General features: G+C 36.4%; 110 protein-coding genes, 2 tRNA genes and 2 pseudogenes (2 of these 114 cut by a window edge). 72 read left to right on the plus strand and 42 right to left on the minus strand.

The window, feature by feature from the left end:
• The 16 genes from CDOM16189_RS04635 to CDOM16189_RS04710 form a co-directional block, all read left to right on the plus strand.
• Window positions 1-1005: the 3' portion of a hydrogenase small subunit gene (locus tag CDOM16189_RS04635; protein WP_169974727.1), read on the plus strand. Its footprint begins 153 nt before the window's first position; 1005 of the gene's 1158 nt are visible here — the last part of the coding sequence; its start codon lies off the left edge, out of view; its stop codon occupies window positions 1003-1005.
• A 2-nt stretch (window positions 1006-1007) separates the two neighbouring features.
• Window positions 1008-2726, plus strand: a complete 1719-nt coding sequence (locus CDOM16189_RS04640) for a nickel-dependent hydrogenase large subunit (RefSeq protein WP_169974725.1) — start codon at window positions 1008-1010, stop codon at window positions 2724-2726.
• Window positions 2727-2735: 9 nt separating this feature from the next.
• Window positions 2736-3419: a Ni/Fe-hydrogenase, b-type cytochrome subunit gene (cybH, locus tag CDOM16189_RS04645; protein ID WP_169974723.1), complete on the plus strand. Its 684-nt coding sequence runs from the start codon at window positions 2736-2738 to the stop codon at window positions 3417-3419.
• Window positions 3420-3422: 3 nt separating this feature from the next.
• Entirely contained in the window at window positions 3423-3962 is a 540-nt protein-coding gene (locus CDOM16189_RS04650; protein ID WP_169974721.1) for a HyaD/HybD family hydrogenase maturation endopeptidase, read from the plus strand.
• On the plus strand, window positions 3962-5515 hold the full coding sequence (locus CDOM16189_RS04655) for a hypothetical protein (RefSeq protein WP_169974719.1): 1554 nt from the start codon (window positions 3962-3964) through the stop codon (window positions 5513-5515). Before CDOM16189_RS04650 ends, CDOM16189_RS04655 begins: the two co-directional genes overlap by 1 nt.
• Window positions 5493-7727 (plus strand): carbamoyltransferase HypF, encoded by a 2235-nt coding sequence (hypF, locus tag CDOM16189_RS04660; protein ID WP_169974717.1) that lies wholly within the window; start codon window positions 5493-5495, stop codon window positions 7725-7727. Before CDOM16189_RS04655 ends, hypF begins: the two co-directional genes overlap by 23 nt.
• A 46-nt stretch (window positions 7728-7773) precedes the next feature.
• Window positions 7774-8187, plus strand: a complete 414-nt coding sequence (gene nikR, locus CDOM16189_RS04665) for a nickel-responsive transcriptional regulator NikR (protein ID WP_169974715.1) — start codon at window positions 7774-7776, stop codon at window positions 8185-8187.
• A 140-nt stretch (window positions 8188-8327) separates the two neighbouring features.
• A complete protein-coding gene (gene nhaA, locus CDOM16189_RS04670) occupies window positions 8328-9512 on the plus strand; it encodes a Na+/H+ antiporter NhaA (RefSeq protein WP_169974713.1) in 1185 nt (394 codons plus the stop codon).
• 3 nt (window positions 9513-9515) lie between these two features.
• Complete coding sequence (locus CDOM16189_RS04675; protein WP_169974712.1) at window positions 9516-10775, plus strand: DUF2157 domain-containing protein; 1260 nt, start codon at window positions 9516-9518, stop codon at window positions 10773-10775.
• On the plus strand, window positions 10765-11241 hold the full coding sequence (locus CDOM16189_RS04680) for a GDYXXLXY domain-containing protein (RefSeq protein WP_169974710.1): 477 nt from the start codon (window positions 10765-10767) through the stop codon (window positions 11239-11241). Before CDOM16189_RS04675 ends, CDOM16189_RS04680 begins: the two co-directional genes overlap by 11 nt.
• A 73-nt stretch (window positions 11242-11314) precedes the next feature.
• Window positions 11315-12124 (plus strand): hydrogenase nickel incorporation protein HypB, encoded by an 810-nt coding sequence (gene hypB, locus CDOM16189_RS04685; protein WP_169974708.1) that lies wholly within the window; start codon window positions 11315-11317, stop codon window positions 12122-12124.
• Window positions 12124-12411 (plus strand): HypC/HybG/HupF family hydrogenase formation chaperone, encoded by a 288-nt coding sequence (locus CDOM16189_RS04690; protein ID WP_169974706.1) that lies wholly within the window; start codon window positions 12124-12126, stop codon window positions 12409-12411. The genes hypB and CDOM16189_RS04690 overlap by 1 nt, the downstream gene beginning before the upstream one ends.
• The gene (hypD, locus tag CDOM16189_RS04695; RefSeq protein ID WP_169974705.1) at window positions 12408-13499 is read left to right on the plus strand and encodes a hydrogenase formation protein HypD; all 1092 of its coding nucleotides are present in this window, start codon (window positions 12408-12410) and stop codon (window positions 13497-13499) included. Before CDOM16189_RS04690 ends, hypD begins: the two co-directional genes overlap by 4 nt.
• Window positions 13500-13516: 17 nt before the next feature.
• Window positions 13517-14497: a hydrogenase expression/formation protein HypE gene (gene hypE / locus CDOM16189_RS04700; RefSeq protein WP_169974829.1), complete on the plus strand. Its 981-nt coding sequence runs from the start codon at window positions 13517-13519 to the stop codon at window positions 14495-14497.
• 8 nt (window positions 14498-14505) lie between these two features.
• Window positions 14506-14847, plus strand: a complete 342-nt coding sequence (gene hypA / locus CDOM16189_RS04705; protein WP_170000783.1) for a hydrogenase maturation nickel metallochaperone HypA — start codon at window positions 14506-14508, stop codon at window positions 14845-14847.
• 10 nt (window positions 14848-14857) lie between these two features.
• Window positions 14858-16855, plus strand: coding sequence for a transporter-like protein (locus tag CDOM16189_RS04710; protein WP_169974701.1), 1998 nt, complete (start codon window positions 14858-14860; stop codon window positions 16853-16855).
• A gap of 1 nt (window position 16856) precedes the next feature.
• Here CDOM16189_RS04710 and CDOM16189_RS04715 read toward each other — a convergent pair whose 3' ends face one another.
• A complete protein-coding gene (locus tag CDOM16189_RS04715) occupies window positions 16857-17624 on the minus strand; it encodes a TSUP family transporter (RefSeq protein WP_169974699.1) in 768 nt (255 codons plus the stop codon).
• A 35-nt stretch (window positions 17625-17659) separates the two neighbouring features.
• Window positions 17660-20176 carry a YhdP family protein gene (locus tag CDOM16189_RS04720; RefSeq protein ID WP_169974697.1) on the minus strand — a complete coding sequence of 839 codons (2517 nt, stop codon included), beginning with the start codon at window positions 20174-20176 and terminating at the stop codon, window positions 17660-17662.
• Between CDOM16189_RS04720 and mltG the strand changes: the two genes are divergently transcribed.
• From mltG to CDOM16189_RS04795, 15 genes are all read left to right on the plus strand, one after another.
• Complete coding sequence (gene mltG / locus CDOM16189_RS04725; RefSeq protein ID WP_169974695.1) at window positions 20160-21110, plus strand: endolytic transglycosylase MltG; 951 nt, start codon at window positions 20160-20162, stop codon at window positions 21108-21110. The two genes, CDOM16189_RS04720 and mltG, sit on opposite strands and share 17 nt — an antisense overlap.
• Before the next feature lie 61 nt (window positions 21111-21171).
• Window positions 21172-23373 carry an NADP-dependent isocitrate dehydrogenase gene (locus CDOM16189_RS04730; RefSeq protein WP_169974693.1) on the plus strand — a complete coding sequence of 734 codons (2202 nt, stop codon included), beginning with the start codon at window positions 21172-21174 and terminating at the stop codon, window positions 23371-23373.
• A gap of 9 nt (window positions 23374-23382) precedes the next feature.
• On the plus strand, window positions 23383-24276 hold the full coding sequence (locus CDOM16189_RS04735; protein WP_169974691.1) for a lactate/malate family dehydrogenase: 894 nt from the start codon (window positions 23383-23385) through the stop codon (window positions 24274-24276).
• A gap of 4 nt (window positions 24277-24280) precedes the next feature.
• Entirely contained in the window at window positions 24281-25447 is a 1167-nt protein-coding gene (gene sucC / locus CDOM16189_RS04740; RefSeq protein WP_169974689.1) for an ADP-forming succinate--CoA ligase subunit beta, read from the plus strand.
• Window positions 25448-26338, plus strand: coding sequence for a succinate--CoA ligase subunit alpha (gene sucD, locus CDOM16189_RS04745; protein WP_169974688.1), 891 nt, complete (start codon window positions 25448-25450; stop codon window positions 26336-26338).
• A 113-nt stretch (window positions 26339-26451) separates the two neighbouring features.
• The gene (locus CDOM16189_RS04750) at window positions 26452-26757 is read left to right on the plus strand and encodes a 4Fe-4S binding protein (protein WP_169974686.1); all 306 of its coding nucleotides are present in this window, start codon (window positions 26452-26454) and stop codon (window positions 26755-26757) included.
• 1 nt (window position 26758) lies between these two features.
• Window positions 26759-27880, plus strand: coding sequence for a 2-oxoglutarate synthase subunit alpha (locus tag CDOM16189_RS04755; RefSeq protein ID WP_169974683.1), 1122 nt, complete (start codon window positions 26759-26761; stop codon window positions 27878-27880).
• Between the two features lies 1 nt (window position 27881).
• Complete coding sequence (locus CDOM16189_RS04760) at window positions 27882-28727, plus strand: 2-oxoglutarate ferredoxin oxidoreductase subunit beta (RefSeq protein ID WP_169974681.1); 846 nt, start codon at window positions 27882-27884, stop codon at window positions 28725-28727.
• On the plus strand, window positions 28724-29278 hold the full coding sequence (locus CDOM16189_RS04765) for a 2-oxoglutarate:acceptor oxidoreductase subunit OorC (RefSeq protein ID WP_169974679.1): 555 nt from the start codon (window positions 28724-28726) through the stop codon (window positions 29276-29278). Before CDOM16189_RS04760 ends, CDOM16189_RS04765 begins: the two co-directional genes overlap by 4 nt.
• A 27-nt stretch (window positions 29279-29305) precedes the next feature.
• On the plus strand, window positions 29306-29791 hold the full coding sequence (locus CDOM16189_RS04770) for a flavodoxin domain-containing protein (RefSeq protein ID WP_169974677.1): 486 nt from the start codon (window positions 29306-29308) through the stop codon (window positions 29789-29791).
• Window positions 29792-30139: 348 nt separating this feature from the next.
• On the plus strand, window positions 30140-30520 hold the full coding sequence (locus tag CDOM16189_RS04775; RefSeq protein WP_170000784.1) for a hypothetical protein: 381 nt from the start codon (window positions 30140-30142) through the stop codon (window positions 30518-30520).
• A complete protein-coding gene (locus CDOM16189_RS04780; protein WP_169974673.1) occupies window positions 30513-30854 on the plus strand; it encodes a hypothetical protein in 342 nt (113 codons plus the stop codon). Before CDOM16189_RS04775 ends, CDOM16189_RS04780 begins: the two co-directional genes overlap by 8 nt.
• A gap of 9 nt (window positions 30855-30863) precedes the next feature.
• Window positions 30864-31322, plus strand: coding sequence for a GNAT family N-acetyltransferase (locus CDOM16189_RS04785; RefSeq protein ID WP_169974671.1), 459 nt, complete (start codon window positions 30864-30866; stop codon window positions 31320-31322).
• A complete protein-coding gene (locus CDOM16189_RS04790) occupies window positions 31315-32385 on the plus strand; it encodes a DUF4135 domain-containing protein (protein WP_169974670.1) in 1071 nt (356 codons plus the stop codon). The genes CDOM16189_RS04785 and CDOM16189_RS04790 overlap by 8 nt, the downstream gene beginning before the upstream one ends.
• Before the next feature lie 40 nt (window positions 32386-32425).
• A complete protein-coding gene (locus CDOM16189_RS04795; RefSeq protein WP_169974668.1) occupies window positions 32426-32623 on the plus strand; it encodes a hypothetical protein in 198 nt (65 codons plus the stop codon).
• A 252-nt stretch (window positions 32624-32875) separates the two neighbouring features.
• Here the strand turns inward: CDOM16189_RS04795 and CDOM16189_RS04800 are convergent, their stop codons facing one another.
• The 11 genes from CDOM16189_RS04800 to murJ all read right to left on the minus strand — a co-directional run bounded on the left by CDOM16189_RS04800 (window position 32876) and on the right by murJ (window position 44838).
• A complete protein-coding gene (locus CDOM16189_RS04800; protein WP_169974666.1) occupies window positions 32876-33526 on the minus strand; it encodes a YggS family pyridoxal phosphate-dependent enzyme in 651 nt (216 codons plus the stop codon).
• Complete coding sequence (gene rseP / locus CDOM16189_RS04805) at window positions 33523-34635, minus strand: RIP metalloprotease RseP (protein ID WP_170000785.1); 1113 nt, start codon at window positions 34633-34635, stop codon at window positions 33523-33525. Before rseP ends, CDOM16189_RS04800 begins: the two co-directional genes overlap by 4 nt.
• A 63-nt stretch (window positions 34636-34698) precedes the next feature.
• Complete coding sequence (locus tag CDOM16189_RS04810) at window positions 34699-35712, minus strand: AI-2E family transporter (RefSeq protein ID WP_169974662.1); 1014 nt, start codon at window positions 35710-35712, stop codon at window positions 34699-34701.
• A 12-nt stretch (window positions 35713-35724) separates the two neighbouring features.
• A complete protein-coding gene (gene pgsA, locus CDOM16189_RS04815) occupies window positions 35725-36264 on the minus strand; it encodes a CDP-diacylglycerol--glycerol-3-phosphate 3-phosphatidyltransferase (RefSeq protein ID WP_169974661.1) in 540 nt (179 codons plus the stop codon).
• Window positions 36261-37046 (minus strand): enoyl-ACP reductase, encoded by a 786-nt coding sequence (locus CDOM16189_RS04820; RefSeq protein ID WP_169974659.1) that lies wholly within the window; start codon window positions 37044-37046, stop codon window positions 36261-36263. The genes pgsA and CDOM16189_RS04820 overlap by 4 nt, the downstream gene beginning before the upstream one ends.
• Window positions 37046-37942, minus strand: a complete 897-nt coding sequence (gene dapA, locus CDOM16189_RS04825) for a 4-hydroxy-tetrahydrodipicolinate synthase (protein ID WP_169974658.1) — start codon at window positions 37940-37942, stop codon at window positions 37046-37048. The genes CDOM16189_RS04820 and dapA overlap by 1 nt, the downstream gene beginning before the upstream one ends.
• Window positions 37939-39189, minus strand: coding sequence for a M16 family metallopeptidase (locus CDOM16189_RS04830; protein WP_169974656.1), 1251 nt, complete (start codon window positions 39187-39189; stop codon window positions 37939-37941). Before CDOM16189_RS04830 ends, dapA begins: the two co-directional genes overlap by 4 nt.
• Before the next feature lie 9 nt (window positions 39190-39198).
• Window positions 39199-40266: a quinone-dependent dihydroorotate dehydrogenase gene (locus tag CDOM16189_RS04835; RefSeq protein WP_169974654.1), complete on the minus strand. Its 1068-nt coding sequence runs from the start codon at window positions 40264-40266 to the stop codon at window positions 39199-39201.
• 72 nt (window positions 40267-40338) lie between these two features.
• Window positions 40339-42069, minus strand: a complete 1731-nt coding sequence (locus tag CDOM16189_RS04840; RefSeq protein WP_170000786.1) for an ABC transporter ATP-binding protein — start codon at window positions 42067-42069, stop codon at window positions 40339-40341.
• Window positions 42066-43451: a cysteine--tRNA ligase gene (cysS, locus tag CDOM16189_RS04845; protein ID WP_170000787.1), complete on the minus strand. Its 1386-nt coding sequence runs from the start codon at window positions 43449-43451 to the stop codon at window positions 42066-42068. The genes CDOM16189_RS04840 and cysS overlap by 4 nt, the downstream gene beginning before the upstream one ends.
• Window positions 43438-44838 carry a murein biosynthesis integral membrane protein MurJ gene (gene murJ / locus CDOM16189_RS04850; protein WP_169974649.1) on the minus strand — a complete coding sequence of 467 codons (1401 nt, stop codon included), beginning with the start codon at window positions 44836-44838 and terminating at the stop codon, window positions 43438-43440. The genes cysS and murJ overlap by 14 nt, the downstream gene beginning before the upstream one ends.
• 142 nt (window positions 44839-44980) lie before the next feature.
• On the opposite strand from murJ, the gene CDOM16189_RS04855 reads away from it, so the two are divergent.
• Genes CDOM16189_RS04855 through CDOM16189_RS04885 form a run of 7 tightly spaced genes read left to right on the plus strand, consistent with a single transcriptional unit; the run spans window position 44981 to window position 51848 of the window.
• Window positions 44981-46879 carry a flagellar assembly protein A gene (locus CDOM16189_RS04855; protein WP_349304330.1) on the plus strand — a complete coding sequence of 633 codons (1899 nt, stop codon included), beginning with the start codon at window positions 44981-44983 and terminating at the stop codon, window positions 46877-46879.
• A gap of 2 nt (window positions 46880-46881) precedes the next feature.
• The gene (locus CDOM16189_RS04860; RefSeq protein WP_170000788.1) at window positions 46882-48048 is read left to right on the plus strand and encodes an MlaE family ABC transporter permease; all 1167 of its coding nucleotides are present in this window, start codon (window positions 46882-46884) and stop codon (window positions 48046-48048) included.
• A 1-nt stretch (window position 48049) separates the two neighbouring features.
• Entirely contained in the window at window positions 48050-48784 is a 735-nt protein-coding gene (locus tag CDOM16189_RS04865) for an ABC transporter ATP-binding protein (RefSeq protein ID WP_169974645.1), read from the plus strand.
• On the plus strand, window positions 48785-49702 hold the full coding sequence (locus tag CDOM16189_RS04870) for an MlaD family protein (protein WP_169974644.1): 918 nt from the start codon (window positions 48785-48787) through the stop codon (window positions 49700-49702).
• Window positions 49699-50253: a hypothetical protein gene (locus tag CDOM16189_RS04875; RefSeq protein WP_169974642.1), complete on the plus strand. Its 555-nt coding sequence runs from the start codon at window positions 49699-49701 to the stop codon at window positions 50251-50253. Before CDOM16189_RS04870 ends, CDOM16189_RS04875 begins: the two co-directional genes overlap by 4 nt.
• Complete coding sequence (gene ruvA / locus CDOM16189_RS04880) at window positions 50250-50804, plus strand: Holliday junction branch migration protein RuvA (RefSeq protein WP_169974641.1); 555 nt, start codon at window positions 50250-50252, stop codon at window positions 50802-50804. Before CDOM16189_RS04875 ends, ruvA begins: the two co-directional genes overlap by 4 nt.
• Window positions 50805-50813: 9 nt before the next feature.
• On the plus strand, window positions 50814-51848 hold the full coding sequence (locus CDOM16189_RS04885; RefSeq protein WP_169974639.1) for a D-alanine--D-alanine ligase: 1035 nt from the start codon (window positions 50814-50816) through the stop codon (window positions 51846-51848).
• 52 nt (window positions 51849-51900) lie between these two features.
• Here CDOM16189_RS04885 and CDOM16189_RS04890 read toward each other — a convergent pair.
• Window positions 51901-52617, minus strand: a pseudogene (locus CDOM16189_RS04890) (TonB-dependent receptor domain-containing protein); the annotation flags it as partial.
• Window positions 52618-52654: 37 nt separating this feature from the next.
• Window positions 52655-53521: a TonB-dependent receptor plug domain-containing protein gene (locus tag CDOM16189_RS04895; protein WP_169974637.1), complete on the minus strand. Its 867-nt coding sequence runs from the start codon at window positions 53519-53521 to the stop codon at window positions 52655-52657.
• 206 nt (window positions 53522-53727) lie between these two features.
• On the opposite strand from CDOM16189_RS04895, the gene CDOM16189_RS04900 reads away from it, so the two are divergent.
• The 4 genes from CDOM16189_RS04900 to CDOM16189_RS04915 all read left to right on the plus strand — a co-directional run bounded on the left by CDOM16189_RS04900 (window position 53728) and on the right by CDOM16189_RS04915 (window position 58469).
• On the plus strand, window positions 53728-53958 hold the full coding sequence (locus CDOM16189_RS04900) for a type II toxin-antitoxin system Phd/YefM family antitoxin (RefSeq protein WP_169974635.1): 231 nt from the start codon (window positions 53728-53730) through the stop codon (window positions 53956-53958).
• Window positions 53948-54691 carry an EstV family lipase gene (gene estV / locus CDOM16189_RS04905; RefSeq protein ID WP_170000789.1) on the plus strand — a complete coding sequence of 248 codons (744 nt, stop codon included), beginning with the start codon at window positions 53948-53950 and terminating at the stop codon, window positions 54689-54691. The genes CDOM16189_RS04900 and estV overlap by 11 nt, the downstream gene beginning before the upstream one ends.
• A complete protein-coding gene (locus tag CDOM16189_RS04910) occupies window positions 54688-56136 on the plus strand; it encodes a Mur ligase family protein (RefSeq protein ID WP_169974631.1) in 1449 nt (482 codons plus the stop codon). The genes estV and CDOM16189_RS04910 overlap by 4 nt, the downstream gene beginning before the upstream one ends.
• Before the next feature lie 788 nt (window positions 56137-56924).
• Window positions 56925-58469: a methyltransferase regulatory domain-containing protein gene (locus CDOM16189_RS04915; RefSeq protein WP_169974628.1), complete on the plus strand. Its 1545-nt coding sequence runs from the start codon at window positions 56925-56927 to the stop codon at window positions 58467-58469.
• Here the strand turns inward: CDOM16189_RS04915 and CDOM16189_RS04920 are convergent.
• From CDOM16189_RS04920 to CDOM16189_RS04935, 4 genes are read right to left on the minus strand one after another with little or no spacing between them, the layout of a single operon-like run.
• Window positions 58466-58954 (minus strand): SixA phosphatase family protein, encoded by a 489-nt coding sequence (locus CDOM16189_RS04920; protein WP_169974626.1) that lies wholly within the window; start codon window positions 58952-58954, stop codon window positions 58466-58468. The two genes, CDOM16189_RS04915 and CDOM16189_RS04920, sit on opposite strands and share 4 nt — an antisense overlap.
• A gap of 8 nt (window positions 58955-58962) precedes the next feature.
• Window positions 58963-59778 (minus strand): ferritin-like domain-containing protein, encoded by an 816-nt coding sequence (locus CDOM16189_RS04925; protein WP_169974624.1) that lies wholly within the window; start codon window positions 59776-59778, stop codon window positions 58963-58965.
• Window positions 59775-60311 (minus strand): rhomboid family intramembrane serine protease, encoded by a 537-nt coding sequence (locus CDOM16189_RS04930; protein ID WP_169974622.1) that lies wholly within the window; start codon window positions 60309-60311, stop codon window positions 59775-59777. The genes CDOM16189_RS04925 and CDOM16189_RS04930 overlap by 4 nt, the downstream gene beginning before the upstream one ends.
• Before the next feature lie 21 nt (window positions 60312-60332).
• Window positions 60333-61019: an NlpC/P60 family protein gene (locus CDOM16189_RS04935; protein WP_169974620.1), complete on the minus strand. Its 687-nt coding sequence runs from the start codon at window positions 61017-61019 to the stop codon at window positions 60333-60335.
• 130 nt (window positions 61020-61149) lie between these two features.
• Between CDOM16189_RS04935 and murA the strand changes: the two genes are divergently transcribed.
• The 11 genes from murA to thiF all read left to right on the plus strand — a co-directional run bounded on the left by murA (window position 61150) and on the right by thiF (window position 71276).
• Window positions 61150-62415 carry a UDP-N-acetylglucosamine 1-carboxyvinyltransferase gene (gene murA / locus CDOM16189_RS04940; protein WP_169974618.1) on the plus strand — a complete coding sequence of 422 codons (1266 nt, stop codon included), beginning with the start codon at window positions 61150-61152 and terminating at the stop codon, window positions 62413-62415.
• A 2-nt stretch (window positions 62416-62417) separates the two neighbouring features.
• Complete coding sequence (locus tag CDOM16189_RS04945; protein ID WP_169974616.1) at window positions 62418-63575, plus strand: molybdopterin molybdotransferase MoeA; 1158 nt, start codon at window positions 62418-62420, stop codon at window positions 63573-63575.
• A 40-nt stretch (window positions 63576-63615) separates the two neighbouring features.
• Window positions 63616-63690 (plus strand) — tRNA-Gly (locus tag CDOM16189_RS04950).
• 59 nt (window positions 63691-63749) lie between these two features.
• Complete coding sequence (gene flgA, locus CDOM16189_RS04955; RefSeq protein ID WP_169974615.1) at window positions 63750-64556, plus strand: flagellar basal body P-ring formation chaperone FlgA; 807 nt, start codon at window positions 63750-63752, stop codon at window positions 64554-64556.
• Window positions 64553-65101, plus strand: coding sequence for a UbiX family flavin prenyltransferase (locus CDOM16189_RS04960; protein ID WP_169974613.1), 549 nt, complete (start codon window positions 64553-64555; stop codon window positions 65099-65101). The genes flgA and CDOM16189_RS04960 overlap by 4 nt, the downstream gene beginning before the upstream one ends.
• Complete coding sequence (coaD, locus tag CDOM16189_RS04965) at window positions 65098-65574, plus strand: pantetheine-phosphate adenylyltransferase (RefSeq protein ID WP_169974611.1); 477 nt, start codon at window positions 65098-65100, stop codon at window positions 65572-65574. Before CDOM16189_RS04960 ends, coaD begins: the two co-directional genes overlap by 4 nt.
• Window positions 65575-66174 (plus strand): dTMP kinase, encoded by a 600-nt coding sequence (tmk, locus tag CDOM16189_RS04970; protein ID WP_169974609.1) that lies wholly within the window; start codon window positions 65575-65577, stop codon window positions 66172-66174. It abuts the gene before it with no gap.
• Complete coding sequence (gene hisS / locus CDOM16189_RS04975) at window positions 66167-67402, plus strand: histidine--tRNA ligase (protein ID WP_169974607.1); 1236 nt, start codon at window positions 66167-66169, stop codon at window positions 67400-67402. Before tmk ends, hisS begins: the two co-directional genes overlap by 8 nt.
• The gene (speA, locus tag CDOM16189_RS04980) at window positions 67395-69230 is read left to right on the plus strand and encodes a biosynthetic arginine decarboxylase (protein WP_169974605.1); all 1836 of its coding nucleotides are present in this window, start codon (window positions 67395-67397) and stop codon (window positions 69228-69230) included. The genes hisS and speA overlap by 8 nt, the downstream gene beginning before the upstream one ends.
• A 20-nt stretch (window positions 69231-69250) precedes the next feature.
• Window positions 69251-70414, plus strand: a complete 1164-nt coding sequence (locus CDOM16189_RS04985) for a pyridoxal phosphate-dependent aminotransferase (RefSeq protein ID WP_169974603.1) — start codon at window positions 69251-69253, stop codon at window positions 70412-70414.
• 67 nt (window positions 70415-70481) lie between these two features.
• Window positions 70482-71276 (plus strand): sulfur carrier protein ThiS adenylyltransferase ThiF, encoded by a 795-nt coding sequence (gene thiF, locus CDOM16189_RS04990; protein ID WP_502707252.1) that lies wholly within the window; start codon window positions 70482-70484, stop codon window positions 71274-71276.
• A gap of 39 nt (window positions 71277-71315) precedes the next feature.
• Here the strand turns inward: thiF and lpxD are convergent, their stop codons facing one another.
• From lpxD to flgH, 4 genes are all read right to left on the minus strand, one after another.
• Entirely contained in the window at window positions 71316-72269 is a 954-nt protein-coding gene (gene lpxD, locus CDOM16189_RS04995; RefSeq protein ID WP_169974598.1) for a UDP-3-O-(3-hydroxymyristoyl)glucosamine N-acyltransferase, read from the minus strand.
• Entirely contained in the window at window positions 72269-72730 is a 462-nt protein-coding gene (gene ilvN / locus CDOM16189_RS05000; RefSeq protein WP_169974823.1) for an acetolactate synthase small subunit, read from the minus strand. The genes lpxD and ilvN overlap by 1 nt, the downstream gene beginning before the upstream one ends.
• Before the next feature lie 8 nt (window positions 72731-72738).
• Window positions 72739-74427, minus strand: a complete 1689-nt coding sequence (locus tag CDOM16189_RS05005; protein ID WP_169974821.1) for an acetolactate synthase large subunit — start codon at window positions 74425-74427, stop codon at window positions 72739-72741.
• Between the two features lie 307 nt (window positions 74428-74734).
• On the minus strand, window positions 74735-75439 hold the full coding sequence (flgH, locus tag CDOM16189_RS05010; RefSeq protein ID WP_169974596.1) for a flagellar basal body L-ring protein FlgH: 705 nt from the start codon (window positions 75437-75439) through the stop codon (window positions 74735-74737).
• A 73-nt stretch (window positions 75440-75512) separates the two neighbouring features.
• Between flgH and pta the strand changes: the two genes are divergently transcribed.
• From pta to CDOM16189_RS05025, 3 genes are read left to right on the plus strand one after another with little or no spacing between them, the layout of a single operon-like run.
• The gene (gene pta / locus CDOM16189_RS05015) at window positions 75513-76895 is read left to right on the plus strand and encodes a phosphate acetyltransferase (protein WP_169974594.1); all 1383 of its coding nucleotides are present in this window, start codon (window positions 75513-75515) and stop codon (window positions 76893-76895) included.
• Window positions 76892-78088, plus strand: a complete 1197-nt coding sequence (locus CDOM16189_RS05020) for an acetate/propionate family kinase (protein ID WP_169974592.1) — start codon at window positions 76892-76894, stop codon at window positions 78086-78088. Before pta ends, CDOM16189_RS05020 begins: the two co-directional genes overlap by 4 nt.
• 44 nt (window positions 78089-78132) lie before the next feature.
• On the plus strand, window positions 78133-78561 hold the full coding sequence (locus CDOM16189_RS05025; RefSeq protein ID WP_169974591.1) for a VOC family protein: 429 nt from the start codon (window positions 78133-78135) through the stop codon (window positions 78559-78561).
• 153 nt (window positions 78562-78714) lie between these two features.
• On the opposite strand, the gene CDOM16189_RS05030 is transcribed toward CDOM16189_RS05025, so the two are convergent.
• Window positions 78715-81705 carry a molybdopterin-dependent oxidoreductase gene (locus CDOM16189_RS05030; protein WP_169974590.1) on the minus strand — a complete coding sequence of 997 codons (2991 nt, stop codon included), beginning with the start codon at window positions 81703-81705 and terminating at the stop codon, window positions 78715-78717.
• A gap of 12 nt (window positions 81706-81717) precedes the next feature.
• Window positions 81718-82458, minus strand: a complete 741-nt coding sequence (locus tag CDOM16189_RS05035; protein ID WP_169940815.1) for a 4Fe-4S dicluster domain-containing protein — start codon at window positions 82456-82458, stop codon at window positions 81718-81720.
• A gap of 153 nt (window positions 82459-82611) precedes the next feature.
• Between CDOM16189_RS05035 and CDOM16189_RS05040 the strand changes: the two genes are divergently transcribed.
• Window positions 82612-83679 carry a tyrosine-type recombinase/integrase gene (locus CDOM16189_RS05040; protein ID WP_170000790.1) on the plus strand — a complete coding sequence of 356 codons (1068 nt, stop codon included), beginning with the start codon at window positions 82612-82614 and terminating at the stop codon, window positions 83677-83679.
• A gap of 154 nt (window positions 83680-83833) precedes the next feature.
• Here the strand turns inward: CDOM16189_RS05040 and CDOM16189_RS05045 are convergent, their stop codons facing one another.
• A complete protein-coding gene (locus CDOM16189_RS05045) occupies window positions 83834-86410 on the minus strand; it encodes an ATP-dependent Clp protease ATP-binding subunit (RefSeq protein ID WP_169974588.1) in 2577 nt (858 codons plus the stop codon).
• 262 nt (window positions 86411-86672) lie between these two features.
• Between CDOM16189_RS05045 and CDOM16189_RS05050 the strand changes: the two genes are divergently transcribed.
• The 9 genes and pseudogenes from CDOM16189_RS05050 to CDOM16189_RS10060 all read left to right on the plus strand — a co-directional run.
• Window positions 86673-87977, plus strand: coding sequence for a S41 family peptidase (locus tag CDOM16189_RS05050; protein ID WP_502707253.1), 1305 nt, complete (start codon window positions 86673-86675; stop codon window positions 87975-87977).
• A 15-nt stretch (window positions 87978-87992) separates the two neighbouring features.
• On the plus strand, window positions 87993-88703 hold the full coding sequence (purC, locus tag CDOM16189_RS05055) for a phosphoribosylaminoimidazolesuccinocarboxamide synthase (protein WP_169974584.1): 711 nt from the start codon (window positions 87993-87995) through the stop codon (window positions 88701-88703).
• A 9-nt stretch (window positions 88704-88712) separates the two neighbouring features.
• A complete protein-coding gene (purS, locus tag CDOM16189_RS05060; protein ID WP_169974582.1) occupies window positions 88713-88949 on the plus strand; it encodes a phosphoribosylformylglycinamidine synthase subunit PurS in 237 nt (78 codons plus the stop codon).
• Window positions 88946-89611 carry a phosphoribosylformylglycinamidine synthase I gene (gene purQ, locus CDOM16189_RS05065; protein ID WP_169974580.1) on the plus strand — a complete coding sequence of 222 codons (666 nt, stop codon included), beginning with the start codon at window positions 88946-88948 and terminating at the stop codon, window positions 89609-89611. The genes purS and purQ overlap by 4 nt, the downstream gene beginning before the upstream one ends.
• Complete coding sequence (locus CDOM16189_RS05070; protein ID WP_169974578.1) at window positions 89605-90798, plus strand: SH3 domain-containing protein; 1194 nt, start codon at window positions 89605-89607, stop codon at window positions 90796-90798. Before purQ ends, CDOM16189_RS05070 begins: the two co-directional genes overlap by 7 nt.
• Entirely contained in the window at window positions 90779-91465 is a 687-nt protein-coding gene (locus CDOM16189_RS05075) for a lysophospholipid acyltransferase family protein (RefSeq protein WP_169974576.1), read from the plus strand. Before CDOM16189_RS05070 ends, CDOM16189_RS05075 begins: the two co-directional genes overlap by 20 nt.
• A 33-nt stretch (window positions 91466-91498) precedes the next feature.
• A complete protein-coding gene (locus CDOM16189_RS09770) occupies window positions 91499-92374 on the plus strand; it encodes a hypothetical protein (RefSeq protein WP_211436586.1) in 876 nt (291 codons plus the stop codon).
• Between the two features lie 124 nt (window positions 92375-92498).
• Entirely contained in the window at window positions 92499-94364 is a 1866-nt protein-coding gene (htpG, locus tag CDOM16189_RS05085) for a molecular chaperone HtpG (RefSeq protein ID WP_169974574.1), read from the plus strand.
• 1326 nt (window positions 94365-95690) lie between these two features.
• A pseudogene (locus CDOM16189_RS10060) lies at window positions 95691-96188 on the plus strand (methyl-accepting chemotaxis protein); the annotation flags it as partial.
• A gap of 33 nt (window positions 96189-96221) precedes the next feature.
• Here CDOM16189_RS10060 and CDOM16189_RS05095 read toward each other — a convergent pair.
• Window positions 96222-98255 (minus strand): ATP-dependent helicase, encoded by a 2034-nt coding sequence (locus tag CDOM16189_RS05095; protein WP_169974572.1) that lies wholly within the window; start codon window positions 98253-98255, stop codon window positions 96222-96224.
• Window positions 98256-98398: 143 nt separating this feature from the next.
• Between CDOM16189_RS05095 and CDOM16189_RS05100 the strand changes: the two genes are divergently transcribed.
• The gene (locus CDOM16189_RS05100) at window positions 98399-99559 is read left to right on the plus strand and encodes a peptidoglycan glycosyltransferase FtsW (protein WP_170000791.1); all 1161 of its coding nucleotides are present in this window, start codon (window positions 98399-98401) and stop codon (window positions 99557-99559) included.
• Complete coding sequence (gene murG, locus CDOM16189_RS05105; RefSeq protein ID WP_169974570.1) at window positions 99560-100597, plus strand: undecaprenyldiphospho-muramoylpentapeptide beta-N-acetylglucosaminyltransferase; 1038 nt, start codon at window positions 99560-99562, stop codon at window positions 100595-100597.
• On the opposite strand, the gene CDOM16189_RS05110 is transcribed toward murG, so the two are convergent.
• From CDOM16189_RS05110 to CDOM16189_RS05155, 9 genes are all read right to left on the minus strand, one after another.
• Window positions 100575-101321 carry an imidazole glycerol phosphate synthase gene (locus CDOM16189_RS05110; RefSeq protein ID WP_169974569.1) on the minus strand — a complete coding sequence of 249 codons (747 nt, stop codon included), beginning with the start codon at window positions 101319-101321 and terminating at the stop codon, window positions 100575-100577. The genes murG and CDOM16189_RS05110 overlap by 23 nt on opposite strands.
• The gene (locus tag CDOM16189_RS05115) at window positions 101322-101822 is read right to left on the minus strand and encodes a PAS domain-containing protein (RefSeq protein WP_169974568.1); all 501 of its coding nucleotides are present in this window, start codon (window positions 101820-101822) and stop codon (window positions 101322-101324) included. It lies immediately after the preceding gene.
• 114 nt (window positions 101823-101936) lie between these two features.
• Window positions 101937-102827, minus strand: a complete 891-nt coding sequence (locus CDOM16189_RS05120) for a TPM domain-containing protein (RefSeq protein ID WP_170000792.1) — start codon at window positions 102825-102827, stop codon at window positions 101937-101939.
• Between the two features lie 10 nt (window positions 102828-102837).
• A complete protein-coding gene (locus CDOM16189_RS05125) occupies window positions 102838-103731 on the minus strand; it encodes a TPM domain-containing protein (protein ID WP_169974567.1) in 894 nt (297 codons plus the stop codon).
• On the minus strand, window positions 103649-104539 hold the full coding sequence (locus CDOM16189_RS05130) for a TPM domain-containing protein (protein ID WP_169974566.1): 891 nt from the start codon (window positions 104537-104539) through the stop codon (window positions 103649-103651). The genes CDOM16189_RS05125 and CDOM16189_RS05130 overlap by 83 nt, the downstream gene beginning before the upstream one ends.
• A gap of 73 nt (window positions 104540-104612) precedes the next feature.
• Complete coding sequence (locus CDOM16189_RS09780; RefSeq protein ID WP_211436587.1) at window positions 104613-105494, minus strand: TPM domain-containing protein; 882 nt, start codon at window positions 105492-105494, stop codon at window positions 104613-104615.
• Window positions 105495-105512: 18 nt separating this feature from the next.
• Complete coding sequence (locus CDOM16189_RS05145) at window positions 105513-106103, minus strand: LemA family protein (protein WP_169974565.1); 591 nt, start codon at window positions 106101-106103, stop codon at window positions 105513-105515.
• Between the two features lie 80 nt (window positions 106104-106183).
• The gene (locus tag CDOM16189_RS05150; RefSeq protein WP_169974563.1) at window positions 106184-107242 is read right to left on the minus strand and encodes a tetratricopeptide repeat protein; all 1059 of its coding nucleotides are present in this window, start codon (window positions 107240-107242) and stop codon (window positions 106184-106186) included.
• Between the two features lie 102 nt (window positions 107243-107344).
• A tRNA-Arg gene (locus tag CDOM16189_RS05155) sits at window positions 107345-107421 on the minus strand.
• A gap of 242 nt (window positions 107422-107663) precedes the next feature.
• Between CDOM16189_RS05155 and CDOM16189_RS05160 the strand changes: the two genes are divergently transcribed.
• From CDOM16189_RS05160 to CDOM16189_RS05175, 4 genes are read left to right on the plus strand one after another with little or no spacing between them, the layout of a single operon-like run.
• Window positions 107664-109133: an acetyl-CoA carboxylase subunit A gene (locus CDOM16189_RS05160; protein ID WP_169974561.1), complete on the plus strand. Its 1470-nt coding sequence runs from the start codon at window positions 107664-107666 to the stop codon at window positions 109131-109133.
• The gene (locus CDOM16189_RS05165; RefSeq protein ID WP_169974559.1) at window positions 109126-109311 is read left to right on the plus strand and encodes a hypothetical protein; all 186 of its coding nucleotides are present in this window, start codon (window positions 109126-109128) and stop codon (window positions 109309-109311) included. Before CDOM16189_RS05160 ends, CDOM16189_RS05165 begins: the two co-directional genes overlap by 8 nt.
• Entirely contained in the window at window positions 109308-110030 is a 723-nt protein-coding gene (locus CDOM16189_RS05170) for an arginyltransferase (protein ID WP_169974557.1), read from the plus strand. Before CDOM16189_RS05165 ends, CDOM16189_RS05170 begins: the two co-directional genes overlap by 4 nt.
• A gap of 37 nt (window positions 110031-110067) precedes the next feature.
• Window positions 110068-110895, plus strand: coding sequence for an adenylosuccinate lyase (locus tag CDOM16189_RS05175; RefSeq protein WP_169974554.1), 828 nt, complete (start codon window positions 110068-110070; stop codon window positions 110893-110895).
• Between the two features lie 16 nt (window positions 110896-110911).
• Here CDOM16189_RS05175 and CDOM16189_RS05180 read toward each other — a convergent pair whose 3' ends face one another.
• The 6 genes in view from CDOM16189_RS05180 to CDOM16189_RS05205 are tightly spaced (at most 47 nt apart) and all read right to left on the minus strand, a layout consistent with a single transcriptional unit that may run on beyond the window.
• Entirely contained in the window at window positions 110912-112168 is a 1257-nt protein-coding gene (locus CDOM16189_RS05180) for an RNA polymerase factor sigma-54 (RefSeq protein ID WP_169974552.1), read from the minus strand.
• A 9-nt stretch (window positions 112169-112177) separates the two neighbouring features.
• Window positions 112178-112906, minus strand: a complete 729-nt coding sequence (lptB, locus tag CDOM16189_RS05185; protein ID WP_169974550.1) for an LPS export ABC transporter ATP-binding protein — start codon at window positions 112904-112906, stop codon at window positions 112178-112180.
• A complete protein-coding gene (gene tsaE / locus CDOM16189_RS05190; RefSeq protein ID WP_169974548.1) occupies window positions 112899-113303 on the minus strand; it encodes a tRNA (adenosine(37)-N6)-threonylcarbamoyltransferase complex ATPase subunit type 1 TsaE in 405 nt (134 codons plus the stop codon). The genes lptB and tsaE overlap by 8 nt, the downstream gene beginning before the upstream one ends.
• The gene (locus tag CDOM16189_RS05195) at window positions 113300-113545 is read right to left on the minus strand and encodes an RNA-binding S4 domain-containing protein (protein WP_169974819.1); all 246 of its coding nucleotides are present in this window, start codon (window positions 113543-113545) and stop codon (window positions 113300-113302) included. Before CDOM16189_RS05195 ends, tsaE begins: the two co-directional genes overlap by 4 nt.
• Before the next feature lie 47 nt (window positions 113546-113592).
• Window positions 113593-114393, minus strand: coding sequence for an alpha/beta hydrolase (locus CDOM16189_RS05200; protein ID WP_169974546.1), 801 nt, complete (start codon window positions 114391-114393; stop codon window positions 113593-113595).
• A 20-nt stretch (window positions 114394-114413) separates the two neighbouring features.
• A protein-coding gene (locus CDOM16189_RS05205; RefSeq protein WP_169974544.1) for a TonB-dependent receptor domain-containing protein crosses the window boundary here: on the minus strand, window positions 114414-115343 show its 3' portion. Its footprint extends 1158 nt past the window's final position; only the last 930 of its 2088 coding nucleotides appear in the window; the start codon falls outside the window, past its right edge; the stop codon is at window positions 114414-114416.

Here is a 115343-nt window from a genome sequence, read left to right on the forward strand (position 1 = left end):
TTTATGGCGCTTCCTGCATCTATGACGCCTATCGTTGCAAAGGCTGCAGAGCTAAGCGATCGCTTGCCTGTGATATGGCTTCATATGGCAGAGTGTACAGGCTGTAGCGAAAGTCTACTTAGAACGGATACTCCTACGGTAGATAGTCTTATATTTGATTATATATCGCTTGAATATCACGAAACTATTATGGCGGCTTCCGGTTGGCAAGCTGAGGAGAATTTAGAAAGTGCTATAGAAAAATATAAAGGCAGGTATATACTTTTAGTTGAAGGTGGTATACCTATGGGTGCTACAGAAAACTATCTAACTATCGGGGCTTTAGGACACACCGGATATCACAATGCAAAACACGCTAGTGAAAACGCTGCAGCAATCTTTGCCATAGGTACCTGTTCCAGTTTTGGAGGTGTTCAGGCGGCTCGTCCAAACCCTTCAAATTCACAAGCTATGAGCAAGGTTACAAGCAAGCCTGTTATTAATGTTCCTGGCTGTCCTCCAAGCGAAAAAAATATCGTAGGAAACGTACTTCACTATATTTTATTTGGGACACTTCCGGCTCTTGATGTATTTAATCGTCCAAAATGGGCTTACGGTCTTAGGATTCACGATCTTTGCGAAAGACGCGGACGCTTTGACGCGGGCGAATTTGTTCAAAGATTTGGTGATGAGGGCGCAAAAGACGGATACTGCTTATATAAAGTCGGCTGCAAGGGTCCATACACATTCAATAATTGCTCACGCGAGAGATTTAATCAGCATACAAGCTGGCCTGTTCAAGCAGGTCACGGCTGCATAGGTTGTAGTGAGCCTGATTTCTGGGATACCATGGGACCATTTGAAGAGCCTATGGGGGATAGACTGTTTGACACCGTTTTGGGTCTTGGTGCCGATAATGTAAGCGACAAGATAGGCATAGGTGTGCTTGCGCTTGCTGGTATAGGTATGGCTGCACACGCTGCACTTGCTGTTTTTGCAAAAGATAAAGAAGAGAAAGAGGCATAATTATGAGCGAACAAAGAATAGTAGTAGATCCTGTAACGAGGATTGAAGGGCACTTGCGCGTAGAGGTAGTGGTAGATGAAAATAATGTAGTTAAAGAGGCCTATTCAGGCTCAACTCTTTGGCGCGGAATAGAACAAATCGTAAAAGGACGCGACCCTAGAGATGTTGGATTCTTCACTCAAAGAATTTGCGGAGTATGCACCTATTCTCACTACAAGGCAGGTATTATTGCTGTAGAGGATGCATTGGGTATTACGCCTCCTTTAAATGCCGTATTAACAAGAACTCTTATGAGTGCGGCGCTTTTTATGCATGATCATCCTGTGCATTTTTATCAACTTCACGGACTTGATTTTGTTGATGTTGTATCGGCTCTTAGTGCCGATGTTAGAAAGGCTAGTGAAGAGGCTTTTAAATACTGTGATACACCTCTTGCGACAGGAGCTGATCACCTAAAAGCTGTACAAGATAAGGTAAAAGCCTTTGTTCAAAAGGGAAATTTGGGGCCATTTGCTAATGCTTATTGGGGACATAAAACTTATCATTTTACTCCTGAGCAAAATTTAATAGCTCTCTCTCACTATCTTGAGTGTTTGAGAATTCAAAGGACTGCGGCTCAAATGATGGCCATATTTGGTTCTAAGCAACCCCATCCGCAAAGTTTAACAGTAGGTGGAGTAACCTGTGTGATGGATATTCTTAGTCCTTCAAGACTTGGCGAGTATATGGTTAAATTTCAGGAAGTTAAAGAATTTATAGATAGAGCTTACTATCCTGATTTGGTAATGGCAGGCAAGGCTTATGCCAATGAGCCTAGCGTACTAAATGATGTTGGAACACCTAATTTATATACATATAAAGAGTTGCCTTTAGGTTCGAATGAATGGCTATTTGAGAGTGGTATTATTTTAAACGGCGATATAAGCAAGGTTCATGAGGTTGACGATAATAAGATTACCGAAGAGGCTACACACGCTTGGTATAAAAATCCTGCACCTCTTCACCCTTATGAAGGACAAACCGATCCTAATTATACGGGCTTTAAAAAAGGCAAAACCCTAGATCAAAATGGTAAAGAAGTTGAAGCTCAACTGTTTGATATTAAGGGTAAATACTCTTGGATTAAGGCTCCTAGATATGACGGAATTCCTATGCAGGTAGGACCTTTGGCTAATATTGTTATTAACTATGCAAAAGGCAACAAATATGTAGTTCCTGTTGTAGATAAATTCTTAAAAGATACTGGACTACCGATAACAGCAGTGCTGTCTACGCTAGGAAGAACAGCTACTCGTATGATTGAGGCAAAGGTTATTGCAGATAATGCCTTGAAGGCATTCGGTAATCTTGTGGAGAATTTAAAAGTTGACCAAGAGACTTGCGCTAAATATGTCATAGATCCTAAGAAAGAGTATAGGGGCAGATATATGGGGCATGTTCCAAGAGGTGCTTTATCTCACTGGTGCAGAATCAAAGACGGCGTTATAACAAACTGGCAAGCGGTAGTTCCATCAACATGGAATGCATCTCCAAAGGATGCAAATGGTGTTCGCGGTTCATACGAAGAGTGTCTAATAGGGCTTAAGATAGCCGATTTAACTCAGCCGCTTGAAATTATTCGTAAAATTCACTCTTACGATCCATGTATCGCTTGTGCGGTTCACGTTATGGATACTAAGGGAAATAAGATTAGCGAATACAAAATAAATCCAAATTTGTAAGGAGGATTTATGTCACATCATAAACCCGATCGCATCAGCGAATACGAATTTTCGATAGGTCTTAGGCTTACGCACTGGATTAGATTTGTAGCGATTGCATTTCTAGTCGTAAGCGGGTTTTATATATCTTATGTGTTTATAGCTCCTGAGGTTACTAACGAGCCTACGATATTTTTAAATGCAAAATGGCGCGCGGCTCACCAAGTGGCGGGATTTATACTCATCGCGGTTACGATATTTAAGCTTTATCTTTTCTTTTTTGATAAGCTTAGCAGAAAAGAGCTTGCAAGTATTTATGATTTCTTTAGTCCAAAAGTTTGGATAGCGCAGATCAAATATTATATATTTTTAGGACCGCATCCGCATCTAAGAGGCGTTTATAACCCGCTTCAGTTTGCGTCATATCTGTTCTTTTATCTTGTGCTGTTTGTGATCTGCCTAACAGGCATGGTGCTATATGTGCATGTTTATCACGAAGGGATTGGCGGGCTATTTTATGAGCCGATGAGATATTTTGAAGAGCTTATGGGCGGACTAGCAAACGTTAGAACGATTCACCGCGTAGCGATGTGGATCATAATGATATTTGTTCCGGTTCATATCTATATGGCCGTATTTAACGCGGTTAAAGGTAAAAACGGTGCTATGGATGCCGTTGTAAGCGGATATAAATTTGTCAAAGAAGAGCACTGATATATGAAGGTGCTCGTCCTTGGCATCGGTAATGTAATGTTCTCCGACGAAGGCGTCGGAGTTCATTTTACCGAAATGATAAAAAGAAACTACAAATTTACTCACGAATCCAACTCTTTAGAATTTGTTGACGGCGGCACCTTGGCGATAGCTTTAACTCCGATTATAGCGGAATTTGACTATCTTATAGTGGTTGATTGTATAAGCGCTGATGAATCAAGCATAGGCGATGTATATTTCTTTGACTACGAAGCGATGCCGAATAAAATTTCTTGGGACGGCTCGGCACACGAAGTTGAGATGCTTCAAACCCTTCAGCTTATGGAGCTTGCAGGAGACATGCCAAAGACTAAAATTTTAGGCGTAGTTCCAAAACGCATAGAGCCTATGAGTTTTGAGCTCTCAGATGAAATTCAAGCTAGCGCCAAAGTCATGGAAAAAACACTGCTAAAACACCTTGAAGAACTTGGATTTAGCTATGAAAAAATCGCAAATTTAAATATAATAGACCTCGCAAACGAATACAAAAACAAAGGCATCTGATGATACTTACCTATGAATTTGAGTATGCAAACTCAAATGAAAATTTGGCATTTTTTTTGAATTTTTATGCTAAAAAAAGCAAGCTTTCTTATGGTATAGAGCGCGAAGGCTCGTTTATAAGGCTTCATCTGGAAGGTGAGCAAGAGGAGCTTTTAAAATTTTCCGATGAAATTTCAGCTCTTATACCACACTTTATATTTTTATCAAATTCAAAAGTTTTTGTAAGCGAAGAGCTAAAAGGCGAGCAAAAAGAGTTTAAAAATACTCTTTCAAACATCACTCCAAGCATAATACAAGACTTTCACGAGGGCAAAATTTCAGCTTGTGAAAATGGAGTTTTTAGTGATGTTAAACTCTTTAAAGATGATAAATTTGAAGCTGTTATAAAAGAAAATTTTACAGAGTTTTTAGAATTTGCGCTTTTAAGCTTTAAAAATGGAGAAAATTTTAAATTTAAAGATTTAGAAGGAAGTTTTGAAATTTTAAATTTTGATGAGCTAAATAGCGATTTTGATCTTGTGATGCCTACAAAGCTTAAAAATTTGCCAAAAATTTTCATTTGCGATCAAAACTCGCAAATCGCTCTTGCAAGCTACGAAAAGCCTATGATAGAGCTTAAAACAAACGCCCTTTATAGACAAAATCACCCAAGCGCACCGCATTTTTTTAACGTAAAAGCGCCTCGTGATATATTTATCTACGCATTTTGTGAAAAGCTTTTTGAAGCGGGCGTAAATTTCATAGCGCTTAAATCAGGCAAAGAGCTTTTTAAAGCTACCGTTTTAGAAAACGAATATATCTTTTCAAATGCTCAAATTTATTATAAAGATGGCTTTAGCGACTTCATAGAGGTTTCAAAAGATAAAAATTTGGCTAATTTCTACTTAAGCGCCGATGAGCTAGGCATCAAGGACGAAAATAAACTCAGAGTGTTTTTAAGCAAATTTGATGAAGATGAGTTTAAAATTTATCTTAAAAATAGCGATTTTGAAGTGCTAAATTTACAAATTCCAAGTAGCTTTGAAGAGATTTTTGAGATGATATCAAAAGAAGAGGGCGGAGATAGGCTTGTAGCAAATTTTAGCGCAAATTTTTCGCTCGCAAGTGGAAGCATAAACACGCCAAACAGCTTTTTCTCGCTCTTTTGCATAGTCGGCAAGATATTTGGATTTGATGATGATTTAAAAAGAGCCGGCACTAAACTGCTTGAAAATGCGATGGATTTTAACGGTCCAAAAGGTCCGAGACTTGATTTTAAAATGGCTTCAAAAACTGGTTTTGATATCGTAAAATTCATAAGAAGCGGTATGAGCTTTCGCTTAGCTGGCGTTGATGATAAGATTTTAAGCTTTGGCTATCTTGAGTCATTTACGCATTTTATATCTGATTTTTGCGATGTTTTAAGAGAGGATTTTGAGTTTAAACACATCGTTTTGCAAGGCTCTTTGTTTGAGTGTAAGGCTCTTTCAAATCTGATCGCTAAACACGTAAGAGTCGGCACAAGCGCAAAATTTAGCAAAGGACTTTCGCTTGAAGAGATGCGTGAGATATGAAATTTCAGGTCTTGTTCAGGGAGTAGGATTTCGTCCTTTTATCTATAATTTAGCTCTTAAATTCAATCTTTTTGGCGAAGTTTATAACGATGATGAGGGTGTTAAACTAACGCTATATGGCAAAGATGAGGCATTAAACAAATTTGATAAAGCTTTGATAGATGAGCTTCCCCAGCTAGCTAGGATCGATCAAATTTTAAAATTTGAGCTTGATGATGTTAAATTTAGTGACTTTAAGATAATTGCTTCAAAGTCCGCCAAAAAGCACGCTCCGATTTTGCCGGACTTTGCACTTTGTGTTGATTGCGAGCGAGAATTTTATGATGTCATGAATCCTCGCTATCACTATCCTTTTATAAACTGCACTAACTGCGGACCTAGATTTTCCATCATCAAATCGCTTCCATACGACCGCATAAATACGACTATGAACGAGTTTAAGATGTGCGAATTTTGCGCGAGAGAATACAAAGACCCCACCAATAGAAGATATCACGCTCAGCCGATATCTTGTCCAAACTGCGGCCCAAGTTTAAGCTTAAAAGACAAATTTGGAAAAATAGTAACAGCAGGAAACGAAAGTGTAAAAATAGCTGCAAAGCTTATAAACGAAGGTAAAATTTTAGCCGTTAAAGGGCTTGGTGGCTTTCATTTGGTGTGTGACGCTACAAACGAAGAAGTGGTAAATGAGCTAAGAGCTAGAAAACACCGCCCTAAAAAGCCTTTTGCTATCATGTGTAAAAATTTGCAAAATGCTAAAAAACACGCTTATATCTGCCCTGCCGAGGAGCAAATTTTAACCTCAAATTTAAAGCCGATAGTAGTACTTCAAAGCAGGACTGAATCAAATTTATCAAAGCAAATCGCACCAAATCTTAATAAAATAGGCATATTTTTGCCGTATACCGGCGTGCATCTTTTGCTGTTTGAATACCTAAAAAACGATATAGTGGCAACCTCTGCTAATATCTCAGGCGAGCCTATCATCTATAATGAGACTAGCTTACTTGAAAAGATGGGCGATGTGATTGATTATTATCTTGATAACAACCGAGAGATAGAGTCGCCAAGTGATGATAGCATCGTATTTGTCGTTGATGATGAGCCTGTTTTTTTGCGAACGAGTAGAGGGGTAAATCCTAAATTTTTGCATACAAATTTTAAAGATAAACGCACGATTTTAGCTGTCGGAGCGGAGCTAAAAAATCAATTTGCCATATACAAAGATGGTGAAGTGATGATAAGCCCTTATATAGGCGATCTTAAAAATGTAGCGACTTATGAGAGGTTTTGCTCTTTAATAGAGCTTTTTGAGCAGGTTTACGAGCTTAAATTTGACGAGATAGTAGCTGATTTACATCCGCATTTTTTAAATTTAAAATGGGCGAAAGAGTATGTCGCTAAAAATGGGGCTAAAATCACTCAAATTCAGCACCACTATGCTCATCTACTCTCGGTAATGTTTGAAAATAGTTTAGATCCCAATAAGGAGTATTTGGGCTTTTGTTTTGATGGTACCGGATATGGCGAAAAAGGCGATATCTGGGGCGGAGAAGTTATGAGATTAAGCGCTAGAGAGTATGAGAGAGTTTATAATTTTGATGAATTTTATCTAATAGGCGCAGAGAGCAGTATAAAAAATATATGGCAGATTTCATACTCAATTATATTAAAATATGATTTAGAAGAATTTGCTGAAGTTTTTTTGAGTCATTTTGATACAACAAAACTACAAAATCTAAAAAAGTTACATGAACGAAACTTAGGTGTTTTCACAACAAGTTCTCTTGGTCGTATTTTTGATGCTTTTGGAAGCATTATTTTGGGGCTTAAAACTGTTAGTTACGAAGGTGAAATCGGAATGGAACTTGAGGCTTTATATGACGAAAGTATACAAAAAAGCTATAAATTTGAACTGGATAATCAAAAAATAGTCTTTAAAGAGGCTTTCAAGTCGGCTCTAAAGGATGATAAAAAAACAGCGGCAACAGCTTTTATAAACGGACTTTGTGATATTGTAACCCAAATTGCTAAAATTGATAGTAGGGATGTTTTGCTTTCGGGTGGAGTGTTTCAAAATAGAGTTTTCTTAAGAAAAATAATTAATAGTTTTAAAAATAATAGTATAAAATATTATTTTAACAAAACTCATCCAATAAATGATTCTTCGATAGCTACGGGGCAATTATACTATTTATTAAACAACTTATAAGATTTAAGGTTCTATAATAGTATAGGATTCACTTAAGGAGGGCGATATGGACGAGATAATCAGATTTAGTGTTTCCTTGCCGAAGCAGTTGTTAGATGAACTTGACAAGAAGGTAAGCTCACAAGGCTATGCATCAAGGAGCGAATTCACGCGTGACTTGATTCGAGAAAAGATTATCAGCGATAGTTGGAAAAATGCTGATGAGGATTTGATAGGAGTTTTGACGCTGATTTATACTCATCATCAAAACGATTTAGTAGTTAAAATGATGAATATAGAGCATGATGCCTGTGTGGAGATAACATGCACAACTCATATACATATAGATCATTATAATTGTCTGGAGACTCTTATTTTGCGCGGGAAAGCGGCGCAGATAGAGGAATTTTCAGCTAAAATAGCAGGGCTTAAAGGAGTGAAATTTGCAAAACTCACTAAAGCGGCTGTTCCAAGCTCGTAGATTTTAGATTGGTTGGCGGGCAAATTTAAGATTGCCCGCCTAAAAAAGTTATTATTTTTTATTCAGTATTTATCAACTTCTTGCTAAAATCGTTCATATCCTACTAAATTTTTATTCCATTTAAAAGGTTCTTATAATTTATGAAGCACTTCTCTTTTAAAAAATTTGTCGAACATGAGGCTAGCTCTGGAATCTTACTGATTTTTGCCGCTATTATCGCAATGATATTTCAAAATGGTGTTTTAAGTGAGTTTTATAACTCATTTTTACGTATAAATGCAGGTTTTATTTTTGATGAGCTTGATATCCAAAAGCCCCTTATTTTATGGGTAAATGACGGTCTTATGTCGATATTTTTCTTTCTTTTGGGGCTTGAGTTAAAGCGTGAACTTATAGAGGGAGAGCTTAGAAATTTCTCTCAAGTAATTTTGCCAGTAATCGGAGCTATAGGTGGCATTGTGATCCCTGCTCTTATATTTTATCTTTTTAATCATTCGGATTCTTTTGCCATAAAGGGCTGGGCGATACCGACTGCCACTGATACGGCTTTTGCACTTGGTATTATTATGATACTTGGCAGGAGAGTTCCGGCAAGCCTTAAAATTTTCTTGGTTACTATGGCGATTGTCGATGATGTTTGCGCAATTTTAATCATGGCAATTTTTTATAGTGGCAATTTATCTATGGTATCTATCGGTATTGCAGGTGTTGTATTATTAGGACTTCTTGCCTTAAATTTACTCAATATAAATAAAAAAGCACTATATCTGATTTTGGGCATTATTCTTTGGATAAGTGTTTTAAAATCCGGAGTGCATGCGACTTTAGCAGGTGTTGTTTCAGCATTTTTTATACCGCTTAAATTTAAAAATAGCGATAGATCGATGCTTAAAGAGATTGAGCATGATCTGCATGGATATATAGCATTTTTTGTCTTGCCTGTGTTTGCCTTTGTAAATGCAGGAATTTCATTAAATGGAATTGGTGTAGAGCAGATATTTCATCCTGTATCGGTAGGTGTAATTGCAGGTCTTTTTATAGGCAAACAGCTTGGGGTTTTTGGATTTTGCTTTATCGCCATAAAACTTGGCATAGCAAAACTTCCGAAATATTCTAATACGCTTCAATTTTACGGACTTTGTATATTAACAGGTATCGGATTTACTATGAGTTTATTTATCAACTCTCTTTCTTATCACGACACTCAGCAGTTTGCATATGCCGATAAACTTGCGATATTAATAGCATCTTTGATATCAGGAATCGTGGGATATGCGGTTTTATATTTTGCTGGTCGCCATAGAATAATAAGATGTGTAGAGTAATTAATGATTTTATTAAATAAGAATTTTTTAGCAAATGAGCTTGCAAAGTGGCGTAATGAAGGGCTGATAGATAGAGTAACTTCAGAAAAAATAGCAGCTAGATATGATATAGATTTGCAAAATATTGGCGATAAAAAAAACTTTATTTTAAAGCTTGTGGCGTATTTATTTTTGGCTCTTTCGTTGATTACTCTTGTGGGAGCCAATTGGGAAGAGATGCCGAGATATGTAAGACTTTTAATCATTATAAGCATTTTGGCTTTTGTAAATTTAAGTGCGCTTTTTATGCTAAAAAAGGGTAGAGAATCTACGGCTATCAGCTTATTTTTCTTAGGAAATTTTTGCTACGGAATAGCTATAGCATTGATAGCTCAAATTTATCATTTAGGTGAACATATGCCAAATGGAGTATTATTGTGGGCTGTTGGCGCATTTGTACTCTCAATATCTACTAAAAAATCCATTTTAATTACTCAGAGTTTAGCAATAGCCCTTCTTTGGTTCATTATGGATATCGAACTTAGAGTCTCGCATGAGTTTTTGATCTTTATAGCAATATCTTTTTATATGCTTTTAAAAGATGAGTCAAAGGCGCTTACTGTGATGCTTTTTATATCTATTTTTGTCTATATTATTTGTAATATGGCAAATTTAAGCTCTTTTGAATTTTCTCAATTTATGTGGTATATAACTATAAATCAAATCGTCTTAATAGGACTTTCATACTCGCTTTTTGGTATCTCTTTATCGCTTGTGGCTCAAAAATTTAATAAGATTAAGATAGCTGTTGCATTAAGATGGATATCTTTGATTACTGGCATAGCCATACTTCTTTTTGCTATGTCTTTTATTAGCCATAGAAATTATGACTATATAGATCTAAATAACTCACTTGCTTTTTATGGCAGGATTTATGGTGTTTTACATATCGTTTTTGCCACATTTTCCTTAATTATTTTAGCCCAATTTAAAAGGTATTACGTAGCTATTCTTGCTCTGTTTTTATTGATTCTGCCTTTTGGTGTCGGATATTTTTTTGAGTATTCAAACGCTATCTATTCCATACTAAGTGTTATAACCGGAGCCGTGCTAATAAAGCAAGATTATCTAAAGTTAGGATTATCAACTATATTTATAGTTGCCAATGTGAGGTATTTTGATCTAATAGGCGATTATATAGGAACAAGTTTACTGTTTTTGCTATTTGCAGTAATAGTACTTGTGGTCTCCAGAAATAAAAAGGCTATAAAAAATGAGAGTTAAAATTTTAATATCTGCCATTATTTTTCAAATTTTAAGCCTAATTGCAATGCTTGCTTACGCCTATGTTCCTATTTATTTTGGCAAAGAAATTAAAGTTGATGTAACTCTTTATGATCCAAGGGATTTACTAAGAGGAAATTATGTGAGTCTGAACTATGATTTTTCGGCTTTGCCGATTAAATATAGAGACCTTCAAAAGCCAGGAACTAAAATTTATCTAGCACTAAAAGATATAAATGGTACATATGTAAAAGATGAATACAGCTTTGTAAAGCCTAAAAATCAAATATTTTTAACCGGAAGAATTTACGGAAATAGGGCAAAATTTGGAATAGAGGCATTTTTTATGCCTATTGATAAAGCCTTACAAATAGAGAGGGATATCCGCCAAAAAGGCGCTTGGGCAATCTTATCGGTAATGGATAATGGTAGCGCAAGGATAAAAGAGATAGTTTTAAAAGAGTAAAAGATAAAAATAAGCCAAATTTTAATTTAAATCAGTAGTATTGTTATTTTGAAAACACAAAAAAGGATATAACATGTGCAAAGATTGTGGATGTTCACTAGGAGGACATAATCATACTCATACCCATGCTGACGGAACGACTCACTCTCATACGCATGATCATGGTGGCGATCATGGACATAATGCCTATCATGAGCATACTCACGAAGCTCATGCTCACCCTGTGCTTGGTGAGACAAAGACCATTGAAGTAATTACTAAAATTTTATCTGAAAACGACAAAGAGGCGCAGCACAATAGAGATCATTTGGATGAGCATGGAATTTTATGTATAAATTTAATGAGTAGTCCAGGTGCTGGCAAAACCACTCTTCTTGAAGCCACTATAAAGAGTGATAAATTTAAGATCGGTGTTGTTGAGGGTGACTTAGAGACAAACCAAGATGCCGATAGGATATTAAAAGCTGGAGCCAAAGCTCATCAGATCACAACCGGGCAAACCTGTCATTTGGATGCTTTTATGGTTCATGAGGGGCTTCATCATCTGCCTTTAAACGATCTTGATCTAGTTTTTATAGAAAATGTTGGAAATTTAGTCTGTCCTGCAAGCTATGATGTAGGCTCTCACCTAAATGTTGTGCTTATCTCAGTTCCTGAAGGAAGCGATAAAGTAAGCAAATATCCAGTTATGTTTCGCTCTGCAGATCTTGTAATAATTACTAAAATTTCACTTCTTCCTCATTTTGATTTTGATGTAAAAAAAGTTATTAGTGATGCTAGAAAACTCAATCCAAAAGTAGATATTATCGAGCTTGATAGCAAAACAGGTCAAGGCGTTGATAAATGGATAAACTATTTGCAGTTTAAAAAGGAGTTTAGATAATGTGCCTTTCTATTCCATCAAAGGTCCTTGAGATAGATGAGAATAACGTCGCATTAGTTGAGACTTTGGGCGTAACTAGACGCGTGAGCTTAGATCTAATATCCGATACTGTTAAAGTGGGCGAATATGTGCTAATTCATGTTGGATATGCAATGGAAAAAATTGATACTAAGTTCGCACTTGAAAGCCTGGAGATATATAAAAAAATCGCCGAGGATATGGCAAGTGGCGAGATAGATGAGGACGAAGGCGACATGGGGCTTAATGCTATGAGCGAGAGAAGATGACTCTAATAAACGAATTTAGAGATAAGGATCTTATTTTAGCTCTTAGTGAACTTATTAAAAGAGAGAGCGTAAAACATCTAAATATAATGGAAATTTGCGGAGGTCATACTCATAGCATTATGAAATTTGGCCTTTCAGGGCTTGTCGGAGATAAGATAAACTTCATCCATGGACCAGGCTGTCCTGTATGTATAATGCCTAAAAGCCGCATAGATGAGGCTATAAAGCTTGCTTCCAGAGATGACGTGATACTATGCACTCTTGCTGATATGCTTAGAGTTCCTGGCTCAAACACAAGCTTGCAAAAACTTAGAGGAGAGGGTGCTGACATCAGGGCGCTTTATAGTCCGCTTGATTGCATAAAGATAGCTTTAGAAAATTTGAATAAAAATATTATATTTTTTGCAATCGGTTTTGAGACCACCACCCCAATGACGGCTAGTCTAATGCAAAAAACAGTAGAGCTAGATATCAAAAATTTATTTTTCCATATAAATCACGTGACGGTTCCAGCTCCTGTAAGAGCGATAATGGACGATGAGAGCGTGAAGATAGATGCCTTTTTGGGTCCAAGCCACGTAAGCGTGATAACCGGATATGAAATTTATGAGGATATCGCAAAAGATTATAAAAGACCGATAGCTGTTAGCGGATTTGAACCGCTTGACATTATGGATTCAGTTTTAAATTTAGTTCGTCAGCAAAATGCCGGTACACACGAGGTATATAACGAATATGCAAGAGTTGTAAGCAGAAGCGGAAATTTAAAGGCGAAAGAGCTGATAAGTAGATATTTTGAACCCTGTGATTTTAACTGGCGCGGACTTGGAGTGATAAAAGATAGCGGAATGAAGATACGCCAAGAATTTAGCTATCTTGACGCTAGAATCAAATTTGACTGTGAGGTTAATAGCAAAGCCGAGAGCAAGGCCTGTATATGTGGAGAAATTTTACGCGGGCGAGCAAAGCCATATGATTGTAAAATTTTTGGCAAGGCTTGTACGCCAAAAAATCCTATCGGTTCATGTATGGTCTCAAGCGAAGGAGCTTGTGCAGCATATTTTAAATACGCGAAGGAAGCAATTTGAGTAAAGATAGTAAGATAATGCTAAGTCACGGTGGTGGCGGAGAAGAGATGAATTCTCTAATAAATGATCTGATCTTTAAAATTTTTGATAACGAAATTTTAAGCCAATCAAATGACTCGGCACTATTAAATTTAAGCGGAAAATTAGCATTTAGCACTGATAGTTTTGTAGTAACACCTATATTTTTTAACGGTGGAGATATGGGTAAGATCGCCGCTTGCGGTACTATAAACGACCTTGCGATGGTGGGAGCTAAGGCTAAATATTTAAGCTGCGCGCTCATTATTGAAGAGGGGTTTGAGATAGATAAGCTTGAACGAGTTTTAACCTCTCTTGCTGGTATATGTAAAAGTTGTGGTGTCAAAGTAGTTTGCGGAGATACCAAGGTGGTTCCAAAAGGAAAGTGCGATAAAATTTTTATAAATACCTCAGGCATTGGTGAGATTATAGATGAGCCTGTGAGCCTAGATGGTCTAAGGCCTGGAGCTAAAATACTTCTTTCAGGAGATATTGGAAGGCATGGGGCGGTTGTCCTTGCCAATAGGGAGGAGTTAAGTCTAGGCGGATATCTTAAAAGCGATTGCAAGAGTTTAAAAGAGGTAGTTGAAGAGCTTTTTAAGGCAGGAGTAAAACCTCTATGCATGCGCGATGCCACTAGGGGCGGACTAAGTGCAGTTTTAAACGAATGGGCGAAATTTTCTAAATTTGACATATTGATAAAAGATGAATTTATAAAAGTTAGCGATGAGGTAGCCGGGGTTTGCGAACTATTTGGATTTGAGCCTTATGAGCTTGCCAATGAGGGCACCTTTGTGCTAGCCGTAGATGCCAAAGATGAAGAGAAAGCGCTAGAAGTTTTAAGAAAATTTGATACAAACGCGAGCTTAATAGGTGAAATTTTAAAAGATCAAAACTCAAGGGTAATACTTCAAAATATATACGGCTCAAAAATACTGCTAGAGGCTCCAAAAGGCGAGCTTTTACCTAGAATTTGCTAGGAAATACAATGCACGAATTAAGTATCGTTCAAGATTTAGTAAGGCTCTGCGAACAAAATGCGGCTAAACAAAATGCAAAAGAGATTGTGAAGATAGAGATAAAGGTAGGTCGTCTAAGCGGAGTTGAGCCTCACTACTTAGAAAGCGCCTTCGATGTATATAAAAATGAGACTATCTGCTCAAATGCCCAACTTATAATAAATTTGCAAAATATAGTCATAGAGTGCAATCAGTGCGGACTAAATACACAATTGGGAGAAAATGACTTCATCTGCCCAAAATGCGGTAGTCAGGATTTAAGAGTAATAGACGGAGAGGATATGTATCTGATGCGTCTTGAGATGAGATAAGGTGAAATTATTGAAAAACGGCAAAGATATAAATGTAGAATTTGAAAAATTATTAAAAAATATAGAGATTGAAGAGGCTGATGTAGTAGCTAAACTAAAAAAATTAGTAGATTTTATTAGGCCTGAAAATTTAGAAAATATTGATTTAACAGAATCAAAAATCAATATGCTTATAGAGTTTTTTAACCGAAAAAGCCAAAGCTCAAACAAAATTTCCGATGAGATAAATCTATTTTTTATAAAATTAAAGCTATCGAACAATATCAGTAAATTTGGCATCCTGTCAAAAAACGGCTTTGGATATGAGATAAAAGAGAGGTTTTATAATAAATTTCTTCCAAATCCTCCAAATAAAGGCGAATTAAGATATCTTTTTGCTACTCTTTTTAAAAATAGTGATGATCACAAATGGATTTGCAATATAGATGATGAAAAATGGATAGAGCTATTTTCGTCTATTTTTTCAAATTCGACTCATATACACTCCACCAAGAAACATCTTTTTCATGAGCTATTATACGCTATGGAGATACTATCCATAAGGATAGCTTCAGAGGAGTTTGATCATAACTTCATCAGGCTTGATAATACAATATTAAACAGAGACTCCGCATTTATAGCGCTTCAAAGGGATGTGGCAAAATTTGTTAGCAAGATGCAAGATTATCATATAGAGATAAGCTCTACAAAGCTTGATTTAAAGCATTTGGAAGTTCTTATAGAGCAGTGTAAAAATCAGATTGATAAATTTAAGAAAAAATCTGTAAATTTAGGAATTTCTATCGCAGTTACATATGAGCTTGAGCGTCTAATTCAGATTATAAAAAGAGTAGAAGATATTTTAGAGCTTATTAAAAAATTTGATACAAAAGAGTCTAGTATAGCCTTTATTAAGTTTTTTAAAGAGTCTGTAAAAAGAAACTCCACTAGAAATTCTCTAAGCGAGGTATATAGGCAAAGCAGTCGCATAGTAGCCAAAAGTATTACAAACAATATTAGCGAGCATGGCGAGCACTATACGGTTGATAATAAAAAAGAGTATTTTAAAATGTTTTTAAAATCAGCCGGAGCTGGAGTAATAATAGCATTTATGGCTCTACTAAAAATCAATATAGTTCAGTCTGACTTTTCGTTTGTAACGCAAACTATCCTAATAGGATTAAATTATGGCCTTGGCTTTGTGATAATTAGCCTGATAGGCTTTACTGTAGCTACCAAGCAGCCTGCGATGACGGCTTCTACCTTTGCCAAAGAAGTTGAAAAAGAAGAAGATAATATGGCAAATCAAGATAAGCTTATAGGGCTTATATTTAAGGTTAGCAGATCTCAATTCGCCTCTGTTGTAGGCAATGTAAGCTTAGCACTGCTGACATCGTTTTTGGTTGCATATTTTGTCATAAAGGGTAGTGGGGCTATTTTAAATCCTAGTGAGGCTTCTTATTATCTAAAAAATTTAGAGCCTTTTGCCCCTCTTTTCTTTGCAGCGATAGCCGGAGTTTGGCTATTTTGTTCAGGGCTAATATCTGGATATTTTGATAATAGAGCGGATTGCCTGGAGCTTAAAGAGAGACTTTATCACCATCCTTGGCTAAAAAAGGCGCTTAGCGATGATAAAAGGCTTAAGCTGGCAGAGTATATCCATGATCATCACGGAACAGTGGCTGGAAATTTTTTCTTTGGTATTCTTTTGGGTATTACGCCTCTTATAGGTAATATCTTAAATTTGCCTCTAGATATTGCTCACGTGGCTTTTTCTAGTGCAAATTTAGGCTACGCATCTACTCATTTGCAAATATCTTATTATGATTTTTTGTATTACTTAGCTTGCGTATTTTTAATAGGTTCAATTAATCTTTTAGTAAGCTTCGCTCTGGCTCTCAAGGTCTCTTTAATCTCAAGAGATACAAACATAGGAAATCTCTTTTCTTTCTTAAAAAAGCTTTTAAAACAGATGTTAAAGCGTCCTCATGAGTTGATTTTTCCTTTTAAAAATAGATTGGATGAGTAGCTTATAAAACCCCAGCCATCATAGATAGTGCTATAAAAACCAAAAGCATAGATATTATTATCTTGATAAAACCTATAGTGACCTTTTTAATAAGTTTTGCACCAAAAAATGAACCTATAAATGCAAAAACCGTTGCCATAAGAGCCAAATATAAATTTTCATCTATACTGGAAAAATTTGTGCCATATACCATAAGCCTTGAGATATCAACCATAATGGCAATAAATATGCCTGTGGCTACAAACTGCTCCTTTGGCATTTTACATTTTACTAAAAACATACTTCTAAAAGCGCCTTGATGCCCAGATAGTCCTCCAAAAAATCCGCTTATAATTCCTCCCAATGGCAGAAATTTAGGCTCAAATTTGATATTTTTAAACTGAGGCATAATATCTATAAATACAAATATCAATATCAAAAATCCTATTATGAATTTTATAGTATTAACTTGAAAATTCATATCAAAAATTTGGTAATTAAAAAGAATTTTTGCGCTACCTAAGGCTTTTAGCGTTAAAGCTCCGATAAACGAAAATATCATGGCTAAAATTCCAAATCTTAGCAATATATCTTTGTTTATAGAGCGAGCAAACAAAGCTCCTTTGAATATATTATTGCTAAAATGCACTATAGCCGTTATCGTTACCGCTACATCCACCGGAAAGAATATCGCCATAACCGGCATTAGCAGTGTGCCAAGTCCGAAACCTGAAAATAGAGTAAGCAAAGATGCTGTAAAGGCAGCTAGACTAATTATTATAATTTCCACCAAAAACTCCTATACGTAAAATTATATGTAAAATTTTACTCAAATATCAAAAATGGTGCTTCTAATACATTTCTTATTATCTTAAGCGGCGACATTAGGGTATCTGCCAAAACCTGAGTAGAGTATTTAGGTTTATCAAGTGTTCCGCGCACTTTAATTACGGTTGAAAGCCTGCGATCTTTGCCTAGAATTATCTGATTTACTATCGGGATTGAGCCGATTATCGAGCTTGCGTCCTTTAAAAGCCTTAGCTCCAAATCCACATCTATCTCTTTGGTCGCTAAATTTATAGTCCCACGACCTCCTATATCTGCGCTTGAGCCATCCAGCTCTATAGCTATAATATTTAGCAAGTCTCCTTTTTTTTCAAATAAAATTTTACCAAATTTTACAGGAAAGCCTTTTTCGGTAAAGTCCGGAGTCTTAAAGATGATTAAAGACGGAACAGAGTTTAGAAATGTCAGTAATTGATTGTAGAATGTATAGCTCTTTAAATTTGCGCCATGTAGCCTTATTTCACCCTTTAAATCATCAGTACTATTTCCGACTATCCTTAGCTTAAAAAATCCACCTTCAAAGCTATCCATGCCAAAAAGGTTGTTTACAAAATCTCCCGTGATATCGTTTGCAAACATATTAAATTTTTTATCACTTTGTATTATGCTGACGTTTCCGCTTTGAGGTCTTGCATTAAATTGAATTTTGTCTTTGACAATACTTCCGTTATAGCTCAAAAACTTCAAAGTGCGGTTTAAATCTGCAAGAAATAGGTTTGAATTTAGCCCGTCAAACTCTAAGTTTTTGTTTTTACTGCTGTTGGTATCGTCTAAAAACATCTCCTTATCTACTATTAAATCCATATTTTTTATATTGACTTGAGTTTTTTTATCTCTTATATCAAGGCTTAGATTACCACTAAGGCTCTTTGCTGTTATTAAATTCTTGTCGATTTTGATATCAAAGCTATCATTTTCATATTTTGAGCCATCTTTATTTAAAAACGGCATATTAAATTTTGTATCTTTTAGGTTAATCTCAAAATCATCGAAATTTTTTGTTTTTAGTGTGAAGTTTCCACTATTTAATCCAATCTGCTTAATTAAAGGCGAATAATCATAAATTTTTGAAATATCATCTATTCTTATTGTGCTTTCATCTCCGAAACTTAACTGTATTCTTGGATCAAGGATATCAAAAAGCACATCTTTCTTTCTAAAGTCAAGAGAGGCGTTTAGTGGCAAGTTTTTTAATTTTACTATCTCCTCGCCATCAAAACTTAAATCAAATTTATTGATAGTGCCGTTAACATCGCCTTTTTCTTTGGTTGCATCTATGGCTACTTTAATATCCCCCTTAAAAAAATCCATTCCGCTATCTTTGGCATCTACGATTATTTTATCATCTCTTATCTCTACTATCGCCTCTTTTACATTAAACATCGCGCCAGCTATATCAATCTTGCTATCTTTTGCTTTAAATTTGCCATTTGGCGTTACTTTAAGCGGATCAAATTTAATATCAATGCTTATTTTTCCTACATTTCTACCGCTTTTTTGTTCTATCGGCACATTTATATCATAAGCTTTTAGTATAGAATTAACCGCTTTATCGTAGATTGAGTTTGTTTGTAAATTTAAAATTAGTCCGGCATTTTTCTCATCAAAAATTTTATAAATTTCTAAATTTGATCCGTTTAGATTCTTTCCATTCCATCTTGGTTTTTTAAGCTTAAAATAAAGCGTCTCGTTTTTTAGCTCTATATCGGCTTCTTCAACAATTGCGGCAGGCAAGCTATCTTCGAATTTGACCTTTAGATTTTTAGAAACTCCTTTGGCACTAAGTTCATTTAAGAAGAAATTTTGAGTTTTTAGATCAACTTTTCCGCTTAGATTATGCACAAAATAGTTATCAGCTACAATGTAGCCGTATATCCAATTTTTAACATCTTCGTTTAGATTTAGCTTGACATCAAGCTCATGCATAAAGCTTTTTAGACTGCTTGCGTTTATGTCGCTTACATCGTAGTTTATAATCTCATTTTCAAGATGAAATTTCATCTTTCCGTCAAGTTCGTGGCTCACGAAAGTGCCGTTAAAATCATATATATTATGTCTTATGTCGGCATTTGATGTTCCGCTTAGATTAATGTCAAAATCCTTAAAGGCAAGATTGTAAACATCTATAAACAGACCGTTTTCTTGGCTTGTAAATGTGGTATCCAAAGTAAGATAAGCGGTGTCGACATGAAAGGCGTTCTCGTAAAAAAGCACAGTTAGCTCATTGTCTTCAAACTCGATCTTTTCTAAAATAATCTCCTTAAATAGTCTATCAATCCATATTATATTGTTCGTAAGACTTAAAAAGTCTTCGTTTGAGCTGTCTTTGTGGCTTGTTTTTGGAATTTTTAATTTTTGAGCTCTTAAAATGAGTTTTTTATCAAGTTTTATATATAATTTCTCTATTTCAAAATCGTTAAAATCTATATTTTCGATACTGATACCATGTTTTAACGTAGCTATAAGGATTGTAAAAAATATGATAAAAAAGAGCAATATGTGCCAAATTTTTTTAATTGCCTGCGAGATAATAATCATTTTTTTCCTAAGCTCTATGGTCTATCTTAGTAGGCCTATAGCTACTGATAGCGTAATTTACTTGCCAAAAGGGACAGTCGGAGAAATTATAACATATCTAAAACAAAGAAATTCTAACATAATCAACATAGATAAATACATTTTGGCCACACTTGGGCATCCGCAATCTGGCTGGGTGGATATCAAAAAACAGAGCTTAAGCAAATTTGATTTTTTATACGCTCTTACTACAGCCAAGGCTGCAATGAGTGAGATAACCTTAATACCTGGAGAAACCACGGCTATATTTTTACAAGATATGGCTAAAAGCTTAAATTTAAATGAGCAAATTTTAAATGAAATTTATGATAAAGTCGCACCTTTTGGTGATGGATTTTTTATTCCGGAAACTTACAAGATACCGATTGGAATAAGAGAGAAGCAGCTTATATATCATTTAGCAAATTTATCAAAAAAACGTCATCAAGAGCTTTCTATTAAGCTACTTGGAAAATTTGATCAAAAAGAGTGGCAAAAATATCTAATAATAGCATCCATCATACAAAAAGAGGCTGCAGATGAGAGTGAGATGCCAATAGTAAGCTCTGTAATATACAACCGCCTTAAAAAAGGAATAAAGCTACAGATGGATGGAACTTTAAACTACGGACTTTACTCTCACGATACAATTACAGCCAAAAGAATAAGAGAAGACATGAGTAAATTTAATACATATTTACATGACGGACTACCGCCAAGCCCGATATGCAGTGTATCTTTGGCTGCTATAAAGGCTGCTGTAAATCCACAAGAAAGCGAGTTTTTATACTTTGTCAGAGATAAAAAAACAATGAAGCATAAATTTAGCAAAACATACCAAGAACACAGCAGAATAATCGATATGCAAAGATAAAAAATCAAAAGAATTTAACCTAAATTTTGATAACATAACACATTTTAATAAAGGGTCTATTATGAGTGATATTATCTGGACAAAAACCGATGAGGCTCCACTTCTTGCAAGCTACTCGCTTTTTCCTATTCTAAAAAGCTTTTTAAACAGAGCAGATATCAGTATAGATGTAGCCGATATCTCGCTTGCAGGTCGTATGATCGCCACTTTTAGTGATGTTTTGAAAGATGATCAAAAAGAAAAAGATTGGCTAGAAATTTTAGGAAATATGACAGAAGATAAATTTGCCAATATTGTAAAACTACCAAATATTTCAGCTTCTATCCCTCAGCTAAACGATGCTATAAACGAACTAAGAGCCAAGGGATATGATCTGCCTTTGTATCCAAATGAGCCAAAAAATGATAACGAGAGAGAAATTTACAAAAGATATCAAAAAGTGCTTGGAAGTGCCGTAAATCCTGTACTTCGTCAAGGAAATTCGGATCGCAGATGCGTAAGTGCAGTAAAAGAGTATGCAAGAAATAATCCTCATAAGATGGGAGAATTCAAATCAGATAGCAAGTCGGAAGTAGCCTATATGAAGAGCGGAGACTTTTATTTTAATGAAAGATCTATGACTACAAAGAGTGATGATACTTTAAGAGTTGAATTTACTCAAAAAAATGGTGAAAAAACTATATTAAAAGAGATAAAAGTTTTAAAAGGCGAGGTAATAGACGCCACATTTATGAGCGCAAAGGCTTTAAAGCAGTTTATAAGAGATCAGATAAAGGATGCTAAAGCCAAAGATCTGCTATTTTCCGTTCACCTTAAGGCTACTATGATGAAGGTTAGTGATCCTGTGATATTTGGACATTTTGTTAAAGAGTATTTTATAGAGGTATTTGATGAATTTAAAGATGAGTTTAAAAGCGTGGGAGTCAATGAAAATAACGGCTTAAAAGATCTTTTTGAGAGAATTTTAAAACTAGATAAAAACACACAAGATAAAATTAGAGCCAAATTTGATGAAATTTATACCATGCGTCCAGACTTAGCTATGGTAAATTCTGATGCAGGAATTACAAATTTGCATGTCCCAAGTGATGTCATCATAGACGCTTCAATGCCTGTGATGATAAGAAATTCCGGCAAAATGTGGGATAAAAACGGAGCTCTTAAAGAGGCTAAGGCCGTAATCCCCGATAGCACATACGCTAAAATTTATGAGGCCGTGATTGAAGATTTTAAACAAAAAGGCACACTTAACCCAAGCAAAATAGGAAGTGTATCAAATGTAGGTCTTATGGCTAAAAAGGCAGAAGAATACGGAAGTCACGACAAGACTTTTATAATGCCTAATGACGGGATTTTAAGAGTAATTAATTTAAATGATGAGGAAATTTTTAAATTTGAGATTTGTAAAGACGACATTTTTAGAATGACTCAGGCAAAAGATGATGCGATAACCGACTGGGTAAATTTGGGGATAAAACGTGCAAAACTTACTAACACTAAAGCGATATTTTGGCTGGATGAAAATAGGGCGCACGATAAAGAGATTATTAAAAAGGTTAAAGAGATGCTCTCAAAAAGCGATTTAAGCGGAGTGGATATAGAAATTTTAAGACCTGAACTAGCTTGCAAAAAATCTCTTGAGATTATAAGAGAGGGCAAGGATTGCATAAGCGTTACAGGCAATGTGCTTAGAGATTATCTAACTGATCTATTTCCTATACTTGAACTTGGCACAAGTGCCAAGATGCTCTCGGTTGTGCCTCTTTTAAATGGTGGAGGCGTGTTTGAGACAGGAGCCGGCGGGTCCGCTCCGAAGATAGCCGAGCAGTTTTTTAATGAAAATCATCTTAGGTGGGATAGTTTAGGAGAATTTTTAGCTTTAATTGCGTCTTTAGAGCATTTGGCCAATTTAAAATCAAATCAAAAGGCTAAAATTTTATCATCTACTCTAAATTCCGCGGTTTCAAGATGGCTTAAAGAAAACAGATCTCCACAAAAAGAGGTAAAAACTCCGGATAATCGCAGTAGCCATTTTTATCTGGCGCTTTACTGGGCTGAAGAGTTGGTTAAAAATGGCGAAATTTTGGCTGATAAATTTAAGGATATCGCCAAAGAGTTAAAAGATAATGAGAAAAAGATATCCCAGGAGCTTTTAGAGGTTCAAGGTCAAAAGATGGATATAAAAGGGTATTATAAATTTGATGAAAATTTGGCCTCTAAGGCGATGAGACCGAGTGAGACTTTTAATAAAATCATAAATTAAGGAAGAGAAATGAAGATTTCAGTAATTGGAGCGGGTAACGTAGGTGCTAGCGCCGCAAGCGCGATAATGCTAAGAAAGATAGCTGATGAGATAGCTTTGGTCGATATATTTGGTAATGTTGCGCTTGCAAAAGCTATGGATTTGGCTCAAAGCGCTGCTGTTTTTGACATTGATGTTAAAATTTCTGGCGGAGATGATTTTTCACTTATAAAAGATAGCGATATAGTCGTAGTAACGGCAGGAAGCCCTAGAAAAGAGGGTCAAAGTAGAGAGGATCTGCTTCTTAAAAATGCTCAGATAGTAAAGAGTACCGTAGAAAAGATCGCCAAATTCGCACCAAATTGCATAATTATAAACGTAACAAATCCTCTTGATATACTAACATTTGTAACATATAAGGTTAGTGGGTTTGATAAAAGTAGAATTTTAGGTATGGCTGGAGAGCTTGATTCAGCAAGGCTAAAATTTGAAATTTCAAAAAGGCTAAATTTACAAAATTCTCAGATAAAAGCTCATGTAATGGGTGCTCATAATGACGATATGCTTGTGCTAAAAGATAATATAAACGTAACTTTAAGCGATGATGAATTTGAAGAGATATCAAATGACACAAAAACCGGTGGAGCTAAATTTGTAAAGCTTCTAGGAACTTCAGCCTATTATGCACCAGGAGCCGCTGCGGCTAAGATGTGTGAAGCCATAAAAGATGAGAGCGATGAGTGGCTAAGCTGCTGTGTAGTAGTGGATGATGGTCTAACTTGCGGTCGCAGAGTCAAGCTTAATAAAAATGGAATTGCAAAGATAAAAGATCCAAGCCAAGAGGAAAAAGAGGTGCTTGTAAAGAGCGAAAACGATATAAGAAAAAATATAAATTTCTTGATAGAAAGTAGTGTATTGAGCTAATTTAATGGATATTCACGAGTGTCAAGCAAAAGAGATCTTAAAAGAATTCGGTATCAAAATCTCAAACGGCAAACTTGCATATACGAGTCAAGAAGCTTTGGATGCGGCTAAAAATTTAGGCGGAAATATCTTTGCGATTAAAGCTCAAGTTCATGCCGGAGGAAGAGGTCTTGGAGGAGGCGTAAAGATAGCTAAAAGTCTAAGTGAAGTAGAAAATATCGCAAAGAACATGCTTGGTATGTATCTAATTACACCTCAAACCACAAAAAACGGAAAGCTTGTTCGTAAAATTTATATTGAGCAAGGGCTTAATATAAAAAGGGAATTTTATCTAAGTTTAGCCTTTGATAGAAAGCAAGAAAATATTGCGATTATCGCCTCAAAAGATGGAGGGGTTAGCATAGAGGAGGTTGCTCATAGATCTCCTGAGCTAATAAAAAAGATAAATATAGATCCTCAGATCGGACTTTGCAATTTTCACATCTTAAATTTGATCGGATTTTTTAATTTTGACAAAGATTTAAGTAGGAAATTCATTGAAATTTTAAAGAAACTTTATCAAATTTATATACAAAAAGACGCTACCTTAATCGAGATAAATCCTCTTATCTTAAATGATAATGATGAATTTTACGCACTTGATGCAAAGATGAGTTTTGATGATAACGCTTTATTTCGTCATCCTGAAATTTTAGCCCTTAAAGATGAAGGCGAAGAGGAGCCAAGCGAAATCGAAGCCAAAAAAAATCGCTTAAACTATATAAAGCTCAATGGCGATATAGGCTGCATAGTAAATGGTGCAGGGCTTGCTATGGCTACAATGGATGTGATAGAAAACGTTGGCGGAAAGAGTGCAAATTTTTTAGACGTAGGCGGTTCTGCGAGTCCTGAAAGTGTGGCTAAGGCCTTTGAGCTTATACTAAAAGATCCAAACGTCAAAGTGGTTTTTGTAAATATCTTTGGTGGAATCGTTAGATGCGATAGAATTGCAAGCGGAATTTTAGAAGCCGCAAAAAGTATAAATTTAAATACTTCTATAGTTATAAGGCTTGATGGGACTAATGCAAAAGAAGCCATGAGTATGCTAAAAGATGCGAATCTTAAAAATTTGCATGTAGCTTTTAATCTGTTTGATGGCGCTAAATTGGCTGTAAGCTTAGCGAGAAGTTAGATGAGTATTTTAATAGATAAACAAACAAGAGCCATAGTGCAAGGTTTTACCGGTAAAGAGGGAAGCTTCCATGCTCAAAGCTGCTTAGAGTATGGCACTCAAATAGTTGGCGGAGTTACACCGTTTAAGGGCGGAAGCACACATCTTGGACTACCTGTTTTTGATACTGTAGCAGAGGCTGTCGAAAAAACTGGCGCTAATACATCTTTAATATTTGTTCCGAGCGCATTTGCCAAAGACGCTATTATAGAGGCTGCGGACAGCGGAATAAAGCTTGCTGTTGTAATTACCGAGCATATAGCCGTGCTTGATATTCTTGCTGCGAAGGCCTATGCTATCAAAAAAGGAATGAAGATTATCGGTCCAAACTGTCCTGGCATCATAAGTTCTGATCTTTGCAAGCTCGGCATTATGCCAAGTTCTGTTTTTAAAAGATCAGATATTAATATTGGTATAATCTCAAAGTCAGGCACCCTTACATATGAAGGCGCAAACGAGATTATAAGAGCGGGATACGGAATATCTACGGCCATAGGAATAGGCGGAGATGCCGTTATAGGAATGGATTATGAGGAGCTTTTGCCTCTTTTTGAAAAAGACGATGATACTAAGGCGATACTTTTGATAGGAGAGATAGGCGGGGATTTAGAGATAAGAGCCTGTAAGATGATAGAGGAGAAAATTTCAAAGCCTATAGTAGCCTTTATCGCTGGAAATTCAGCCCCAAAAGGGCGCAAGATGGGTCATGCCGGAGCCATTATAAACGGCATAGAAGGAAGTGCTGAATATAAGATGAAAGCGCTTAGTAGAGCCGGGGTTCATGTAGTAGATTCCCCAAGCAAGATAGGTGAAAAATTTAAAGAGGTAATGAAATTTAGTAGCAATGATTGATAGGAGCTCTCTTAAATAAAACTAAAATAATTTTTATCTATTTTTTACAATCTTAAATTTAAGCAAGATTATATAAAAATGCTGGATTTGGAAATTTGAGTCAAGGAAAATATATGCTGATAAGAGATGATGCCCCAGTATGGGTAGACACTACCCGCTGTAAGGCGTGTGATATATGTGTGAGTTACTGCCCAGCAGGAGTTTTGGGTATGCGTATAGAGCTTGGTGCAGTACTTGGAAAAATGATAGAGGTGGTTCATCCTGAGGCCTGTATAGGTTGCAGGGATTGTGAGCTTCACTGTCCTGATTTTGCCATTTATGTAGCAGACAAGGGCTTTAAATTTGCCAAACTTACTGCAGAGAGTAAAGAAAGAGCCGCGGCAGTCAAAGCAAATCATTATGAAAAGCTAGGGGCCTAAAATGAGAGAGGTAATAGCTAGCGGTAATGAGCTTGTTGCGATGGCGGCCGTGGATTGCGGTTGTAATTTTTTTGGCGGATATCCTATAACGCCTTCAAGCGAGATAGCTCATGAGTTAAGCGTTCTTTTGCCAAAAAAAGGCGGTAAATTTATACAGATGGAAGATGAGATAGCAGGAATCTCAGTTGCACTTGGAGCTGCTATGAGTGGAGCTAAGGCGATGACCGCAAGCTCTGGACCTGGAATTTCACTAAAAAGCGAGCAGATAGGACTTGGCTTTATTGCTGAAATCCCAATCGTAATAGTAAACGTAATGCGTGGAGGCCCAAGCACCGGACTTCCTACAAGGGTAGCGCAAGGAGATTTGCTTCAGGCTAAAAACCCAAGCCATGGGGATATAAATAGTATCGTTTTAGCTCCTGCTAGCTTAGAAGAGTGTTACACAGAGACGATTAGGGCCTTTAATCTGGCTCAGCGATTTATGACCCCTGTGTTTTTGCTACTTGATGAGACTATAGGACATATGCACGCTAAGGCCATTTTGCCTGAACTTAGCGATATAAAAATAGTAAATAGAGAGCAATTTACAGGCGATCCAAAGGATTATAAACCTTATGAAGCTAAAGCCGATAGACCTGCTGTTCTTAATAAATTTTTTCAAGGCTACAAATATCATATTACCGGACTTCATCATGGAGTTACCGGCTTTCCGACAGAGGACGGAGAGATAGTTTCATATAACATAAATAGGCTTTTTAATAAGATTAACCTACATCTTGACGAGGTAGAAAATAGCGAGGAATTTGAGCTTGAAGATGCAGAAATTTGTATCATAGCATTTGGAAGTGTTGCTAGGGCGGCAAAAGAGGCGATTTTAAATTTAAGAAAAAATGGAGTCAAAGTAGGAATGTTTAAGCCTATAACTTTATTTCCAACTCCTGAAGCGAAGTTAAAAGAGATAGGTAAGAGATTTAAAAAAATACTAATCTGTGAGCTAAATTTAGGGCAATATACGGGAGAGATTAAAAAAGCAATGCTAAGAGATGACTTTAAGACTCTGCTTAAGGCAAATGGACGCCCGATAAGCCCTCAAGAGATAGTTCAGAAAATAGAGGAGTTTTAAAATGGCATTTAATTACGACAAATATTTAAGAATAGATAAGATGCCGACTCTTTGGTGCTGGGGATGCGGGGATGGAGTGATACTTAAAGCTGTTATTAGAGCGATAGATAGCTTAGGCTGGGATATGAACGATGTATGTGTAGTGTCTGGTATAGGTTGCTCCGGACGATTTAGCTCTTATGTAAATTGCAATACAGTTCATACTACTCATGGACGCGCTATAGCCTACGCAACAGGTATAAAGCTTGCAAATCCGGATAAAAAAGTTATCGTGATAACAGGCGACGGAGATGGGCTTGCGATAGGCGGAAATCACACTATACATGGATGCAGAAGAAATATCGATATAAATCATATTTTGATAAATAACTTTATTTACGGACTTACAAATTCTCAAACCAGCCCTACGACTCCTCGCGGTATGTGGACCGTAACGGCTCAATACGGAAATATAGATCCAACTTTTGACGCATGCAAGCTAGCTACGGCTGCGGGGGCAACTTTTGTAGCCAGAGGAAGCGTGATAGAACCTGTCAAGATGGAAAAGATGCTAGTAGAAGGATTTAGTCATGATGGCTACTCTTTCTTTGATATTTTTTCAAATTGCCATATAAATTTAGGTAGAAAAAACAAGATGGCAGAGGCAACTAAGACACTTGAATGGATAGACGGTATAACTTTAAGCAAGACAAAATTTGATCTGATGAGTGAAGATGAGAGGATGGGTAAATTTCCTCTCGGAGTTTTGCATAAAGATAGCAGTAAAACAGAATACACAAAGGCTTACGATCAAATCATAAAAGCCGCCCAAAGTGGCGAGAAAATCGACTTTAAGGATATAAATTGAAAAGAGAGCTTAGATTTGTCGGGGTTGGCGGACAAGGTGTAATTTTAGCCGGAGAAATTTTAGCCGCCGCCAAGATAGAAGATGGAGGATATGGGGTCAAAGCATCTACTTATACTTCACAGGTTAGAGGCGGTCCTACTAAAGTTGATATAGTATTAGACGAAAGCGAAATTTTATACCCATATGCAAATGAGGGTGAGATAGAATTTATGCTTGCAACGGCACAAGTAAGCTACAATCTTTTTAAAAGCGGAGTCAAAGAGGGTGGTATAATAGTCATAGAGCCAAATTTGGTCAAAGCTAGCGATAAGGATAGAAAAAAGTGGAAAATTTATGAAATTCCTATTATCTCGATAGCTAAGGACGAAGTCGGAAATGTCATCACGCAAAGCGTTGTAGCCTTGGGAGTAGCTGTAGAGATGAGTGGTTGCTTGGATGCCAATTTAGTAAGAGAAGTTATGCTATCAAAGGTACCAAAGAAAGTCTATGAGGCCAATGCTATGGCTTACGAGCTAGGATTAAAATACGCTAAAGAGGCAAAAGAGAGTTAATTAATACAAAATTTATAAAGGAAAAATATGAAAATAGGAATTTTTTACGCTACGGGAAAGGGCGATACCGCAAAGGCTTGCGAGTATCTGGCTTCAAAATTGGGTGCTAAAGTAAAGGCTGTTAAGGAAGTAGAGCAATCAAGCGAGTTTGAAGACTTTGATCTTTTGATTTTAGCAAGCTCAAGTTATGGATTTGGTGAACTTCATGATGATTGGAAAGCAAAATTATGCCTGTTAAAAGAGGCTAAGTTAAAAGGCAAAAAAGTAGCTATTGTAGGAGTTGGCAACCAAGAGCGCCACGGTGATAACTTCTGCGGCGGTGTAGTTGAGTTTTTGCCTTGCATAAAAGGAGCCTTATTGCTTGGTACCAGTGAAAAAGACGGTTATAAATTTGACTACTCTTCATCGTTTATAAATGATAAATTTATAGGTCTTGCGCTCGATACAAAAGGCGATAAGGAGTATGAAAAGCGCATTGATAAGTGGGTAAGCAAGATAAAAAATCAAATTTAGATTTTTATACCGCCAATAGTTAATTGCAATTAGTAAGATATTTCTTGTTAAATAAGTGTATTTTAGCAAGTCTGAACGCTATCTTGCACTTGTTTAGCAATGGATAAAATTATTTATTGCATTTCATTTAGATAAAACAGCTTTAATACTATAAGCATTCACACAAAATTATAAATAATACTTTATATCATGGATAATAAATTTAATTTTATTTATATTGATATTGACTTTTATTTTATATCTTATTATAATTTCAAGAGCATATTTTATTTTCTTATTATAGGAGTAAATCATGAAAAACTTTCAAGAAGCACGAAACAGGCTACAGTTGTTTTGCTAGCGATAGCTATGTCGGGATTTGCTCAAGAGGCGGATAAAGTCGTATCCGATAATTCGCTTTTAAAAAAAGATACGAAAACAAGCGAATATTCGGATATAAAACTAAATATTTTAAAATATGCTTATATCCCCACGGATAAGCTCTTAATGCTTTGGAGCGACAACTCTTATGCTGATAAAGCCATATCAAACCCTGCGATATTGTTTAACGACAAAAGCGATGACGTAGAGATAAAGGCTTATTATCAAGTTTCAAACGGAATTAAAAATTTTTCCATACCCTACCTTGAAAATATAGAAGAGTTATCAAGCGGTCGGATTAAAGAGATTTTACAAAAACGAGATTCGTCTTGTGATTTCAGAGCAACTTCCTGCGGAGATTATGCTTAAGGTTTTAACGGATATAGAGTTTAAGAGAGATTTTATAAGTGATCCAACTAAAACTTTATCCGATTTTGGCTATGATCTAAAGGGCGATTATAAAATAAATATATATGAAGATACCGCCACTACAAAACATCTAATCATGCCTAATTCTCCTATCAATTTAGCTCAAAAAAGCAAAATTGATAGCGAGATAGAGTATTTTTTAAAAGATAAAAGTAGCTTATTATCAGAAAATCAGAATAAGAAAGTTATTTATAGCTTTATATGTAATAATTGTCATGAACCATTCGATACTAAAATTCGTATCGAATGCACATCTTTACCCACTTGTCAATAAGGAGAAAAAATGGAAAATTTAGTAATTATAGAAAATTCGGCGAATTTTGATCCGAAAGATATCGATGAAATTCAGTTATCTATAGGTTTGACGGAGCAAAAGTATATAGACGCGGCTCCTTTGTATTCACACTATGATATGTTTAGAAGCTATGATTATGTAGCTATCGCTAAGATAGGAAAAAAGACTATCGGAGTTTTGCATGCTTTTTCGGATAGAGATAACTTTGCCACATCTTATCTTTACGGTATTATGGTTCATAAGGATTATCAACGTAAAGGAGTAGGACGAGCTTTGATGAACGCTTTTAATAAAAGATTTGCTCATACTACGACTTGGGTCGTAACGCCGATTAGCAAAAATAGGGATGCGGTAGCGTTTTTAGAAAAATTCGGTTTTATAGAAAATTCTAAAAATTTCACGATTTGCTCTAGAAAAAGAGTGCCTAGAATAAATATAAATGAGTGATTTTGCTAAGGCTATCTGCGATCAATTTCCAAATTGCATATTTAGCGAAAAGTTCGTTTTAAAAATAGAAGAGTTTTTAAAACAGACTAAATTTATAAGTAGCGCTCAGTGTATGGCATTTGATAAGAGATTAAACGGAAAGATAAATTTAGAAAATTTTAAAGCCGATATATCTAGTATTAATCTATACGCTGAGTATATGCTGCAAAAATATATTTGCAAGGCTATTTTAGATATCAAAAAATATTTAAAGTCGGATGCCGTTAAATTTAACGATATTGAATTTGCTAGCAAAGAGACGCACAATGAAAAGCGAAGCATACTTATATTTAGCGCAAACGACAAAAAGCTTGTGTATAAGCCCTATAACGTAAAACACTTAAAAGTTTTACTAGATATCTTTAATCATATTAAGCAAAATTTAAAATACGATATATCTATGTTTCCTGAAATTTTACACTATGAAAAAGATTATTGCATTATAGAATTTTTAGATAGCGATCAAAATTTAGATGAGACTAGATTATGCTACTGTATAGGGGCGGCTTTAGCTTTTAGTTATTGCTTTAGAATTACCGATCTACATAGCAAAAATATCTTATATGCAAATAACTCTTTTTATATCTTAGATACCGAAACTTGCTTTTATAGAGATGTTTATGCGGATCATTTTGCACTAAGCTATACGGGGCTTTTAACGACTAAGAATAGTTGTGGACTTTTTGATAGGACTACAAAAGATATGATCGTGCAAATAAATAAAGATTTTGAAGTCTCATTTTTAAGCGATAGAAGAAATAGTCCGAAAATTCTTAATATAAAAGATAACGCACGTATCGTTTATAGGGGCTTTAAGGATTGTTATAGGGCGATTATGAAGCATAAAGATAAGATTTTAGAGATTATAAATTCAAACGATTTGATATTAAGATTTGTATTTAGACCGACTAGCGTTTATATAAAATGGATGATTTTACTATTTACGCCGTCTTTAAATTTTAAAGATAATATAATCAAACTTCGTAATGAGATGACAAAATATAAAAAAAGGAAATATATCTGAAGAAAATTATCAAGATATAATAAAAAACGAGCTAGCCGATATGATACTAACCGATGTGCCGTATTTTTATTATGATACTATAAAAAACTGCATATATCATAAAGATAGATTAGTTGTGGATAATTTTTATAAGGAAAATTTTAGCTTTTTTGTAAAAAGATGGCTTGATAGTATAAATAATAAAAATTTTATAAGTTTGCAAAAAGAACTAAACTACTTAATGGCTTTAAAAAGATAAATATCTCATATATAAATTTGATTTTGATAGAAAATTAAAGGCTTTATATACTTAAACAATATAAATTAGATAATGCTATATGATACGAATCTGTAGCTATATCCATACCTTTAGCAAAGCAAAATATACATTGTCCGTATTTCAAAAAACATATAAGGCATATAGCTGCATTACAAATAATATCTTTAAACTTAAGACTTGGTATCAAATACCAATTTTATTTATTTTATAATTAAAAATTACGATTGAGCCTTATTTATACAAAACAGACCCCAGTCTTACCATATTTGAGCCGCATTTTATGGCCAGCTCAAAGTCGCCACTCATCCCCATAGAGCAAATTTTAGCTCCGTGCGGTTCAAGCTCTTCATAAATTTTACGCGTGATTTCAAAGCTTTTTTGGATACTCTTTATATCATCCACGTGCGCGCCGATACTCATCACTCCAGCAGGACGTAAGAATTTGCAGCTCTCTTTGATAGACAAAAATGTCTCCACCGCCATTTTGGCTTCCACTCCTTGCTTGCTCTCTTCTTCGGCGGAGTTTATCTGAAGCAAGCATTCAAGCTCATAATCAAGCCTTTTATCCACTTCAAGCGCAGCCTTAAGACTCTCACAACTTTGCCAAAGAGTGGGGCGAAGAGATATGAGTTGGTTTATCTTGTTACTTTGAAGACGACCGATAAAGTGCCATTTTATAAGATTCTCAGGCAAAATTTCAGCTAAAATTTGCTGCTTGTTTTTAAGCTCTTGAACTCTATTTTCGCCAAAGTCGATCTGCCCCTCATTAAAAAGCTCTAAAACCTCTTTTGTGGTTACGTTTTTACTAACGGCTATGAGTTTAACCTCTACACCGATGTGCACCTTTTTGATACGCTCTAAAATTTCATCTAAATTTTTCAATTACCGACTCCGCCAAGCCTTAATATATCGTTGAATGTAGCAACTAGCATAAGTGTAATCAATAAAGCCCATCCGCAATATGTTAGGCCGATATAGACTTTTTCATTCATTTCTCGTCTAAAAATCAGCTCATATATATTAAATAGAATATGTCCTCCGTCAAGTGCTGGGATGGGAAGTAAATTTAATACGCCTAAATTTACAGAGATTAAAGCAGTGATTACAAGAAGGGTTGATATACTTATCTGTGCGGCTTTAGAAGTAATATCTGCTATCTGAATTATACCTCCCATATCTTTTATAGGCACCACGCCCTCTATTAGCTTGCCAATGCCTGTAAATATGAGTTTTGAGGCGTTTATCGTCTCATTAAATGCAAATTTTAAAGAGTCAAAACCTCTGCTTTTTAGATTTATAACCTCGCCTGAAGGAGAAATTCCTATAAGTGGTTTTTCTATTTTTTCTCTGAAAAGATTAACGCTTTCGCCTATTTTTGGCGTTAATTTTACAGTTTGTATCTTTTTGTTTCTCTCTATTTCAATTAGGGTTTGAGTTAGCTTTACATTTTTGCTTATATCGTCCCATTCACGAATTTCTACTCCGTTTATGCTTAAAATTTTGTCGTTTTTTAGCAGTCCAGCTTTTTGTGCGGCTGAATTTGGCATTACGTTTCCAACTGTAGGAGCCAGCCTATCCACACCAATATATCCAAGCGCAATAAATATTAAAAACGCTAAAGCGAAGTTAAAAAATGGTCCAGCAAAAAGTATAAAAATACGTCCAAGAGGGCTAAGTTTGGTGTAGCTATCATCATCCATATTTTTTAGATTTGGCTTTGTATCCTCTTGTCCTTTTAGGCTCACATACCCACCAAGAGGAATAGCTGAAATCGCATATTCGGTTTGTCCTATGCGTTTTGAGTATAGACTATCTCCAAAGCCTACGCTAAATTTTAAAACTCCTACATTTAAAATTCTAGCTGCCATAAAGTGACCAAGCTCGTGAAAAAAAACCAAAAAAGATATAGCAAAAACAGTTATAAAAAAATACCATGAATAAGCGTAAACACCTAAAATAAGCAACAAAACTACAAAAATTATACTTTTCAATATTTACCTTTTTTATAAAAACTGGCTAAATTTAGCATTTTATTTTAAATTTTACGCTTAATATTAATCTATCTTATCACTAAGCAAAACGGCTATAAATTTAGTGTTTGGATTGGCGTCAAGTGCTATTTTAAGGCTCATTGTAAGAGGAACAGCTAAAAACATTCCGCCGATTCCAAATAAAAATCCCCAAAAAAGTAGACTCATTAATACAACTAGCGTGCTTATACCAAGCTCTTTACCTAAAAATTTAGGCTCTATAAAATTTCCTATTGCAACATTTATTACAAGATATAAGGCTATCGTCCAAACGGTCGAGCTTACATCGCTCATCAAGAGTGCAACTAAAATAGCAGGTATTGCAGCTATGACCGAGCCTATAGTTGGTATGAAATTTAAGACAAAGGCTACTATTCCCCAAAGCGGTGCGTAAGGCACACCGATGATATGAAGTCCGATAAAGATCAAAATTCCGGTAGCCAAAGAGGTTAATGACTTAATCTCCAAATATCTTTTCAAATTTGATATGAAGGTATCTGCTATCTGGTTTGCTTGAGGATTTTTGCTAGCGAAATACTCGATTTTTTGATGAAATACATTGGTTTCAAACAACATAAAGGTAACTAATAAAAATATAAAAAAGCTCTTTGATACAAGTTCTGTACTCCCTTTTAATAGAGTGCCAAAGGCGGCAAAAATTTTATTAGGGTCAAATTCGCTTGGTACTACTATATCTTGTGTATTGATAATATCATATCTCTCAATGATCTGAATAGTCTGATCGCTAAAAGTTTTAAACTTTTCCTGAAGCTCCGGAAGATAGCCAAGAAGTCCATTTATAGTAGTTATAACAGTATTCGCAATAAAGCCAAGCGTTACAAATACAACTCCAACAACAACCATAAAAGCTAATATTCTAGGAAATTTAAGCCTTTGGAGATAATTTATCGCAGGAGACATTACTATGGCTATAAAAACTGCTATAAGGAAGGGAAATACAACCATACTTGCAGCCTTTAAACCTGCGGCTACAACAACAAAGCTTGCCAGATAGACTATTACTAGATTACTTCTCAAGCAAATATTCCTTTATCTCGCAGATCTTATATATGCAAATATATACTCAAATCCAGAATATAGTGTTAATGCTACGGCAAACCATAAAAGTGCATTGGCAAAAGGCCACTGCATGATCAAAAATCCAATGGCTATCATCTGAAATACCGTTTTTACCTTGCCTGCCATTGAGGCGGCGAAATTTAGCCCCTCTGCAGCTATCACTACTCTAAAACCTGTTATAAAAAATTCTCTTATAAGTATCAGATATATAGCCCAAGGATTGGCTCTATCCATCATCATAAGCCCTAAAAATGCGGCTAAGGTTAGCATCTTATCGGCCAAAGGATCTATTATGGCACCAAGCTTTGTTTTTTGATTCCAAGCTCTTGCGATATATCCGTCAAAAAAATCTGTCACGCTGGCTATTGCAAAAATTAGTCCCGCAAAATAGTTTATCCAGCTAATATGGATATTTTCAAAATGAGTATTTGCATTTACAAGAATATAAAACATAGCAGGCGCCAGTAAAATGCGTAAAAACGCAAGGATATTCGGTAAATTTAAACTCATTTAAATGTTGTTCCGCCATCTATTATAAATGTATGACCGGTTATCCAGCTAGCCTTGCTTGAGCATAAAAACAGGCAAGCTCCGGCTAGATCCGTAGGCTGACCTATACGATTTAACGGGCTTAGCTTAGCTGTCATATCTCTTACTTCTTCATAGTTTGTAAAGGCTCTTAAAGCATCCGTTTCGATAGGACCTCCGCTTACTATGTTTACTCTAATGTTTTTTTCTCCAAGCTCTGTTGCGGCGTATCTTGCCATAGCTTCAACAGCAGCCTTTGAGGCTCCGTGACCTGCGTAGTTTTCTATATATACTAAATTTCCGGTTGAACTAAGAGAGATAATACTACCACCGCCGATTTTTTCCATTCTCTTGGCGGCCTCTTGAGCTCCTACCACAAAGGCATTTACAGTAGCGGTAAAGATATTATTTATACCTCTTGGTCGAAGTTTCATAAATTTAGTATATCCACCAACTACGGCACGCCCTGAAATAATCGCATTTGATATAAAAAAGTCCACTCTATCAAAATCGGCATCTATAAGCTCGAAAAGATCCTTATATGTTTCTGGTTCAAGTATATTTAAAGAGTAGGCGCGCGCCTTTATTTTGAACTTATCCTCAAACCCTTTGGCTTGCGTTTTGGCTAGTTCCTCATTTGAGTTATAGGTAAAAGCAATATTTGCTCCAACCTCTGCAAACTGCTCTACTATCGCCCTTCCTATACCCCTTGTCCCACCACTTATTACTAAGGTTTTACCTTTAAATTCGTTTTTAAAATCCATTAAAATCCTTTTATCTCATACTGCTTCATAGTCTCTTCTATCTTTTTGAAATTCTCTTTACTAGGTTCGCAAAGCGGCAGCCTATACTCAAGACTTGGAAGTAGTCCCGCTATATACATAGCCGCCTTTATAGGTATAGGATTGCTCTCGCAAAACAACATCTTATTGATATTATAAAGCTTATCATTGATAGCCTTTGCCTTGATATACTCTTCATCAAGAGCCAGATGCGTAAGCTCTGAAATTTTATCAGGAAGCAGGTTTGAGGTTACTGATATGACACCCTTCCCACCATTTGAAAGGATAGGGTAGTTTATAGCATCCTCTCCGCTTATAACGACCAAATTTGGCTCATGAGCAAGCAAATCTACGCATCTATCGATACTTCCGCTCGCCTCTTTTACGCCAAATATATTTTCACAGTCATTAAAAAGTCTAAAAATCGTGAAAGGTAGTATATCCACACCTACACGACCCGGGACGTTATATAAAAGAACCGGAATTTCAACACTTGAGGCTATTGTTTTATAGTGTTGATATAGTCCTTCTTGGGTAGGTTTATTGTAATACGGCGCAACCGAAAGGATGCCGTCAGCTCCATGAGCTTGGGCAAATTGAGCAAGTCCAACCGCCTCATGAGTAGCGTTACTGCCGGCGCCGGCAAGCACTTTTACATTTGTATTTTTGCATGTTTTTACGGCTATTTCTATACAAATTCTATGTTCATCATGGGTTAGAGTGGCACTCTCTCCGGTAGTTCCCACAGGCACTACTGCGTCTATTCCGTTTTGAATTTGCCTTATAATAAGTTTTTCATAACTTTCTTCATCTAATTTACCGTTTTTAAAAGGTGTTATAAGAGCGGTCATTGCGCCCTTTAGAATCTTTTTCATCATTTTTGATCCTTTCTTAAAATAACTGTAGTAGAAGCCCTATCGGTAAAGTATTTTTTAGAAATTTCATTAATATCCTTACCCTTTAGATTTTCTATCTTCTCTTGAAGCTCAAAAAGAGGTTTTATGTCGCCTTTGATAAGAAAATCCCCGTATAAATTCGCAACTCTTGAAGCGCTACCAAAAGAGTGTATGAAGTCCGATTTTATGCTATTTTTTATCTTTGTTAGCTCATCTTGATCTATATTTTCTTTTTTAATACTTTCTAAAATCTGATGTATCTCTTTTTCCACCAATTCGGCTTTTACTCCGGGATTGCAAACCGCTATTATTATAAAAAGACCTTCGTCGATATTGTCCATATTGTAAGCATAAATTTGATTTACTAAACATTTTTCATCAACTAAAATCCTATGCATTACTGAGCTTTTACCACTACTTAAATACTCGCTTATAGCGCCTAACGCCACCTGATCTTGATGGTTAAACGGCGGAGCTTTAAAGGCAATCGCGATCATCTCCACTTCGCTCTCTTTATAAATTTCAACCCTCTTTGCTCCATTTTGAACAGGTTCTACGCAGTGAATATTTGGAATATCCTTTGAGTTTTTAATCTCTTCAAAATGCTTTTTACCAAGCTCGAATGCCGTTTTTTTATCTATATCTCCGCTGATTAATAGTATCGCATTTTTAGGCTGATAAAAGATAGAATGAAATTCTTTTATATCTTCAATTGTCCAGTTTTTAATATCCTCTATAAAACCTATCGGCGTCCAATGGTATGGATGATAGGTAAAGGCTGTATTAAAGAGAGTGAAGTACAAAAAACCTATAGGGTTATTATCTGTACGCCAAAGCCTCTCTTCTAAAACAACATTTCGCTCAGGCTGAAATTCCTTGTCTTTAAGGCTTAAATTCGCCATTATATCAGCGTATAATCCTAGCGATTTGTCTAAATTTTGCTTTGAGCACTTAACAAAATAGTGAGTATAATCAAAGCCTGTGCTTGCGTTATTTATACCGCCAAAACCCTTGACTATCTTGTCGAACTCTCCCGCTTTTAGATTTTTGGTAGATTTGAAATTTAGGTGCTCTAGCATATGAGCTATTCCACTTTTTCCCATTACTTCGTTTCTTGATCCTACCTTGTAAAAAAGATCGATACTGATTACATTTGAGCCTTTATTTACCGGAATGTGATAAATTTTAAACCCGTTTTTAAGTTTAATTTTTGAATATTTTAAAAGCATATTTTTTCCTTATTTTCCTATATCTATTCCCACGGCTTCGCTAATATTTGCGAATCCGTCTCTTTCAAGCAGCTCTAAGAGCTCTAAATTAATATACCTACAAACAGCAGGACCTCTAAATATAAAAGCGGTGTAAATTTGAACCAAATTTGCGCCCATTCTAATACGCCTATAAGCCTCTTCGCCGCTATCTATACCGCCACTTGCGATTAATACGGTTTTACCAAACAATTCATCAGCTACGATCTTAAAGAGGCGTCGAGATTTTTCAGTAATCACTTTACCGCTTAGTCCGCCAAAATTTTGTAAATTTTGTGATTTACTAAGGCTATAATCAACGCTTGTATTGTTTATGATAACCCCGCTTGCACCACCTTCGACTGCTGTTTTACAAATTTCAACTGCTTTTTCATCGTCCATATCTGGTGCAATCTTAAAAATAATAGGTTTTGTAGTTATAGAAGTTAGCCTGTTAAAAAGCTCCTTCACGAACTCTACATTTTGCAGATCACGCAGGTTTAGCGTATTTGGAGAAGAGATGTTTATAACAAAAGCATCACAAATATCGCTAAATTCTTTAGTTAAATTTTCATAATCTTCAAGTGCGTTTTCATTTGGAGTTACTTTATTTTTGCCTATATTTGCAAAAAGAGGTATGACAAAAGGGTATAGTTTTTGAACTCTTTTTGCTATTTTTTTTGCCCCCTCATTGTTAAAACCCATTGCATTTTGGATACTCTCTTCTTCTACAAGCCTAAAAAGACGGGGTTTTTTATTTCCGCTTTGGGGCTTGGGAGTCAAGGTCCCAAACTCTATATGACCAAATCCAAGTGCCGTTAGCGGTTTTAGCATAGTAGCGTTTTTATCAAATCCTCCGGCGATTCCTATAGGATTATTAAAAACCAAATTAAATAAATTTTGCTGAAGTCTAGCATCATTTACGACACATTTATTGGCAACAAAACTCATTGAACCCGGAAATATCTTATCTGCATAGACCATCGCACACTCCGCTATCGCGTGTGCAGTTTCTGGTTGAAATTTAAAAAAAATAGTTTTTAAATTATTATAATTCAAGATCTTTCCTTTAAATTTTCGCTGATTTTATCAAAACAGAGCTTAAATTAGCGATTTTTATTACCTTTACAACTATCCTATCTTAGGCAAAGAGCCTTTTAGCTTTTGATAAATTTCACAGCCTTGACTAAGCTCTTCATCACTACCAAATCCTACTACTTTACCACCGTTTATAACGGCTATTTTATCGGCATTTTGAACCGTACTTAGACGGTGGGCTATGACGATAATTATCTTCTCGTGTTGTAAATTTGATATCGCCTTTGTGATCTCTTTTTCACTCTCGTTATCAAGAGCCGATGTAGCCTCGTCAAATATCAAAATTTGCGGATCTTTATATAAAGCCCTTGCGATAGCTATCCTTTGGCGCTGACCTCCGGAAAGATTGGTGCCAAACTCATTTAAAATCGTATTAATCCCATCTTCAAGCGCACAAACAAATTCATAAGCATTAGCCATCCTTAAGGCTTTTATCACAGCTTCCTCATCAAATTCTCTTCCGTAAGCTACGTTATTTGCAATCGTATCGTTAAATATATATACGCGCTGAGTAACAAGGCCGATATTATCCCTCAAAGATCTTATATCAAATTCTCTTATATTTGTTTCGTTTATTAAAATTTCTCCGCTATTTGCATCATAAAACCTCATCAGTAGATTTACGATTGAACTTTTGCCTCCTCCGCTTGAGCCTACAAGTGCTATCATTTGAGATTTTAAAGCGGTCAAATTTATACCTTTTAATATCTCTTTATCTGCATAATTTAGTCTCACATCTTTAAATTTAACCGACTCTATAACCAAAGGAATCTCTTTATCTCCACTTTTTATAGATGGGGTTTTGTCAAGTAACTCAAATGTCCTCTCTGCGGCAGCTACGGCATCTTGAACCTTGTTATAAAGCTTTGAGATTCTTTTAACCGGAGTATATAGCATAAAAAGTGCGGTCAAAAACGAAAAGAAGCTTCCCATGGTGATTTGTCCGTCAATGACCTCTTTGCCACCTATTATTACAACCGCGGCAACACCTATGCTGCCGATAACCTCCATTATCGGACTTACGGATTCATCTATTTTGACGCTTTTTAAATTTAGCTTAAAAAATTTATTGTTTTCGTCTATAAACCTGCCATGTTCGTATTTTTGAGCATTATTTGCCTTAATTATCTCAATATTTGTAAAAATTTCACTAAGCCTAGAGCTAATATCAGAAGTCTTCTCTTGCGCCGCTTTTGATAGTTTTTTCATCTTTTTTGCAAGTAAAGAGAGCGGATATATCGCTACAGGAAGCACTATAAGAGCAAAAAAAGCAAGCTGAGCGCTTTGATATATGACAACGCATAACAGCCCCACTATAGTAATACTCTCTCTTATCATCTCAGGAATCATTGAGGAAACTATGCTTCTTATGCGCTCTATGTCATTGATATTTCGGCTTATAAGCTCTCCTGTACGAAATTCGTTAAAAAATTTCATATCTAAATTTAACAAATTTCCAAGTAGCTTCTCTCTAAATCTACGCACTACGTCTTGTCCTATAAAAGCCGTAAAATAAGCTTGCAGAAAAGTTCCAAGACCCTTTAAAAAGTATATCGCGACTATGGCGTATGGCAATAGATATAATAACTCTTTATTTTTATCTATAAAAATTTTATTCAATACTGGCTCTATAACCCAGGCTGATGCCGCAGTGCCACCGCTAGCTAAAAGCATGCCGGTTATAGCTAAGGCAAATTGCGGGATATAGTCCTTAAAGTATGGTGCAAATCGCTTAAATACGTCCTTTAAACCCATAGATTTCATATTTTTTCCCACATAGTGCCACTTGGAGTATCCATAATAGCTATTTGCATCGAAGCAAGTTTCTCTCTAATCTCATCGGCTTTAGCGTAATTTTTTAGCTTTTTGGCTTCATTTCGCTCTTCTATTAAGCTTTTTATTTTTGTTTTTTCCTCATCGCTTACGCCAAACTGAAAATACTCATATACATCGATTTGTAAAATTCCAAGCACTCTGGCTATTAGCTCTAAATTAGCTAAAATTTCACCTTTTTGAGATTTATCCTTTGGATTTTGATCTAAATTTTCGTTTGCTGTTTTTACAAATTCATCTATTGTGGCAAGTGCTTTGGAGGTATTTAAATCATCTCTCATGGCATTTAGAAACTCTTCTTTAAACTCTTTGTTTTCTTTTCCTAAATTTGAGTCTATAACTCGCTTTTTAAGCCTATAAATCTTATCAAGCCTCTTTTTGCTAGCCGATAAATCCTCGTCAGAATAGTTAAAATGAGCCCTATAATGAGAGCTAAGTAGATAAAATCTCAAAACCTCGCCAAGATTTTGCTTTAAAGCATCTTTAACAAAGAAGCTATTTCCAAGACTTTTACTCATCTTTTCATCGTTTACTTTAATAAATCCGTTGTGCATCCAGTATTTTGCTAGGGTTTTTCGCTCACCGCATCTACATTGGGCAGCCTCGTTTTCATGATGTGGGAAGAGCAGATCTATACCTCCTGCGTGTATATCTATCTCATAATCTTGTCCGCTTGAGAGGTATTTTTTTATCATCGCCACACACTCGGTATGCCAGCCCGGACGGCCTCTACCAAATGGACTTTCGTACCATTTTTTATCAAATTTCCATAGTACAAAATCCTCTTCATTTCTCTTATCTATATTTGACTCAACTCTGGCGATATTTTGATCGCTTTTAGCTTTTCCACTTAGGCTTAGATACTCGTTATCTTGCGCAGTGTCAAAGTAAATCCCGTCTCCTTCTATCTCGTAGGCTATATTTTTATTTTTTAGATTTAAAATATACTCTATTATCGCGTCAAGGCACTCGGTAGCCTTTGGCTCTATATCGGCCTCAAGTACGTTTAAAGCTTGCATATCATCTTTATAGCTTTTAATATATCTATTCGTGATAGACTCTAAACTCTCACCGGTTTCATCCATCTTTTTTAAAATTTTGTCATCAATGTCGGTAAAGTTTTTTACAAATTTAACATCAAATTTAAGCTCTATTAGTATTCTTCTAAGCAGATCAAAGCTAATAGCGCTTTTAGCGTGCCCAAGATGCGAATCATCATATACTGTTGGTCCGCATACGTAAATTCTAACCTTTCTGGCTTCAATAGGCTCAAAATTTAACTTTTGTTTTTTTACACTATCAAAAATTTGCATCTATAAATTTCCTTAAAAATATTAAAATAATCACTTCTACGAACAAAATAATAGCCATAATTCCTAATCTTTTAAAGTTGATTATAGCCAAAAATCTTTTAGTCCCAAAGGCTCGTATGGTTAGTATAAGTAGCGCAAAACCTCCAATTGAGCTAGCCAATGCTAATCCGAAAGCTCCATAATATTTCATTAAAATAACTGCCAATATTAAGTTTATTATCAAGGTTATTACCGCGATTTTAGAAGTAGTTTTTTGCTGCATTTTTGCATGAAGCCATTTTGAAAAAATTTTAGCCAAGCCAAACGGCACAAGTCCTATCATATAAGCCTTTAGCACAAGAGCTGTATTGGTCGTATCTTGCGCATTGAACTGACCTCTTTCAAAGAGTAGTTTTATGATAGGATCTGCTAATACAAAGCCTCCTATTGCCGCACCAAAAAGCAGGAAAAATAAAGTCTCAAACCCTTTATTCATAAATTTTAGAGCCTCTTTTTCGTTACCGGCTTTTAAATTTCTTGCTATTTTCGGGAAAAGCGCGGTAGAAAGAGCTATGGCAAAGACTGCAAGTGGAAGCTGAAAGATGCGATTAGCGTAAAATAAGTAGCTAATGCTTCCGGATACTAAAAAGCTAGCAAGCCAAGTATCCATAAAAGAGCTTATTTGCATTGCGGATGAACCAAATAAACCATGATAAAAATTAGCAAAAAAGCCCTTTGTATCAGCTCTTTTTCCTTTGATAAATTTAATTATTCCTCCAAAGAATATCTTTGACATAGAAGTAAGATAAAGCGCTATTAAATGAGATATTACTTGTAAAATTCCTCCCGCAGCCACTCCAAAGCTTAGATAATAAGCGACAACTTTAGGCTCTTTACCTTGAGCTAAAACAAGCGCAAATATCATAGCTATATTTAAAAGTGCGGTTGAAAATGCAGTTGTGATAAAGTGTTGTCTATACTGAAGCAAGGTGGCAATAAACGTGACTACGTAAATTAGTCCAAGATAGTAAAAATTTATCTTAACTAAAGGAATAGCTTGAGAGATTTGGCTCTCGTTTAAGCCCGTTGCGATAATTTTTGTAAATTGAGGAGCAAATAGATTAACTAATAATGTCAAAATCATTACAAAAAATAAAAATTTTAAAAAAATTTCAGCAGAAAATACGCTTTTATTTTTAGAGTGAGTGAAATTTGGTAATAATGCATCTCCAAATGCTCCTTCTGCAAAAATTCTGCGAAATAGATTTGGGATTTTAAAGGCTATAAAAAATATATCACTATAAATTCCTGCACCAAGAGTAGAAGCCGTCATCACGTCTCTGAAAAATCCTAAGATACGAGACACCATAATGCCGGCACTATTTGAAAAAAAGCCTCTTATAAACATAAATTTCCATTTTGATATTGTTGCTGAAATAATATTTAAATTTATATTTAAAAAACGTAAAACTAGACCCTATAAACTAGTTTTAATTAAATTTTAGAGAAAATAGACAAATTTAAAAATAAGAAATTTGAGAGAATGTTGGGTGGAAAATAGTCAAAAAGAGCCAATTTACCTTGATCCTATTGCAATGGACACTATAAATCCTTATAGTGAAATTCCTGTTTTAGCTAGAAATTTTAATGTCGATAGCAAATTTATAGATTTTAAAATTTTATCGATTGTTACAGAATATAAGTTAATAGGTGATAGTGAAAGTAAGATATTAGAAGATGTCGAACTTGATATTTTTGACGACGATACATTCTATGTAAATCAAGTTGAAAACATAAAACAAAGCTATAAGGTAGAATTTTTTGACACAAGAAGAAAAAAACAACATTTACTACCGGATATCTCTATAAGTGCCAATAAAAACCTGACTAAGATAGTAGCTACAGTTTTTAAAAGCAATGACGTAGTTTACTTTAAAGAGTTCGAAAATAAAGTAGCCGAATTTATCTATAAAAAATTAATTAAAGTTGGAATTTTAGTAGGAATTAGAAATAAGGCTATGAAAAGCGAACTAAGCAAAATTTCATCGTTTTTAAGAGTAAAAGAGATAATAGATAAAGACTATACCTTTGTAGTAACTTCCGGCGTAGATAAAAAAGACTCTATCGATGATTCTATTATATATCATTATAAAAATAAGATTCAAAAGACAGATGATAGTGACAGAATAAACTACGCCAATCGCGGCTATCTGCTTGGAGTGGCCCAAGGCGAGCTTATAATAGAATATCAAAAGCCTGTTTTAGGTAAATCAGGACGTGATGTAAGAGGTGCTTTATTGCCTGTGATGGAGACTAAAACGACTGTTGTAAAGATGATAGAGCATAGCGATGAGATAGAAGAGAGGGTGGATGACTCTGGTATAAAATATTATTCCAAAAAAGCAGGGTATGTTTACGATCAAAAAAATATATTTGATATCAAAGAAGAGCTTGACGTAAACGAGATCTCCTTTAGAGCAACAGGCTCGATAGATACCGGTCTTGATAATAACGTAGTTTTAAATGTTAAGGAAAAAGATATTACAAAAGATGCTATAGGCGACGGAATGAGCGTTGAAGCCAATGAAATAAATATAGAGGGTAATGTAGCACAAAATGCTGTAATCAAAGCAAACAAGGTAAAAATTGGCGGACAAACTCACGCAAAAGCTCATATAGAGGCTAAAGAGGCTAAAATAGCCGTGCATATAGGAAGCTTTGATGGAGATCATGTAGAAATAGATCGCCTTGAAAACGGAAGAGTCAAGGCAAAAACAGCAATAATAAAGTCAGTGCTTGGCGGTGAAATCATAGCTGAAAAGCTAGAAATAGGAGTGCTTGCCTCAAATTCAAACATAATAATAGCAGACTCCATTGAGATAAGGCAGCTTAAGGGTGTAAATAATAAAATTCTAGTAGATTTTAGCATGGTAAAAAATACTGGCGAAACTATAAATAAAAATTTACAAAAAATAAAAGAGATTAGAGAGCAGATAGTAAAAATGCCTAAGCAGCTAGAGGCCAAAAAGTGCATCATAGAAGAAAATAGAGGGCCCATTAATATCATAAAAGAGAAAATGGAGGAATTTAGAGCTTCTAAAAATTCCCCCCCTGTAACTTTTATAAAAAAACTTAGAGAATATCAGCAACTAGTGCATGAATACAACAGTCTTTTGACTGAATTTAACGAAAAAAAATCCAAAATAACAGATCTTAAAGATGAAATTCAAGCCATTCAGGATGGAATTTTTAATTCAAAGGTTATAAATCATAGTAACTGGCGTGAATTTAATGAGATAAAATTTAAGTTAGTAGATCCTCCAAGAGAGATATCTTATGTAACTAGAGAAAATGAAATAGCAAGAGTTTTAACGATTAAAAAAGTAGAAAATGAAAACGGAGAGATCGATTACGTAATCAGGAAAAATAATAATATAAGAAAGGCCTAAAATTGCTTTTTGGTCTTAAATTTAAAAGTGATTTTTACGATTGCTCAATTAAAGATGATGGATCTCTTGAGATAAATTTAAAAAATTCTTGGGATTTTAAATTAAAAAGAGATATCTTAAATCAAATTTCAGCCATTTTATTATCCAAAAAATTTAAAAGAATTATCTTAAATTTTGCAGAAATTACCGAGCTTGACTATGCTGCGGCTCTATTTATAAGCTCAGCTGTTAAAAAATCGGATAAAAAATATGAGCTTATAAATTTACGCAATAGTCATGAGAAAATTTTTACATCAATCAAAAAAGAGTTGTCAATGGCTGTTAAAAAAGACACTCTTGCTCCTGCAAAGAAAATTATCAATATAAAAAATACAAAAAATTTTCTTTATGAAATAGGGGAAAAAATAGGTGAATTTTACTTTGGAGCAGTTCTGTTTTTTACTTTTTTAGGTGAATTTTTAGTTAAATTTATAAAAACTATCTTTATACCAAAGACCCTTAGAATCAAAGAAATTTTAGCTCATTTTGAAAATGCCGCTATCAAGTCAGCGTTTATAGTCTGCCTCACTTCTTTTTTGGTGGGTATAGTTTTAGCTTATCAGGGAGCTAATTTATTAGAGCAGTTTGGCGCAAGTATAATAATAGTCGAGATGATGGGTATGTTAACTCTTAGAGAGATAGCACCTTTGATTGCTGCCATAGTTATCGCCGGACGCCTAGCATCAAGCTATACCGCGCAGATTGGCGTGATGAAGATAACAGAAGAGATAGATGCTATGAAAACTATGGGGTTTGATCCCTTTAAATTTTTAGTCTTGCCAAGAGTTATCGCACTAATTTTTGCTATGCCTATAATTGTATTTTTAGCCGATTTGATAGGGCTTTTGGGCGAAATGGTAGTATGCCAGACATATCTTGATATTAGTTTTGGCGATTATTTGGCGAGGTTTAAGCAAGAGGTAGAGATAAGACACTTTTACGTGGGTCTTTTTAAAGCTCCTTTTTTTGGTATGGTTATAGCATTTATAGGGTGTTGGCGAGGATTTGCAGTTGGCGGAAATACTCAAAGCGTAGGCAAATATACAACCATAAGCGTAGTAAATGCAATATTTGGAGTAATAATGGTAGACGCGTTATTTTCTATAATATTTACTCAGCTTGAGGTGTAAGATGATAATAAAAGCTACCGATATAACTACTAAATTTAATGATCGAATTATACATGACAAGGTTAGCTTTTATGTCAAAGAGGGTGAAATTTACGGACTTTTAGGTGGTAGCGGTAGCGGTAAATCCGCACTTATGAAAACAATGATATACTTAAAGGAGCCAAGCGAGGGCAGAATAGAGATGCTTGGAGAAGATCTATGGTCTATAGGCGAGGTAAAAAGACAAGAGATAAGGCAAAAATGCGGAGTGATGTTTCAGTTTGGAGCGCTTTATACCTCGATGAATGTGCTTGAAAACATCTATATCCTACTAAAAGAGTATAGTAATATGAGCGAAAAATCGATGAAAGAGATAGCGATGTTTTGGCTACTTAAAGTAGGCTTGAAACCAGATACAGCTCTACTTTACCCAAGCGAACTAAGCGGTGGTATGAAAAAACGTGTGGCTATGGCAAGAGCCCTTGTATTAAGTCCTAAAATTCTATTTTTAGATGAGCCAAATAGCGGGCTCGATCCGATGAGTGCAAGAGCTTTTGATGAGCTGGTTTTAGAGCTTAGAGATACTCTTGAACTAACAGTTGTGATGGTAACGCATGATATAGACAGTATCCAAAGCATATTAGATAGATTTTTAATACTTGAAAATAAAAAGATAGCCTTTGAGGGAAATTTAAACGAGCTTAAAAGCTTTGAAAACAATCCTCTTGAGGATCTCTTTAAGGCAAGGAAAATTTAGATGGAAAGCAAGATAAATTATACTCTTATAGGGCTGTTTTTTGTGATAGTTGTATCCATTGCTGGTGGCTTTATATGGTGGATGATAAGCTATGGAAATAATAAGAACGAATACAGATCATACTACATACTTACAAATGACCTTCCAAACGGGATCAAAAAGGATTCTACTGTTAAATTTATAGGGGTTGATGCGGGAATAGTAAAAGATATTAAATTTGCAAGCCAAAAAGATGCACAAATAGAGATTGAGCTATGGGTAGCTAAAGGGCTTCCTGTAAAAAAAGATAGCACTGTAGTGGCAGAGATTCAAGGAATAACAGGCATAAGCTATCTAAATATACAAAGAGGATCACAAAATAGTTCCTTGTTTAGTGATAGCGAAAAGCCTTACATTACTCTTGAAGAAAGTTTTTTTCAAAAAATAGGCGGAAAGGCTAGTAACTTAACAGAAAATATTGATAGAACGCTTGCAAATATAAATAAAGTTTTAAACGAAGAGAATACTAAAAAAATATCTTCCATTTTAAAATCCATTGATGAGCTTGCGGCTAACTTAAATAATATTAGTGCAAATACCGATATAAATGGTTCTTTGGAAAATCTAAACAATACTCTTTTGGAGTTTCAAATCTTGGCCAAAAACGGCTCTAAGACACTTGAAAATATCAACTCATTTTCTAATAATTTTTCCAATCTGGCAATTAAGCTAGAAAATTTACAAAGAATCATGGAAGAAAAGATAAAAAGCGGAGAGTATGATATAAAAGATATTTTAAGCTCATTTTCACAAGAGACTATAACTACATTTTTAGAATTTCAAAAGACTCTGAAAGAATTTAGGCAGACTCTTTTTAGGCTGGAGGATAAGCCTTACGAATTTTTCTTTAAAGACCCTCAAGACAAGGATAAAAAATGAGAAATTTGGCTATTTTTGTTTTTTCTATATTTATGGCAGGTTGCTCAATAATAGCAAAACCGGCGCCATCTATTGAATATTTTATGCTTGGCAACAATAGCTTTAGTAAGTGTGAAGGTAAAGATAAAATTTTAGTTTTTGTAGAGCAAACTAAAGTTATTAGCATGTTTGATTCAAGAAGTATAATTAAAATTAACAGCAAAGGGCAAGTAGAGACTATCAAGGGAGTCAAATGGATAACGACACCAAGCGATATGATATATAAGAATTTTCTTGCCGCAATAAATAGTAGTTGCGAGCTTGACGCTAGCTTTGATAGAAGAAATTTAGTTCTAAAAACAAATATAATTACACTTCAAACTGATGAAAAGGAGGCTACTATTAGCCTAGGATTTACTATTTTAAAAGATGAAAAAAATTTAAACAGCTCTATTGTAACGTCAAAAAGAACTATTGATGGCAATAATCCGCAAGATGCAATAAGTGCACTAAATTTAGCTATGGATGATATAGTAAGTAAAATTTTAAACGAACTTAAGGAATACAGATGATAAAAGCAATCGAAGGCGTAATAACCAAAAAAGAGCCTGCATATCTGCTACTTAAAACCGCAAGCGGCGTGACATACGGCATATCCATATCGCTTTTTTGCTCGGCAAAGCTTGAAAAAGGCGAAAAAATAGAGCTTAACATCACGCAAATCATCAGAGAAGACGCAAATTTACTCTACGGATTTTTAGACGCAAGCGAGCAAAGGATGTTTGAGATACTCATCAAACTAAACGGCATAGGCGCAAGCACGGCTATGGCAGTATGCTCTAGCCTAAATCCAAACGCCTTTACTAACACGATCATAAATGGCGATGCGGACGCTCTTAAATCAGTTCCCGGCATCGGTGTAAAAACCGCAAGGCGTATCATAGCCGAACTAAGCGACGCCAAACTAGTAGCCGATGAGGCGATGCCAAGCCACCAGCACGAGGCGGTCTTGGCACTTGAGAGTCTTGGATTTAAGCGAGATAAGATATCTAAAGCGCTTTCAACCTGCACGGCAACAAACGTAAGCGAGCTTATCAAAGAAGCTCTTAAGAAACTCGGATAAAGGATGGATATGAAATTTGGAATTTTATTTGGCGCTAGAAGCTACGAGCATGAGATCAGTATCGTAAGCGCAATAGCCTTAAAAAACGTGCTTAAAAGCGAGCCGGTGTTTGTATTTTGCGATAAATTTAGGGAGTTTTATCTAATCGAAGCAAAAGATATGAAGGCAAATTTCTTTAGCTCAGGCAACTATAAAAAAAGCAAAAAGCTACTACTTAAAAACGGCGGATTTTTTGCAGGCGGAATGTTTGGCGAGAAAAAGATAGAAGCTGATGTATTTATAAATTTGATACACGGCATGGACGGCGAAGATGGCAAAATGGCTGCTTTGCTTGACTTTTACGAGATAAGATATATAGGCCCAAGACTTGAAGCAAGTGCGATGAGCTACAACAAAGAGCTAACCAAGCTTCTAGCCCTAAAAGCAGGCGTTAAGACGCTAAAATACGAAGTCTTGCGCAGGGGCGATACACTAAATTTAACGCTTCCCGTCATACTAAAACCTGTTCGCCTAGGCAGCTCTATCGGCGTAAGCGTAGTAAAGGATGATAGCGAGCTTGAGTATGCGCAAGATGTGGCGTTTGAGTTTGACACCGAAGTTTTGGTTGAGCCGTTTATAGAGGGCGTAAAGGAATATAACCTAGCAGGCTGCAAGATAGATGGCAAGATAAAATTTTCGATCATCGAAGAGCCAAAAAAGAAAGAATTTCTTGACTACGAACAAAAATATATGAGCTTTTCAAGCGAGAGCAGGGCAAAGGAAGCCGATATAAGCGAAGCGCTCAAGGCAAAATTAAAAGAAAGTTTTGAGAGAATTTATAGCTGCGGATTTGACGGGGCGCTTATCAGGTGTGATTTTTTCGTGATAGATGATGAAGTCTATCTAAACGAGATAAATCCAAATCCTGGAAGCCTTGCAAACTATCTATTTAACGACTTTGAAGAGACTATAAATTTGCTCGCTAAAAACTTGCCAAGAGAGCGCGATATAAAGATAGATTATCAGTTTATAAACTCGATCACATCAGCTAAAGGAAAGCTATAAAATTTAAGTAGAAATCAGGGGAGGGATGACCCCCTGCAAATTTTAAGATATATCAGAAATCGTATCTTGTGTTAGCAAAAAATGTTCTGCCGTCGCCAAAAAATCCCTCTGTATACTCATAAGCCTTATCAAATAGATTATCCACGCCCACATCCACGTTAAGATTTTTTGTAATATTTGCGATAAATTTTACATTTGTGACCATAAATCCACCAGGTTTAAATGTGCCGTCACTATTGCTTTGTCTGCCTGTTTCGCCCTCTTGGCTTATGTAAAAGCTAAATTTAGGAGCGATCTTAAGATCTGCATACAAAAAGCCTTTGTGTTTTGGGATACCCGTTAGATAAACTCCATCTTTGCCTGAATCTGCGTGCATATATGTGTAGTTTGCGCCCATTTTTAAATTACTCATCAAATTTGCATGAGCTTCGAATTCAAACCCATAGATATCGGAGTTGCCTATATTTTGAAATTGTCCAATTTTTTTAGGCTTTGTTTGCACTACTATAGTCTCAAATTTCTTTCTGATATCAGAATAAAATATTGCGGCATTAAGCCTAAAATCATCACCGAACTTCTTACTATACCCAACTTCATAGTGATATGCCTCTTCAGCTTTCAAATCAGGATTTGGGATAAATCTACCAAATCTAAACGAGTATCTATCTTTAATGGTTGGAAGCCTTCTTTTTTTGGCAAAGCTAAGCATAAGATCATCTTCATCTGTAAAGCTATGTTTAAATATGGCTTGATAGTTAAACGATCCGTCTTTTTTGGTTGGATGTTCATATAATCTCTTTTTGGCTTTAGGATCGCTCTCCTATGCAGGTATGCCGCAAATACTCTGCTTTGATAGCCTTTCTTGAGTCATAACTTATACCTGTTGTTAAATTAGTTCTATCAGAAAAGAAGTAAGTATGCTCGAGAGCAAGCGATAATGTCTCATCCTCATATCTTTGCACAGGTACGCCTATATCACTTTCTCTATGCACATCCCTTTTGTAGCTTGGTGCAAATTTAAGGATATTATTTTCGCCTATATTTGCTCCAACCTCAAATCCAAATACGTAAGTATAGTCATTGTATTTACTTTTGAAACCTCTTTTGCCAGGTGCCGATTGGTTAAAATTACTATCGCTCATATTGTGAAGCGAGTTTTTAAACTTATCATAGTATGCTTTTGACTTGACACCGGCCCTTGCTCCGTAACCCAAAGAGGCCTCGAGCTCTCTTGTGGGCTTTAAACTTACTATATTTATAGCGCCGCCAAGAGCGTTTGGTCCGTACAAAACACTACTTGCACCTTTGCTTATATCTATACGAGAAAGATCGTAAGTGGTAAATCTACTTAAATCCATGTTGCCGTCATATGGCACATAAACCGGGATTCCGTCTATATACACAGGGATCTGAGTAGAGCCAAATCCTCTAATGGACATTGAAGTCTCATTTCTCGCATAAGCTCCGCCTCTTAAACTAACTCCGGGGACAAATTTTGCCACATCGCTAACTGTTTTGGCGTTATTTATCTGGATAGATTTTTTATTTACCACCGAAACATTAGGGCTTGACACGCTTTCATCCTTTGCGGTAACTTCGACTACGCCGAGATTAAAAATTTCAGCATGCAAGCAGACACAGAGTGCAGCACTCAAAGCTATAGATTTTTTCACAAAATCCTCATTAAATTAAAATTTTATATTGATATAATGCCTATTTTTAAATTAAAATATATTTAATAATTATTAGATTATATTTTAATTTGTGTTTTTAAAAATCGATTTGAATTCTTATAATTTGATGCCATTTTCTCTAATTTAGCCGAATTTAAAGGCTTATTTGTTATATTTTATGTAAAATTTTACATAAAAGAGCAAAAATGACTACATTTAGCAAAGATGAAATTTATACCGCAACCGAAGTCGTTAGAAATTTTAGCGCCGTACTTACCAAAGTAGGCTCGGCTCAGATAAAGCGAGCCGTGATCGTAAAAAATAATAAATTTGAAGCGGTCTTACTTAATATGGCCGAATATGAGCGATTATGCGAGGTCGTGGAGGTGTTACAAGCTATTTACTCATCAAGAAAAAAGGGTGAAAATGGCGAGTAAGGATATCAAATTCGGCGGTAAAATTTACACCATAAGCTATGAAATTTTAAATTTATCATCTAGTCCCGCCATAGTATTTTTACACGGCTGGGGGGCGAATAAGGAAATAATGAAAAAGGCTTTCGGTAAATTTCTAAACGATTTTAAACACGTTTATATCGATATGCCGGGCTTTGGCGCGTCAAACATGCACGAAGATCTTTATACGAAAGATTATGCCGAGATTATGAGGCTGTTTTTGAAAGAGATAAATATCACTCCAACTCTTATCGTCGGACACTCGTTTGGCGGAAAGGTTGCAACCTTGCTTAAGCCTGCAAATTTAGCTCTTTTAAGCAGTGCGGGCATAGTTACCAAAAAGCCGTTTTTCGTGAGGTTTAAAATCGCCATTTTTAAAATTTTAAAAGCTCTTGGATTTGGCTTTTTATATAAATTTTTTGCCACAAAAGACGTAAAAGGCATGAGCAAGCAGATGTATGAAACGCTTAAAAACGTAGTTAATGAGGATTTTACGAATAAATTTAAAGAATACAAGGGCAGGGCGCTTATATTTTGGGGGGAAGATGATAGTGCAACTCCGCTAAAAAGCGGCGAGAGGATACATAGCCTCATATCAAACAGTGATTTTCATCCGCTTAAGGGCGATCACTTTTTCTTTTTGCTTCATGCAAGATACATCAGCGGCGTTATCGATTCTGAGCTAAATTTAAATGAGAAAGAGGAGCTAAAATGAGCGAGAATTTAACTCAAATTTTAACAAGCGGCGGATTGATTATTACTCACTCTTTATTTACTCTTGCGATCGGATTTTATCTTATCACCTGCTTGCAGTGGTTTTCGTACAAATTCGAGCGTGTGCTGTTTCACTTCACAAAGCCTGCTTGGCACGTATTTTTTGCGATAGTTCCTGTTGTGCTTTACTATACGACGGGCAAGTTTTTTTGGATATATTTTTACTTTTCGATGGTGCCAAGTCTATATCTTTGGCATAAAAGGCTTGATAAGAAGCTAGTTTTTACCCCAAGAGTTAAGCGATTTTTCATCATACTTATAATCGCCTTGGTGCTTGAAAATATATTTTGCTACATCTCGGTTAAGTGTCAAAATTTAGGGGTTATACTTCCGCTTGCAATTTCATTTATACTTAGCTTTATGCTTGAGAAGATGAATTTTAAGATGTATGAAAAAGCGGCTTTAAAAAAGCTTGAAAACATGAAAGAGCTTAAAATCGTTCTGATAACGGCAAGTTTTGGCAAGACAAGCATTAAAAATTTTTTGTTTGAAATTTTAAAAGATGATTTTAAGTGCCACAAAACTCCTCGCAGCGTAAATACCCTAGCAGGCTTGATCCAAGACGTGAATTCAAATATTGCTAGCGACACGCAAATTTACATCGCCGAAGCAGGGGCTAGACTGAAGGGCGATATAGCTGAAATCACCGCGTTTTTACGTCCTCAAATCGTAATCGTAGGCGAAATAGGGGCTCAGCACATAGAGTATTTCAAAACGCTTGAAAATATCCGCACAACCAAGCTTGAAGCGCTTGGATCAAAGCGACTCGAAAAAGCCTTCGTGCATAGCTCAACACTGGCAAAAGAGAGCGAAAAAATAGAAATTTTTGATAAGAATTTAAATGAGATAGAAGCAAATTTAGAAGGTGTAAAATTTAGCCTTGATGGGTTTAAATTCAGCTCCCCGCTGCTTGGTAAATTTAACTGCGCAAATTTAGCAGCCTGCATAAAAACCGCTCTTTATCTAGGGCTTAAAGCGGACAAAATACAAAACCTAATATCCAAGCTTAAAAACGTCGAGCATAGACTGCAGCGCATTGATGCTGGAGGTAAAATCATCATAGATGATAGCTTTAATGGAAATTTTAACGGTATGAGTGCATCTTATGAGCTTGTTGCAAGCTATGAGGGCCGAAAAGTGCTTATAACGCCCGGAATAGTAGAGAGTACCGCGGAAGATAATGAAAAACTAAGCAAGATCATAAATGAAATTTTTGATGTAGTGATGATATCAAGCTCTTTAAATGCGGCTTCCTTACTAAAATATCTAACAAAACCAAAGATAATCATTATCAAAGACAAGGCTAAAATGCAAGAGATACTTGCTCAAAATACAAGAGCAGGGGATCTGATACTATTTTCAAATGATGCACCTGGTTTTATGTAGAAATTTGGACTTTGATGAAAACTAATTTGTAAAGTCCTTATTTCAAGTGGTGTGGATATTTATATCAGAGAAGCTTTGCAGATTAAAATTGCTATGTTTAAAATAATTTAATATAGGGCTTAAAAATTTATGCCATGCAGCAAACAAACTCTATACTTTGCCTCTTTGATGCTTTTTGTTTCTAGTTTATTTGATTATTTGCCGTTTTTTGTCAGAGCCGCCTTATTGCCAAATTAAATAGCGTCATTGACGTTTATCTTATAAATTTCTTCAAGATTTACTCCTAATTAAGTAAAAGATATCCTGCAAACCATATTTTAGCAATTATGCTTTTGTTGTCTCTTTTTCACCGCTATTAGCATCTATAACAAAAGTCTTTTTGCATTAAAATAATAAGCATAGCCACCGTAGATTCTAAAAGTATCAAAAATATAGCCGATATCAAAAACCCATACAAGAACTTTTCTGCACCTAAAAAGACTACAAAAAGGTTAAATACAAACTATTTTTACTATTTTGTATTGAAAACTATAATTTTCAAATTAATATTTATATTTTCAAGATACGCTTTTCGAATATAAATCAAAGCTCTATATATACGATATTTTATAAACTTTACATTTTGTATATTTTAAATTTATCCATTAAATTTAATGTGATATTTTACGCTTGATTTCATATATTTTTCTATATATTAACAAAAACCTTCTCTTTTATAAAATTCCTAAAAATTAAATTTATGCAACTAATGATAAAATAAACTTTGAAAAAACTAAGGAGAGTATAAAATGGAAATAAAACATATCGAAGAAAGCTACGATAGCATACCTTATGTATCACAATCTTTCAAATATTCCCACCCTCATAAATTAGAAGCTATAGCAAAACTTTTGTTGCTTGATCCACCTAATGCTTCAAAGGCAAAAATTTTAGAGATAGGATGTTCTTTTGGTGGAAATTTGATACCTTTTGCCCTGAATAATCAAGAAGCAACATTGGTTGGAGTTGATTTATCCGGCACCCAGATAGAAAAAGGAAATAAGATTATTAGTGAAATTGGAATAGAAAATTTAAAACTATATCAAAAAGATATATGCGAAATGAGCGATGAACTAGGAAAGTTTGATTACATAATAGCTCACGGTGTATACAGCTGGGTTCCAAAAGAAGTGCAAGACGCTATTTTAAAGACTATAAAAAATTTACTATCCACAAATGGAATCGCTTACGTATCTTACAATACTTACCCTGGGTGGAAAAACAAGTCGATTATAAGAGATTTTATTGATATTTTTATGCCAAAAAATAAATTTTCCCCGCAAGAACAAGTTAAATTTTTAAGAGAAAATCTGAAATTTCTAAAAAGTTATATGAGCGCTATAGGTTTTTCTGACAAACAAAAAAACCTCATAAGCACCATAGACAGCTTAGATACGAATGATGACAGTTATATATTTCACGAGTATTTTGAAATTTTCAATGATCCTTGCTTTTTTTATGAATTTATAGAACATATAGAAAAATATGAGCTTGGCTATCTTGTTGATTCTAATCTAATATTTTCCTTAAATAACACACATGATCAGCAGCTATCAGGCATAGTTAAAAATTTTAATAATATGGAGCCAAGAATAGCCATAGAGCAATTCTTTGATTTTACGACAGGGATGTCCTTTAGAAGAAGTATCATAACACATAAGGAAAATTTAGCGAAAGCAAGACTTGATAAAACATTTAGTAAAAAAGTTTTAGATGAGCTAAATTTACTCGGATCATTTACGATTAAGGACAATAAAATATTTGATTCGAAAAATAAAGAGATAAATAGTAGAGTGATAAAAATAGTAAATATTTTAAACTCATCCTTCCCTTCTACAATCTCTATCAAAGATATTGTGGAGATGTTTGATGAAAATGATAAAAATCAAGTTTATGCAGATATTGTATCGCTGATCATTAACGATAGCGTGGATATACTACCAAATCCCATAGTTTGCGTTAAATACAACCCCGGAAAAAGCAAAATAAAAGATACCTATAAAAGATACATTAAATATTTTTTGAATAACGATGAGCGAATAATATCATTTTCCAACTATCTAAACGAAATAATAGGAAAATTTGCCAAAGAAGAATTTGAGATAATGCTAGCCTTTGACGGACAAAACAGCATAAAAGATATCAAAAGACTACTGAAAGAAAAAAATATACAGATGCAAAGAAGAAATGAAAAAGGAGAGCTTGAAATAGTAGATAAAAATGAAGCAGTAGACATCTATATAGTCGGACTCATTGAAAAGATGGTCAGAAATAATATGTTTGAGTTAATTTAGTCCTTATGTTTTTTTGGATAGTCAAAAAACAAAGCGCGATTTGAATGCTCTTTAATATCTTTAAAAGAGTATTCAAATTCTATGCAAAATATCCCGCAAGTAGGGATATTGCCTATTACGGCATCGCTTAGAAGCTCGCAAATTTCAGTTATAGTGTCATTGTGCGATACGATAAATACGCTATTTAGCCTATCATCAAGCCCTCTTATAAACTCAAGCATATCGCTCACACTAGCCTCGTAAAACATATCTATAAACTCTATTTTACCTTTAAATTTAACGGCGTCAGCCATCTTGCTAGCAGTTTTTGCGCAGCGTTTTGCAGGACTTGAAAAGATCGCATCCACCCTCACCTTATGCTTTTTAAGCCTATCGCACATCAAAGCCAAATCTTTCTTGCCTCGTTCGTTTAGATCGCGTTCAAAGTCGTTTTCATAGTCTTTTTGAGCTGCTTTTGCATGCCTTATAAAGTAAATTTTTTTCATATTCACTCCTATTTATACGCCCTATTTTTGGCTATTTGCTTGATGCGCTCTATCTCTAAAGCGCTAAATCCGGACTTTAATCTAGCCTCTTCGTTTAGCTCCCTGCTTTGCATAAATGAATTTGGATAAATTCTCTTAACGATAGCGATATATTCGTTTGGATCGACGTTTCTACGCTCACACTCAAATTTAAACCACCTATCGCCCTTGCTTACGTGTGAAATTTCTTCATCCAAAATCACTTGCAAAATCTCTTTTAAAGCAGCTTTCGTATCGTCATTTTCAAGTTTTTTAAGCATAAAAGCATTTGCATCAAGTCCGTTTGCCTCCATGTATCTTGGAAGCACAGCCATACGCTCAAGCAATGAGTTTTCAGTCATCTTAAGTGCTATAAAAAGCCCGTTATGCACCTGCATATCGCCGTATTTTACACCAAAATTTTGCATATATTTTTCAATCATCTCAAAGTGCCTTATCTCATCTTCAGCCACCTCAAGCCAGTCGTCATAATAACGCCTAGGAAGACCTCGGAAGCGATAAGCCGCATCAAGCGCTATATCTATGGCGCTATATTCGATATGAGCGATCGAGTGAAGGAAGGCTGCGTCTTTGTTTTGTTTGCTTGATTTTTTATCCAGATTTTTCATCTCTACTACGTCGCAAAATTTGGCGTAGCTTGGCTCTTTAAGCTCTAAAATTTCACCATCATCAACTATCTCGTAATGCCCTGCTTTGTAGTCACTATAAAATCTCTTAAATTTGGCAAATTTCTTATCTTTGTCGCCACAGAGTAAAATTTCACCAAGTTCTTTAAAAAATCTCATAAAATTCTCGCTTTCATTGCAAAATACCCTACTGCAAAGCCTATTATATGTGCATACCAAGCGACATTTACGCCCATCATCAAAGGCACGAAACTCATAAGCAAAATAGCTATTAAAAGCCCTTTGGCACTGCTTCTATCAAGAAATGCCATGATGCCAAGAAGCACGCTTATGGCTCCGCTTGCTCCGACTAAATTTATAATATTGTTTCCAAAAACAAATGAGTAGTATATATAGATAAAACTTAGGATTGAGGTTAAAATTCCACCCAGTATATATAAAATAGTAAATTTAAAACCGCCAAAATATCGCTCCAAAAGACCGCCAAACTGAAAAAGAACCGCCATATTCATAAGCAGGTGAGTTAAATTTCCGTGCATAAACATCGAGCTTAGTGGTTGCCAGAAAAAATTTTGATCTAAAAGTAGCAAATTTAGCCCGAAAACCAAATTTAAATCACTATCTTGAATAATGAAATTTATAAGAAAATATACCAAACAGTTAAAAGCTATCAAAAAAGAGGTTACATACAATCAAAATCCTTTTAAAAGCCTTTAAATTTTAACTCTGCCAAAGCCTGCAAATCTATTTGAGCTAAGATACGAAGAGTTGCATTTTTTACAATCAACCACATATGAATTTATCTTTTTCCCAGCTACTTTATGTTTATTTTTTTGAGAGAAATTTATGACTCCTTTTTTACTTTCCTTCCCGGAATGATGTATAAATTCTATAGTTCCATCGCTATATATATCGCTTACTATGCCTATATGCGTAATTATTTTTGTCTTTTTATAATTTTTTGTTTTGTTTGTAGTGTTGTTAAAAAATATCAAATCTCCTACTTTTGGGTTCTCTTGAAAAATCATATCCTGATTTTTATATAGATTAAAAATAGCCTCCGATTTAAAACCATATTTAGTATAAAACTTTTCTAAATTAGCCTCTTTAAAATATATATTGTTATTTTTCTTATTTATTAAAGATACAAATCCTGAACAATCTTTTCCATTTTTCTTTCCAAGATATCCATTTATCATTTTTGAAATATAAGATGCCTTGGCCGCATAATATACTCCAGTATTATCAAATTCTGCAAATTTGATATGAGTTTGATTATCTTTTATTTCTTCTATTGTGTTTGGTATTTGTTTTTGATCCAAATTCGGAGTTAAGTGAGAACAACCTGATAGAAAAAAGCAGCTTAACATTGTGATTAAAATAGACTTTTTAAATTTCAATTTATATCCTAAGTTTTTATTAAGCGATTAAAATTATATAGATAATTGGGTAAAAAAGGCTTTAAATGACTTAAATTTTCTTTTTATAAGTTAAATTGCGTTATAATCGCTATCTTATAAGGATTTAATTATGTTTTATTTGGAAATAGAAGGAAATAGTAAATTAAGCGGAGAGGTCGCTATAAGCGGTGCTAAAAACGCGGCATTACCGCTTATAGCATCAACGTTGATAATGAAAGATGATGTAGTACTAGAAAATATCCCAAATGTTGCAGATATAAAGACTCTTGCGACTTTACTTGTAAATTTAGGTGCGAGGTGCGATTTTTTAGACTCTCATATACTAAAAATCAATACAAACAATATAAACTCTACTAAGGCAAACTACGATATAGTCCGTAAAATGCGCGCTTCCATCTTGGTTCTTGGACCCTTACTAGCCAGATTTGGACATTGCGAAGTAAGCTTGCCCGGAGGTTGCGCCATAGGCCAGCGCCCGATAGATCTGCACTTAAGCGCACTTGAAAAGATGGGTGCAAATATCGAAATAAAACAGGGCTATGTAGTAGCTACCGCGCCAAATGGCTTGCACGGAGCCGATATTGTATTTGACAAGATTACAGTTACAGGAAGTGAAAATATCATAATGGCGGCCGCCTTAGCGCACGGCACCACACGTCTTACAAACGTAGCAAAAGAGCCTGAGGTAGTGCAGCTATGCGAGGTTTTAGCAGATGCCGGAGTGTATATAGAAGGAATCGGGACTAATGAACTTACTATTAAGGGCACGGGCCAAAACCTCATAACCTCTAAAAATATAAGAGTAATTCCAGACAGAATAGAGGCTGGCACCTACCTTTGCGCAGGTGCTATTACAAATTCTAAAATCACAATAACAAATGCCAATGCAAATCACCTAAAGGCTATATTAACCAAATTTAACGAGATGGGCTTTGGCATAGAGATTAATGATGACAAGATAACTATATTTCCTGCGGATAAAATAAAGCCTGTAGAGATAGTAACAACAGAATATCCCGGCTTTCCAACCGATATGCAAGCTCAATTTATGGCTCTTGCGCTAATTGCAGACGGAGTTAGTGTGATTGATGAAAGATTATTTGAAAATCGTTTTATGCACGTAAGCGAACTTAGCAGAATGGGTGCAGATATACGTTTAAACGGGCATATCGCAAGCATATATGGAGGAGAGAAGCTAAACGCAGCAGATGTCATGGCTACTGATCTTAGAGCATCTTCAGCCCTTGTCCTCGCAGCTCTTGCAAGCGATGGAACAAGCAAGGTGCATAGAATTTATCACCTTGACCGAGGTTATGAAAATTTAGAAATAAAGCTCGCAAAACTTGGGGCTAAAATAAAAAGATTGGAAGAATAATAATGATAGTAAATGAAGCCTTAAAAACTATATTTGATAGTGTAAAATCGAGTAATAATAGTGAATTTGTAAGCATATCCATGGCAGTAGGAGAAATTTTAGCCGAGAATATAATCGCCGTAAAGGATTTGCCTGCATTTGATAACTCGGCATTGGACGGCTATGCTATAAAATTTGCCGATAAAAACAAACCTCTAAAAGTTATAGACGCTGTTTTTGCAGGAGATAGCAAAGATACATCGATAAAAGATGGCGAGTGTATAAAGATAATGACAGGCGCAAAAATGCCAAAAGGTGCAGATACCGTGGCTAGACTTGAGGATGTTATCATAGAGGATGAAAAAGTCATAGTAACCGATAAAACAAGAGCCTATGATGCATTTAGGCATAGAGGAGAAGAGGTAAAAGTAGGAGATGAGCTTATCAGCGCAGGCACCAGACTGGCTCCAGCTCATATAATGATGCTCGCGGCTCAAGGCATCTCTCGTGTAAAAATATTGGTAAAGCCAAAAATAGGTATTTTCTCAAGCGGAGATGAGATAATAGAGCCTTGGCAAATAGCCAATGAGAATCAAATTTATAACGCAAATGCCGAAGCAATAGCTGCCATACTGTTAAATTTCGGTTTCAAAAGTAGCTATTTGGGGATAATAAAAGATGATTTAAACGAGACTATAAATTCGTTTCAAAATGCAAATTTTGATGTGATTATTTGTTCTGGTGGGGCTAGTAAAGGTGAAGCTGACTATATGAAAACCGCTCTACTTTCGCTTGGTTTCAAAGAACTTTTTGAACATATAAATGTTAGACCTGGTCGCCCATGCAAGGCATACTCTAAAGATTCAAAATTAGTTTTTATACTTCCTGGAAATCCTATGGCAGCCTTTTTACTCGCATTTTTGCTTGTAGTGCCATTTTTAAACGGCAAAAATTTGATGCAAGTTGAAGCGGAAGCCTATCAGGATCTAAAGATAAAGTCCGGACGTCAGAATATAGTATTAGGAACGCTAAAAGATGGTAAATTTCATATAACAGATAACAATAAATTTGGTTCAGGTATGATATTGCCTCTAGTAAAAAGTAACGCCATCTACCTTTCTGATTTCGATCAAAACGAGATAAAAAAAGGTGATAAGATTTTTATTTATAAAATTTCTTGACAAACGGTGATGATTTTGATAGAATTGCGACTTCTTATCTGCGGGAATAGCTCAGGGGTAGAGCACAACCTTGCCAAGGTTGGGGTCGCGAGTTCGAATCTCGTTTCCCGCTCCATCTTTTTTTTAATCTTTTTTTCTGTATTTTTATCCGCTAACTCTATTGCTTTAAACCCTATGTATTGCATAAATAGTGACTCTATAACCCTTAAAACATTAGGATATGATGGAAAAGATGAAGAAATTTTAAATTTAAACGGCAATAAGGCAGCTAAAATAAGCTCAAACCGGATAGCCAGTATCGCAAAGTCTCACCTTATTAATTTTGAAGACAAAAGCGGTGGCGAGATGATTTTTGTAAAAGATTGTAGTGAGATTGAGAAACTTCAAAAAGAGTTTTTAATAGCCGTTATAAAAGAGTATCCTGATATCAAATTTATCAAATTTCCTGAAATTTCGGCACAAAACGAATTTCCTAAAGACTTCTCATCCTATAATCTAGATCAAATTTATATTAACTCTTTAAATAACTCAAAAGGAACCTTTAGAGCTATATTTAACGCAAACGGCATACAAAAAACATTTTTTTTTAGATATGAGTTTAAGGCTCTAATGCCTGTTTTAAAAGCTGTAAAAAATATCTCAATGAGGCATATTTTAGGCATTGCTGACTATAAAATGGATATGGTAAATTTTGATAATTTTTTAAAAGATTCTTTTACCAAGATTCCGTCATCAAGACTCATATCAAAACAAAACATTAAAAATGGCGAAATTCTTTTAAAAAGACAGTTTGAGTTTTTAACTCTTGTAAAAAGAAATGATAATATTCAAGCTGTTTTAAACGATGGTTCTTTAAGTGTAGTGATAGAGGTTAAAGCTCTTGAACATGGAAATTTGGGCGATATTATCAAAGTAAGAAGCAAGGATAACAAAACTTTTTATGCTACAATCGTATCTAAAAAACAAGCGATCATAAGATGAGAAAAATTCTAGTAGGCATTAGCGGGGCAAGTGGTGTAAATTTAGGCGTTAAGCTTGCTAATGAGATAGCTAAAACAAACGAGTGTCACGTCATCATAAGTAAAAACGCTAAACTTGTGCTTGAAAAAGAGCAAAAGCTAAATTTGGCTATCAAAAATGCTAAAATTTACGATGATAGCGATATCTCAGCCTCGCTTGCTTCAGGCTCTTTTGGTATAAAAGCTTCCATCATAGCACCCTGCTCTATTAACACGTTAGCAAAAATTCACGCAGGCTTTGCCGATACGCTTATAACTCGTGCCGCCGCAGTTGCTCTTAAAGAGCGAAGAAAGCTAATACTTGGGGTTCGCGAAATGCCTTTTTCTACCATCGCGCTTGAGCAGATGGCAAAGCTATCAAGTATGGGCGTTATCATCGCTCCTCCTATTTTGGGATATTACGCAGATATCAAAAGCGTAGAAGATATGGAGAATTTCATCATCGGCAAGTGGCTTGACGCACTTGGCATAGAAAATCAAATTTATAAAAGATGGGGTAAAGAGTGAAAAAATCTTGCATATATCCGGGAACCTTTGATCCTATCACAAACGGACATATAGACGTTATCAAGCGCGCTACGAAAATTTTTGACAAGGTGATCGTGGGCGTTGCTAAAAGCGAGAGCAAACAGCCTTATTTTAGTATCAAAAAGCGCGTTGAGATGGCTAAAATCGCAACGGCAAATTTAAAAAACGTAAGCGTGATTAGCTTTGATAACTTGCTTGTGGATTTTGCAAAAAGCCATGATATAAACATCGTTATACGCGGGCTTCGTGCGGTTAGCGACTTTGAATACGAACTTCAAATCGGCTACGCAAACGCTACTCTTTGGGATGAGTTTGAGACGGTTTATCTCATGCCAAGCCTTAAAAACGCCTTTATATCAAGCTCTATCGTGCGTTCTGTTTTAAGGCATAAAGGCGATGTAAGCAAGCTGGTACCAAATGAAATTTTAGAAATTTTAAAGGAAAAAAATTAGATGTATATCCTGCTTGAAGGGGTTGATGGAGTAGGTAAAAGTACTCAGATAAAAAAAGTGGCGAAATTTTATGAAAACGCCGTTATCACCTATGAGCCGGGCGGAACAGAGCTTGGCAAAAAACTAAGAGAAATTCTGCTTGGCAAAAACTCACTTAGCAAAGAGGCTGAAATTTTGCTGTTTTTAGCCGATCGTGCCGAGCATTTTGATAAGGTTATAAGCAAGAATAAGGATAAGATAATTCTAAGCGACAGAGGATTTATCTCAGGCATGGCTTATGCGATGGCAAACGAAAACCGAGCCGTCAAGGCGTGTGATGAAAGCTATATGAAAAAGCTTCTTGAATTTAACAAATTCGCCCTGCAAGGAAATCTGCCCGATAAGATAGTGTTTTTTGAAGCGGATTTAGAGCTTTTAAATTCTCGAGTTTTTTCTCGCGGGCTTGATCATATAGAAAGTCGCGGAGCGGAGTATCTGCTAAAGGTTCAAGAGTGCATGAAGCGCGTTTTAAACTCACTTGATATAAAATTTCTAGCCATAAATGCAAGCGACGAAATGGGCAAAATAACAAATTTGATAAAGGAATTTATAGATGATTAGCGCATTAAGGGGTATGAAAGATCACCTGCCGCCAAGCGGGCAAACTTACGAATACATTATCAAAATTTGCGAAGAGGTAGCTAAAAACTACGGGTATGAATTTGTATTAACGCCGCACCTTGAGCAAACCGCGCTTTTTAGAAGAAGTGTCGGAGAAAGTAGCGATATCGTAGGAAAAGAGATGTATCAGTTTATCGATAAAGGCGAAAATGACGTCTGTTTGCGACCCGAAGGAACTGCCGGAGTCGTGCGGGCTTTTATCGAAGCGAAATTCGATAAGGCGGGAGGTGTGAGAAGATACTTTTATCACGGCTCAATGTTTCGTTACGAGCGCCCGCAAAAGGGACGCTTAAGGGAGTTTCATCAGTTTGGCTGTGAGTGCTTTAACGAACCAAGCGTCTATGAGGATGCGAGCATTATTTTGATGATAGATGAAATTTTTGCCAGACTAAACATAAAAACCGCTCTTAAGATAAATTCGCTCGGAGATAGCGAGTGTATGCCGGCTTACCGCGAAAAACTGGTTAAATTTTTAGATGAGCATGAAGCTGAAATTTGCGAGGATTGCAAAAGACGCAAACTTACAAATCCTATACGCGTGCTTGATTGCAAAGAGCAAAAATGCCAAGAAATTTACAAAGACGCACCTTTAATCATAGATAATTTAAACGATGAATGCAAAGAGGACTTTAAAAAGCTACAAGAAATTTTAACTACAAACGGAGTTCAATTCGAAGTAGATCCAAGGCTTGTGCGCGGGCTTGACTACTATTGCAAGACGGCTTTTGAGTTTATCAGCAACGAGATAGGAAGCCAAAGCGCGGTTGCAGGCGGCGGCAGATACGATAAGCTGGTTGAGTATCTTGGCGGCAAATCAAGCTACGGGGTCGGCTTTGCCATGGGAGTTGAGCGCATAATGGAAATTTTAAGCTCAAGAGAAAATAGCAGCGACAGAGAAGGAATTTATATCTGTGCGCTTGATAAAGAAGGTCTTGATATCATCCATCAAGCAGGTATAAATTTAAGAAAAAAACACAAGACAAACATATCTTATGAGGCTAAAAATTTACAAAAACATCTTAAAAACGCAGACAATCTAAATGCCGAAATTTTTCTTTGCATGGGCGAAAACGAGCTTAAAGAGGGTAAAATTTGGTATAAAAATCTAAAAAATAAAGTTGAAAAGACAATAAATTTAAATGAGCTTGAAGGAGTGCTAGGTGAATAACTACGGTTTAAATTTATGGGGTGATTCAAATTTTATCATCGAAAACGGCAAGGTATGCATAAACAACGGCTCAAAGCCCGCTATCATAGATATCGTAAAAGACATTAGAAGCGAAGGCTATAGAGGGCCATTGCTGCTTCGCTTCCCGCATCTAATCAAAAAACAAATTCAGCAAATTTATTCAAATTTCAAATCGGCGATTAAAGAATTTGACTACAAAGGCGACTTTAACGCCGTCTATCCGCTTAAGGTAAATCAATACCCTGGCTTTGTAAAAAACCTGGTTAAGCACGGCAAAAGCTATGGATACGGGCTTGAAGCGGGCTCTAAAGCGGAACTTTTACTTGTAATGGCTTACAATAACGAAAACGCTCCGATAACGGTAAACGGCTTTAAAGATAAAGAGATGATAAATATCGGCTTTATCGCTGCTGAAATGGGTCACAACATCACTCTTACGATAGAGGGATTAAACGAGCTTGAAGCTATCATAGCTACGGCAAAAGAGCGCTTTGCGCCAAAGCCAAACATCGGACTTCGTATCAGGCTTCATAGCTCGGGTTCGGGAATTTGGGCAAAGAGCGGTGGCATAAACTCTAAATTCGGACTAACCGCAACCGAGCTGATTGAAGCCGTAAATTTGCTAAAAGAGGCGAATTTGCTTGATTGCTTTAATATGATTCACTTTCATATCGGCTCTCAGATAACCGAAATCCATCCGCTTAAAAAGGCGCTAATAGAAGCGGGCAATATATACGCAGAGCTTCGAAAAATGGGAGCAAAAAACCTAAAAGCGATAAATTTAGGCGGCGGTCTAGCGATAGAATACTCGCAGTTTAAGGAAAACTCAAGCCGTAACTACACCCTAAGCGAATACGCAAACGACGTGGTTTACCTGCTTAAAACCATCGCAAACCAAAAAAACGAGCTTGAGCCTGATATATTTATAGAAAGTGGTCGCTTCGTAGCTGCTTCTCACGCAGTGCTCGTTGCGCCTGTGCTTGAGCTTTTCTCTCAGGATTACACAGAAGAAAAGCTTGCACTTAAGAAGAAAAATCCTCAGCTCATAACCGAGCTGGTTGATCTACTAAACACCATAAAACCGTCAAATGCGATGGAGTATCTGCACGATAGCATGGATCATATGGAAAGCATACTTACGCTGTTTGATTTAGGATATGTTGATCTGGTTGACCGCTCAAACGCTGAAATTTTAACTCATCTCATCATTAAAAAAGCGGTTAAAATGCTTGGAACTAAACAAAACAATCCCGAGCTTTTAAAACTTCAAGAAGAGGTTCAAGAAAGATACCTCATAAATTTCTCGCTCTTTCAGTCACTGCCTGATTTTTGGGGGCTTAAGCAAAATTTCCCCGTCATGCCGCTTGATAGGCTTGATATTCGCCCTACCCGCTCGGCTTCGCTTTGGGATATCACTTGCGATAGCGACGGCGAGATAGGCTTTGACGATGAATTTAATCCGCTGTTTTTACACGATATCGACGTGGAAAAAGAGGAGTATTTCTTGGGATTTTTCATGGTAGGAGCATATCAGGAAGTGCTTGGAATGAAGCACAATCTTTTCACTCATCCTACCGAAGCGACGATAGATATAGATGAAAACGGATATAAAGTGGCTCACCTGCTTGAAAGCCAATCGATCCTTGATATCATGGAAGATCTTGACTACGATATATACGAAATTCAAGACACTCTAAACGAACGAATTGAGAAATCAAAACTAGTAAATGAGACTCAAAAAAAGCAAATTTTAGGCGAGATGTATCTCTTTTTAAACGATAACGGTTATCTAAAAACCATATCTTAAATTTCACAAAAAGGAAAAACATGCTGTCAAATAGAGTTCAAGTATTAAGCGAATCGCTTACCATAGCTATCAGCTCACTTGCTAAAGAGATGAAAGCAAAAGGCGAAGATGTCGTGAGTTTTTCGGCTGGCGAGCCGGACTTTGACACTCCAAAAGCGATAAAGGACGCAGTCGTAAAAGCCCTTGATAAGGGATGTGGCAAATACACCGCGGTTCCGGGCTCTCCTGATGTCTTAAAAGCTATCGCTTCAAAGCTGGAGCGTGAAAACGGGCTAAAATACGAGACAAGCCAGATCATAACAAACGTAGGCGCCAAGCACTCGCTTTTTAACATCTTTCAAGCGCTGATCGATGACGGCGACGAGGTTATAATCCCAAGCCCTTACTGGGTAAGCTATCCCGAGATGGTGAAATTTAGCGGCGGTGTGCCTGTTTATATAGATACGTGCGAAAAGAGCGGATTTAAGATAACGCCTGAGCAACTAAAAGCGGCAATCACGCCAAAGAGCAAAATTTTAGTTCTAAACAGCCCTTGTAACCCAACAGGAGCGATATATAGTCGCGAAGAGCTGCTTGCTCTTGGAGAAGTTTTAAAAGATACGAAAATCATCGTAGCAAGCGATGAAATTTACGAAAAACTTAGCTATGACGCGCCTTTTGTGGCGGCCGCAAGCGTGAGTGAAGATATGTTTAAGCGCACTATCACGATCAACGGACTTAGCAAGTGCGGAGCGATGCCCGGCTGGAGATTTGGCTATATGGCAAGCGTGATACCTGAGCTAAACGCCGCGGTTAAAAGACTTCAAAGCCAAAGCACAAGCAACATAAGCTCGATCGTCCAAGAAGGAGCGATAGCTGGACTTTCCGGACAAGCCGATGAAGATATGGCTATGATGAGAGCGGAATTTATCAAGCGCAGAGATAAAGCGTGCGAGATGATAAACTCCATAAACGGACTTAGCGTGCTTAAGCCCGAAGGTGCGTTTTATCTCTTTGTAAACTGCTCTAAGGTTGAGCCTGACTCGATGAAATTTTGCCGCCGCTTGCTTGAAGAGGCGAAAGTAGCTTGCGTACCTGGAGTTGGATTTGGTATGGATGGATACTTTAGACTAAGCTTTGCTACAAGTATGGAAAATATCATAAAAGGCATAAGTAAAATTGGGGAATTTGTCAAAAATTACTAATATTTAAAGATGCAAAATGACCAATGTAACTATAAATGGCGCAAATTTTAAAATTCAATCCAAAACTATGGATGAGCTTAAGAGTGAAATTTTTAGCAATAAAGAGCTATATCAATTTTTAAAGAAATTTAGTGCTGAAAATCCGGATATCTTTATAATCAATGGCTTTGCAACCAGTGAAAATTTAGATATAAAAGATGGTGCAAATATTGTGCTCATAAAACGCGGAGTTATGCCTGAAGCTGGAATTTTACGTTCTATGATAGAGGCTAGAAACACGCCTGAACTAAATGACGCGCTCAAACATAGTTGCATTGGAGTAGCCGGACTTGGTGGACTTGGATCCAACATAGCTATTAGTCTGGCACGCGTAGGGGTTGCTAAGCTTGTACTCGTTGATTTTGACGTGGTTGAACCTAGCAACCTAAACCGCCAACATTACTTTATAAAACATATCGGAATGAAAAAAGCTGAAGCTTTAAAAAGTATGATTAGCGAAATTAATCCGTTTGTAAATGTAATTACTCATGATATTTTTTTAGATAGCTCAAATGTCGCGGAAATTTTTGCACCATGCTCCATAATCTGCGAGGCTTTTGATAATGTCGCAAGCAAAACTATGATAGTAAACGAAGCCGGAGCGAGCTTAAAAGATAAGCAAATTATCGCTGCCTCCGGAATGGCGGGATATCATAGTTCAAATTTAATAAAAACAATAAAATTTGCTAAAAATGTTCATATATGTGGTGATCTAAACAACGCCGCAAAAGTAGGACAAGGACTAATGGCACCGCGCGTAGCGATTTGCGCTAACCACCAAGCAAACCTTGCAATCCGCCTTATGATGAATTTAGAAGTATAATAAATTATTTTTTGTATTGTGTAAAAAGGTTTAGTTTTCCTATTTTTTAAAAAACCTTAATATCTTGGCTTGCATCTTAAAAAATTCGCCAAGCTCTAGTATAGGGTAAGCACCGGCGTATTTTTTACCGCCTTCTATACTTTTTGAGACACCTCCTCGTGCGGCAATTTGAGCAAAATCACCCACTTTTAGATGTCCTGTAGTGCCGCTTTGTCCGCCCATTACGACGTTTCTGCCTAGCTTACTTGAGCCTGCAAGACCGGTTTGGGCTACTATGAGGCAGCCTTGCCCTAATTCGCAGTTATGACCTATCTGCACGAGGTTATCTATCTTTGTGTGGCGCTTGATGATGGTTGGCTCAAACACGCCACGATCTATAGTAGTGCACGCGCCAATCTCGACAAAATCCTCTAAAATCACATTTCCGTTATGATAAATTTTTATATGCTCGCCCGTTTTTGTGTGCGCATAGCCGTAGCCGTCCGAGCCTATAACCGCATTTGCGTTTATGTGGCACTCATCGCCGATTACGCAGTCGTTATACACAACTACATTTGGATGCAAGATGCAGTTTTTGCCGACCTTTACGTTATCACCCAAAAAAACTCCCGGCATTAGCACACTGCCCTCGCCCACCGTTACGCCTGAGCCTATATATACGTTTTGCATTACTTTGGCACTAGGTGAAATTTGAGCCTCTTTTGGCGAGCTTGCAAAAAGCTCTTTTGCAAAAAATTTGCTTAAAATCGCAAATGCCAAATGAGCGTTTTCAACAACTATCGAGTGCATATTTGCAGGTACAAATTCCTTTAAATTTTCGCCTACGAGTATCGCTCCGGCCTTAGAATTTGCGATAAATTTGGCGTTTTTTTCGCCGTCACAATAGCTTAGTTCGCTATTTTTTGCATTGGCAAGCGAATTTAGCGCAGTTATCTCGCGCTCTTCACCTTCAAATTTCAGCTCTAAAATCTCATAAATTTCACTTAATTTCATCACATATCCATAAGCACCGACCCACCGCAAACGATGTCGATCGGATTGTATTTTTTGATGGCTTTTAAGAAATTTTTCACTCTAATCGTATCGTCAGCCACCATAACAACGATAAAATTTTCATTTGTGTTCGCAACTATGCCGTTATAAGCCTTAAGTATCGCGTCAAGTCCGCCTAAATTTTCACTCAGCGGAATTTTTACGAGCGCCATCTCTTTCTCGACAAATTCGCCAGTTTCTATAACTTTATAAGTAGGTATGAGCTTGTGAAGCTGCTTTACGATCTGCTCTAGCACCTTCTCATCGCCTACCGTTACGATACTAAGGCGAGATAAATTTGTCTCAGGTATCGGCGCAACGGTAAGGGTGTCGATATTATACCCACGCCCTGCAAAAAGCCCGGAAATGCGCGAAAGCACGCCGTGTTCGTTAAGAACGATGACTGAAATTACTCTTCTTATACTCATCTTCATTCCTTGCTTTTTAATATCATATTATATATCGCAGCCCCCGCAGGCACCATAGGAAGGACGTCTTCAAAGCGATCGACTCTAACATCAAGCATAGCCACCTTGCCAAGTTTGATCGCCTCTTTTAGCGCCTTTCTAAACTCATCTTTGGTTTTACAGACAAACCCTACTCCGCCAAAGCCCTCTACGATCTTTACGAAGTCAGGTTGCACGCTAAGATCGGTTGAAGAGTAGCGCTTCTCGTAAAAAAACGTCTGCCACTGGCGCACCATGCCCAAAAAGTTGTTATTTAGGATAATGTTAATGACCGCAATGTCGTTTTCTGCTGCGGTCATTAGCTCTTGGATGTTCATTAGAATCGATCCGTCGCCTGTAAAATTTATGACCGTTTTTTTAGGATCTGCACACTTTGAGCCAATCGCCGCAGGCAGACCGTATCCCATCGTGCCAAGCCCGCCGCTAGTTATGAGCTGTCTTGGTCGCGAAAACGGATAAAACTGCGCCGCCCACATCTGGTGCTGACCTACGTCGGTTGATATTATCGTATCATCGCCCGCTATCTTGGCAGTCTCTTCTATAACCCACTGCGGCTTTAAAATTTCATCGCTATCGCTGTATGCAAGCGGATTTAGCTTGTCGTAGCGAGAGAGGATATCTTTCCAGTCTTTGATGTTTTCAGGGTTTACTTCGACCTTTTCTATGAGCTCTTCAAGGACGAAATTTAGATCACCAACTATCGGAAAATGCGCGTTTACTATCTTTGAGATCGAGCTTGGATCGATATCCACGTGAATTATCTTTGCGTATCTTGCAAATTCGCTTAACTTGCCCGTTATCCTATCATCAAACCTCGCTCCAAGCGCGATAAGTAGGTCAGTCTCACTTAGCGCCATATTTGCAGCATAGCTTCCGTGCATACCTGCCATCGCAAGTAAATTTTCATCATCATGAGCTAAAACTCCAAGCCCCATGAGAGTCTCTATCGCAGGAATTCCTGTCTTTTTAGCAAATTTTCTCACAAGCTCACTGGCATTTGACGCTATAACTCCGCCACCCAAATAAAGCAGCGGTCTTTTAGCTACTGATATCGCTTCGGCAGCCTTTTTGATCTGCTTTGCGTTGCCTTTGTATGTAGGCTTATAGGTTAGCATTTTTATCTCTTGTGGATAATCAAAATCGCCAATCGCAGCGGTTATATCCTTTGGTATATCCACATGCACGGGACCCGGGCGACCTGAGCGAGCGATGTAAAACGCCTCTTTTAAGATTCTTGGAAGCTCTTCGATGCTATTTACTAAGTAGTTGTGTTTCACACAGGGGCGAGAAATTCCCACCGCGTCGATCTCCTGAAAGGCATCTGTGCCTATGAGCGAGCTTGCGACCTGACCGCTTATAAGCACGATAGGAATGCTATCAGAATACGCCGTAGCAAGCCCTGTAACGGCATTTGTAAATCCAGGACCGCTTGTTACAAAAGCCACTCCGACCTTGCCGCTTGCTCTTGCGTAACCATCAGCCGCGTGAACGGCAGCTTGCTCGTGGCGCACTAAAATATGCTTGAAATACTTTTGCTTGTAAGTTTCATCATAGATGTTAAGCGCCGCACCGCCAGGGTAGCCAAAAACTATCTCAACGCCCTCTTTATGCAAGGCTTCGCTGATCATCTGCGAGCCGGAAATTGCCTTTATCATAACAACGCCTTTTTTGAATTTGTTTAAATTATAAGCTTTATAGCTTTAAAAAGGCGTAAAATGAAATTTGGATTTTAAATTTTAACCCTCGTTTTGTTACGATATTGCAAGGGGTTTATAAGAATTTGGATAAATTTATCTGTTTGCGGTTGGTCGTTTTAGATTTTATGATTTTAGAGCAAATTTATATTTCGGGCAGAACCTGCATAGTTTGATTTAATTTTAAAAGTCTGTCCGTTGAGTGCACTCGGTCTAGTATGACCGAGCATAATGGCCAAAAATAAATTTTAGCCAAACCAAGCGATCAAAAAGGCCAGATAGCCTCCATAAGCTTCGTTCCCCACGGCTTTCTCGTTGATTTATCCACATCGCCTTCGGTTTTATATAAAATTTTTGCGTCCGCGATATATTTTGAGTCTATTTCATTAGAATTTGATATATCATAAGGTCTTATGACGCCGCTTAGCTGCACGATCTGCTTTTCTCCGTTTATAAGAAGCTCTCTTGAACCCTCGATAAAGTAGTTTCCGTTTTCAAGAACCTTGATAATACGTGCAGAGATCGTAGTTTTAAAACTTTCGGTTCTGCTATTTGATGCGGCACCACTAAATTCATTACCCCCGCCTGCACTAAAACCTATATCGCCAAGTTTGTTTAGCTGATTTGCTACTGTAGATAGTGGGGCTGAGCCGGCGCTAAATACACCTCCTGAGAGCTTTATCGTGCTATCTTTATTGGTATTTCTTTTACCGCTCGAGCTTTGATTTGCGCTTTCACTTATTATTACGGTTACTATATCATTGACATTCATGGCCTTTCTATCTGAAAAAAGCGGATTATCTCCCCTTCCAAATAGACTTCCCGTATTTGGCTGATTATTTATCTGCTTTGCCGGCAACTGCTCTACATATACCGGAGGCTTCATATCTATCTTAGGATCTGCACTTGGTACGCAACCGCTAAAAATAAGTGATACACAAACAAAGGAGAGATAAAATTTAGCATTCATAAAATTTACCTTAATCTGAATATTTATGATAAAATTAAGCAATTAAAGTTCCACTAATATTTAAGGAGAGTAGATGAAATCTAAAGGAATTTATCTAATAACTGCCAATTTTTCAAAAATTTATGAAATTATATCAGCAAAATTTAAAAATGTAACCGTATTTGAGCCGATAGGAGGTTTTGTATGCACCAAAGAGGCTGCGGTAGCATTTGAAAATGGTCATGAAAAAGAGCTTATAAAAAGCATTATAAAAGAATTTAACAGGCTGCAAAAAAAATATGATTTAGTAGTCGTTAGAGCCTTTGAAGCATTCTCAAATTTGGGGAAATTTGAGTTAAATTTACTTCTTGCCAGGCATCTTAACACTCCTGTTTTTAGTGAAAAAAATCTAAAAGCCCTAAATATCAACTCAAATTTAGTTATAAGTTCAAATTTAGACGAGGTTTTGGACGCGCAGCAGAGCATAATAACTCCTTTTAGATTTGAGAATTTACTAATAGAAACGGCAAGTAAAGACAAAAAAATGGTCGTTTTACCCGAGAGTAACGATGAGAGAATTCTAAAGGCTAGTGAGCTTTTAATGCAAACCGGTGCCGTAAATTTAACTCTTCTTGGAGACGAAACCGCCGTAAAAAGCAGAGCCGATGAGCTTGGTATAAATTTAAGCGGAGTTAAATTTATAAATTTAGAAAAAAACGTATTTCAAGAGAGCTTTGCAAAGGAGCTTTACGAGCTTAGAAAGCATAAAGGAATGAGTCTGGAAAAAGCAAAAGAGCTTATCCTGGATAAGACTTACTTTGGCACTATGATGGTGCAAACCGGACTTGCCGATGCCATGGTAAGCGGAGCTAGCACAAACACCGCAGATACCGTTAGACCGGCATTTCAAATCATAAAAACAACTCCTGATAGCCCATTAGTATCAAGCTCATTTGTAATGTGTATGGGCGAGGAAATTTTAATATATGCAGATTGCGCCGTAATACCAAATCCAGATGCTAATGCGCTAGCTCATATAGCAATCTCATCCGCTAAAACAGCGGTTGAGTTTGGAATAGAACCCAGAGTCGCCCTACTCTCATACGCCACTGGAAATAGTAGCGAAGGAAGCGACACAGATCTAGTCAAAGAGGCAAAAAAGATCATTAACGAGCTTGAACCTGAGCTTAAGGTTGAAGGACCTATACAATATGACGCAGCAATAGATATTGGAGTGGCTAGAAAGAAGATACCAAATAGCGAGGTAGCTGGACGCGCCAATGTCTTTGTATTTCCAAATTTAAATTCAGGCAATATAGGCTACAAAATAGCTCAAAGAAGCGGTCATTGCATAGCCATAGGACCTATTTTACAAGGATTAAAAAAACCGGTAAATGACCTAAGCAGAGGATGTTTGGTGGATGACATCATAAATACGGTTTTAATAACAGCAATACAAGCAGGAGAGAAAAAGTGAAAATTTTAGTCTTAAATTCGGGTAGCTCATCTATAAAATTTCAACTTTTTAATATGAAAGACAATCATGTCATAGCAAGCGGACTTATCGAAAAAATCGGCGAAAGCAGCTCATACGCCAAGCTAAAAGATACGGCTAAAGATAGGATATATGAGGAAAATTTAGCTATAAAAGATCACCACGAGGGACTTGAGGTGATGACAAGTCTTTTTGTGGCTTCAAATATACTGCACGATCTAAGCGAGCTTGACGGAATAGGACACAGGATAGTGCACGGCGGAGAGAGTTTTACAGAGTCTGCTTTGGTAAATAAAGATGTGATTACTAAAATAGAGCAAAACTCAATACTCGCCCCGCTTCATAATCCTGGACATCTAGCCGGCATAAGAAACGCCATGCAAGAGAGCGGCGAAAAGGTGCCTCATGTGGTTGTGTTTGATACGGTTTTTCATCAGACAATGCCTGAATATGCCTATAGATATGCCCTACCTTACGAGCTTTGCAAGCGCTTACATATCCGCAGATACGGCTTTCACGGCACATCACACCACTATGTGACAAAGACTGCCGCACAAATGCTTGACATAGATTATAGTAAATTTAACGCTATCTCTCTTCATCTTGGAAATGGCGCTTCTGTTTGTGCTATTCAAAATGGCAAAAGTGTGGATACTTCCATGGGGCTTAGTCCGCTTGAGGGGCTTATAATGGGCACAAGAAGCGGCGATATGGATCCTGCGATTATAACCTATCTGCTAAATTTAGGCGAACTAAAGGCTGATGAGATAGATGCCTTTTTAAACAAAAAGAGCGGACTGCTTGGAATTTGCGGCTCAAACGATATGAGAGAGGTAGTTGCAAAGATGGAACACGATGAAAGGGCTCACCTGGCCTTTGAGATGTTTTGCTACCGTATCAAAAAATATATCGGAGCTTACTATGCTGTGCTTGGGTGTGTTGATGCGCTTATCTTTACAGGCGGTATCGGAGAAAATGCACCATATAGTAGAGAGAAAATTTGCGGCGATTTAGCGCATCTTGGCATAAATATAGATCATAAATTAAATTTTGCTAAAGCAAGCGGAGCTAGGTGTATAGACGCTGACAAAGCATCTATAAAAACTTTAATCATTCCTACAAACGAAGAGCTTGAGATAGCACTTGAAACAAAAAGGGTGATAGAAAACAATTAAAATACGTAATTATGACAAAATAAATCTAAATTTAAGAGAACTAAATGAATAAAATCACTTGCGTTTGTCTGGGAACAAGAAATATGAAGAAGGCTCTGGAGTTTTATAGGGACAAATTAGGATTTAAAACTAACTGCAAAGAGAGTAATCCAAATGTTGTATTTTTCGATACTTTTGGAACAAAATTTGAGTTATTCCCACTTGAATTGCTAAGCAAGGACATTAATGAATCCAGCCCGCCGACAGGTAGCGGTTTTGCGGGAATTACGCTTGCTTATAATGTAAAGAGCAAAAAAGAGGTAGATGAGGTTATTGAGCTAGTAAGAAAGGCGGGAGGAGTAATCGTAAAAGAGCCGCAAGATGTCTTTTGGGGCGGATATCATGCCTATTTTACAGATTTGGACGGCTATTACTGGGAAGTGGTGTGGGGTCCTGATTTTAAATACGATGAAAACGGATTATTAAAATTTTAGTAAAGATAGAAAATATCATCTCAAAACACAATCTCATTTTATTGTTTCGCAAACTAATACAAGATGATTCCTATTTGCTTTTTAAAAGAGATATTTTACTATGTATTTGAGAAATTTAGGCTAGCCAAGATAGCTAGCCTAGCGCCTAAAAGGCTAAATTTTATAGATATTTGCAGGTAGCGCTTGTCTGGCGCAGGTGCCTACAAGCCAGTCATTAAGGCTAAATTTGCCTTTGCGTTTTGGATCAAGCAGACCAAGTAGGTTGTGGTTTATACCCACTTCGGTTCCTTCTATCCTAAGTGCCGGTTTGCCGTCTATATAGTGAGTTCTGGCACCAAATTCGGTGTGTCCAAAGCCGTGTTCAAGGCTTATAACGCCTTTTGCAACGCCGTTTGTTACAAATGCCGTGCCTTTTGCGCTTGCGTATGGAGTTACGATTTTCACCTCATCACCCGTTTTGATACCCTTCTCTTTTGCTATATCTTCGCTGATACGCACGAAATTTACGGGATGTATGCTTCTCATCCTATCACTCATTATAGTGTAGTAGTGCTGCGCGTTTGATTTTTTCGAGCTTACTAGATATTTCCACTCGGATTTCGGGAAGAATTTTTCAAGCGGAGTTCCGTCGCTTGCCACAGGCTTCATCAGCGTAGGAGTGCCAGGCATGTATTCGCCCGTGATAGAGTGGCGATGTCCGCCAAGCGGCTCGTAGTATATCGAGGCGGGATTTGGCGCAGGCACTTTTACAGTCGCCTTATCACCCTTATATGCAGTCGTATAATCATCGTATCTTCCGCCTTTTGCAAGCACGTGAGCGACCTTTGCCACCTCTTCTTTTTTGAGATATTTTTCTATCTTTGGCATAACTCTGTGAATTTTACTAAGCTCGGCATCTTCTTTGCTGATGTCGCTTACCGCTTCGCCGTCAAAGGCCAAATTCGCAAGTGCGGCAGCATAAAACTGCTCTTTATTGTCTAAATCCATAGCATTGCCGTCTTTATCCTTAAAGGCACCCTTGCCAAAGCCTTTTAGTCCAAGCTTTTTAGCGATAGTTATATAAAATAGCTCCACATCTATCGGCGTGCCGTTTTTATCCCTATCTTGTCTTGGAGTTACCGCAGGATAGCGCACGACTGAAGTTTTGGTTATAGTTCCCCAAAGTGCGTTTGGCATACCCCAGTTTTCTAAATTTAACCCGTCAGGCACGATGTAGTCGGCATACGCGTTAGTTTCATTCATAAATGCGTCTATACCGATAAATAGCGGCAGATCACGGCTATCTTTTAGAGAGTCTTTCACCGCCGTTTCAAGCCCAGCTTGTCCGTAGATGACGTTTGTCATGTAGTTGATGAAAATTTTAGCCTTATAAGGATATCCAACCGCATGACTTGTAAGAGTTTCGTTTATAAGCGGCATAGAGATAGGATACCAAGGTTGCTGTGCAGGATAGCCCGTGCCGCCCGCTGCTACTTTGCGCTTAAATTCCGAGCTTGTCTCGTAGTATTTGCCCGAGCGGGACAAATTCACACCGCTTGGCTTATATGCGCCGTCAAATTTCTCAAGCTCATATCTGCCGCTCATAAATTTATGCGTGCCTGCGCTTGCATTTACGTTTCCGCCTTTGTAGCCGTAAGTGCCCATGAGTGTATTTAAGCAAAGTATCGCGTAAGTACTCATTGCAGCTTGCGTATGCATCATGCCGCCGTGGACGTTCGTGCTTACTTGGCGACCGTTTTTTGTGAAATTTTCACAAAGCCAAAGTATATCATCCATGCTCACGCCGCAAAGCTCCGAATACTCTTTCATGGTGTGCTTGAAGGCCGACTCTTTAAGAAGCTGCATAGAGCTTTTTACCGCTACTTTTTTGCCCTCTATTTCTATCTTGCCTTTGTAGTAGAGTTTAGCAGGCTCATTTACTTTATAGCTTTGGATTTTACCGCTTTGCGAGCATACTTGCCACTCGTCATTAACTCGCGCAAATTTGCCGTAATCTTTATGTCCTTTTTGAGTTATGACTAGGTGAGTTGCGTTGCACCAGTGAATTTCGCCTGCCAGCTTGGCTTGCTCTAAATTCGGCTGGATGAGGTAGTTTGTAGCGTATTTTTCATTTTCGATTATCCATCTTATCATCGCCATAGCAAGCGCTGAATCCATACCGGGCTTTATGCCTATCCAGCGAGCCTTATCGCTTGTGGCGTATTTGATAGAATTTGAAACCGTCGGATCGATGACAGCGTAAGTAAATCCGTTATCCGAGCTTCTTGCGTAAGACACCATCTTAGCTTGCTTTTGGAAAGGATTTCCGCCATTACCCGGCGAAGTACCCCAATAAATACTAAATTTAGAGTGCTCGTAATCAGGCTTAGTATGAGCAAATCCGCCCGCGTTGTGAGCTATCTTGCCGCCCGCTCTAAATCCGCCGCCGCAAATTCCTCCGTGCGAGTAGTGATTAACGGTGCCAAATGACTTTTTCATAAATCTATCAACGATATCGCTTCTGCCGTCATATAGATAAAAGCTTAAGAGCTGGTTGCGTTTGGTGCCGTATTCGGGATTTTCGGGATCGATTAGCTCATCGGAGTAGATAGCACGAAGTCCGTCTACGTGTCCTTCTCCAAATAGATCTCCACCCTCGACAACCTCTTCTATGAGCTGCTCAAAGCTGATAGTCTGCCACTTACCCTCGCCTCTTTTGCCAACTCTTTTAAGCGGAGAGAGAATTCTAATCGGCGAATAAAGCATCTCAGGAAGCATAGCGCCCCTAACGCAAACGGTAGCTCGCTGATCGTCATTGCCGCTTCTGGTCGTAGCTATTAGCGCGTCGTTTATAGAGGTGTTGTAAGGCATCCAATGGAAATTTGCAAGCGGATGGAAAGGATTTCCCACCGAGCGAAGAACGCGATCATTTTTATCGTCTATATGAAGCCTAAGACCGCATTTTGTGGTGCACCCGTGACACATAGAAAATACTATGGAGTGTCCTTCATTCATGACGACTTTGCCGTCTATTACTTTAAATTCAGGCTCATGAGAATTTCCTTGCACCTTATAATCATCTACTTTTTCATCTTTATTTGCAACGGCAGCCACAGGAAGAGCCGAAGCGATCATAGCTTTTTTAATAAAATCTCGTCTTTGCATCTTTAGCTCCTCTTAAAGCGTTATCTCTTCGTTCCAGTGAACGACTCGTTTATAGCCTGCTTCCTTCTCCGCTTCTACGTCGTTTTTGGTTAAAACCTCGCTAACACCGTAGTAAAACACTTGCGGATTTGTATTTTTCGGACTATCTATAACCATAGTCTCGTGAGTTGCTAAAAATTTTCTGATATTTGAATTTGGATCGTTTAAGTCGCCCATTATACGGCTTCCGCCTACACAGGTTTCCACACAGCTTGGAAGAAGTCCCGCACGAAGTCTATGATCACAGAATGTGCATTTATCGGCTTTTAGAGTAGTTGGATTAAAATATCTTGCGTGATACGGACAGGCCTCAACGCAAAGCGCGCAGCCTATGCACTCGCTGCTGTTTATCTTAACGATACCGTTGCTTCTTTGATGGCTTGCGCCAGTTGGACACATATCGATACAAGCAGGGCTTTCGCAGTGATTGCAAAGTCTTGGAAGTGAAGCCATAGCAGCTCTTTTACCGTCTTTTGCGTAAGCTTCGTATTCTGAAACTATAGTTCTAAACATCCCTGCGGGAACGTCATTTTCCATAGCACAGTTCATAGTACAGGATTGACATCCGATACAGCGCGTAAGGTCTATCACCATACCAAAGCGCTCCCCTTTACCCTCTTCAAACTTAGTCGGTGCGGCTTTTAAAGCGGTAGCCGCAACAAACAGTCCCGCAGCAGCCATAAAACTGCGACGCGAATTACAGGTTGATTGCATTCTTTTCCCCTTTATCAAAAAGTTTAAAACTTGAGAAATTTAACATAAATTAACTTAAAGTTATTGTTAAATTTAACTTTTTATTTTAATTATATTTTCAGGTGTATAAATTTGATATAATTTCCATTATCTAAAATTTCGCAAGGAAAACATTTGAAATACCCGCTTGATTGTAAAGATAGTTTTGAAAAGTCATTTCTTTTTTGGCTAACGAGATACGTTAAATTTAAGCTAAGTTCGCTTTCAAACAAGGAGCTAAGAGACCCAAAAGCTCTTGCTAGCGTAAATTATTCTTTAAGTCGTAGCGTAAGGAGCATAAACGAGCTTGACGGACTTGTAAAATCAGCTAGAAACGCTGGACTTACCGGTATAAATACCTACTTTAACCCACTTAAAAAAATTTATGAAACGCTTTGTTTTTACGAGCTTGAGAGCTTAAAACAGATAGACGAAGAGCTTTTAAGCGAAATTTTAGCTAGCACGACGGGCGGACTAAGCGATGCAAGCAAGAAAAACTACAGAATTTCGGTTATAAATTTCTTTTCGTTTTTAGATAAGCAAAACGAAGAGGACGGCAGAACCCACATATACGATATCTCGCTTAAAAACTGGGGCGGCATAAGCGGAACGCGGGGACAAAAACTGCCTGAATTTATGAGCGAGGAAGAAGTTAAGAGGTTTTTAGAAGCTATCGAAAATAGCGACTTTAAGGTAAATACAAACAGAAACAAGCTCATCATAAAGACGATAATATTTACGGGAATTCGCGTGAGCGAGGCTCTGAATTTAAAGCGCAAGGATATAACGGAAGATGGCGATTTATACACTATAAGAATTCGCGGCAAAGGCAACAAATACAGAATAGTAATGATAAAGCGCCACCTCATAGAAGCTCATCTTGACGCGATAGCGATAAACTATATAAATAAAGAAGGCTATCTCTTTATAAACAAAAAAGGTACGCGCCTAACGCAAGCTTACGTAAGTAGGATAGTCGAGCAAATTTTGTTTAAGGCAGGAATTCGCAAGGAAAAAAACGGCGCTCACATGCTTCGCCACACCTTTGCGACAATGTTATATAAAAAGCAAAAAGATCTTGTGCTAGTGCAAGAAGCACTCGGGCATGCAAGCTTAAATACATCGCGAATTTATACGCATTTTGATAGCGAGAAGCTAAAGCTGGCAGCCCAAATCGCAGAGGATATGAATTCAAAAAACTAAGATAAAGCTAAAGCTTAAAACAGCTTTGAGGTATATAAATATTTGACTTAAGTTTTATTAAAAAAGCTGTTTATGTCGCAAATTTTACTGCAAGTTATCGCGACTAATCAAAATAATAACGAGTAAGTAAAGAGCCTTAAATAGGCTCTTTAAACTATCTTAAAACTTCTATGGATATATCTTCACCGTTTGAGCTTATCACGATCTCATCGCCACTTTCAAGCTCGTCTTTTAGTATCATATCGGCTAAGCGGTCTTCTACCAGCTCATAAAGTGCGCGCCTAAGCGGTCTAGCGCCATATACTATGTCAAATCCGGCTTTGGCTATAAATTTCTTAGCCTCTTCAGTCATGCTAGCCTTAATGCCGCGATTTAGAAGCGTCTTTTCAAGCTCTTTAAACATAATTGCTACGATTTGAACAAGCCCTTCTTCGCTTAGCGGATTAAAGATGATAGTATCATCAAGCCTGTTTAAAAACTCTGGCTTAAAGTAGCTTTTCAGCTCGTTTTTAACAGCCTCTTCTCTCTGCTCACCCTTTAAATCCATGATAAAATTTGAAGCGATGTTTGAGGTTAGGATAATGATCGTATTTTTAAAATCAACAGTCACACCTTTATTATCAGTAGCTCGCCCGTCATCCATAATGCCAAGCAGGATATTAAATACATCTTTATGCGCCTTTTCTATCTCGTCAAATAGTATCACGCTATAAGGGCGCCTTCTAACGGCCTCGGTTAGCTGTCCTCCCTCATCATATCCTACATATCCCGGAGGCGCCCCAAGAAGCCTTGAGACGCTGTGCTTTTCCATATATTCGCTCATGTCAAAGCGTATAAGCGACCTTTCGTCATCAAACAAAAATTTAGCCAAAGCCTTAGCCGACTGGGTCTTACCCACACCTGTTGGACCAAGGAAAAGAAACGAACCTATCGGGCGAGAACCTTCATTAAGTCCCGCTTTATTTCGTTTGATAGCTCTTGCTAGAGCGTGAAGCGCAGGATCTTGTCCTACCACGCTATCTCTTAAGTGATCCTCTATCATCAGATATTTTTGCTTCTCGCTCGTTAGCATCTTTGAAACCGAAATTCCCGTCCACTTGCTTAAAATTCCCGCAACAAGCTCTTCATCAACTTGATTTTTAAGCAACACGCCCGCCTTTTTCATCTCTTCCCACTTTACCTCAAGCTCTTTTTGGCGATTTGAAGCATCTAAAATTTTGCCGTATTCTATCTCGGCAGCCTTTTGAAGATCGCCGTTTCTACGAGCTATCTCAGCCTCGTTTTTAAGAGTTTCTATCTCTTTTTTTGCATTTGAAATTCCGTTAAATACGCTCTTTTCATTTTCAAATTTCACTTCAAGAGCTTGCTTTTTCTCGTTTAAATCGGCAATTTCTTTCTCTATCTCTTTAAGACGCTCTTCGTTTTTAGCCTCATCTTCCATCTTAAGCGCCTCTTTTTCAACCTGCAAGGTAACTATCTCGCGCTTAATCTTAGCCAGCTCATAAGGCTCGCTTTCTATCTGCATCTTAAGCTCGGCAGCCGCTTCATCGATTAAATCTATCGCCTTATCAGGCAAAAAGCGGTTTGAGATATAGCGGTCGCTTAGCTTTGCAGCCGCTACCAAAGCGCTGTCAGTTATGCTTACACTATGATGAACCTCTAAACGCTCCTTTATACCGCGCAAAATTTGCAAGGCCTCATTTACACTTGGCTCTTTTACATCAATCGGCTGAAATCTACGCTGGAGTGCGGCATCCTTTTCAAAATACTTTCTATACTCTTTTAGCGTCGTTGCACCCACGGCATGCAGCTCTCCGCGCGCTAGTGCAGGCTTTAGTATGTTTGCTGCGTCCATACTTCCCTCGCTCGCTCCCGCACCTACGATAGTATGAATTTCATCGATAAAAAGTATGATATTTCCCGCGCTTTTTACCTCGTTTATGACGGCTTTTAGCCTATCTTCAAATTCACCCCTATACTTTGCGCCAGCGATAAGAGCGCTCATATCAAGCGCGATGACTCGCTTGTTCATAAGACTTACGGGAACGTCTTTTGAAACTATCTTTTGAGCTAGCCCCTCGACTATCGCCGTTTTTCCGACACCCGGTTCGCCAAGTAAGATAGGATTGTTTTTGCTCTTTCTTATTAGAATTTGCATCATCCTAGTTATCTCTTCATCTCGTCCGATAACCGGATCAAGCTCGGCGTTTATAGCCTTTTTGGTTAGATCGATACCGAATTTTTCCAAACTATCAAGAGTTTCGTCGCTTGTTTGAGTGTCTATCTTGCGCCCTGCCCTAATGGCTTCTAAACTCTTTTTGATCTCAAGCACATCGGTAAATTTAGCCAAAATTTCTCTTATCTCTTTAAGCTCTAAAGCCGAAATTATCCAAGTATCAACCGCTATAAAGCTATCGCCCATACTTACCATAAGAGCCTTTGCGCTCTCAAGCGAATTTAAAAGCTCGCGAGAAATTTGGATATTTTCTTTGCTTACATTCGAGCTTGTCGCAAGGCTTGAAATTTTGCTTTTGACCTCTAAATCAACAGCATTTTTTGAGATTGACATCTGATTAAAGACTTGATTTAGTATGGAAGCCGAGTCCGTAACCAACCCCCAAAAAACGTGCAAAGGCAAGACTTGCGGATTTTTAGCGTGCAAAGCTAAACTTATACCGTTTTCAAGAGCTTCTTGCATCTGTGCAGTTAAACTTTCACCTATGTTTGCCATTTTATCTCCTTATTTAGTTTTATATTATTTATATTATATAACTTTAGTGAAGTATTGTCAAGTTTCATTAGTATATGCATTGCATATAAATATATAAATTTGGTTATAATTTGTAAAAAATTTAACGCAAAATTTATACAAATCAATCTTTTAATTTCTAAAATTTAAATCCATAATAGCTTAAATTTAGCGACTTTTTATACAATTTTTTCTATAATTAAGCCCATTTAATATATAGGAGAATTCTTTGAGTAGGAAGGGGATTTTTTTCACTTCAGGACTGATTTCTGTAGCACTTACCGCCACATTAATCACAGCAAACCTGAATGCAAAAAACAATGAAGATGATGCGAGCGCAAGAGTGGAAGCTCTATCTAAGCTTACAAAGACAATATCAACGGTTGAAAAATACTATGTAGATGATATGAAATTTAAAGAGATCGTAGATAAGGCGATCGAAGGGCTTTTAAACAACCTTGATGCGCATTCTGGATTTTTAAACGAAAAAGCCTTTAAGGATATGCAAGTTCAGACAAACGGTGAATTTGGAGGACTTGGTATCACGGTAGGCATTAAAGATGGTGCACTTACCGTTATATCACCTATCGAAGGCACACCTGCGGATAAGGCTGGAGTAAAGAGTGGTGATATCATCCTGAGAATAGACGGCAATGCAACCCTTGGAACGACTATAGAAGAGGCTGTAAACAAGATGCGCGGCAAGCCTAAAACGCCTATAACCATAACAATAGTAAGAAAAGGCGAGCCAAAGCCGTTTGACATCAAACTGATTCGCGATATAATATCTGTAGAATCAGTCTATGCAAAGATGATAGAAAATGAAAATATACTCTATCTTAGAGTAACAAATTTCGATAAACATGTTACTCAAAAAGCTGAAGATTTTATTAAAAAATATCCAAAAGCGGAAGGTATTGTTCTAGATCTTCGTAATAACCCTGGCGGACTTTTAAACCAAGCGGTCGGACTTACAAATTTATTCGTAGATAGCGGAATAATCGTCTCTCAAAAAGGAAGAAATTCAAGTGAAAATTCAGAATACAAGGCATCAAGAAGCAACAAAATAACAAATCTTCCTTTGGTTGTTTTGGTAAACGGCGGAAGTGCAAGCGCTAGCGAGATTGTAAGCGGTTCTCTACAAGATCATAAAAGAGCTGTTGTTGTAGGAGAAAACACATTTGGCAAAGGAAGCGTGCAGATAATATTACCGGTAGACGGAAAAGAGGCGCTAAGGCTTACTATAGCTAGATATTACCTGCCAAGTGGGCGAACAATACAAGCGGTAGGCGTAACTCCTGATATAAAAGTATTTCCTGGCAAGGTTCCTCAAGAGGAATCGAGTATGTTTGCGATAAAAGAGAGTGAATTAAAAAAACATCTTGAAAATGAGCTAACAAAAATCGCAGACCATAAGCAAGATACAAATTTAACAGCTAAAAAAGATGAAGCAAAAGAAGATAAGACTATACTGGCTCAAGCAAAAGTCAATGAGGACATGCAGCTAAAATCTGCTATAGATGCTATAAAAGTGTTAAAAATCAAATAAATTAAGGAGAACAGGATGGAGAAAAAAGAGCTAATCTACGAAGGAAAAGGGAAAAAGATGTACGCGACTGATGACGCGGATCTTTTGATAGCTGAGTTTAAAGACGACTTAACAGCTTTTGATGCTCAAAAAAGAGGAAACGAGGCTGGAAAAGGCGCTCTAAATAATAAAATTTCAACGCAACTTTTCAATCTTTTAAAAGAAAAGGGTATAGAAACTCACTTAGTGAAAACGCTTAACGATACCGAACAACTGATTAAAAAATGCAAAATCATCCCTCTTGAAGTAGTAGTAAGAAATATAGCTACAGGTTCACTTACTAAGCGCTTGGCTATACCTGACGGAACAGTTCTGCCTTTTGCTTTGGTTGAGCTATATTACAAAGATGATGCACTGCATGATCCTTTGGTAAACGACGAACACTGCCTGGCTATGGGGCTTGTAAAGAGCGAAAACGACCTTGATAGACTAAAGCATTTAGGTAGAGAGATAAACTCTGTATTGTTTAAATTTTTCGCGGATAGAAAGTTAAAACTTGTTGATTTTAAAGTCGAATTCGGCGTAGATAAAGATGGAAATATTATACTAGCAGACGAAATTAGTCCTGATAGTTGCAGATTTTGGGATGCCGATACAAATGAAAAGCTTGACAAAGATAGATTTAGACAAGATATTGGAAATGTAAAAGTAGCCTACGAAGAGGTTTTAAGAAGAATTTTATCATAAAGGTTATAGATGAAAGCTATAGTAAACGTATCACTTAAAAACGGAGTTTTAGATCCTCAAGGAAAGGCTGTAGAGCACGCACTTGGCTCGCTCGGATTTAACGGCATATCAAACGTAAGAGTTGGAAAACAAATCGTCCTTGATATAAACGCCAAAGATAAAGATGAGGCCAAAAAAGCTCTTACAAATATGTGTGAAGAGCTTTTGGCAAACACAGTTATAGAAGATTACGAGATCATAGTATGAAAGTCGCCATAGTCTTATTTCCCGGAACAAACTGTGAAACGGATACAAAGTACGCATTTGAGCTTTTAGGGTGCCAAACAGAGATCATATGGCATAAGCAAGATAGCATAAATGCTGACTTGATAGTTCTTCCTGGCGGATTTAGCTATGGAGATTATCTAAGAACAGCTGCAATTGCTAAATTTTCTCCAGCCATGAAAGCTGTCGTAGAGCACGCTAAAAAAGGTGGATATATCCTAGGAATCTGCAATGGTTTTCAAATGCTAACAGAGCTAAAATTGCTTGATGGGGCTATGAGAAGAAATGAAAATTTGAGTTTCATATCAAAATATCATCACCTTAAAGTAGTTTCAAACAAAAATTTATTCCTCTCAAATCTGCAAGAGGGTGAAGTAGTTACTATGCCAATAGCTCACGGTGAGGGAAATTTCTATACTGACGAAAAAACACTTAAGAGTCTTTATGATAATGAGCAGGTTATCTTAAAGTATTGCGATAAAGACGGTAATGGGCTAAATCCGAACGGTTCAATAGATAGTATCGCTGGAATTTGCGATAAAAATAAAAAGATTTTCGGACTCATGCCACATCCTGAACGAGCATGCGAGAAGATATTAAGTGGAGATGATGGACTTAGGATGCTTAAAGGGCTAGTTTGCTAAAACGTATTGCCATATTTTTGATAGCCGTTTTTGCTATCGCTCAAGAGCCTAGTATCTTTGATATGATGGGAGGCGAAAGAAGCGAAAAGGTTATCAAAAAGACTCCGCTACAAACCATAGCGCCTACAAACGAGCCTGAAATCAATATATCTGAAACTCAAATTTATCAGACGGTAGAGCCAAGCCAGCTTATAATCACAACCTCGCATATGCCAAAAGAGGTCTATGCGGGCGAGATTTTTAAATTCGGAATTACTGCAAATATTCAATCAAATATAGTCGTAGATATCCAAACAACGGTACTAGAAAATGAAAATCTAAAATGGTTGAATAAAAATTTGCAATGGGAAAATATCGGCAACGGAATTTACAAAAGTGAGATATTTTTAGAGGCTAACTCAACAGAGCCAAAGAATACAAATATAACCATAAATTTAAAAAGAAATGGTGAATTTTTCCAAACTGCAAATACAACTATCAATCTACCAAGCTTAAAACAGATAAAAAGCGATCAAAATTTTAGCCATGTAGTAGCAAACTCTCTAGAAATTAAAAAACATAAAACAAACAAATTTGATGACAAAAATTTAATTATGATAGTTGAGCTAGTCGGCAAAAATACAAACATAACCGATTTTTGGCTAAATGATCCTGCTATATTTAAACAGGGAGTTGACTCAGTAAGCGGGAATTTCAATTCGCATAGCGGTTTTTATTTTGCGATTTTTACTCCCGAAAAAACTTCTCTGGATTTTAGCTATTTCAATCTAAAAAACAAAAAGCTAGAAAGCTTTTTTCTTCCTGTCATAGTCGAAGATGACGAAATAAGCACTCAAATCGGACTAAATCCAAAACAAAGCAAATTTGAAATTTACAAAGATACAGCCGGATATATTCTACTGGCAACTTCCTTTATTTTGTTTTTAATCAAAAGAAATAGTATATTTTTAGTATTGACACTGATTTTTGGAGCTTATGGAATATATAGCTATAACCCTTTGGGGAATGCGGTGCTTAAAAAAAATGTAAGTATAAAAATTCTCCCTACTCAAAATTCAAGCATATTCTTTACGACTGAAAATGAAGAAAAAGTAGAAATTTTAGGAGAAAGAAAAGAATTTAAAAAAGTCTTGCTAAATGATGGCAAGGTTGGCTGGGTGTTAAAAGATGATATTATCAAGAATTAAAGCCGCCTATTTCGCGGTTGAATTTACAATCAGTATTTTTTTAGTTGTGTTTTTTATGTGGCTTTTTAAAAATAACATTCGCACTATAAGGCGTATTTGGGCAAGAACACAGAGGTTTTTTGGATTTTACTCTATAAAAATCGAAGGAGAATTTAGCCAAGACGCCAATATGATTATTATGAATCATCAAAGCATGCTAGATATAGTGGTTCTAGAAGAAGTGCATCCTAAAAATCTTTGTTGGATAGCCAAAAAAGAGATAGGAGAGATACCTGTAATAGGCAAAATTTTAAGCTTGCCAAAAATGATCGCCGTAGATAGAGAGAGTAGACACTCTTTGGTAAAATTGGTAAAAGAGGCGCAAGATCGGATAAATAACGGGCGCGTTTTAGCTATTTTTCCTGAAGGAACTAGATCTCAGACAGATACGCTTTTGCCCTTTAAAGGTGGAGCAAAAATAATAGTAGATAGGCTAAATTTAAAGGTACAGCCTATAGTTATAGTCGGAAGCGATATAATGGATGTTAAAAATTTCAGCTTCAAAAACGGCGAGATTAAAATAATCTGTCTTGACGTCGTTGATACTAGCGATAAAAATTGGCTAGAGATCACACGCGAAAAAATGCAAAAAGTCCTTGATAAAGAGCGAAATACTAGTAAAAACTAATATACATTATATCTTATTTAAACCGCTTACATCATGATAAGATTTTTTATTATTTTATTTTTATCATTTAAAGCCTTGACTGCAAATGAAATAAATTTTGATATTTTCTATGAACACAACACCACAAATGAAGAGGTTGATAAGGAGCTAGATAAGCTACTTCTTGCCTTAGATAAAAATCCGAAATTAATAAATAAAGAATTTAAAGATAATGAACGAATTTTTTCATTTTTTATAATAAACACCAAAGTAGCAAATACTGGCAAATTTGACTTTGAACGTATAGAAAAAGTTCTTAAATTTAGGCCTGATTTAAATTACGATATGTATCAAATAAAAAACACTTCTCCGCTTCATATGGCTATGGCTTTAGGTTTTAACAATGAGACAAAAAACAGAATAAGCGAATATGAAATTTTAAACCTCATTAAAATTTTAGTCAAAAACGGAGCCGATGTAAAGGCTAAGGAACTTTTAGTCACAGCTTATAATATTAATCGATTTAAAATTTTTAAATACTTTCTTGATAGCGGCACAAAAGATGCTACCAAAATTATGTTTTCTATAGCCGCCGACATGGGAATATTTATGGGAAATAACGGACTTTCCATAAATAAAAATAAGCTTGAAAATAGCAAAGAAAGAGAGTTTATAACAACAGATAAATTTAAAAATTTTTATGAAAGCAAGATAAGGTTTCTAAAAGAAGCTCTTAAATTTGTAAAATTAAACGAATTTGATCTAAAAGATATTGAGATTTTTATAATAGTAAATTCTATTTTGGACAATGACAAGGCTATTCAAATTCTACTTGACAATGAGCTTTGTAAGCTTGCAAATATTTGTGATTTTTTAAAAGAGACCGCAAGGCATTATAATAGCAAAAAAATATTAAAGCTACTAAAATAATATAAAACAACTTTAACATTGATATTATTCATATCAAGTTTATTGAATTTATATTATGATTTATTGAAAAAATTAGCAATTTATAGTATAATCTGCCAAAAAAATTAAATAAAAAAGGAAAAATATGGCAAAAAAAGCAGATAAATTTGAATTTCAAACTGAAGTGAACGAGCTTTTGAATCTCATGATTCACTCGCTATATTCAAATAAAGAGATTTTTCTAAGAGAGCTAATATCAAACGCATCAGACGCTCTTGATAAATTAAACTATCTTTGTTTAACCAACGATGATTATAAGACTTTAAATTACTTACCTAGAATCGATATCATCCTAGACAAAGATAAAAAAACACTCACAATCAGCGATAACGGCATAGGCATGAACAAAGATGATTTGATAAACAATCTAGGCACTATCGCAAGAAGTGGAACGAAGAACTTTGTAAAAGAGCTTAGCGGTGAAGCTAAAAAAGATAGCGCGCTTATCGGACAGTTTGGAGTTGGATTTTACTCAGCATTTATGGTTGCCAATAAAATAGAAGTTTTAAGCAAAAAAGCCCTTGAAAGTAAAGCCTTCTTATGGAGCTCCGACGCAACAAGCTATGAGATTAAAGAGAGTCAAAAAGACACTCACGGAACAATCATAACTTTATTTTTAAAAGATAGTGAATTTAGCGAATTTTACCGCATAGAAGGCATTATAAAAAAATATTCTAACCATATTCCGTATCCTATCTTTGCTGATAAAGAAGATTATATCCCGCCAAAAGACGGAGAAAAAGAGGGAAGCTACGAGACAAAAAATATCCAGATAAATAAAGCCTCTGCTCTATGGAAGCTAAATAAATCAAATATCAAGGCTAATGAATATAATGATTTTTACAAACAAATCAGCCATGACAGCGCGGATCCTTTGGCATATTTTCATACTAAAGCCGAAGGAAAGATAGAATACACCACCCTATTTTTTATCCCGGCCACAGAGCCGTTTGATCTATTTAGAGTGGATTATCAAAGTGGCGTCAAGCTATATGTAAAAAGCGTATTTATAAGCGATGACGCAAAAGAGCTTTTGCCGCCATTTTTAAGATTTGTAAGAGGAATAATAGATGTTGAGGACTTGCCGCTTAACGTAAGCCGTGAAATTTTACAAGAAAATAAGATAATGGCAAATATAAAAGATCAAAGCATCAAAAAAATATTAACTGAGCTTAATAAAATCAAAGACAAAGATAGAGAAAAATACATAAAATTTTACAAACTATTTGGAAAAGTCCTTAAAGAGGGACTTTATGGATTCAATAACGATAAAGAGCAAATTTTAGATCTTGCACTATTTAAATCTAGCAAGAGAGATGGTCTGGTTAGTCTAAAAGAATACAAAGAACAGATGAAAGAGGATCAAAAAAGCATATATTATATAAGTGGAAACAACGAGTCTATGCTAAGAAATTCACCTCTTCTGGAAAGCTTTAAGAAAAATGATATTGAGGTCTTGATAATGGATGAGGAAATTGATACTATAGTAATGCCTATGGTATATGAATTTGACAAAACTCCTATCAAGCCTGTAAATCACTCCGATATCGATAGCGAAATAAAAACAAAAGAAGATAAGGTTGATGAGAGCAAGCACACTGAAATTTTAGTAAAAATGCGTGAAATTTTAAAAGATGATGTAAAAGACGTCAAGCTTAGCTCCAGACTTAGCGACTCGGCTGCTGTTTTGATATATGATAAAAACGATCCTGACTTTTCTATGCAAACTATATTAAAGCAGATGGGTCAGACAAATTTGCCAAAAGTTAAACCGATTTTAGAGATAAATCCAAATCATGAAATTTTTGAAAAATTGAACAAAAACGAGGCTATGATCTATGATATATCTACTCTACTTCTTGATATGGCAAAGATCAATGAGGGAATGAATATAGAAAATCCTTTAGAATTTAGCAAAACCTTAACTAGAGTAATGCTAAAAGCACTATAAAAACTACTATTTTTAATTTTGGTTATCTTAAATTTTGAGTTTTTAAGATAACCAAAAATTTAGTTATAAATTTCTATTTATTTAAGCAAAAGATAATACTTCTGGTAATATAATAAAGATAGATTAATTTAATGAAAATATTTATTTTTGAAAATAATCAAAGGAGTGCCAATGTCGCTATTTCAATCAAAAGGCTTTCAGCGTCTTTTGATGATTTTAAGTATAGCTTCGATACTTGTTTTAGGATATATCTTCCTACAAATGCGAAGCGTGTCAGAAGACTTAGTAGGTGCTGCACAAAAACAGCTTACATCATATAAATTGGCTGACGAACTTAGGCAAAGCTCTGATGACTTGACTAGTCTTGTTAGAACTTTTGTGGCTACTAATGGAAATCCGATTTATGAAAAACAATACAATCAAGTATTGGATATAAGAAATGGAAAAATTCCTAGACCTGATACGAAAGAGCAAATTTCTCTAAAAGATCTTATGCAAAAAGAGGGATTTACACAGGATGAATTTAAGAAGTTGGAATCTGCTGAAGGAAAATCTACAGATCTTGCCAAGCTTGAAATAAAAGCTATAGATATTATTAAAAAATACGGTTCTAAAGATGAAGCTATGGAGCTTGTATTTGGTAAAACCTACAATGACTACAAAGCTGAAATTTCTAAACCTATAGATGAATTTTTCGCTTTAGTTGAGCAAAGAACAACACAAAGCTTTGAGTTTTTTAAAGATAACCTGGCAAACCTTCAAATTATATTCTTGACTTTATTGATAGTAACGATCATACTTGTAGCTCTGCTTGCATATGTTAGCGAAAAGGTTCCAGAAGGGCTTCTTGGAGCAAAAGCATCAAAGATAGAAGAAGTTGTCAAAGAGGTTTCAAAAGGAAATTTAGCAGTAGCTATAAAAACAGACAATCCAAACAGTGCAATTGGGCTTTTAAAAACAGCTGTTGATAACTTAAAAGCTCTAATAAGCGAAGTTAAACATCTCTCTGCAGAAAACTCATCAGTCTCATACGAGCTATCTGCAGCAGCTATTCAAACTGGAAAAAACGTTGAAAACTCATCAAATATAATTCAGGAAACTACAAATAAAGCTACAACTATAAAAGAGCAAATTGAAAATTCCATAGAAGAAGCTAAAAAGAGCAAGGCTGATATGGAGGCTGCGAGTAGCGGTATCATAGAAGCAAATAACGCCATAGAGCATCTAAGCAACAAAATTCAATCCAGTGTCGAAGTTGAGCTTGATCTTGCAAGTAGAATTTCTCAACTTAGTAGCGACGCAGAGCAAGTAAAAGGTGTGTTAGCTGTAATAAACGATATAGCAGATCAAACAAACCTATTAGCACTCAATGCAGCTATCGAAGCGGCAAGAGCTGGCGAGCACGGGCGCGGGTTTGCAGTAGTTGCCGATGAGGTTAGAAAACTGGCCGAAAGAACTCAAAAAAGCCTAGTGGAGATAAATGCTACAATAAATATTATAGTGCAAGCTATATCAGACTCAAGCGAGAAGATGAACTCAAATTCTAGACAAATAGGAGAGCTTACTTTAGTGGCGGATGAGGTTAGAGACAAGATAGTATTTATGAGCAATAGTATGCAAAAAGCTATAATTATGTCTGATGCCAGAGTTGAAGACTATATAAAAACCGGTGATAATATAAAGCAAATTATCTATGGAATGTCAAATATCAACAACATCTCATCCGAAAATACAAAGAGCGTCGAAGAGATAGCAAACGCGACAGATCACTTAAATAAAATGACAGAGATACTAAATAATAAACTTTCTGAGTTTAAAACTTGATATTTTATGGTCTCTTACTGAGACCATAAAAATTTATATTTTTTCCTTGGCCATTCCAGCTTCTATCAAAAATCTACTTGGTTGATAAGTAACTCTTTTTATCTTATCGTATTTTGCATAGCTTAGATATAGCTCATCTCTTGCTCTAGTAACAGCAACATAAAACAGCCTTCTCTCCTCTTCCAAACTTCCGCCCATACCCATAAGCTTTAAATTCGGAAAGCGATTTTGCGCAAGATCGACTATAAAAACCTGATCAAATTCAAGCCCCTTGCTAGCATGCACACTTAAGAGATTTACACCCTCACCTTCACTCATCTCATTACTGCCAAGAGTTATGAAGTTATAAAATTTTTCCAAATCACTGTAATTTTTACTAAGCTCACTTAATATTTCAACTTTAGCCATAATTTTCTCTATAGCTTCCGCCTTTAAACTCTCATCAATATTTCCGTTTTTCATTGTAGCTCTTTTAGTCGCTAAAAAATCCGCGATAAGAGAGTAAATTTTGCTATTTTTAATCTCGTTGATTAAAGAATTTGGTCTAGAAAGACGTCTTGCGTGAAGTAAAAAATTATAAATTTCATACAAAAATACAGCTGCATTTTCATTTAGTTTCTGCATTTTAAGTATCGGGTGAGAGAAAAATTTATCACTAAATTTAAGCTTAGAAAACCTAGACATCTCGCCTATCTCGCTAAATTCATCAAAAAGTCCCAATTGATAATTTTTTTTCTTTTTCTCAAAAGCATTCACTTTATCGTCAGGATTTAAAAATCCATCTATCAAATTTCCATGCCCTACTTTTACAATCAGATCAAACATCTCCTTACTAAGAGCGGCTCCAACGCCCTTAGCATATTCACATACATGAATAAAGGCCATAATATCTTTTGGGTTTATTAAAATCGCGTATATATCCATTAAAGCTTTTATCTCCCTACTTTCAAAAAAGCTAATCCCGCCTTTTCGCTTAGAGCTTACTCCTCGCTCTTTCAAAGCCACCTCAAGCCCATCGGCACTTGAGTTATTACGAAAGATTATCGCGATATTTTCTTTGCTAAATTTTGAATTTGATATTATCTCGGCAATATTTGAATACTGGTTAAAAAGCTCATCATAAACAAGAAGCTTTGGTGATGGCAAATTTCCCTCTCGACTCACAATCAGTTTTTTATCATACAAACGAGGATTGTTTGAGATAACTTTATTTGCAAGGGCTAGTATACTTGAACTACTGCGGTAATTGATATTTAAAGCATAGACACTAGCGTCTTTAAACCTATCTTTAAAAGAGCCAATTATCTCTATATTTGCACCGTTAAAGGCATAAATACTTTGATCAAAGTCGCCTACGCAAAATAGACTTTTAGTATTAAAAGCATCTATTAAAGAGCCTTGCAGAGTATTTGTGTCCTGATATTCGTCTATTAAAATTTCATCATATTTTAAAGGCGCTCCTTTTTTTAGTTCGTTTCGCATTTTTATAAGCAGATCGTTAAAGTCCGCATAGCCAAATTTCGCCTTCTCTTGTTCAAACTCACTTAAAATATCCTCATAAATTTCAGCATATACAGACTGCTCTTCATTTCTAGCCTTAAACCACTCATAAAAACTCTCTTCATTGCTTGAATTTTGATAAAGTGAATATAGATCGTATAGATAAGCTCCACCATACGCCTTAGCTTCGCCCAAATGTTGAAATCTGCGCCTTTCCACAAGACTTTTTAAAAGAGTTTTTAGCTCGCTTGGCTGTTTTAATACTATATTTTTTTCAAGAGATTTTAAAAGAGAGTAAGATACAGAGTGAAATGTGCCAGCAGTAATTTTAGAGGTAATTTTTTTGTCAAAATAACGCTCTAGCCTCTCTATCATCTCACTTGAGGCCTTGTTTGTAAAGGTTAAAAGCAAAATTTTACTAGGATTTACTCCTAAATTTAATAGATGCGCTATCCTTGCAACGATCGTTGAAGTCTTGCCTGTGCCTGCGCTTGCTATGATAAGATTGTGCCCAAAAGGCGCAGTTGCAGCACTGTATTGATCCGAATTTAGTCTTGAAAGTGGCATTTATCCTCTCTTAAAAAAGATTTAATTATACGCTAATTTAAATTTAAAGCTTATAAAATTTAAAATAACACTGACACTTTTAACATATTTATAAGAAAATTTTAAGTAAAATCGAGGCTAAAATCCAAAATACGGAGAGAGTTTTGCAAGTAGATAAGTGGGTGTTTTACGCTTGCGTCGCACTAATAACTATAGGTATTATTTTTTCACTCTCTTTGCCTGTTTTTACCGTGCTTTTTTTTAACTATGAACCATATCACTTCTTTTATAGACAGCTGGCGGTCGGAGTTTTAGGTATATTTGTCATGTGGGCTCTATCGCAGTTAAATCCAGATAAGTCACTAGTATGGATAGGCTTTGGACTATTTATCCTATGCGCTCTTGCTATGGGTGTTATGCATGCACTTCCAAGCTCTATGGTTACGGATGCGGGAGGCGCAAAAAGATGGATTAGGCTACCTGGATTTTCACTCGCTCCGGTTGAGTTTTTTAAAATAGGCTTTGTCTATTTTCTTGCATGGAGCTTTGCAAGAAAGATTGATGATAGCAAAAAGAGCTTAAAGGAAGAATTTAACCTAATACTTCCGTATTTATTTTTATTTTTGATAGTTGTTTATCTAATAGCAGTCCTTCAAAACGATCTTGGTCAGGTTATAGTTTTGGCTCTTACTCTTGTAATGATGGCTCTTTTTGCAGGAACTAGCCTTAGGCTTTTTGGGATAGGGCTTTTTGGAGCGGGCATGCTTGCCACAATCGCAATAGTAACATCAGAGCATAGAATTTTACGTATTAAATCATGGTGGGGAACTATACAAAATATAGTGCTTTCAATACTGCCTGAAAATATGGCAAACGCCTTAAGAGTAGCAGATGTGCCTGAGCCATATCAAATTTCGCACTCGCTAAACGCGATAAAGCACGGCGGATTTTTCGGAGAAGGGCTTGGCGCAGGAGTATTTAAACTAGGCTTTTTAAGCGAGGTTCATACCGACTTCGTATTAGCGGGTATAGCTGAAGAGATTGGTGTATTAGGAATATTTGGTATCACTTCAATAATCGTATTTTTACTATATAGAATATTTAAAATTTCATCAAGAAGCGAAAATAAGGTCTATCATCTATTTTCACTAGGCATAGGGCTTTTGATATCATTTTCTTTTCTTATGAACTCTTACGGAATTACTTCCATAACCCCTATTAAAGGTATAGCGGTACCATTTCTAAGCTACGGAGGAAGTTCTATTTTAGCACTTTGCGTGGCTATAGGGATGGTTTTGATGATAAGCAAAAAGGTATCAAACTAAATGATAGTAATATGCGGTGGTGGCACCGGAGGACATCTGGCTATCGCAAAAACCCTCAATGAAGAGATTGCAAGTCGTGATATAAAAACCATCTTCATAGGCTCAACTAACGGACAAGATAGGCAATGGTTTGAAAATGATCAAAATTTCAGCTCTAAATTTTTCCTGCCTAGCCAAGGAGTAGTTAACAAAAAAGGCTTTAATAAGCTTATTTCACTTTTTAATATCGTAAAACTAGCTTTTAAATGCAGGCAAATTTTTAAGGATAATAAAGTAAAGGCCGTAATAAGCGTAGGTGGTTACAGTGCAGCGCCTGCGGCATTTGCAGCCATTATATCAAATATACCGCTTTTTATACACGAACAAAACTCCATAGTCGGAAATTTAAATAAAATTTTAAAACCATTCGCAAAAGAGTTTTTTAGCTCATACGATGAGCCTAAATTTGACTATCCTGTAGCGGATAAATTTTTTGACACCTCGCGAGAGAGAAAAGAGCTAAGAACTATAATATTTCTAGGAGGCTCTCAGGGCGCATCGGCTATAAATTCACTTGCTTTAAATCTAGCTATGATATTAAAAGAAAAAAATATAAAAATAATTCATCAATGCGGTAAAAATTCGCTTGATAACTTACGAGAAGAGTATAAAAAGCTTGGATTTACAGATAAAACTTTAGAACTTTTTGACTTCAGCAAGGAGATAGAGCTAAAGATGAAAGAGGCTGATTTAGCCATAAGTAGAGCTGGGGCTAGCACACTTTGGGAGCTTTGCGCCAACAATTTACCAACCATATTTATACCCTACCCTTATGCAGCAAACGACCATCAAGTGCATAATGCGAAATTTTTAGTAGATCAAAATTTGGCTACATTTTGCTTTCAAAAAGATAATCAAATAGATAAAAATGAGATTTTAAGGCTAATAGAGTCTATAAATTTAAAAGAAATTTCACTAAACTTAAAACATCAGATATACAAAAACAGTGCAAAAAAAATCATAGATGAAATCTTGTTTAAGATAACTTCTCTCCGATAGAATTTACCTTAAGCTCTTTTAGTTCATACGCTAAATAGTGGTATATAAGCTCCTCGGTCTTTAGGCTTTTATCGCTAAATATAGGATTTATCATAGATATTATCCTGTCTGTCATTCCTGCGATCTCGACTAGCAGGAGTTGATCATGTCTTTTTTTAGCTATCTTGATACTATAGAGAAAAAACTTATATAAAACTTTAAATTCGCTCAAAATTACATTTGATATGATATTAGCCCTTATTTTTAGAGTTTCATCTATTTTTTTTTGGAATTCAACTAGATCTTTAAGTATATTTTTTATAGTTTTCATCTCTTTGGTATTTTTTTGTATCCATCTTTTAGAGTCGGCTTTAAGCAAATTTCCATATTCTAAAACAAAAAGATCTATAATTTTTTTTATATTTTTAGAAGCTTCTTGAAGCTTACTACTAGTCTCAAGACTAACTCCCTTTTTTTCGGTTTTGATTGAAATTTTTCTAATGATTTGATCAAGATATAAGCTAATATTATAATAGTATTCTTCATTATCGAATACATTTGCAAAATACATACTATCTTTGCTCTCTAAAATATCATGCACTTTAATGGAGTCAACCAAAGTACTAAATTCGGCAATACTCATCTGAGTAGCCTCTTTTGCAATCTCTATATTTAAGAGTAATGCAAGTTCAGACTTTATATCATTGATGTTTTTTAATATTGAAGGATAATCCATTTTGTCCACCTATCCTCTTTGGAGCTTATGTACTAATTCATCATACTCTACATTTGATTCTTTTAAAATTTTATCTAATAATTTACCAGAAGCTTCCATTCCGCCTGTTTTTTCAGCCTCTAAAAGCTTTTTATATATACTTTCTATGAATTTTACGCCATCCATATTGGGCCTTCTTCTCACAGAGTGATATCCCACTATTTCACCGTTTTCATCCACAGATGCAGTTACATTTGCAAAAACCCAATAATATCCGCCTTTAAAACTCTTATTCTTAACAAATGCAAAAATCTCTCTTTTCGACTTAATTCTATCCCATAAAAGCTTAAAAACGATGCGAGGCATATCCGGATGCCTTATGATATTATGAGGCTTTCCTAAAAGATCACTCGCTCTGGCTCCAACTATTTCTAAAAACGGTTCATTACAATAGGTTATCTTTCCTTTTGTATCCGTTTTAGAAACTATAAAATCATTCTCTTTGACAAAATACTGCTTCTCTTCTTGCATCTTACAAAAAATCCCTTAATTAAAAGAAAAACTTTATAATAAAGAAAAATTATACCCAATATAAAATATAAATTTTATAAATTTTTAATAAAGCTAATCAGCATTTACTTATTTTTACCATCTTCCGCTAGCTCCGCCTCCACCAAAGCCTCCGCCTCCGCCGCTAAAGCCTCCGCCGGAAGAACCGCTTGAGCCGCCACCACTTGAACTGCTAAAACCTGAGCTAGAAAAACCGCCTCTAGATCTGCTTTTTTTGGAGTTATTCATCTTTTTAACCATAGGATAAATCAGTATAAAAAACGCTCCAAGCAGAGCAAAAGAGACTAAAGCCGTATCGGTCTTTAAAAAGATATCCAAAAAAGAAGACGAAAACACTCCTGCAAAAGCCGACATAAAAGATGTTAAACCAATGTCTTTTAAGAACTTAAATTTAAAAATTACACCTATAAAAAGCAAGGCAAAGCCGCCGACTATCATAATAGTAGTAAAGCCAAAAAACGTATCCATCTTAGGATCAGTCACATAATCATTACTGCTATCTTCATCTATGAAGTTTAGTATCTTATCTATTCCATCTAAGATGCCTTGTTCTAAATTTCCATCTTTAAATTTAGGGATGATTACTCTTTGTATTATCTCATGGCTTGTAGCATCTGCTAATGATCCTTCTAAACCATATCCTACTTCTATGCGAATTTCCTTTTCATTTGGAGCTACTACTAACAATACTCCATTGTTTTTATCTTTTTGTCCTATGGACCACTTTCTTGCAAGTTCTAAGGAGTAGCTTTCTATACTTTGTCCTTCAAGTGAATTTAAAGTAACTACTACTACTTGATTTGTTGTATTTGTTTCATGGTTTGCAAGAATTTTAGTTAAGTTTTCTCTTGCTGTTTGGCTTAGTATATTTGCTTCATCGACTACTCTGCCGGTGAGGTGAGGGAATGAAATTTCACTTGCAAACAAAGATAAAAAAGTGAATAAAATAAGTAAAATTTTCTTCATTTCTAAGTTCTTAAGCCTCTTTTGCCTTCTTTATACCAAACAAAGAGTTTAAAAAGCCCAAATTTACGTATCTGCTGCCATCCTCCCTCATATCTATACGCATAGTTAAAAGTGTAAATACAAAGACAATGCCAAAAAATAGAAAAGAAGGCATGCCATAAGGCAAGGCTTTCATTAAAAACACAGTTAGCATGCCTGAGAGCACAGAAGACATACCGACTTGAATCAAAAAAAACAGATTAAACTTATGACTCACAATCCACAAAAGAAGCCCTCCAAATACCGATATCGCAAGTATGGCTATAGTGGCATCTTCATAAGGATGGGTTGTGTAGTCATTGCTCTTATCATCATCCATAAATTCTAAAGTCTTGATAACTCCTAGCTTGAAAGCGCCGTCGATATTTCTTTCGCTCAGTTTAGCCTCTATAATATCTGATGTTATCGAATCGCCTTTAAGCCAGTCGCCATTCGTAACTATAATCGCTCTTGAATTTAGATAGTTTCGCGAGTCGTAAGATACAACTAAAATAGCTGTCTTGTCGTCTATATTCCAGTGTTTTGCAAGATTTTGAGCGTAAGAAGTGATGTACTCTTCTTTTTTTAGTTTTACCGCAACCACTATGAGTTTGTTGCCGTATTTAGACTCATGCTCACTTATCTTCCTGCTAAGATCGCTCCTAGCAACTTCATTTAACAGACCTGATTTATCTATGACAGCGCCTGAAAGCTCGGGGAAATTTGCTTGAGTAAAGGCAAAGCTAAAAACAACCATTAAAGATATCAAAATTTTATTCACAACAACCTCTTTTATACTAACTCTACCACTTACCGCCGGCTCCGCCGCCACCAAAGCTTCCGCCGCCACCGCTAGCGCCACTGCCGCTACTGCCTTCGCTTTCAACGAAGTATTTATAGCTATCGACTCCTTCTTTCCAGCCGTATATTAATTTTTCATCAGGTGTATTCATAATCTCTTTTAGCACATAAGGAAAAACGGCTACTATACTTACTAAAATGGCTAATGTTTTATATATTATAGGATCTATCGGTGCGCTGATAATAGCTCCGATAAAGCCTCCTAGCATAATCGAGCCAACGATGCTAGAGCCCACATCGCCTATAACTCTGCGTCCGCTTAGCCTACCTATAAATATAAAAATAGAACAAGACGCTATCAAAAAGGCAATAGCCAGCAAAACATTATCCACAAATGCTTGCTCTTTTACTACATCGTTGCTTGCATCTTCATCCGTAAAGTCTAAAATTCTGGCAACGCCTTCTAACACTCCCTCTTCAAAATCACCGCTTTTAAAATTCGGGATTATTACCTTTTCTATTATACTCTTGCTTGCGGCATCGGTTAAAACTCCCTCAAGTCCGTATCCAACCTCTATGCGCACTTCTTTTTCATTTGGAGCTACTACCAACAAAACTCCGTTATCTTTATCCTTTTGCCCGATCTCCCATTTTCTTGCAAGCGCTAAAGAGTAACTTTCTATGGAGTAGTTGTGAAGCGATTTTAGGGTTACGACTACGATTTGATTGGTAGTTGCTTTTTCGTGGGCTTCAAGTGTCGCTGTTAAGCTATCTTTTGTGCCTTTGGTTAGTATATTTGCCTCATCCACAACCCTGCCCGTAAACTCAGGAAGTGAAATTTCAGCCGAAAAGAGTGACATAAAAGCTAGTAAAACAAATAATATCTTTCTCATAACAAACTAGTTTTTGGGTCAAATTTGTAGCTAATTGCAAATTTGACCTGTATTTTGTATAAATTTTATAAATTTACCACCTACCGCTGGCTCCGCCACCGCCAAAGCTTCCGCCACCGCCACTAAAGCCGCCTCCTCTACTTCCACCGCTAAATCCGCCGCTGCTACCGCCGCCCGCATAGCCGCCGCTCTTTAAAAGTCCTCTTGGCATCTTTCTTATGCTGTTAAAGACAAATATAAAAATTGCCACTGTTACAACCGCAGCTACTATTATAGAAAGCATAACAGAACCGGTAAATGCACTGACAAGAACTCCTATAAAAAATCCTAGCAAACTAGACACTAACACAGAAGTAGCAATGTCGCTCACAATCCTATACTTAATCAACTTGCTAATAAAAACTAGGATAAGCGAGCCTCCTACCATACTAGCAAATACAGTAAAAAACATATCTTCCATAGGATCTGTCACATAATTATTATTAGCATCATTATCTATAAAATCAAGTATTTTATAAGTTGCTTGCAATACTCCTTGATCTACGTCCGAGTTTTTAAATTTCGGAACAATAATCCTTTGTATTATACTGCTAGCCGTTGCATCCGTTAAAGAGCCTTCAAGCCCATATCCTACTTCTATACGAACCTCTCTTTCATTTGGAGCAACGACCAATAATACACCGTTATTTTTATCTTTTTGACCGATACCCCAATGTCTTCCAAGCTTTAAAGAGTAAGACTCTATATCTTGACCCTGTAAAGAGTTTACCGTAACTACTACAACTTGATTTGTAGTGTTGTTTTCATGGTTTGCAAGAATTTCTGTGAGCTTATCTTTTGTCTCTTGTTTTAAAATTCCGGCTTCATCTACTACTCTGCCTGTAAGCTCAGGGAATTTTATATCCGCAGCAAAAATAGCTACGGATATAAATAAGAGGGTTAAAATTTTTTTCATAATAGCTCCTTTGAGTTGCTATTTAAACGAAACTTCCGGTGTCTTTTGCTCGCTTTCACTAGCCTCAAAAGTCTCTTTTATCTTAGCGTCAGGATGAAAAATTTGTGCTACAAATTTACCAGGAAAAGTTCTTAGCACTAAATTATACTCCTTAACTGCAGCAATATAGTCCATTCTAGCTACGGCGATGCGATTTTCAGTGCCCTCAAGCTGAGACTGAAGAGCTAAGAAATTTTGATCGGCTTTTAACTGCGGATAGTTTTCACTAATAGCCATAAGTCTTCCAAGTGCTCCACCGAGAGTTTTTTGAGCCTCTTCAAATTCTTTAAGCTTTCTTGGATCCTCAATAGTACTAGCATCTATCTTCATCTGCGAAACTTTACTTCTAGCCTCTGTAACCTCAGCAAATACACCCTTTTCGTGAGCCGCATATCCTTGCACCGTGCTAACCAAATTTGGTATCAGATCAGCACGCCTTTTATACTGGTTTTGCACCTGTGACCACTTCTCTTTGGTGTTCTCATCAAGTGTCGGAACTTGATTGTAATATTTTAAGAAAATTCCTCCAAAAATCGCAACTACGACTAAAAGTCCTGCCAATCCTTTCATCTTAAACCTTTCTTAGTGATTTTATTTTTACTTTTGCTTCACTTACGTACAAACACTACAAATGCGAGCTACCAATGATTTTAAAAATTCGCCAACTCATCGCAGCCTGTTTTATTTCCCAAATCGCAACCTAACTTAAAGTATTTTTTAGCTTCAGCCTCATTTTTTTCGATCAAACCACCTTTTAAATACAAAAACCCTAGTCCCGTGCAGCCTGCGGCAAGTTTATATTCGCAAGACTTTACAAAATACTCAACAGCCTTAGGATCCTTTTGTGCTGCATACGCAAAGCCTAAATTTCTGCATGCTTCGCCGCTTCCACCATCGCAAGCCACCGCCATAAATTCAGGACTATTAATGACCTTGCAAGCATCTTTGGATTTACCGCTTGCGCAAGCCTTACTAATAAAATTATAAGCTTTTAGTATATCTTTTTTCCCGTATTGATCGTCTTTATATATAATCCCTAAAACCAAGCAATCTTGAGGTCTTTCGCCTTCGCAAAGAGGCTCTAAAACTTTAATGGCTTTTTCCACATTTTGGCTCACGCCTTTGCCCTCTCTATAAGAATATGCTAAATTTCGGCAAGATAGCCCATGGTTTTTCTTGCAACCTTGCTCCCATAGTTCAAAGCTTTTTTTGTAATCATTAGCGCCGAAGTAAAAATTACCTAAATCATTGCAACCGTCAAGATCGCCAAGATCGCAAGACTTTTGCGCAAAAAATTTCTCTTTGCTTATTTTGTAAGCCTTATTGCATGCTACGGAGTCGCCGCCTTCACACGCGGTTACGTATCTGGAAAAATCAGATCCCTCCTGAACTTGTCCTCCGCCACTATCTTTTCCGACTTTAGAGCAGCAATCGCTTCTGCCTGTTTTATCGCAGCATTTTTGATAGGCTTGTTGGGCTAAAGACTGATCTTTTTTTACTTTTCCACCAAAGCCGAATTCATAAATTTTACCCGCCTCGTAGCAAGCCAAATCGTTATTTTTATTAAAACAACTGGCGTGAAAAAACTGAATCGCACTTACCATATCGCCTTTATTTCTTGCATTAACTCCATTGGCGTAATCTTGTCCCGCTTGCACGAAAGAAAAACCTAGGCATATCGCTAAAGCCGAAAAAATAAGCCTTTTCATAAAATCTCCTTTAAGATAAATTTAAAATACAAGACTATTATATCGTAATGTTACTATTATGTTTATAAAATATTTAATGATTGTATAAAATTTTTAAGAAAATGGTGCGCTCGAAGGAATTCGAATCCCTGACCTTTTGAACCGCAATCAAATGCTCTATCCAGCTGAGCTACGAGCGCACAATATAATTAAGTAAGGCTCGAAGTATAACCAAACCTTTCTTAAATCTTTCATAAATTTCTAAAAAGCCCTTATAAATTTACAAATTTCACCATAAAGTCTTAAATTTTATAAAATTTAATCATCAATAAAAAATCTTTATGCTATCGTTATAAGGTTTAAATTTAAGATCACAAATTTCATAAAAAATATTTTGAGATAATTGAATTATGATAAAAAGTCGTAAGATTAAGGAAAAGAAGTGATACATAAAATTCTAATCGCCAACCGTGGCGAAATAGCCGTACGAATCATTCGTGCCTGCAAAGACCTACACATCAAAAACGTAGCCATATACACAAAGCCTGATCAGGATTGTCTGCATGTAAAAGTAGCTGATGAGGCATATCAAATCGGCATAGATCCGATCAAAGGATATCTTGACGCAAAACGTATCGTAGAGGTTGCTAAAGCCTGCGGAGCGGACGCTATACATCCGGGATACGGATTTTTAAGCGAGAACTACGAATTTGCAAAAGAGGTGCAAGACGCTGGGCTCATATTTATCGGTCCAAATGCGGACGTGATACGCAAAATGGGTAATAAAAACATAGCTCGCTATCTAATGAATAAAAACGGAATTCCCGTAGTTCCTGGCACTGAAAAGCTAAATAACGAAACCATGGAAGACATCAAGCTTTTTGCCGAAAAGATCGGCTATCCCGTTATATTAAAAGCAAGTGGGGGCGGGGGCGGAAGAGGAATTCGCGTCGTGTGGAAAGAAGAAGAGCTTGAAAGTAGCTTTGAAAGCTGCAAGCGCGAAGCTAAGGCGTTTTTTAATAACGATGAAGTATTTATGGAAAAGTATGTCATCAACCCGCGCCATATCGAATTTCAAATAGTAGGCGATAAATATGGCAACATCATTCACTTAGCCGAGCGTGACTGCTCTATCCAGCGCAGACATCAAAAAATTTTAGAGATTGCTCCAAGTCCAAGTATCAGCGAAAATTTGCGTAAAAGTATGGGTGTGACGGCGGTTGCGGCGGCAAAGGCGGTTAATTATACTAACGCCGGAACGGTTGAGTTTTTGCTTGATGATTATAACAACTTTTATTTTATGGAGATGAACACAAGAATTCAAGTTGAGCACGGCGTAACTGAAGAGATAACCGGAGTCGATCTAATCGTAATGCAGATAAGAATCGCAGCCGGCGACATCCTTCATATGCAACAAAGCGACGTCGTCACTCAAGGCTTTGCTATAGAAGCTCGTATCACGGCTGAGGACGCGTGGCAAAATTTCATCCCAAGCCCGGGGCGAATTTCAGGCTACTACCCTGCTCTTGGTCCTAGCGTGCGCGTAGATAGTCATCTTTACAAAGACTATCAAATTCCGCCGTTTTACGATAGTTTGCTTGCAAAACTTATCGTGCGTGCAACAAGCTACGATCTAGCGGTAAATAAGCTAAAACGCGCGCTAGATGAATTTACCATAGAAGGCGACGTAAAAACGACGATCCCATTTTTGCTAAGCATTAGCAAGGAACGCGACTTTAGGCGTGGATTTTTCGATACCTCTTATGTAGAAAACAAGATGCCAGCCCTGCTTGAAAAGATGAAGACGAAAGATAACGAGAGCAACGAAGAGGTCATTGCAGCGATTGCAGCGGCAATTCAAAAAGTAAAAGACGCTAGGAAATTAAAACAGCAAGGAAATTCAGATGAATGATTTTTTCGATAGTTTAAAAGATATAAAAAAAGAGATGATAAAAGAACTCGGCGAGACACCTAAAAAAGAGGTTAAAAAGCATGTCGTGAGCAAAGAAGAGGCTATCGCTCACAAAGAGCAAGCGCTTCGCGATGAATTTATGAAATACGTAAAAGACAGCGATATAAGGAAGATATGATAATCCCGTTTTCCACACTTCCAAGTCTATGCCCATACCTTAAGGATAGAGACTCAAGGATGGAGTATAACTATGTAAGCGATTGCGATTTTAGACTAAATGACGCGCTTACTAGGCGTGGATTTAGGCGATTTGGCAAGTATTTTTCCAAACCAAACTGCAATGAGTGCAAAGAGTGCATAAGCATAAGAGTTGACGCACTAAATTTTAAATTCGGCAGATCCGCTCGCAGAACTATCGCTAAAAACAAGGGCACAAAAGTCTATATATCAAGCCCTATAGTCGATGAAGCGCATCTAAATTTATACCGCAAATACCATAAATTTATGGAGCAAAAGCGCGAATGGAAGTATTATGATCTTGATTTTAGAAAATACTATGAACTCTATGTCGCGGGACACGATGAGTTTGGCAAAGAGGTTTCGTATTACGTAGATGGCAAGCTCATAGGAGTTGATCTGATCGATATTTTAAGTGACGGAATTTCGGCGATTTATTGTTATTATGATCCTGATTTTGCTCACTTATCGCTAGGAAAATTTTCTCTATATCAGCAAATTTACCTAGCCAGACAAAACGGCTTAAAGTGGATTTATCTTGGATATTACGTCAAAAACTGCCCTAGCCTAGCCTATAAGGGAGAATTTAAACCCTATGAAGAGCTAGAAGAGTATGTTAGCATGGATAATGAGCCTATCTGGAGTGCTTTGGAACGCTAATTGCTTTAATTTAGCATAACTAAATTTGGAGAAATTTATGAATGTTAAACAGACATTAGAATCCTTAAGTATAGAAACAGCCGATAGTAAGCTATTTTGTGAGCTTCAAAGCGTTATGAAAAAGAATTTTTCTAAAACTCTTGGACACAAGGATAAGGTCATATCGTTTTATGATGAAAACGAGCTTGTTCAGCGAAGATATTTCTTTAAATTTATCAGCAAACTCTACGAAAAAGCTAATAATCAAGAGCTTGATATAAAATTTGCCGAGTATAAGACGATAAAACTTCTTTACAAACAACAAAATTCACTAAAAATCATCATCTCAGCAGAAGTAAAATTTGCAAAAAACAAAGTAAATTTTAGCTTTAAAAAGCCAAATAGCCTCTTTATAAGCTACATCGCGCAAAAATTCAAAAACTCAGAAATTTTTACAGACGAAAACCAAAAAAGCCTAACTATAATCATAAAAGATAGCACCGAAGCAAAAGGGCTTGATGAGCTATTTGAGAAAAACGAACACATGTATTTTTCAGTATCTTTTAACTACAAACAAATAGAATTTGCAAAATTTAAAAGAGAGATAAACATACAAAATTCGCAAAAATTTGTCCGAAGATTTTCGGCTTTAGCAGAGCTTTTTAACGAGCACTTTAAAACTCTTGAGTGCGAGACAGATAGCAGTTTTGGGCGAGTTAGAAGCAGATACCTTGAGCTTGTTAAGATCTATCATCCGGATCGTCATGCCGGCAAATCAGCCAAAATTCAAGATGAATACCGCATGAAATTTGAAAAAATTCAAAACGCTTATGAGAGCTTAAAGCCATATTTTAAAGAGCAAGAAATTTTTGCAAACGCCGTTTAATTCGCAAACCTAAATTTTAGCCTTGCATCATATAGATACGTTTACGCTCGCTTGAACTTCCGATATTTAGGGCTTTTCGATATTTAGTAACGGTTCGTCTAACCATACTCACGCTAAATTCCGACTGGATAAGCTCTAAAATTTTAAGATCACTTAAAGGCTTTTTAGGGTTTTCATTTTTAACTAAATTTGCAACGAAATTTTTAAGAGTAGCGTTTGAAACCTCCTCATCAACTGCAGCTGAAAAGAAGCTTTTTATCGGCACAGTGCCGCGCGAGCAGACAAGGTATTTGTTTGAGATAGCTCGAGATATGGTCGAAGGATTGCGCCCTAGATCATCTGCGATATCCTTTAAGCGCATAGGCTTGATATCGCCACCAAAAAAATAATCATACTGATACTCAACTATCATGAGCGCGATCTTTCTAAGCGTTGCTTTGCGCATATCAAGAGCATCAACAAGATCTTTTGCCTCTTTAATTCGCGTGCTTACAAACTCATTTTTATCGTCAAGACCTTCAGTGTCAAGCAAAATTTCAGGATAAAACTCATCATTTATAGCTATCTCTATGCCGCCACTTGTCGTGTTTATAAAGATATCTGGTATCTTGGCGAGCGAATCGCTTAGATACTCGATCGCGGGTGGATTTTTAAATTTACGCACGATGGAGATAGCCTCATCATACCGCTTCATTTTTTTTAAATTTTGCGTCAAATTCTGCAAATTTTCAAAATTCTCTATGATAAATTTAACCGCACTTTCAAGCTCGTCATCAAGCTCAAATTCATTAAGCTGAAACAAAAAACTCTCTTTATAATCATACGCCCCTACACCACACGGCTCAAGATAGGCAAATCTGCTCCTAACGCGCTCCACTTCACTCCTGTCAAATCCTGCAAAAATTTCATCATTCCACTCAAAATATCCCTCGTCGCTAAGGCACTCTACTATCTTTTTTGCGATATCTTGAGATTTTTTCGTAGGGAAAAGAGGTTTATCTATTTGAGATATTAGCTTATCATACAAACTCTCTTTAAAAATAGTATAAGTTTCAATACTGTCACTAACTGAATTTTTAGAAATTTCAGTAAAGTAGTTCTTTTTTGAATGACTTTGATTTTTATGTTCTATGGTTACAAAAGGATTATCTGCGACAAATGGCTCCAGAGTCTCTTTTAACTCTTCAATGCTTGAGCTTAATATCGGAAGCCAGCTTCTAAGAGTGGCAGATAACTTACCTTTTAGGGCAAGCGACTCTGTTTGACGCAACATATCATAAACTTATTCTAAAAGCCTAAATTCTTCGCCAAGGTAATGGGTTTTAACGAGTTTATCGTTAGCCACCTCTTTGGCATTTCCAAAAGCTAATAAAGAACCATCTTTTATAACATACGCTCTATCGCAAATCGCCAAAGTTTCACGCACATTATGATCGGTTATTAATACGCCTATTCCCAAATTTTTAAGATCTCTTACTATATTTTGAATATCAAAGACGGCTATAGGATCAACTCCAGCGAAAGGCTCGTCAAGAAGTAAAAATTTAGGCGTTATCATCAGGCTTCTTGCTATCTCACAGCGCCTTCTCTCACCTCCGCTTAGACTCACTCCCTTTCTTAGACGAATCGGCTCAATATTTAGCAGATTTAACATTTCATTGACTTTTTTTTCTATAATATCACTGTCTTTGTATAAAATTTCAGCCCCGAGAAGTAAATTCTCCTCTACGCTTAAATCTTTAAATATACTAGATTCTTGTGGTAGATATCCTATGCCCATCTGTGCTCGTTTATGAAGCGGAACATTTGTAATATCGACATCATCAAGCAGTATATTTCCGCTACTTGGAGTAATTAATCCACAAATCATATAAAAAGTTGTCGTCTTGCCGGCCCCATTTGGACCAAGCAGACCCACAACTTCTCCGCTTTTTACCTCAAGAGAGATTCCTTTAATTATATTTGATTTTTTAATAGTTTTTTTTAGCTCTTTTATCTCAAGTTTATGCACCGAAAACCTCGTATTTGCGCCCTCTTTCATGAGGTGTAATTAAAATTTTAACATAAGCGATATTAAATTTTTTAAGCATATCCTCAAGCTCATCATCACCCCACTCTACTAAGTGTAACCCATCTTCAAAGAAATTCTCAAATAGTCCGTTTTTTAAAATTCCTTCAAATCCATTTTGAAAAATATCATAGTGAAATACGTTATTTTCATATCCTTGCATAACAGAAAAAGTAGGAGAAGTGACATCAGAATCTATACCGCGAGCCTTAGCGATAGCTTTTACTAAAGTAGTTTTTCCAATAGCCAAATCACCCCTTAAGATTACAACTCCCTCTTTTGGAAGAATTTTGGCAAGCTCATCAAGCTCATTTAAATTCAGAATAAATTCTCTCTTCATAGCTGTTTTACATACTCGCTTTGGGCTGATTTTGGGATACTTTTTGTAACAGGGATGGCTAAAACCTCGTAGCTTACTTCTTTGGCTAGAAATTTGATCGTGATCTTGTCACCTATCTTAATCTCCTTGGCAGGCTTTGCTACGACTCCGTTTATGCTTACTACGCCACTTTTACACATATCTTCACTGACCGCACGGCGCTTTGTAATATTTACTGTGTTTAAAAATTTATCTATTCTCATGTTAATAATTCTATCCAAAAATCTCTTAAACATAAAAGTAGACACACTTATTTATCGTAGTATTTCAAAAGATCTTGCAAATTTAGCGGTATTACGCTACCGTGAGTTTGATTTTCGTAAATTTTAAATCTATATAAAATATTGCTATTTCTTAAAATTTCAGCTAAATCGCTAGCCTTTATTAAGCCTTCTTTGTCGGTTTTTCCGGCTCTTTTTTCAAACTCTCCTACACTTAAATTTACAAATTTAGCCTTTATTTTATCTTTAAATTTACCATTTAAAACAGATTCTTTTAAAATAAGCGAATCTCCCCACCATAAAGATGGAGAGGCTATAAAGAAATCATCAAATAACGCTTCATTTTTAAGCATGACAAATAGAGTAAAAAGTCCGCCAAAAGAGTGACCATAAAGTGTCTTGCGGCTCTGTCTCACATCAAATTTAAACTCTATAAAAGGCATTAAAATATCTTTTATAAATTTATAAAAAGCATCAGCTCCTCCACCTTTCGCAAATTCATTACCAAGAGCCTTTGGAGTATAATCTCTCGTGCGCCTTTTGGCGTCATAGGCTAAATTTGTATCATAACCTATAGCTATTATAAGGGGCGGCTCTTTGGTTGGCCTATATAAATTTAAAATCATAGGAAACTGTGCATTGGCATCAAGCATAAAAATAAGGTTTTTAAAGCTCTTTTTATCTTTTGGAATAGCTTGAAATATCCTGTAAATTTCACCGTTACCGGCTTTTAAATTTGAAATTTCAATATCGAAATGATCATATACGAAGCCCTGTATAGGCTTTATATTTTGATTTGGCGCACCGGCTAAAAAAGCAAATCCAAACATAATATATAAAAAGACTTTAACTACCATTTTGAATTAATCTTAAACAAAAATCTTCTTCCCTCTTCGGGATACCAGTAGTAATTGCCATCATCAGCCAAGCCCTCATCGTATCTAACATTGTCAAATATATTGTAGGTGGTAAAACTTAAAGATAGATTATCATTTACACTCCAATTCACACCAATATCTGTAGTAAACAGCTTTTTATTATTCTCGCTTACCTTATTTCCTGGTCCAAATTTTACGCTAGTTAGCTCACTTTCGTAATTTGCCCCTATAAATGCCGATATATTATTAATAGGCTCATAAGCTATCATTATATTGGCCTTATGCTCCGGAGTTGCCGTTAAAGACTTACCATCCAATCTGGAAAGCGTTGTTTGATCAAAGCTAACATCACCCTTAGGTGTGCTTATAACAGGATTGCCGGTTTTTATCTTAGAGTTGTTGTATGTGTATGACGCGCTTAAATTTAGATTTTGAGTTATATCGTAATCACCGCCAAGCTCAATACCCCAAACACCAGCTCCGTCTATATTAAAATAGGTTCCCCATCCGGGACATTTTACATGGGGTGCTCCTGTGCAGCCACTATATGCGGGGATTTTATTTAGATTACTTCCGTCGGTATCTAAAATTTTATTTTTAAACTCGTTTTTAAACAGTGTTAAGTTAGCACGAAAATCGCTACCATTATCGTAATATGCAGCGATCTCATAGGTAGTGCTCTTTTCAGGCTCCAAATATTTATTTCCAAAGTCAACTATTCTCCATCCACCCTGAATAGTTCCTACTTCAGGTGAAATTTGATTTATGTCAGGGCTTTTATATCCCGTTGCCACTCCGACTTTTATAGTCCAGCTATCGTTGATATTATAAACTGCATAAATTCTAGGAGAGAAATGACTGCCAAAATACTGGTTATGAGTCCATCTACCACCAAATGTCAT

Origin of the sequence: Campylobacter sp. RM16189 (assembly GCF_012978815.1) — a bacterium.
GTDB lineage: Bacteria > Campylobacterota > Campylobacteria > Campylobacterales > Campylobacteraceae > Campylobacter_A.

Bases quoted from the DNA above. Each gene is read 5' to 3' on its own strand.
- CDOM16189_RS04795 (WP_169974668.1), top strand. From the start codon at position 32,426: ATGATACTAACCGATGTGCCGTATTTTTATTATGATACTATAAAAAAC.
- murJ (WP_169974649.1), bottom strand. From the start codon at position 44,838: ATGTTTATAAGAGGCTTTTTTTCAAATAGTGCCGGCATTATGGTGTCT.
- CDOM16189_RS04690 (WP_169974706.1), top strand. From the start codon at position 12,124: ATGTGCCTTTCTATTCCATCAAAGGTCCTTGAGATAGATGAGAATAAC.
- CDOM16189_RS04865 (WP_169974645.1), top strand. From the start codon at position 48,050: ATGATAATAAAAGCTACCGATATAACTACTAAATTTAATGATCGAATT.
- ruvA (WP_169974641.1), top strand. From the start codon at position 50,250: ATGATAAAAGCAATCGAAGGCGTAATAACCAAAAAAGAGCCTGCATAT.
- CDOM16189_RS04750 (WP_169974686.1), top strand. From the start codon at position 26,452: ATGCTGATAAGAGATGATGCCCCAGTATGGGTAGACACTACCCGCTGT.
- CDOM16189_RS05035 (WP_169940815.1), bottom strand. From the start codon at position 82,458: ATGCAATCAACCTGTAATTCGCGTCGCAGTTTTATGGCTGCTGCGGGA.
- CDOM16189_RS09780 (WP_211436587.1), bottom strand. From the start codon at position 105,494: ATGAAAAAAATTTTAACCCTCTTATTTATATCCGTAGCTATTTTTGCT.
- thiF (WP_502707252.1), top strand. From the start codon at position 70,482: ATGGATGAGCTTAAGAGTGAAATTTTTAGCAATAAAGAGCTATATCAA.
- CDOM16189_RS04960 (WP_169974613.1), top strand. From the start codon at position 64,553: ATGAGAAAAATTCTAGTAGGCATTAGCGGGGCAAGTGGTGTAAATTTA.
- CDOM16189_RS04735 (WP_169974691.1), top strand. From the start codon at position 23,383: ATGAAGATTTCAGTAATTGGAGCGGGTAACGTAGGTGCTAGCGCCGCA.
- CDOM16189_RS05150 (WP_169974563.1), bottom strand. From the start codon at position 107,242: ATGAAAAGGCTTATTTTTTCGGCTTTAGCGATATGCCTAGGTTTTTCT.
- CDOM16189_RS05175 (WP_169974554.1), top strand. From the start codon at position 110,068: ATGAATGTTAAACAGACATTAGAATCCTTAAGTATAGAAACAGCCGAT.
- CDOM16189_RS04875 (WP_169974642.1), top strand. From the start codon at position 49,699: ATGAGAAATTTGGCTATTTTTGTTTTTTCTATATTTATGGCAGGTTGC.
- purQ (WP_169974580.1), top strand. From the start codon at position 88,946: ATGAAAGTCGCCATAGTCTTATTTCCCGGAACAAACTGTGAAACGGAT.
- CDOM16189_RS04655 (WP_169974719.1), top strand. From the start codon at position 3,962: ATGATACTTACCTATGAATTTGAGTATGCAAACTCAAATGAAAATTTG.
- flgA (WP_169974615.1), top strand. From the start codon at position 63,750: ATGTATTGCATAAATAGTGACTCTATAACCCTTAAAACATTAGGATAT.
- CDOM16189_RS09770 (WP_211436586.1), top strand. From the start codon at position 91,499: ATGATAAGATTTTTTATTATTTTATTTTTATCATTTAAAGCCTTGACT.
- murG (WP_169974570.1), top strand. From the start codon at position 99,560: ATGATAGTAATATGCGGTGGTGGCACCGGAGGACATCTGGCTATCGCA.
- cysS (WP_170000787.1), bottom strand. From the start codon at position 43,451: ATGCAAATTTTTGATAGTGTAAAAAAACAAAAGTTAAATTTTGAGCCT.
- nikR (WP_169974715.1), top strand. From the start codon at position 7,774: ATGGACGAGATAATCAGATTTAGTGTTTCCTTGCCGAAGCAGTTGTTA.
- htpG (WP_169974574.1), top strand. From the start codon at position 92,499: ATGGCAAAAAAAGCAGATAAATTTGAATTTCAAACTGAAGTGAACGAG.
- CDOM16189_RS05145 (WP_169974565.1), bottom strand. From the start codon at position 106,103: ATGAAAGGATTGGCAGGACTTTTAGTCGTAGTTGCGATTTTTGGAGGA.
- hisS (WP_169974607.1), top strand. From the start codon at position 66,167: ATGATTAGCGCATTAAGGGGTATGAAAGATCACCTGCCGCCAAGCGGG.
- CDOM16189_RS04910 (WP_169974631.1), top strand. From the start codon at position 54,688: ATGAGCGAGAATTTAACTCAAATTTTAACAAGCGGCGGATTGATTATT.
- CDOM16189_RS05115 (WP_169974568.1), bottom strand. From the start codon at position 101,822: ATGCAAGAAGAGAAGCAGTATTTTGTCAAAGAGAATGATTTTATAGTT.
- CDOM16189_RS05025 (WP_169974591.1), top strand. From the start codon at position 78,133: ATGAATAAAATCACTTGCGTTTGTCTGGGAACAAGAAATATGAAGAAG.
- tmk (WP_169974609.1), top strand. From the start codon at position 65,575: ATGTATATCCTGCTTGAAGGGGTTGATGGAGTAGGTAAAAGTACTCAG.
- CDOM16189_RS04840 (WP_170000786.1), bottom strand. From the start codon at position 42,069: ATGAAATCTATGGGTTTAAAGGACGTATTTAAGCGATTTGCACCATAC.
- estV (WP_170000789.1), top strand. From the start codon at position 53,948: ATGGCGAGTAAGGATATCAAATTCGGCGGTAAAATTTACACCATAAGC.
- CDOM16189_RS04885 (WP_169974639.1), top strand. From the start codon at position 50,814: ATGAAATTTGGAATTTTATTTGGCGCTAGAAGCTACGAGCATGAGATC.
- CDOM16189_RS04730 (WP_169974693.1), top strand. From the start codon at position 21,172: ATGAGTGATATTATCTGGACAAAAACCGATGAGGCTCCACTTCTTGCA.
- tsaE (WP_169974548.1), bottom strand. From the start codon at position 113,303: ATGAAGAGAGAATTTATTCTGAATTTAAATGAGCTTGATGAGCTTGCC.
- CDOM16189_RS04760 (WP_169974681.1), top strand. From the start codon at position 27,882: ATGGCATTTAATTACGACAAATATTTAAGAATAGATAAGATGCCGACT.
- CDOM16189_RS05045 (WP_169974588.1), bottom strand. From the start codon at position 86,410: ATGGCAAACATAGGTGAAAGTTTAACTGCACAGATGCAAGAAGCTCTT.
- CDOM16189_RS04900 (WP_169974635.1), top strand. From the start codon at position 53,728: ATGACTACATTTAGCAAAGATGAAATTTATACCGCAACCGAAGTCGTT.
- flgH (WP_169974596.1), bottom strand. From the start codon at position 75,439: ATGAATGCTAAATTTTATCTCTCCTTTGTTTGTGTATCACTTATTTTT.
- CDOM16189_RS04790 (WP_169974670.1), top strand. From the start codon at position 31,315: ATGAGTGATTTTGCTAAGGCTATCTGCGATCAATTTCCAAATTGCATA.
- CDOM16189_RS05130 (WP_169974566.1), bottom strand. From the start codon at position 104,539: ATGAGAAAGATATTATTTGTTTTACTAGCTTTTATGTCACTCTTTTCG.
- CDOM16189_RS04785 (WP_169974671.1), top strand. From the start codon at position 30,864: ATGGAAAATTTAGTAATTATAGAAAATTCGGCGAATTTTGATCCGAAA.
- pgsA (WP_169974661.1), bottom strand. From the start codon at position 36,264: ATGAGTTTAAATTTACCGAATATCCTTGCGTTTTTACGCATTTTACTG.
- CDOM16189_RS05170 (WP_169974557.1), top strand. From the start codon at position 109,308: ATGATAATCCCGTTTTCCACACTTCCAAGTCTATGCCCATACCTTAAG.
- CDOM16189_RS04945 (WP_169974616.1), top strand. From the start codon at position 62,418: ATGATAGTAAATGAAGCCTTAAAAACTATATTTGATAGTGTAAAATCG.
- pta (WP_169974594.1), top strand. From the start codon at position 75,513: ATGAAATCTAAAGGAATTTATCTAATAACTGCCAATTTTTCAAAAATT.
- CDOM16189_RS04770 (WP_169974677.1), top strand. From the start codon at position 29,306: ATGAAAATAGGAATTTTTTACGCTACGGGAAAGGGCGATACCGCAAAG.
- CDOM16189_RS04650 (WP_169974721.1), top strand. From the start codon at position 3,423: ATGAAGGTGCTCGTCCTTGGCATCGGTAATGTAATGTTCTCCGACGAA.
- hypB (WP_169974708.1), top strand. From the start codon at position 11,315: ATGTGCAAAGATTGTGGATGTTCACTAGGAGGACATAATCATACTCAT.
- dapA (WP_169974658.1), bottom strand. From the start codon at position 37,942: ATGATGAAAAAGATTCTAAAGGGCGCAATGACCGCTCTTATAACACCT.
- CDOM16189_RS04820 (WP_169974659.1), bottom strand. From the start codon at position 37,046: ATGGATTTTAAAAACGAATTTAAAGGTAAAACCTTAGTAATAAGTGGT.
- CDOM16189_RS05180 (WP_169974552.1), bottom strand. From the start codon at position 112,168: ATGTTGCGTCAAACAGAGTCGCTTGCCCTAAAAGGTAAGTTATCTGCC.
- CDOM16189_RS04985 (WP_169974603.1), top strand. From the start codon at position 69,251: ATGCTGTCAAATAGAGTTCAAGTATTAAGCGAATCGCTTACCATAGCT.
- hypD (WP_169974705.1), top strand. From the start codon at position 12,408: ATGACTCTAATAAACGAATTTAGAGATAAGGATCTTATTTTAGCTCTT.
- CDOM16189_RS04680 (WP_169974710.1), top strand. From the start codon at position 10,765: ATGAGAGTTAAAATTTTAATATCTGCCATTATTTTTCAAATTTTAAGC.
- CDOM16189_RS05030 (WP_169974590.1), bottom strand. From the start codon at position 81,705: ATGCAAAGACGAGATTTTATTAAAAAAGCTATGATCGCTTCGGCTCTT.
- CDOM16189_RS04675 (WP_169974712.1), top strand. From the start codon at position 9,516: ATGATTTTATTAAATAAGAATTTTTTAGCAAATGAGCTTGCAAAGTGG.
- CDOM16189_RS05075 (WP_169974576.1), top strand. From the start codon at position 90,779: ATGATATTATCAAGAATTAAAGCCGCCTATTTCGCGGTTGAATTTACA.
- nhaA (WP_169974713.1), top strand. From the start codon at position 8,328: ATGAAGCACTTCTCTTTTAAAAAATTTGTCGAACATGAGGCTAGCTCT.
- CDOM16189_RS05095 (WP_169974572.1), bottom strand. From the start codon at position 98,255: ATGCCACTTTCAAGACTAAATTCGGATCAATACAGTGCTGCAACTGCG.
- cybH (WP_169974723.1), top strand. From the start codon at position 2,736: ATGTCACATCATAAACCCGATCGCATCAGCGAATACGAATTTTCGATA.
- CDOM16189_RS05195 (WP_169974819.1), bottom strand. From the start codon at position 113,545: ATGAGAATAGATAAATTTTTAAACACAGTAAATATTACAAAGCGCCGT.
- CDOM16189_RS05200 (WP_169974546.1), bottom strand. From the start codon at position 114,393: ATGTTTGGATTTGCTTTTTTAGCCGGTGCGCCAAATCAAAATATAAAG.
- CDOM16189_RS04755 (WP_169974683.1), top strand. From the start codon at position 26,759: ATGAGAGAGGTAATAGCTAGCGGTAATGAGCTTGTTGCGATGGCGGCC.
- CDOM16189_RS04925 (WP_169974624.1), bottom strand. From the start codon at position 59,778: ATGAGATTTTTTAAAGAACTTGGTGAAATTTTACTCTGTGGCGACAAA.
- CDOM16189_RS04775 (WP_170000784.1), top strand. From the start codon at position 30,140: ATGTCGGGATTTGCTCAAGAGGCGGATAAAGTCGTATCCGATAATTCG.
- CDOM16189_RS04870 (WP_169974644.1), top strand. From the start codon at position 48,785: ATGGAAAGCAAGATAAATTATACTCTTATAGGGCTGTTTTTTGTGATA.
- CDOM16189_RS04920 (WP_169974626.1), bottom strand. From the start codon at position 58,954: ATGAAAAAAATTTACTTTATAAGGCATGCAAAAGCAGCTCAAAAAGAC.
- hypE (WP_169974829.1), top strand. From the start codon at position 13,517: ATGCTAAGTCACGGTGGTGGCGGAGAAGAGATGAATTCTCTAATAAAT.
- CDOM16189_RS04915 (WP_169974628.1), top strand. From the start codon at position 56,925: ATGGAAATAAAACATATCGAAGAAAGCTACGATAGCATACCTTATGTA.
- hypA (WP_170000783.1), top strand. From the start codon at position 14,506: ATGCACGAATTAAGTATCGTTCAAGATTTAGTAAGGCTCTGCGAACAA.
- CDOM16189_RS04830 (WP_169974656.1), bottom strand. From the start codon at position 39,189: ATGCTTTTAAAATATTCAAAAATTAAACTTAAAAACGGGTTTAAAATT.
- CDOM16189_RS05165 (WP_169974559.1), top strand. From the start codon at position 109,126: ATGAATGATTTTTTCGATAGTTTAAAAGATATAAAAAAAGAGATGATA.
- CDOM16189_RS04780 (WP_169974673.1), top strand. From the start codon at position 30,513: ATGCTTAAGGTTTTAACGGATATAGAGTTTAAGAGAGATTTTATAAGT.
- CDOM16189_RS04640 (WP_169974725.1), top strand. From the start codon at position 1,008: ATGAGCGAACAAAGAATAGTAGTAGATCCTGTAACGAGGATTGAAGGG.
- CDOM16189_RS05120 (WP_170000792.1), bottom strand. From the start codon at position 102,827: ATGAAGAAAATTTTACTTATTTTATTCACTTTTTTATCTTTGTTTGCA.
- purC (WP_169974584.1), top strand. From the start codon at position 87,993: ATGGAGAAAAAAGAGCTAATCTACGAAGGAAAAGGGAAAAAGATGTAC.
- sucC (WP_169974689.1), top strand. From the start codon at position 24,281: ATGGATATTCACGAGTGTCAAGCAAAAGAGATCTTAAAAGAATTCGGT.
- purS (WP_169974582.1), top strand. From the start codon at position 88,713: ATGAAAGCTATAGTAAACGTATCACTTAAAAACGGAGTTTTAGATCCT.
- lpxD (WP_169974598.1), bottom strand. From the start codon at position 72,269: ATGAAATTAAGTGAAATTTATGAGATTTTAGAGCTGAAATTTGAAGGT.
- mltG (WP_169974695.1), top strand. From the start codon at position 20,160: ATGATAAAAAAGAGCAATATGTGCCAAATTTTTTTAATTGCCTGCGAG.
- sucD (WP_169974688.1), top strand. From the start codon at position 25,448: ATGAGTATTTTAATAGATAAACAAACAAGAGCCATAGTGCAAGGTTTT.
- murA (WP_169974618.1), top strand. From the start codon at position 61,150: ATGTTTTATTTGGAAATAGAAGGAAATAGTAAATTAAGCGGAGAGGTC.